Genomic DNA, 115,343 nt, shown 5'->3' on the forward strand with positions numbered 1-115,343 from the left:
CCAGCGCCCCACTCGCCACTTCATCCCGCGCCATGGATTCGGGGAAAATGCCGATCCCGCCCCCGGCCCTGGCAATGTCGATCATGATCCGGGCATTGTTGCAAAGATTGAGAAGGCTGTGCGCGATTTGCGACGCGGCAATCGCTTCCCTCATGCGCCCGTGAATGGGGGAATGGCTGGCCAGCGACCAAACCGGAATGAGGCGATCCGCCTTCCCCGCATGAAAGGCCGCCGCCACGTCGGGACTGGCGAGCCAGACCAAGCTGACCAGACCGATCGGACAGGACATCAGCGCCGGATGCGCGATAGGACCGGCGGCGAAGGCAATGTCGGTCCGTCCCGTGAGCAGTTGCTGAATGAGGTTCGCGGTCAGGTCGATCTCGATTTCCAGGCTGATGAGCGGCATCGTCTTCTTGAGGTCGGAAATAAAAGCGGGCAGGCATCCCGCTGCAATGATTTCACCCGTGCCGATGCGGATGACGCCGCTCGCCTCCTGAAAACCGCCGCAACGCATGAGAACTGTCTGAAGATCGCCCCAGAGCGGCCCACAATCGCGCACCAGTTGCCGTCCGGTGGGCGTAAGCGACATGTGACGCCCCTCGCGGCGGAACAGACGGGCGCCCAAATGGGCCTCCAACTCCCGTACGCGCGCCGAAATGGCTGGTTGTGTCGTGTTCAACCTGTCGGCGGCAGCGGCAAATGTACCGAGCCGGTCGATCCAGAGCAACGTTTCCAGATGATAGAGACCAATGCGATTGATAGCCATTGCTTATGTTTATATCAAAAAACAAATCATTGGAAATAATCAATCATGTCCCACATGCTTCTGCTGAAAGGAGAGGTCGTCGATGGCGAACAAGATTTATTCGGATGCTGCGAGCGCGTTGGAGGGTCTTCTCTTCGACGGGATGCAGTTGTGCGCGGGCGGTTTCGGGCTGTGCGGCATCCCTGAGCGGCTGATCGACGCGATCCGGGATTCGGGGGTCAGGGATCTGACCATCGCCTCCAACAATGCCGGGATTGACGGCGAAGGCTTGGGCAAGCTGCTGCGCACACGGCAGGTGAAGAAGATGATCTCCTCCTATGTCGGGGAGAATAAGGAGTTCGAGCGGCAATATCTGGCGGGCGAGCTGGAGGTGGAATTCTGTCCGCAGGGGACGCTGGCGGAGCGGTGCCGGGCGGGCGGCGCCGGGATTCCGGGCTTCTATACCAGGACGGGCGTCGGGACCGCCGTGGCCGAGGGTAAGGAGGTCAAGAGCTTCGACGGGCAGGATTATATATTGGAGCGCGGGATTTTCGCCGATGTGGCGATCATCAAGGGCTGGAAGGCCGATGAGAGCGGCAATCTGATTTTCCGCAAGACGGCGCGCAACTTCAACCAGCCCATGGCGACGGCGGCGAAGGTCTGCGTCGCGGAAGTCGAGCAAGTGGTGCCGACCGGCAGCCTCGATCCCGATGCCATCCACCTGCCCGGCATCTACGTCAAGCGCATGATCGTCGGCGCACCCTATGACAAGAAAATCGAATTCCGCACCGTTCGCCAGAGGGAGGCCGTATGATGACCCAGGAAATCAAGGGCTGGACCCGGGATGAGATGGCCGCACGCGCGGCGAAGGAATTGCAGGACGGTTTCTATGTGAACCTGGGCATCGGCATACCGACGCTGGTGGCCAATCATATTCCGGCAGGTGTGGAGGTGACGCTCCAGTCGGAGAATGGCATGCTGGGCATCGGCCCTTTCCCCTATGAGGGGGAGGAGGATGCCGACCTTATCAACGCGGGCAAGCAGACGATCAGCGAATTGCCGCAGTCGGTCTATTTCTCCAGTGCCGACAGCTTCGCGATGATCCGGGGCGGGCATATCGACCTGACCGTTCTGGGCGCGATGGAAGTATCGGAAAATGGCGACATCGCCAACTGGATGATCCCCGGCAAGATGATCAAGGGCATGGGCGGCGCGATGGACCTGGTCGCGGGCGTCAAGAAGATCATCGTCGTCATGGAACATACGTCCAAGGACGGCAGCCCCAAGTTCATCCCGGCCTGCACCCTGCCGCTGACCGGCAAGAATGTGGTCGACATGATCGTCACCGACCTTGCCGTCTTCCAGCGGCCCGACCATGACAGCCCGTTCAAGCTCATCGAACTCGCTCCGGGCGTGACGGCGGAGGAAGTCGCCGCTAAGACCAGTGCGCATTTTATCCCCTATTGACCTTGAGCAATGGAGAAGGGGGCGGGCGGGTTTACGGGCGTCAGCCCAACGGCCGTCCCCTTGCCGATTGATGGTCCTTTGGGACCTATCTGTTGAACATCGAACAGTGAGCGCTCATCGACCCGAGCAAGGCCATGGATCATCGCGTCTATTTGCCCAAGCCATAGCGTGTAGCAGGTTGAGCGCTGAACATTGATTGCAGTAGCGTTCCGCTGGCGCTGTCATAAGCTTCCAGGAGCGTCAGGTCCGCCAGGGACGGCGCGATCACCGGCTCGCCCTGGTCCAGACCCGACATGACGGCATCGACGCAATCTTCGGTCGTCATGACGATCGCGTCCGGGAGCGGCTCGAGTTCGGCTCCTCCGGCAACCTCCCATCCTTCGGAGACGACCGCCCCCGGGAGGACCAACCGCACACTCACGCCAGTCCCATCGACCTCGTTCTGAAGATATTTGGTGAGCAGAAAGACATAGGCCTTGGTAGACGCATAAACGGGAATGCCGATGCCCGGGAAAGGCGCGAAGCCAGCGCCCGAGCCGACATTGACGACCGTCCCCGCCCCGCGCTCCGTGAAACGCACGATCGCCGCTTTCGACAGGGTCGTCAGCGCGGTGATGTTGAGTGCGATCATGTTGGCGATCACCTCGTCGGGCGTCTGGGCCAGCGTCTTGATCGTCGAATAGCCGGCATTGTTCACCAGCATGGAGACGGAAGAATCGGACGAAATGCGGTCCGACACCGAGGCGACGCCGGCCGGCTCGGAAAGGTCGGCCACCAGCACATCGGCCCGAACGGAAAACCGGCTCTGCAAATCAGCCGCGATGCTACGAAGCCGGTCCTCTCGCCGCGCGACCAGCACCAGGTCATAGCCGCGCGCGGCAAGACGATCGGCGAACAGCTTGCCGATACCGGAAGAAGCCCCGGTCACGATTGCGGTACCAAGATTGCCAGACAATTTCATTTCCTTCGGCGCATAGAGGAATGTCGAATGGGCGTCCGCCCGGTTCTTTGGCGCCCCATTATGCATTCAAACGATCCGCGACCATGACGAAACCCGTCACCGGAAAGGTGACATTTACGTTCACCCTTCTGCGCTTTCCGAAAGCTTTGTCTTCACGGTCAACGGCACCCCTCCGCCCTGCGCAAGACAGGCCAAGCCCGGTCCGACTTGCACGAGATTACGATGGTCCGCCTGCACAAAACCGTCCTAGTCGCCATGGCCTAAACGGATCAACCTCAAGGTCCGCGCAGGGCAGCCCGCCCTTTTTCTACACATCGTACGGCTTTCAGGAGATCATGTGAGTTACATCGTCGATCGTCGCAACCTCGACTTTCTAATGTTCGATATGTTCGACGTGGAGCGCGTGCTTGCCGCCGGCCCGTTCGAAGGCCAGGATCGGGAGCTGATTTCGCAACTGCTCGACACCGCCCAGCGGATCGCCGAAGCCGAATATCTGCCGTCGGCGGCAACGCTCGATGCATCCCCGCCGACCTTCGTCAATGGCGAAGCCGTGATGCCCGACGATGTGGGTCGCGCGTTGCGCGCCTATATCGAGGCGGGGCTGTCGGCGCAGAGCTTTCCACCCGAAAATGGCGGGCTTGGCCTGTCGCACACTGTCAGCATGACGGCGAACGGCATGTTCATCGCGGCCAATGTCGCGATCGCCAACTATTTCCTGCTGACCGCCGCCGCCGCGCGCCTCCTGCTGGCATTCGGCACTGACGAGCAGAAAGCACGCTATGCGTCCCAGATGATAGCGGGACGCTGGATGGGGACGATGTGCCTGTCCGAACCGCAGGCCGGCTCCTCGCTTGCCGACATCACGACACGGGCCGAACCGGCGGCGGACGGCGCCTATCATCTGCGCGGCACCAAGATATGGATTTCCGGCGGCGGACACCGCATGAGCGAGAATATCGTCCATCTGGTTCTGGCGCGGCTTCCGGACGCGCCCGCCGGGGTCAAGGGCATATCGCTGTTCCTCGTTCCGCAAAAGCGGCTGGACGATATGGGCGCGCCGGGAGAAGACAATAATGTCCGGCTGATCGGCCTGGCGCACAAGATGGGGCAGCGCGGAACGACCAACTGCCAGCTCAATTTCGGCGAAGACGGCCCCTCGGTCGGCCATCTGATCGGCAAGCCCAACCAGGGCCTTCACGCCATGTTCCACATGATGAACGAGGCACGCATCGGCGTCGGCCATGTCGCGACCATGTCCGGCCTGATGGGCTATCTCTATTCGCGCGACTATGCGGTGGAACGTCTCCAGGGTCGCCGCATCGGCCAGAAGGACCCTGCGTCCCCACAGATACCGCTGATCGAGCATGTCGATGTCCGACGCATGTTGCTGGCGCAAAAGGCTGCCGTGGAGGGCGCGCTGGCGCTCTGCACCTTCTGCGCGCTGCTGGTGGATCAGCAGAAAGGAGCGGCGGACGAGGATCAGGCCGATCTTGCCCTCCTGATCGACGTGCTGACGCCGATCGTCAAATCCTGGCCGTCGGAACATTGCCTGGAAGCCAATAAATGGGCGATGCAAATATTGGGCGGCGCGGGCTATACCAGCGACCATCCGATAGAGCGTCTGTATCGCGACAACCGCCTCAACCATATTTATGAGGGCACCTTCGGCATCCAGGGCATCGACCTGCTGGGGCGGAAGGTCCGCATGGCGGACGGCAGGGGGCTGGACCTGCTGTTGGCGCGGATCAAGGCCACGATCGACGAGGCGGCCGGTATCCCCGCGCTCTCCGGCCACGCAGGCAAATTGGAGGAGGCGCTGGGCTGGGTGCGGGACGCGACCGCGGCGGCTGTGCGGGAATCCGATCCTGAACGCAGCCTCGCCAATGCCACGCTTTATCTGGATGCGACGGGAACCGTCGTCATCGCCTGGCTGTGGTTGTGGCAGGCGATGGTCGCGGCACGGGCGGAGGAAACCGCGATCGGCGCTGGACGGGCATTTTATCAGGCCAAGCACGCGACCTGCGACTATTTCTTCCGTTACATGTTGCCGCGCGCGCAGATCGACCTGCGCCTGGTCGAAATGCTCGACGACTCCTGCCTCGTGACGACGCCGGAGCAGATCAGGGCCGCCTAGGCAGGCGCGCGCGAAATAGAGAGAGGAGACTGGATTGATACAGCGGGACACGGATACGCCCGACCTCCTGTCGGCACTGGATGACGGCCTATTGACGCTGACGCTCAACCGGCCGGATGCACGCAACGCGATGAGCGACCCGATGCTCGAAGCGATGGAAAGGGAACTGGCCTTCGCCGAAGGTAGCAGCGAGGTCCGCTGCGTCGTCCTTCGCGGCAATGGGCATGCCTTCTGCGCCGGCGGCGATGTCAAGGCCATGGGCGACGGTCCGCCACCCCCGTCCGCGATGAACGATCGCATCGCCTATCAGCGGGCCATTCAACGCGCGACATCGGGTCGGCTGGTCGCGATGGCCAAGCCGACGCTGGCTGTCGTCAACGGCCCTGCGGCGGGTGCGGGCCTGGCGCTTGCCCTGGCCTGCGACCTCAGGATCATGGCACGCCCGGCCTTTCTGCTGACGGCCTTCGCCACGGTCGGCCTGTCAGGCGATTTTGGCGTCGGCTATCTCCTCACCCGCCTTGTCGGAGGCGCGCGCGCAAGAGAAATGATGTTCCTGCCCGATCGCATATCGAGCGACAGGGCGTTGGATATCGGGCTGACGAACTGGGTGTGCGAGGCAGAGCATCTGGACGCCCATGCCGAGCGCATAGCCCGGCGCCTGGCCGCCGGACCGCCCAAGGCACTTGGTTACATGAAAGACCATTTGAACAAAGCCCTATCAACCGATTTTGACACCTATATGGAGCATGAGGTGGCCTGCCATCTCGATTGTTCGAGAACCGCCGATCATCTGGAGGGCGTGATGGCCTTTGCCGAAAAACGCGCGCCCCTTTTCACCGGGCGTTAGGTTGGTCCCGCTACCCCGCGATCATCCCGGTCCGTTTCCCGATGTCATGCTGCCAAAGGGTATTCGGTCCCGCATCGTGCGCGGGGTCGGCGATCTCGACATGCATATTCTGGAAGCGGGTTTTGGCCGGGGGTGCCCCGCCATCCTTCTCCTCCATGGCTTTCCCGAACTTGCCTGGTGTTGGCGCCGGCTGATGCCGATATTGGCGTCCGCCGGCTATCATGTGATCGCGCCCGACCAGCGGGGCTATGGCCGCACGACACCGCAACCCGGCGATTATCTGACCGATCTGGAACCCTACGCGACAGGGAATTTGGCGAATGATGTCTTCAACCTGATCGAAGCCCTGGACCTTTCCTCCGTGGAAGCCATCGTCGGACATGATGCCGGCTCCATTGTCGCGGGCTTTTGCGCATTGGCACGGCCCGGACTGATGCGCCACCTGGTCCTCGCCGCCTCCCCTTTCGCGGGCGCGCCGCCCCAGGGCGCGCCGCTCGACGCGCCCTTCATCTTCCATCCGGTCCATGCCGAGCTTGCCCGGCTGAACACTCCGCGAAAACATTATCAGGCTTATTATGTGGGGCCATCCGCCAACGAAGACATGAGGCATTCTCCACAGGGGCTCCACTCGTTCCTGCGCGGTTATTTTTATCAGAAAAGCGCCGATTGGAACGGCAATGCCCCTCACCAACTGGCAGGATGGAGCGGTGCGGAACTGGCCAGGATGCCGCATTATTATTGCATGCCAGCGCGCCACGACATGGCCGAGGTCGCCGCCGCCGCAATGCCCGATGCGCGGGCGATTGCCGCCTGCGCGTGGCTAAGCGAGCACGACCTGTCGATCGCCGCGGCGGAATTCGCGCGCACGGGATTCCAGCCCGCGCTCAACTGGTATCGCAGTGCTCTTGTCGAGGGCATGACCGGGCGCGATCTGATACCGTTTCAAGGCCGCCGCCTCGACATCCCCGTCGCATTCGTCGCGGGCAGCGCCGATTGGGGACCCTATCAGGCACCGGGATTGCTGGAAACCATGCGGGACAGGCTCGCGACCAGACCCGTATCGCTTCATGTCATCGACGGAGCCGGTCATTGGGTCCATCAGGAGCAGCCCGAACGATTTGCCGACATTCTGTTCGCTACGCTGAACGCCCGGCTAGCCGGCAACCGCCTGTGCTGCAAATAGCGACCAGCGGGCTGCGATTGCTGGTCATTGTTCCAGCCCGTCATGATGGCATGATCGTCCCAGCAGTTCGAACCGATGAACGGCCGTCTCGGCAGGGATCGCGCTTTCCCGCGCCTCCTGCCGACGGGAATGTCCCGTGCGCGCGACCCCGCGAAGACGCTGAAAAAAAATGGAGAGGCACAGAATGGCGAAGCTGTTTCAAGACGTGCGGGTTGATCCACGAATAAAGGCGGTTTTCGGTGACTATGGCGAACCAGCCGGCCCCGACATGTCCAGCCGCGAGGAGCTGATCGAGTTCATGAACAGTCCGGAGGCACAAGAGGCCGTGGCCGCGGACGCCGCCTTCTTCGCGTCGGCCGTATCGGAAGAATGCGCCCCGTCGCAAGGCATCGTCTACGAAACCAGGGTCTTTACGTCCCAGCCCGACGGCAACCAGATCAAGATCCAATATATCCGTCCCGAAGGGGCCGGCATCCTGCCCTGCGTTTATTATATGCATGGCGGCGGAATGGCCTATCTGTCTGCCTTCGACCCCAATTATCGCGCCTGGGGCCGCATCATGGCGGCGCAGGGCGTGGCGGTGGCGATGGTCGATTTCCGCAATAGCCTGCTCCCCTCGTCGGCCCCCGAAATCGCCCCCTTCCCAGCCGGTCTGAACGATTGCGTCGCCGGACTGAAATGGGTCCATGCCCATGCGGAAGAACTCCAGATCGACCCGGACAAGATCATCGTCGCGGGCGAAAGCGGCGGCGGCAACCTGGCGCTCGCCACCGCGCTGAAGCTGAACCGGGATGGCGACATCGGGCTGATCAAGGGCGTTTATGCGCTTTGCCCGTTCATCGCCGGCCAGTGGCCGCATCCCGATCATCCGTCCTCGGCCGCCAACGAGGGCATTTTCATCAGCATCGGGAACAATCGCCTGACCCTCGCCTACGGCATCGAAGCCTTCGAGCGGCAGGACCCACTGGCCTGGCCGATCTTCGCGTCGGAGGCTGATCTCAAGGGCCTGCCGCAAACCGTCATCAGCGTGAACGAATGCGATCCGCTCCACGACGAGGGCGTCGCCTTTTACCGCAAATTGCTGGCGGCCGGGGTTCCCGCGCGGTGCCGCTCGCTGATCGGCACGGTCCATGCGGTCGAAATATTGCCCAGATGCGCGCCGGATGTCAGCGCCAACACCGCCAATGACATCGCCTATCTGGCGCGGACTGGAAAGTGATGATGGGCCGGCAATCCGCTGGCACCACCAGATCGCCCATGGATGAAATGACTAAAGGAGTTTGAAATGGCTGACGGTTCCTGGGCGCCTGTGCCTTCATTGAGGGCCAAGGTGAGCGAGGCGGAGTGGCAGATGCGGGTCGATCTTGCCGCGCTGTACCGGCTTGTGGCCCTGCATGGCTGGGATGATATGGTCTATACGCACATATCGGCGCGGCTACCGGGACCGGACCATCATTTTCTCATCAATCCCTATGGTCTGTTCTTCGAGGAGATGACCGCCTCTTCCCTCGTGAAGATCGACATGGACGGCAATATCGTTCAGGACACGCCCTACAAGGTCAATGCGGCCGGCTTCACCATCCACTCCGCCATTCATGGCGCGCGGGAAGACGTGAAATTCGTGATGCACCTGCACACCGACGCGGGCATTGCCGTGTCCGCCCAGAAGGACGGGTTGCTGCCCCTCAGCCAGACGGCCTTGGCGGTGATCCCGGAACTGTCCTACCATGACTATGAAGGCATCGCGCTCGACTGGGATGAACGCGAGCGTCTGGTGGCCGACCTGGGCGACAATTCGGCCATGATCCTGCGCAATCACGGGACGCTGGCGGTGGGGCTGGACGCTGGCGACGTCTGGCGGACCATGTTCATTCTGGAACGGGCCTGCAAGATACAGGTGCTGGCGCTTGCCGGGGGACGCGACGGAGCGCTGATCGCGCCCCAGACGGCCCAGGATACGGTGGCCCGGCAAATGGCCGCACGCGGCCCGCTTCGCCAGGAGGGTGGCCAGTCTGCCTATGACCTGATCTGGCCGGGTTGCCTGCGTCGGCTGGAGCGCCAGCTGCCAGGCTTTAACGCCTGAGCAAAACAATGCGGGACCAGTGAACGGAACCAAAATCTGGATTCCCGAACAGGATTGGGCGCGGAAATCCATTCGGCCGGTGGAAGCATGCTGTTCGACCGGCTCAACAGAAGAAAGTCCGATATGTCTGAGCCAATAGAGAGCGAACGCACCACGACCCATTTCACCCAGATGGCGGAGTCCACGCAGGAGGACTGGGCGGTGATCGATCGGCACTACAAGCCGTTTCACGCAGGATTATCCACCCGCATATTGACGCATCTCAAGCTGCTGGACGGCGATTTCGGGGGATATCCCGTGGACCGCCTGGAACATAGCGTCCAATGCGCGACGCGAGCGTTCCGGGCCGGAATGGACGAGGAATATGTCGTCTGCGCCCTGCTGCACGATATCGGTGACACGCTGGGGTCGGGCAATCATGCCGATCTCGCCGCCGCGATCCTGAAGCCCTATATATCGGAAAAGAACCACTGGATGGTTGAGAAGCACGCCATCTTCCAGGGCTATTATTTCTTTCATTTCATCGGGGAAGACCGTGACATGAGGGAAAAATATCGCGGACATCCGCATTTTCAATATACGGCGGACTTTTGCCATCTGTTCGATCAGTCCGCCTTCGATCCCCATTACGACACCATGCCGCTCGAAGCCTTCGAACCCATGGTGCATAGGCAGTTCGCGACCATGAGATATGCGTTCTACAAAAGCCCCGGCGCCGCCGCCGCTGAATGATGGATGGTGGTAGACGGACATGATCGAAACGCGTTGCATCCGCCTGAACGGCCTTGAATTCACGATCGACATCGCAGGGGAGGCCAACGAACCGACCGTCCTGCTGCTGCACGGGTTTCCCGAATCCCGCTATATGTGGCATCCCCAGATGGAGGCGCTTTCCGCCGCCGGCTTTCGCGTGATCGCGCCCGATCAGCGCGGCTACTCGACTGGCGCACGCCCCGAAGAGCAGGACTCCTATCGCGTGGAACTGATCGTCCAGGACGCGGTCGACCTGATGCGGGCGTTGGACGTTCCGAAATTCCACCTGGTCGGTCACGACTGGGGCGGACAGATCGCATGGCTGATCGCGGCCGGACACCCGGAGAAAATCCGCACGTTGAGCATCCTGTCGCGGCCGCACCCCGCCGCCTTCGCGCGGGCCATGGCGGAAGACCCGGAGCAGGCGGAGCGCTCCCGCCACCACCGCTCCTTCCGCGAGCCGGACGCCTATTCGACCATGCGCGTCGATGGCCTTCGCCCCCTGCGCGAAGCCCTGGAAACCCAGCATGTGCCGCCGGAGATCGCGGCCGTTCACATCGCCAAGCTGGCCGAACCGGGCGGCCTGGAAGGCGCGATGAACTGGTACAGGGCAAGCGGATTCACGGGGGCGGCGACCCGGCCCATAGACCTGTCGACCCTCTATGTCTGGGGCACAGAGGATTCGACGGTCGGCCGATATGCCGCGGAATTGACGTCGCGCTACGTCACGGGGCCATTTCGATTTGTCCCCGTCGAGGGTGCGGGGCATTTCATCGTCGACCAATGCCCCGACATGGTGTCAGACCTGCTCCTCGCCCATATCAGCGGGACTGATCGGCCGCTCGACGCAGGAAGGCGCGTGAGCGAGAACCTTGCTCCCTAGGGTGTGTGGGGATTCAGCCCATGGCGGGCTGAATCCCCACACACCCCTAGAGCGGCCGATCTGATTAAATCAGATCGGCCGCTCTATTTCTTTGTTTTGCCGCGATTTCTTAACCGTCTGATGATGCCATCTGACTGGAAATCGCTCTAGCTTTCGCACAGTCGACGTTGCAGCCGATACGCCGTCGGCGACATGCCGAGCCAGTCGAAACAGGCGCGCCACAAACTGCGCCGGTCCGAGAAACCGAGATCATAGGCGACGTCGTCCAGATTCGCATCGGTCGCGAGCAAGGTACAAAGTTTCCGCATCCGAACCTCGCGCGAGAGTTCACGAAAACTTGTGCCTTCCTGCGTGAGTCGACGTTGCAGGGTCGCCGCGCTCATACCAAGCTTATGGGCCGCCACACGTTGATGGGGTATCTCATCCCGCATCAGCACACGCAGTTCGTTGACCAGTGAACTCGACGCACCTGAATCCGTCGCGTGAGGCGGCTTTTCCGCCATTTCCATGAAAACGGACGATTCATGGAAGGAAAAACTCTTGTAGCGGCGCACCCCCAGCGGCAGATCGAGTATCTCTTTCGGATAGATCATGGAGACCCCGGTCCCCTGCCTCCAGCTGCTCGTCGCCAGGCCCGTCAGGAGCGATTCCTTGCGATCGCCCAACAGGCTCGACAATCTCATGCGCACAGGTTCAATCGCTCTGCCCGTTCCCCAGACCAATACACAGTGGAACACCAACGCGATCAGTTCGACGTAGATTTCGCCGCGTTCGGACAGTTCGTTCATCGCATAGGTGACGTGGACGCCATCGGTGCCGTGTCCGACCGAGACGGTCATTCCGGATGGAATCACCTGTACGAAATCACAGAAGCGCTTCAGCCCCTCATCCACCGAATCCATGTGATTCACCGCGGTGAAGATCATGGTCCAGCTGCCTTTGGGCAAGGGAAGCGGCGTGCACCCGTGACCTTCGTCATTATATTTGAAGATCCCGTCGACGCACAGATTCCAGAAGTCGACGCGGGAAATGCTTGCCGGCATCTTGCCCTTGGCATCGCATAATCCAGCGCCGAGCAGCAACGCATGCGCGCGTTCCCGTCCGAAAAACGTCTCGACATAATGGATCGAAAGCTGTTCCGCTCCGAAGCTTACTTCGTTACTCGTGAACAGCGCGGGACGATGACTGCGAAAATCACCGGCCCGCACCGCTGAGCCGAGCATCGCCGAATAGCTGCGTGCATTCTCTGCACCGCATGGGTTCGCTTTCATATCCAGCCTCCCTTCCGGCGATCCTCATATAACGAGACCGCCTCTTGCAATAATTAGTACTATAAGACAAAAATGGTGCCGGAGCAATGCCACTTCGGCCGTGTCAACAGAGGGAAGATCGAAACGTGCCCGCACTCCGCCGCCCTCCCCTGACCCAGAACTCGCTCACAGAAACACATAGACCGAAGAGAAAGCCTGCGCAGGCAAGGTCCGTCGACACACGCAAAAGGATCATCGAAGGTGCGATCCGCGTGCTGGCCGATCAAGGCATTGCGGGCATAACGCACCGTGCGATCGCCCGCGCCGCAGATGTCTCCCTCGCATCAACCACATATCATTTCACCGGCAAGTTCGACATCTTGGCCGCGGTGTCGCAGGCGATGCTCGACGAGGACAGGTTGCTGCTCCCACGGCCAGATCTGGTCAACCCGGAATGGCAATCGGAAGAATTCCATCCCCGATCCCAGGTTCTGCAATTCCTTCTCGAAGCTACCGGCGCATTGCGCGTGCGGTGCACATGCTGGACGGAGATCATGCTGGACGCCCCCCGCCATGCGGAATCGCTGGGTCTGGCGCATCGATGGTTTGCAGCGGCGGCGGAAATCTGGCGTGAATGGTCACTGACCGTGGGTGGCAGCGACGGCGCGCTGGCCGCTCGATCCTATGGCGATGTCACGGCCGGGCTGTTGCTTTTCGTGCTGGTGCTCCGCCCTTCGGAGGATGATCTTCGCGCAGTGTTCAACGCCGGCGAAGACCCCCTTGATCGTTGGCGACGGCATGAGGAAACACCGGCCGCCAAACCAGCCCGGCTGAGCGGCAAATCGGCGGTGACGCGTGAAGCCATTCTCGCTGCAACGATGGATGAACTGGTATCGAAGGGCCAGACGGCGATCGGCCTGAAGGCGATGGCCAGCAAGGCGGGCCTGTCGCCATCGGGCGCCTTTTACCACTTCCCGACGACCGCCAGCCTGATCGCGGCGGCACAGCACCGTTTGTTTGAAAATGCGAAGAACCGCTATCGTACCGTCGCCCCGCTGGATCGCGGGCACGAAAGCCTGGAAGAGCTGATCGACCGGACCACCGTCATCTTCTTCCGCGAGGCGACCGAATATGCGCGGGAAAGTCTGGCGATCTACCGGGTCTGGCTTGAGGCCAGTCGTCAGCCGTCGCTGCAATCCGCGATATGGAACGACATCGAGAATCAGCACAGTGCCTGGCGACGTCTTTTGACGCCGATCTCATCGTCGCTGCGGCCGATCGATCCACTACTGTCCCAGGCATTGTTCACCGGGAAGCTGATCCGGCTGGTCGCTACCGGCTCGCAAACAGAGGACCTGGCCAACGTGCGCCGCGAGTTCGCGCATGATCTGACATTGATCACGTCGGGCCGATTCTGGCTGTAAATTCAATCCGCACGCCATCTGGCGAGCGCTTACGATCCATGCCGAGCGACGGCACAACTTCCCTTGCGGCAAATTGCGACGTCGCTCGTGCGATCAACCATCATTCTCCCTCCGCCGGAAATCGATAGAACACGAATCAGCACAAAAAGATAAAAATCTTGGAGGGGTTAATATGTCGAAAGGTTCATACATCATTGTGCTGCTCTGTGGAGCAGCGGTTACGGAATCAGTCCATGCGCAAGCGCTTGACGCGCAGGCACAGGCTCAGGCTCAGAGCGCTCAATCGTCCGGCGCCGGGCAGCTAGGGGATATTGTGGTGACGGCATCTCGCCGAAGCGAGACGATCCTGAAAACGCCCATCGCGGTTTCGGCCTATTCGGGCGATCGCCTGCGGGCGGCCCAGACAGTGGCGCTCACCGATCTGGTTGGTCCCAATCCGAACCTTCAGATCGGCAATTCCTATAACTCGGCGAATGTCGCGATCCGCGGTATCGGCAACGGCTCGTCGATCAATGCGGGTTCGGACGCGGGCGTCTCCATCCAGGTGGACGGCGTCTACATGGCTCAGCCACTGCTGACATTGTCGACCTTCCTGGACGTCGCGCGCGTCGAGGTATTGCGCGGACCGCAAGGCACGCTGTTCGGCCGCAACGCGACCGGAGGCGCGATCAACATCATACCGAACGAGCCGACCAAGGATGTGCATTATGGCATCGACATCACAGCAGGCATAGACCCCGGCAGGATCAACAGCACGGGCTATATCAGCGGCCCGCTCGATGCATCGGGCACATGGACGGCCCGCCTCTCCGCGCAGCAGACCTACAATCGCGGCTACACCCGCAATCTGGCGACGCCACAAAACTACGCGCCGGGCTATTCGGACAATCTGGTCACGGCCAATCCTTCGAACCGGCTCGACGATGCCAACAACCAGTCCGTGCGCGGCCAGATCAAGTGGGAGCCTTCCGACAGTTTCAACGCCCGTCTGCTGGTCGAATATCAGCGCGACCATTCCGATGGCCCCGCCGTGTTCCTGGAAGGCACCCCCGATCCCGCCCAACCGCTCCCCGCGATCCTGGTCGGACAGCCCACCGGAAATGTCAGCAAGCGCGAAGTCTATAATAATGAGGGCCTCAGGCGGATCGAGGGCAAGAATGTGAACCTGACCCTGAACTGGGCGTTGGGCAGCGGCAATGTGAAGATGCTCGGTTCCTATGCAGATGCCGACATCCACAATATCCAGGACGGCGACGGCACCGGCGCGCTCCACACCTATTCCGACTTCAAGAACCGCACCCATCAATATTATGGCGAGTTGCTGTACACGTCCGAACCGGACAGGCCCTTCACCTATATTCTGGGCAGCAATTTCTTCCACGAAAAGCTCAAGCAGGACATCTCCGTTCCCATCAGCCTGCTGCCCATGCCAATGGATCTGGGCGCGAGGATCAACACCACCTCCTATGCCTTTTTCGGCCATGCCCAATATGCGTTCACGCCGGAGGCCAAGATCTTTGCCGGCCTACGCTACACGCACGACAAGAAGGTCGATCTGGACGACTACAACAATTATATCGGCATTCTGCCCAGGCAGAGCACGTCGTCTAGCGAAATCACCTATGAAGTGGGGACTTCCTATGCCTTCAGCCCAACGCTTGACGGTTATGTGAAATATGCGACCGGCTATAAGGGCGGCGGCTTCTCGGCCGGCGGTCTTGCTCCCGCGTTCAATCCGGAAAAGAACAGCAACCTCGAAGCCGGCCTGAAGGGCTTGTTCCTGAACCGGGCGCTGCAGGCCAACCTCGCCGCCTTCCACATGAAATACAAGGATCTGCAGGTCAACCAGATCAACGGCGCGTCGACGCAGGTCGTCAACGCCGCGAAGGCAACCATCTATGGCTTCGAGGTCGAAACCGTCATCCGGCCCATCGAAGCGCTGCGGTTCGAAGTGTCGGGCGCCTATCTGCACGCGACATTCGACCGCTTCCGGACGGGCGATCCCGCCCGGCCCGACCTGGGCACGATCGACCCGGACGGTACCCGCCGGTTCGACCTCGACGGCAACACTCTTCCGCAGGCGCCCAAGTTCAGCGTCAGCGCCGGCGGTTATTACGACGTACCGCTATCATCGGGCAAGATCACCCTGGGTGCCCGCTATGACTGGAAGTCGAAGCTGTATTTCAGCGAGTTCAACATCCCCGTATCCTCGCAGGCAGCGGCGGGCAAACTCAACCTGTCCCTGAACTATGAAAGCGCGGACCGCCGCGTGACCGCGAGCCTGTTCGCCAAGAACGTCACCAACAAGCAGGTGAGGTCCAACGTGATCGTCGTGTCTGCCCTGATCGGCTCGCTCGCGCTCAGCCAGTATCAGCCGCCCCGGCAGATCGGCGCGTCGTTCGGATACCACTTCTAGAAGAGAAATGACCCAGACCGATGTCGACCGACCATCAGAGGAACGGAGAATGATGCAATCCTGGCCGGTAATGTCACTCAAGGACGCAGAAGCACAACTCTGCGTTCCCGGCTCCCGCTTTGAAATCGGCACGGCGCTTATCAATGGTCGCGAACTGCGGACATGGGCGCGCCTGCCCGCCACCATTGCGGAACTGGCGAGGGAGGTGCAGGCCGAACATGGCGAGCGGGAATTCCTGGTCTTCAATGACGAGCGCATCACTTATGACGGCTGGTTCCGGGCAGTCGCCAAGCTGGCGGATCATCTGGTGCGGCAGGGCGTGCGGCAGGGCGATCGCGTCGCGCTTGCGATGCGGAACCTGCCCGAATGGCCGGTGGCATTGTTCGCGGCAGGCCTGTGTGGCGCGATCGTCGTCCCGCTCAATGCGTGGTGGACGGGTGACGAGCTTCGCTACGCGCTCGACCAGTCGGGTTCCACGCTGCTCCTCTGCGATGAGGAACGGCTGGAGCGCCTGACAGCAGGGGACCCGGCGTTCACCGATCGCATGAAGGTGATCGTTTCGCGCTCGTCCCGCCTGGACGTCGCATCGCTGGAAAGCGTCATAGGCTTGCCCGCCGGCTATGGCTCGTTGCCCGTTCGGCCGCTGCCCGCTGTGGCGATGGCGCCCGACGATCCGCTGACCATCTTCTACACCAGCGGCACGACTGGCCGGCCGAAGGGCGCGCTGGGCACTCATCGCAACATGCTTTCGGGCCTGCTTGCAGGCGATTTCATCGCCCAGCGCGGCGCCTTGCGCCGAGGCGAGCCGGCTCGCGAGCTTCCGCCATCGGTCACGCTGATGACCATTCCGCTGTTCCATGTCACCGGCTGCGCATCGCTGCTGATGTCCGCCCTGGCCTGCGGCGGCAAGATCGTGCTGATGCACAAATGGAATCCGGTGGAAGCCATGTCCCTCATCGAGCGGGAGCGCATCACATCGGCCGGCGGCGTTCCGACGATCGCCTGGCAGTTGATCGACAGCCCCGATCGAAGCCGATATGATCTGAGTTCGCTCGACTATGTTCCCTATGGCGGCGCACCCGCCGCCCCGGACCTGCCCGTTCTGATCCAGCGCGAACTGGCGGCCATACCTTATAATGGCTGGGGCATGACGGAAACGTCGGGCACGATCACCGGGCATAGCGCGGAAGACTATCTGAACCGGCCCGACAGTTGCGGACCGCCGCTGCCGGTGGACGAGCTGCGCGTCACGGATGAGGCGGGCCAGGACGTCCCGATCGGCGAGATCGGGGAACTGCGCGTGCGGGGACCGCAGATCGTCATGGGATATTGGCGGAACCCCGAAGCCACAGAGGCGACCTTCGGCGACGGCTGGCTGCATACGGGAGACCTCGCCCGGCTGGACGAGGAGGGATTTTGCACCATCGTCGGCCGCAGCAAGGATGTCATCATCCGAGGCGGCGAGAATATCTACGCCGTAGAGGTGGAAAACGCGCTGTTCAGCCACCCCGCCGTGACGGACGCGGCGGTCGTGGCGCTGCCCCATGACCGGCTGGGCGAGGAACCCGCCGCTATGGTCCAGATCGCGGACGGGCATACCCCCGCAGAGGAAGAGCTGAAACTGTGGCTGCGCCAGCGCCTGGCCGCGTTCAAGATTCCGATCGTCATCCGATTTCACGACGGACCGCTGCCACGAAACGCGAACGGCAAGGTCCTGAAGAACGAGGTCCGCCTGCTCTTGCTGGCCGAGACCCTGCAAGACTGAATCCGGACCATCACGCCAGAACACCAAGGGATATATAATGGATTTCTCACTCACCGCCCGGCAGTCGTCATTTCGCGATCGTGTCCGCGCCTTCATAGAGACCAATGTCAGGCCGCGCCTTGCCGACTATGCGGCCGAGGTGGCGACCGAGCCGAGATGGAAGGTCATCGAGGTCATCGAGGAACTCAAGCCGCTAGCCCGTCGAGCGGGCCTGTGGAACCTGTTCATGCCCCCCCACTCGGGTCAGGAGCATGTCGATAGCAGCTTCGTGTTCGAGGGCGAGCAACTGACCAATCTCGAATATGCCTTGTGCGCGGAAGAGATGGGGCGGGTCTTCTGGGGATCGGAGGTGTTCAACTGCTCGGCCCCCGATACCGGCAATATGGAGGTGCTCCATCGCTACGGCACGATCGACCAGAAGGAGCAATGGCTTCGCCCGCTCATGAATGGCGAGATCCGCTCCGCCTTCCTGATGACAGAGCCCGATGTCGCCAGTTCGGATGCCACCAACATCCAGACGTCGATCCGACGCGATGGCGACCATTATGTCATCAATGGCCGCAAATGGTGGTCGACCGGCACCGGCGATCCGCGCTGCAAGGTCGCGGTGGTCATGGGAAAGACCGATCCGAACGCGGAGCGCCATCGCCAGCAGAGCATGATCCTGGTGCCGATGGATGCGCCGGGCGTCCACATCAAGCGGATGCTGAACGTCTATGGCTATGACCATGCCCCGCATGGACATGGCGAAGTCGTGCTGGAGAATGTGCGGGTTCCCGCGGCCAACATGCTGCTGGGGGAAGGGCGCGGGTTCGAAATTGCCCAGGGGCGGCTGGGACCGGGCCGCATCCACCATTGCATGCGCACCATCGGCGTCGCGGAGAATGCGCTGGAAGCCATGACCCGGCGGCTGCTTTCCCGCCAGGCGTTCGGCAAGCCGATCGCCAGCCATTCGGTGTGGGAACAGCGGATCGCGCGCGCGCGCATCGACATCGAAATGACCCGGCTGCTCTGCCTGAAGGCGGCGGACATGATGGACCGCGCCGGCAACAAGAGCGCGCAGACCGAAATCGCGATGCTGAAGGTCCAGGCCCCCACCATCGCGTGCCAGATCCTCGACGACGCCATTCAGGCGCATGGCGGCGCGGGCGTGTGCGACGATTTCGACCTGGCCTTCGACTGGGCCAATACGCGGACGCTGCGTCTGGCCGACGGACCGGACGAGGTCCATGCGCGGGCGATCGCGCGAGCGGAGTTCGGGAAGTTCAGGGAGGTCAGGGCCGACGGCCCCACCAGCGGCACGATCGGGGTCTCCCGCTGATGATGTCCACGCGCACCCGTTTGCGTCGCAACGGCCGTTCGACATGAACGCGATATCGGAACCGGCGGCCGTCGGAACCGCCATCGACCTGGACAGGTTGGCGACGTGGATGGGCACGCATGTCGCTGGGTTCGCGGGGCCGATCACGCTCGACAAGTTTTCGGGTGGCCAGTCCAACCCCACCTTCGCGCTCGACACGGCGACGAAGCGCTACGTGCTTCGTCGCAAGCCCGCAGGCACCCTGCTCGCCTCCGCTCATGCCGTGGATCGCGAATATCGCCTGCTGAGCGCGCTGCATCCGGAGGGCTTTCCGGTGCCACGACCGATCGCGCTGTGCGAGGACGAAACGGTGATCGGATCGGCCTTCTACGTCATGGAGCGGGTCGATGGGCGGACGTTCTGGGATGGAAAGCTGCCCGATCATGAACCAACGGAGCGGCGCGAGATATATGAGCAGATGGTCGCAACTCTCGCGCGGCTCCATCGCTTCGATCCCGCTCAGGTGGGCTTGACCGATTATGGCCGACCCGGCAATTATTTCGGGCGGCAGGTGGCGCGCTGGAGCCGGCAATATCGCGCGGCGCAGACGGAGGACGTGCCGGAAGTCGAGAAGTTGATGGATTGGCTTTCGCGTACGGTGCCGGAGCAGTCGTCGGCGACGATCATTCATGGCGACTACAGGCTGGACAATCTCATTTTCGATCCGTCCGGGGGGAAGGTCGCTTCGGTCATCGATTGGGAACTGAGCACGATCGGCGATCCCCTCGCCGATTTCAGCTATTTCGCGGTCCACTGGATCATGCCCGCCGACGGTCTGGCGGCGCTGGGCGAGGTGGATCTGGCCCCGCTGGGCATCCCGTCGCTGGAGGACATCACCGACCTTTATTGCGCGTTGAGCGAGCGTCCGCGCGTCGCGAACCCGCACTGGTACTTCGCCTTCAACCTCTTCCGGATCGTCGGCATCGTCCAGGGCATCCGCAAGCGCATCATCGACGGAACCGCCTCCAGCCTGGAGGCGGAAAGATCGGCCGCAAAACTCGTACCGATGGCCCGCCTCGGCTGGGAACAGGCACGGATCGCGGGAGCACCCAACCTATGAACAGCCGGAGTCAATCATGAGCAAGCTTTTCGACCTCAGCGGCAAGGTCGCCATCGTGACCGGGTCATCGCGCGGCATCGGCCGCGCCATTGCGGAAGCGATCGCCGATGCGGGCGCGCGGGTCGTCATCTCCAGCCGCACGCAGGCGGCGTGCGACACGGTGGCGGACGGCATCAACGCCCGGCTGGGGGAGGATCGCGCCGTGTCGATCCCTGCCGACATCGCAGTGAAGGAGGATGTGCGCGCGCTTGTCGCGGAAACCGAAAAGCGCCTCGGCCCCGTCGATGTCCTTGTGTGCAATGCGGCGGTCAGTTCGCATTATGGCCCGACGCTGGAAATCCCGGACGAGGAATTCCACAAGATCATCAACAGCAACATCCTGTCGACCCATTGGCTCGTGCAGCAGGTCGCGCCCGGAATGATCGAACGCAAGGCAGGGTCGATCGTGGTCGTGGCGTCGCTCGGTGCCTATCTCGGCTCCGGCACGATCGGCACCTATCATCTGTCGAAGGCCGCCGACCTGCAACTGGTCCGCAACCTTGCCGTCGAACTGGGCCGGCACAGCATCAGGGTCAACGCCGTCTCACCCGGCATAACCAGGACGGATTTCGCCAAGCGGCTGTGGGAAGACCCCCATGGCGAGGAAATGCTGCTCAAGCGCACCCCTCTGAACCGCGTCGGCGAAGCCACCGACATGGCGGGCGCGGCCGTGTTCCTGGCAGCCGATGCCAGCGCCTTCATGACCGGCCAGTCGATGATCATCGACGGCGGCATGGCGATCGGCCCGGCACGAAGCTGACGCATCAGGACAAAGGCAGGAACAGGCAATGCGCAAGCTCTTCGATCTCAATGGCAAGGTCACCATCGTAACAGGCTCGTCGCGCGGGATCGGCCGCGCCATTGCGGAGGCGCTGGCGGACGCGGGCGCCCGCGTCGTCATCTCCAGCCGCAAGCAGGCGGCATGCGAGGAGGCAGCGGCCGCCATCAACGCGCGCTGCGGCGAAGCGCGCGCGCTGGCCGTCGAAGCCAATATCTCCAGCAAGGCGGCGTTGGAGGCGCTGGTCAAGACCACGGAAAACAGGCTCGGCCCGGTCGACATCCTGTTCTGCAACGCGGCGTCCAACCCCTATTATGGGCCGACGCTGGGCATCAGCGACGACCAGTTCCGCAAGATCCTGGAAAACAACATCATGTCCAACCACTGGCTGGTGCAACTGGTGGCGCCGGGGATGGTGGAGCGGCGGTCGGGCAGCATCGTGATCGTCTCTTCGATCGGCGCCTATATCGGATCGGACGTGATCGGCACCTACCATATGTCGAAGGCGGCGGACCTGCAGATGGTGCGCAACCTCGCGGTCGAATTCGGGCCGCACAGGGTCCGGGTCAACGCCATATCGCCGGGTGTGACGCGCACCGATTTCGCGCGGGCGCTGTGGGAGGATCCGGCGGCCGAGCAGGCCTTCAGCCGCCAGATCCCGCTGCGCCGCATCGGCGAGCCGGAAGAAATGGCGGGCGCAGCCCTGTTCCTGGCGTCGGACGCCTCCTCCTATGTGACCGGCCAGTCGATCATCGTCGATGGCGGCATGACGATCGGACCCGTCGCGTGACCCGCATGACTCGGGACGAAGACCTTATTGGAAAAGAGAGACCATGATCGAAACCCATCGCCACGGCCCGGTTCTGAGCATCCAGATCGCCAACCCACCCGTCAACGCGCTGTCGGAAGCGGTCCGGCGCGGAATCCATCAGGCGATAGAGGCGGCACAGAAGGACGATGGCGTGTCCGCCATCCTCATCCATGGCGGCGGACGCATGTTCTGCGCGGGGGCCGACATCACGGAATTTGGCAAACCCCTGGCGGAGCCGGGACTGTCCACCGTGATCGACGCGATCGAGGCCAGCGCCAAGCCGGTCGTCGCGGCGATTCACGGGTCGGCGCTGGGCGGCGGTCTGGAAGTCGCGCTGGGCGCCCATTATCGGATCGCCACCGCCAGCGCGAAGCTGGGTCTGCCGGAGGTGGCGCTGGGCCTGTTGCCCGGGGCCGGTGGCACGCAGCGTCTTCCCCGTCTGATCGGCGTTTCCGCCGCGCTGGACATGATCGTTTCCGGTACGCCCATTTCGGGCAGCAAGGCGCAGGAACTGGGCCTGATCGACCGGATCGTGGCGGAGGATGATCTTCTGGAAGAAGCCGTGGCCTTCGCCGCGACGCTGAAGGAACCGCGCACGACCGGCGAAAGGACGGTCGCATTCGAAGCCGACGAGTTCGATCGGTTCGTCGAACATAATGGCCGCAAGATCAACGGACTGGACGCCCCCCGCGCCTGTATCGAAGCCGTCAGGGCGGCAACGACGCTGCCGCTTGCCGCGGGTCAGGAAAGGGAACGCGCCCTGTTCCATGAGCTGATGGACGGCGCCCAGTCCCGCGCGCTGCGCCATGCCTTCTTCGCCGAACGCACCGCCGCCAAGATCGACGACCTGCCGAAGGATGTCGCCCTGCGCCCGGTCGGAAAGGTCGGGGTGATCGGCGCCGGCACGATGGGCGGCGGCATATCGATGAATTTCCTGTCCGCAGGCATCCCCGTTACCATCGTCGAGATGGCGCAAGAGGCGCTGGATCGCGGCACCGGTCTCATCCGGCAAAATTACGAGGCGACCGCTGCCAAGGGTCGGATGACGAACGCGCAGGTCGAGGCCGCCATGGCCCTGCTCACCCCTACGCTCGATTTCGATGCCCTCGCGGACTGCGATCTCGTCATTGAAGCCGTGTACGAGAATATGGACGTGAAAAAGGAAATATTCGCCCGGCTTGACGGAATTGCGAGGCCAGGTGCCATTCTCGCGTCGAACACCTCCTATCTCTCGATCGACGAGATCGCGCAAGCCACCACTCGCCCGCAGGACGTGCTGGGCCTGCATTTCTTCTCGCCGGCCAATATCATGAAGCTGGTCGAAGTGGTGCGCGGCGCGCAGACCGCGCCCGATGTGCTGGCCACCGGCATGTCCGTCGCGCGCAAGATCGGCAAGGTCCCCGTCGTCTCGGGTGTATGCTTCGGCTTCATCGGCAACCGGATACTCGACCCCCGCCTCGAAGGCGCGATGGACATGTTGCTGGAGGGGGCGACGCCCGAACAGATCGACCGCGTCTCGGTCGCGTTCGGGATGCCGATGGGCCCGTTGCAGATGATCGACCTCGCCGGCGTGGATATCGGCTGGCACCGCGACCCGACGCGTATCGAAAGCCTGCGCGATGCGCTGAACGCCGTTGGCCGCTGGGGCCAGAAGGCGGGCGGCGGCTTCTACGATTATGACGGGAAAAGGCGCCCGTCCCCCTCCCCTGCGGCGAATGCTATCATCGATGAGTATCGATCGAGGGCGGGCATCACCCCACGCGCCATATCCGACAAGGAAATCATGGTGCGCACGATGCATGTGATGGTGAATGAAGGCGCCAAGATCCTGAGCGAGGGCATCGCCCAGCGCGCGTCCGACATCGATATCGTCTGGATCTACGGCTATGGCTGGCCGCGCCATACGGGCGGGCCGATGTTCTGGGCGCAACAGACGGGGCTCAGCCATGTCGTGTCCGCGCTCGAACGCCACGCCGACCGGCTGGGCGATGACTTCTCCCTGTCCCCGAGATTGGTGGAGGCGGCACGCAATGGGCTGACGCTCGACGGGAAACAGGCCGGGTGAGCGAGACGCTGGCACGCTTGCAGGCCGAACTGGGCGTCACCCGCCATTCGGACTGGCTGACGGTCGATCAGGCTATGATAGATCGTTTCTCCGACGTAACGATGGATCGACAATATATCCATGTCGATCCCATCCGCGCGCGCGAAACCCGCTTCGGCGGCACGATAGCGCATGGTTTTCTGATTCTGTCCCTGCTGGCCCATCTGGAGCAGAAAATTGCCGAGGCGCGATGCCCCGATGTGCAGATGGGGGTGAATTACGGCTTCGACCGCATCCGGTTCGTTGCGCCGGTGCGGGCGGGAAGCCGCATACGCGCCGCCTCCACCCTTGCGAGCGTCAGGGAAAAGTCGCCGGGACAATTTGAACAGTCGCTGGATATCCGCGTCGAAGTGGAAGGCGAGGAAAAACCCGCCATCGTGGCGCGGTGGATCACCCAATATTTCATATGACCTGAAGGTCTGCCGAGGAGAATTATGATGCAAGACGCCGTTATCGTGTCGGCAGCACGCACGCCGATCGGGCGCGCCTATCGTGGGGCGTTCAACGCGACCCCCTCCCCCACGCTCGCCGCCCACGCGATCCGGGCCGCGGTGTCCCGCGCGGGCATTGATCCAGCGGAAGTCGACGACGTGCTGATGGGCGCTTCGATGCAGCAGGGATATCAGTCCACGATCGGGCGAACGGCGGCGATGCGGGCCGGTCTGCCCGTCAGCGTCGCGGGCATGTCGATCGACCGGCAATGCGCGTCCGGCCTGATGACGATCGCGACCGCCGCCAAGCAGATCATCGTCGACCGGATGAAGGTGGTCGTCGCGGGCGGGGTGGAATCCATCTCGCTGGTGCAGACGGAGGCGCTCCGGATCGACGAGGATCCCGAACTGGTGGCGATGGTGCCCGCCATGTTCATGCCGATGCTCCAGACCGCCGAAACCGTCGCGTCGCGCTACGGCATCGGCCGCGAGCGTCAGGATGCCTATGCCCTGCGTTCGCAGCAACGCACGGCTGCGGCCCAGAAGGAAGGCGCGTTCGACGAGGAGATCGTCCCGGTCGAAGCGACCATGACGGTCCGCGACAAGGCCACCGGCGAACAATCGTCGAAGCACGTCACGCTGACCCAGGACGAGGGTGCACGGCCCGAAACCACCGCCGAAGGTCTGGCCGCGCTCAGGACCGTGGTCGAAGGCGGCACGATCACGGCGGGCAATGCCAGCCAATTGTCCGACGGCGCGGCCGCCGTCGTGGTGATGGACGCCGGGCTCGCCGCCGAGCGTGGCCTGCGTCCGCTGGGCCGCTATCTGGGCATGGCGGTCGCCGGCACGGAGCCCGACGAGATGGGCATCGGTCCCGTGTTCGCGATACCGAAGCTTCTCCAGCGCTTCGGCCTGACCATGGACGATATCGGCCTGTGGGAATTGAACGAAGCCTTCGCGGTCCAGGTGCTATACTGCCAGGACAGGCTGGGCATTCCCGACGATCGCCTGAACGTGAATGGCGGTGCGATCTCCATCGGGCATCCCTATGGCATGTCGGGAACCCGGCTGGTGGCCCATGCCCTGATCGAGGGACGGCGGCGGGGGGTTCGCTATGTCGTCGTCACCATGTGCGTCGGCGGCGGCATGGGCGCGGCAGGGCTGTTCGAGATACTGTGATGAAGGCCCTGCTTTCCGTGGAGCCCGGTGGCCCCGAAACATTGAGGCTGTCGGAAGTCCCCATCCCTGATCCCGGTCCCGGCCAGTTGCGCGTGCGCGTGCTGGCATGTGGGATCAATTATCCCGACGTGCTGGTCATCCAGGACAAATATCAGTTCCAGCCGCCACGCCCCTTCGCGCCGGGCGTCGAGGTTTCGGGAACGGTGGATGCGGTCGGGGCTGGCGTGGAGGGATGGCGGCAAGGCGACAGCCTCATCGCCACCTTATCCCAATCCAGCGGGGGTCTTGCCGAATATGCGGTTTGCGATGCCAAGGACGCGTTCAGGATTCCCGAAGGACGGGATCCAGTAGAAGCCGCCGGGCTTCTGCTCACCTACGCCACCACCATACATGCCCTGGCGGATCGCGGCGACCTGAAAGAGGGCGAGACCTTGCTGGTCCTCGGAGCGGCCGGCGGCGTCGGCCTTGCGGCGATCGAAGTCGGGAAGGTCATGGGCGCTCGCGTCGTGGCCGCGGTATCCAGCGAGGAGAAAGCCAAGGTCGCCCTCGCCGCCGGAGCGGATGATGCCATGGTCTACGATCGGGCGCCGTTCGACAGGGATCAGGCGCGCGCGTTGGGACAGGCATTCAAGGATTTGGCGGGGCCGGAAGGCGCGCATGTCATTTATGATCCGGTCGGCGGCGATTATGCCGAACCGGCACTTCGCTGCGTCGCATGGGAAGGCCGCTATCTGGTCGTCGGCTTCCCCGCCGGCATCCCCAGAATTCCCCTAAATCTGCCGCTTCTCAAGTCCTGCGATATTCGCGGCATTTTCTGGGGAGGTTTCGCCCAGCGCGCGCCCGACCATAACCGGCGCAACGTCATGCGCTTGATCGACTGGTGGAGCGCCGGCCGGATCAGGCCAAGAGTGGATCGGGTCTTCCCCCTTGCCCGGGGAGGCGAGGCGATCGCCAGGCTGGCGAGCCGATCCGCTGTCGGAAAAGTCATCGTCGCGATGGACGCCTGATGCAGAAGATGTCCTGAGGCGAACCGTTGGAGAAGCCCTATAATGAGCAGTAAATTTCAGGCGTGGACGCTGATCGCGCGACCGGAAGGGTTGCCGACCCGCGATCTTTTCGAGCTACGCGACTTTGAGGACGCGCCGCTCGCCGATGGGGAAGTCAGGGTTCGCAACGATTGGCTCACGGTCGGCCCGGCCATGCGGGTGCGGATGTCCGCGCAAACGCGCGGATATCTTCCGCCTTATGCGTTGGGCGCCCCGATACCGGGATGGGCGGTGGGCGAAGTCATCGCTTCGCGCGCCCCCGACTTCAAGCCGGGGGACATGACCCTTCACCAATTCGGCATGCGCGACTTCGGGCAAGGACCTTCGGCCGCGTTCGAAAAGCTGCCTTCGATCGGTTCGCCCGAAGATTATCTGAACGCCATGGGATCGACGGGCTTCGTCGCCTATTTCGGGTTGCTGGAAATCTGCAAGGCGGAGCCGGGCGAAACCCTTTTCGTGTCCGGCGCGGCGGGTGCAGTCGGCAGCACGGCCGTGCAGATCGGCAAGGCCATCGGCCTGAAGGTCATCGCCTCCGCCGGCGGCAGCGACAAATGCGCGCTTCTCAGGAACATCGGGGCAGACGCCGTCATTGACTATAAATCACCCGGATCGCTGGACGAGAAGCTGACGGCGGCCGCGCCCCAGGGCATCGATGCCTATCTGGACAATGTCGGAGGCGATCATCTTGACGCTGCGCTTGCCAACGCAAACCCGCGAGCAAGGTTCGCGATCAGTGGCATGATCGGCAGCTATAACCAGGACCAGGTCGCCGAGACGATGCGCCACCTCAACCGGATCGTGACGCAACGGATCCGGATCGAAGGCTTTCTGCCCTATTCCGACCGCGCCGACCTTCTCGTCGCATTCCGCGAACGGATGGCGGCGTGGATCGCGAACGGGACGGTTCGCCCATGGCAGGAAGTCCGCACGGGCCTGGGAAGCGTACCGAACGCCATCCAGGATCTTTTCGCCGGAGGTTTCACCGGCAAACCCCTTATCCGCCTTCATGCCGACGTTGCGCCCCTGTGAAGGGGTTTCGTCGCCCCCATGCCGCCGCCGCAACCGGCGGGCATAGTCATTGCAAAGGATGATCCATGACAGCCTCCCGCATTTCCCTCTCCCCTCGCGTCGCTCTTGTCACGGGCGCGGGACAAGGGCTGGGGCGCGCCCACGCCCTCGCGTTGGCCCGGCACGGCGCCATTGTCGCGGTGAACGATCTGTCATGTGAGGATGCGCAAAGCGTTGCACAGGAGATTGTGGGATCGGGTGGACAGGCGATGGCGTGCCCTGCCAACGTCGCCGACCCGGACTCCGTGAACGCGATGATCGATAGCGTCATGACCCGCTATGGACGGATCGACATCCTCGTGAACAATGCGGGCATCCTGCGCGACCGGACCTTCGCGAAATCGACGATCGAAGATTTCCGCGCCGTGATCGACGTGAACCTTATGGGATCGGTCCACTGTACGCACGCCGTGTGGAACCTGATGCGGGAACGGCAATATGGCCGGATCGTCTTCACCACCTCTTCGTCAGGACTATACGGGAATTTCGGTCAGGCCAATTACAGCGCGGCCAAGATGGGGCTGGTCGGCCTGATGCAGACATTGGCGATCGAGGGAAAACGCCATGGCATTCATGTCAATTGCCTGGCCCCCAGCGCCGCGACGGGCATGACCAGCGGCCTTTACGACAGCGGCGACCTTGCTCGTCTCGGAAGCGGCATGGTGGCTCCCGCCGTGGTCGCGCTGTGCGCGCAAGAGGCGCCGACCCGCGCGATCATCCTTGCCGGTGCCGGCCGCTTTGCCCAGGCCCATGTCACCATGACCAGGGGCACCTATCTCAACGGCGAGCAGGATATCGCAGCCGCTGTCCTTTCGCATATGGACAGGATCGGCGACCGCGACGGCGATCATGTGCCCGCATCCGGGCCGGAGCAGCACCAGATGGAGGTCGCGGGGCTGAAACACTTCGCGAATGTCCCCCTCATCTGATGCTCTTGCAGCCTTCATCCTTTGACGTCGGACATAATATGGCATGACCCGATATGGCGAAGGGTTTCTGAAGCCCTACAAAGTGCTCGACCTGTGCGATCATCGCGGCCTGTTGGCCGGCCATATGTTCGCGCAGATGGGCGCGGACGTCGTGCAACTGGAACCTCAGGGCGGCAACCCCGCGCGTCGGCTTCCCCCCTTCGCAGATAGCTGGCCGTCCGGGGAGAATTCGCTATTCTGGGCGGCCTATGCTGCCGGCAAGCGATCGATCGTCGCAGATCCCGGTGCGGAGCCCGCACTGTGGGACCAGCTCCTGCAATCATGCGATATCCTGATCGAGTCCGCCACGCCGGCCGGAGGTCGCCCCTCCTGGCTCGATCCCCGCGCGCTGGCGGAGCGCTATCCGCGCCTCATCCATATCTCGATCACCCCGTTCGGACTGGAAGGACCAAAGCACGACTGGCCGGACAGCGACATCACCCTTTGGGCCGCGGGCGGTCCCATGTGGCTGACGCGCAGCCATGACGACCGGCCGCTTCGCATCAGCGTTCCGCAATCCTATCTGCACGCCGGGGCGACGGCCGTGGGCGCCGCCCTGATCGCGCTCGCCGACCGGGTCAGGAGCGGAATGGGCCAGCATGTCGATCTGGCCGTTGTGCAGACCCTTCCACAATGCACGCTCGGCGCGGTGCTGGCGGAGGGCGTGGGGCATGACGACTTCGTGCCGCGCCCAAGACCCGGCGGCGAACCCGTACTGGACCTTAGCGGCAGCGGATCGGTGACGCGAAAGTCCAAATGGCCGCTGTCCGACGGAATGGCCGAGTTGCACCTGGGCATCGGACCCGCCGCCGGCCCGGCATCCAACAAGCTGATGGCCTGGATGCGCGAGGAAGGCTGGTATCACCCGATCTACAGCAACTGGGACTGGAGCGGGCTGCACGAGCGGATCATCGGCGGGGAGATAGGCAGCGCGGACCTCGATTCCGTCCGCTGCTGGGTGCAGTCCTTTCTCGACACGCGGCGCAAGGATGAACTGGTGGAGGTCGCGATCCGCCGCGGCGTTCGCATCGCGCCGATCCTGACCATCGCTGATCTCATCGACAGCCCGCAATTCGCGGCGCGGGACTTCATGGAGACCATCGAGGGCCCCTGTGGCCCCTACAAGACGCCCGGAGCCTTTGCCCGTGGCTGCCCCGACGCTTTCGTCCCGCCTTCCCCGGCGCCCCGGCTGGGCGAGCACGACGCGGAAGTCCGCCGCCAATGGACGGGCCAAGTGGCGGCTCCCGCGCCGGTCCCCGATTTCGGCGAGGCTGGTGATGGGCCGCTGGCGGGGCTGAAAGTGCTGGATCTTGCCTGGGTCGTGGCGGGACCGCTGGTCGGCCGCACCCTGGCCGATTTCGGGGCGACCGTCGTCCGGGTCGAATCCTCGCGCCGGGTGGAAACCGCCCGTGTCATGGGACCGTTTCCGAACGGCGATCATGACGTGCAGCAATCCGGGCTGTTCGAAACCTGCAATGCGGGAAAACTGGGACTGTCGCTCGATCTCTCCAAGGCTGCGGCGCGCCAGGTCGTTCGCGACCTCGCACAATGGGCCGATGTCGTCGTCGAATCCTTCACCCCCGGCCAAATGGCCAAATGGAACCTGTCCTATGACCAGTTGCGTGACGTGAACCCCGCACTGGTCATGGTCAGCACGTCGCTTTCGGGACAGGATGGACCTCATGCGCATTATTCCGGCTATGGGAACCATGGCGCGGCGCTTTCCGGCTTCCAGCATATCGTCGGCGAACAGGGCGGCCCTCTGGTCGGCCCTTACGGCCCCTACACGGATTTCATCGCGCCGCGGTTCGGGCTGGCTGCCCTGCTGGCCGCCCTGGATCATCGGCGGTGCACCGGGAAGGGATGCCATCTCGACATATCGCAGATCGAGGCAGGCGTTCAGTTCCTGGCGCCACAGGTCGCAGCCCATTCGGTGACAGGCGCGGTGCAGGCGGCGATGGGCAACAGAGACGCCGCCATGGCGCCCCATGGCGTGTTCCGTGCGGCGGGCGACGATCAATGGATCGCCATCGCGGTGGAAAATGACGCGCAATGGCGGACATTCGCGGAGTTGATAGGCGGGGCGGCCCTCGCCGCCGACCACCGCTTCGCGACCGTGGAAGCGCGCCACGGCCATGTCGAGGCGCTTGAGCAGATCGTCGAGACGTGGACCAAGGACAAGAATGTCGAATGGCTGGAGGAGAGTTTGTGCCTGCGCGCCATCCCGGCCCATCGGGTCCAGTCCATCTATGGGCTCGGCGCCGACCCGCAAATGCGCGGTCGCGAGCATCTGATCCGCATCGACCACCCCCTCTCCGGGACGACCATGATAGAGGCGGCACCGTTCCGGATGTCGCGCACGCCTGCGCGATACGCGGTCTGTGCCCCACCCTATGGCCGCGACAACGACCATGTCCTCGCCGAAATACTTGGCTACGGGAAGGACAGGCTCGAAGCGTTGGCGGAAGCGGACGCGTTGATCTGATGGCCAGCCGAAGCACGACGCGCCAACGGCACGAGGAATCGTTGTGATCGAATTATATCATTGCGACGGCGCGCGATCGTTTCGCGCGCTCTGGATGCTGGAAGAGCTTCACCTCGAATACAGGCTGCACATGCTGCCCTTTCCACCCCGGTTCCGCGCGCGTGAATATCTTGAGATAAACCCGTTGGGCACCATCCCGTTCATGATCGTGGATGGGACGGGGATGAGCGAGTCCGCGGCGATCGTGCACTATCTGGCGGATACGAACCCGGAGGCAGGATTGTCCGTCGCTCCGGTCGATCCTGCCTATCCCGATTATCTGAACTTCCTCCACATGGGCGAAGCGACACTGACTTTCCCGCAGACGCTCTACCTGCGGTACACCGTGCTGGAACCGCAGCATCGCCGCAATCCACAGGTCGCGGGGGATTATCGACGCTGGTTCCTCAAACGGCTCGATGGCGCGATGCGCATGATGGCGGGACGAGACTATGCCTGCGGGGATCGCTTCAGCGCGGCGGACATATCGATGGGCTATGCCATCAAATTCGCACGCGCCCTTGGCCTGGGCGACGATCTGCCACCACCCGCCGTCGACTATTTCACACGGCTCGCGGCGCGCCCGGCCTATCGGCGGGCCCTCTCGATCGAGCAGGAGAACGCCGTGGAGTGACGGAAACCTCCACGCTCTCGCTGCGCACCAGGCGGCGCCTCACACATTCACCAAGCCGGGACATCACAATGCAGACGCGCATCACCCAATTATTCGGTATCCAATATCCCATCATGCAGGGCGGCATGCACTATGTGGGCAAGGCCGAACTGGCTTCGGCCGTGTCCGAGGCCGGCGGCATGGGCATACTCACCGCGCTGACGCAGCGGACGCCCGCCGATCTGGCGGCCGAGATCGATCGTTGCCGCGCCATGACCGACAAGCCCTTTGGCGTCAATCTGACATTCCTGCCGGTCGTGAACGCTCCCGACTATCCTGGCTATGTGCAGGTCATCCTGGACAAGGGCGTCCCGGTCGTGGAAACGGCCGGCAACAATCCCGTCGAATATCTGCCGATGCTGAAAGCGGCGGGGGTGAAGGTCATCCACAAATGCACCGCGATCCGACATGCGTTGAAGGCACAGGCCATCGGCTGCGACGCGGTGAGCGTCGATGGCTTTGAATGCGGCGGGCATCCGGGCGAGGATGACGTGCCGGGCCTGATCCTGCTGCCTCTCGCTGCGAAGGCATTGTCGATTCCGTTCATCGCGTCCGGCGGCATGGCGGATGGCCGGTCGCTCGTCGCCGCGCTCGCGCTGGGCGCCGACGGCATCAACATGGGCACCCGCTTCGTCGCGACGCGGGAAGCACCCGTGCATGATCGGGTCAAGCAGGCGATCGTGCAGGCAGGCGAACGCGACACCCGGCTTATCATGCGCGCCCTGCGCAATACGGAGCGGGTCTTGCGCAATCCTGCCGTCGACCGGATTGTCGACGTGGAGCTGGCCCTCGGCGACGATGTGCGGTTCGAGCATATCGCCGAGCATGTCGCCGGCGTCTATCACAGGGTAATGGTCGAAGGCGAGGTGGAGTCAGGAGCCTGGAGTTGCGGCATGGTGGCGGGGCTGATCGACGACGTGCCCACCGTCAGGGACCTGATCGACCGCATCGTCGACGAGGCGAGAGCCATTGCAACGGAGCGCCTGAAGGCCGTCTTCTGACGGCACCGCGAGCAACATCGTGCGGCCGCCGCCGCGCGATGCCGGCGAGGTCGCTCAATCCGTCGCCGGGATGATCGGCAGCAAAATGCGGGAAGGATGCGCATCGTCGTGGAGCACATGCTGATGCGCGACCTTGGCGTCGGCCAAGGTGCCGCCCCATTCATCCCAGATATTGAGGTTCCGCGCCCAGCGCGGGAAACAGCTGCTGGTGACGTCCAATCGCAATCGGTGCCCCGCCTTGAACAGGTTGCTCGTCGGCAGAAGTTCGATCCGCAGCAGATAAGGCCGGCCGGGTTCCAGGGGCGCTGCTGAAGCGAGACCCTCCGGATCGTCGCGATACCGGGCGCGAAGGATGCCATCGGTGATGAGGCGCGCGGTCCCGTCCGGATGAACGTCGATCAGCCGGGCCACGAAATCGGTGTCGACCACGTCCGTCATGATCCACAACTCTACCCAGGGCGTGCCGGTGACCTCGATATCCTCCAACAGGATATCGGACCTGTAGACCAATATGTCATCGCGCGTCCCGATCGCATTCTGGTCGCTGCCCCCCGGCACGCAGGTCACGCCAAACACGGCGCCGCCGCGCGTCGGCACGGGGTCGGCCGGATCGTAGATGAAACTGTCGGGTACTCCCCCTGCGCCCGGCCGGGGCGACAGGGTGCCGTCCCCTCCGCTGGAATTGGCGCGACCGCCGCTGGAAAGATACCAGGGCGACACCTGAGTCCGCGCGATCGGCCATTCATATTCGTCGCGCCACCTGTCCGCGCCCATCACCCAGATTTTGACGGGCGCGTCCGTGTCGGCACCCTCATCCAATGCCGTGAAATAACGGGCGGCCAGCCCCATATGACCAAAGGGGTTGAGCGCCTGGATCGCGGCCGAGCCGGGCGAAATCCGTTCGCCGGTCATCTTGCCCTGGGGATGATGCGCCCAGGGACCGACGATCAAGCGGCTTTTCGTCCGCGCCGCATCGCTACCCCCCCTGGCGCGCATCCCAACGAACTGATCGATCGAACCCCTGATGAATATGTCGTACCACCCAGCCACGACCAGCGCCGGAACGGTGATAGCCTCATAATCGTTCGCCCGCATCGTCGCGGCCATACATGGGGCATCGTTCCCGTCCGCCAATAGGTCGAAAAGCTGGCCGCCCAGCGCGCTGCTTGCCACCGGCTCGAAGCCGCTGAGCGGAAGATGGACGTAGCCATGGTCCCGCGCCAAGGCTTCGAGCGTGGCACTCGCCCGTGCTATCGCCTCGCTCCTGGCTTCCGCAGAGTCCCACTCGCGGCGCAGAATGGCTTCGAGCCCGATCATCGTCCACCAATAACCGTTCAGTTCAAGTTCGAGAACGCCGCCGCAATAGATGAAGGACCGCTTGAACGGCCCCACCGGGACGATCGGATTGATGGCATGGAGCGAAGGCGGGCGTTCGGCGGCCGCCGCCCATTGCACGAAGCCGAGATAGGAAGGCCCGCTCATATGGACCTTTCCATTGGAATAGGGCAGCGCAGCCGCCCATTCGATCGCTTCCGCGCCGTCCCTCCCCTCGTCGACCCAGGGACGGAAATCCGCTCCGCCGTCCGATGTCCCCCGCCCCCGCACATCCTGGATGATCGTCACATAACCATGCCGGGCGCCGTGCGTCAGGTCTGTCGTGAAGCCCGGCGCCACGGCTTTGCCGTAGGGCGTCCGCGCGAGGATGACAGGCCACTGCCCCTCACCTCCCGGCCGGGCGATATCCGCCCGAAGAACCGTTCCATCGCTGAGCCGGCACGGCACGTCATAGTGGATGATGACGTCCTGCGGCACGGCAGGCCGGTCGGCGGATGGCATATTCATGAAAAACCCCGGCAATGTTGCACCGTCATCATCCCGATCCAAGGACGTCTCGGCCTGTACTCGAAAGGTCGCGCTCCGCCGAACGCCGAAAATCCCGGCCGGCAAGGCATGGGCTCTTCATGCAGCTTAGCCGACCAGGATCTTCCGTCACACAAATCCGAAATGTTCACGCTCCACTAGAAATGATAGCCAAAGGACATGCCCAGTTGACGCCCCGGCTGATATTGGCCGAGCGCGAGGGAACCGATGATCGAAGACACGACGATGACGTTACCCTTCACCTGCTCGTTCGTTACATTCTTGGCGAAGAGGCTGCCCGTGAAGCGTCCGTCTTCACTCTCATAGTTCAGGAACAGGTTGAGCTTGCCCACCGCCTTCTGCGAGGAGATGGGGAGGTTGAACTCGGTGAAATATACGCGCGATTTCCAGTCGTAGCGGGCGCCCAGCGTGACCTTCCCCGACGCCAGCGGAACATCGTAATAACCGCCCAGGCTGCTGGTATATTTCGGCGACTGGGGCAGCGCGTTTCCGGACAGGTCCAGCGAACAGGGAACCGTACCGACTCCCGTCCCCGGATCGCAACTATTGGGCCGGGAAGAATCCGCCGTCCGGAACTCATCGAAGGTCGCATTCAGATAGGCGGCGGACCATTCGATCCGCAGCGCATCGTTCAGGCGAAGCGATGTTTCCAGCTCCGCGCCATAGACCGTCGCCTTGGCTGCGTTGGTGACGGAGGAGGAGACACCGACGATCTGGTTCACCTGCAAATCGTCATATTTCATGTAAAAGACCGCAAGGTTGGCCTGCAAGGCCCGATTGAAGAAGTTGCCCTTCAGCCCGGCTTCATAGTTTGCGTTCGTCTCGGGCCTGAACGAAGGTGCCAGCGTACCGGCGGAATATCCGCCGCCTTTGAACCCTGTCGAATATTTCAAATAGCCGTCGAGCGTTTGGCTGAACGCGTAGGACGTACCGATTTCATAGGTCAATCTGTTCCAGCTCGACGATGAAGACTGGAGCGTCCCTCCGTTGATAAAGTTGTTGTACTGCACGATCGATTTCTTGTCGTGCGTGTATCGCAAACCGGCGAACAGTTTGAAGTCCGGCGTGAACGCATATTGCGCGCGCCCGAAAGCAGCATAGGACGTCGTGATCAGCGGAACCGCGCCGCCGAACACCGTTATGTCGTTGAGGACGACGCCGCCACCCAACGGCGCCTCGGCAATGGGAACCTCGATCGCCTGCTCCAGACGTTCCCGAAAATAGTTCGCACCCAGCAGATAGGTGAACGGCTTGGAATTGTCCGAGGTGTAGATCAGTTCGTCATAGGTCTGCCGGGCCTTGTTGGTGAAGGAGGCATAAGTGTCCTCCGCGGCCGTGCCGTCGCCGTCCGACACATTGACGAGCTTTGAGTCGGCGTAGGACAGGAGCGCTTTCAGATTGCCGCCGCCAAGAGCCCAGTTGAGGGTGAGGTTGGTGTTGAAGGAATGCACCTTCCGATAATTGATGTTCGCGAACACTTCCCGCTTGCCGACATCGCCGCGCGACTGGCCGATGAGGATGGAGGGCAGCGGGATGGTCGGATCGGGTGTTCCCTCAAGGAAACTCGCCGGCCCGTTCGAATCGTCATTCGCATATTCCACCAGCAGGCGCGCATCGAACATGTCCGACGGCTTCCACTTGATCTGGCCGCGCACCGACTGGTTCTTGGCATCGTCCAGGCGGTTCGGCCCATTGGGAAGGAGGTTACGGGTATAGCCGCGATTATAGCTTTGCTGGGCCGCGACCCGACCGCTCAGAGTACCCGATTCATTGAGCGAACCGTTGATGAAGCCGGAAAGCTGGAACAGGGCGGGATCGACCCCCGCCGTCAGATCGACACCATAATGGGTTTCAGCCGTCGGCTCGTTCGGCACCACGTTGATCACGCCGCCCGTCGCATTGCGCCCGAACAGCGTGCCCTGCGGACCGCGCAATATCTCCACCCGCGCGAGATCGAGGAAGGTGGCGAGGGTCAAGGACGGCTGACCGATGTAGGCGCCGTCCGCGTGAATGGCCACGCCCGAATCCTGGCCTGCGTTGATCTGCTGATTGCCGATACCGCGGATCGTGATGTTCGAGGAATTATAGGAATTGCCGATCTGTATGTTCGGGCTTGGGCCGACAAGGTCGTTGAGGCTCTTCGTCTGCGCCGCTTCCAACTTCTGTCCCGCATAGGCAGACACGGCGATCGGCGTTTTCCGAACCGTATCGCTTCGGCGTGACGCGGTCACGATGATATCGCCCAAGCTTTGCCCGGATGCATCCCGCGCGTCTTGCGGCGCTTCGCCGTGCGGACGCGCTGGCGACATTGTGGTCTGTGCGATCGCCGCGTGCGACACGAATGCCCCGCAAATGGCGACAAAATAGGAACCTCTCATTTTCCCCTCCTTATCTTGTGCCCCTTTTTAGAAGCTTTCCATGTTCCCCCGGAATGATGGTTCCTCACAAAGGGCGGGTGTTATTTTCACGCAGCGTCGCGGTTTGCAGGATTGACAGCGGGAAGGCACGATTAAGCCGAAAATTTATCACATGATTTCAGTCCACCGCTCGGCGGTCACTTTGACGAACCGGATCGGCCCTAAAATCGCTTACCTCTTCTCGATCGCGGTGGGCCCAGGGCGTCACGCATGGCGATGCTGCTGTTGATACGGGTGACGCCGGGCATTCGGGACAATATCTCGCTGTGGATCGCCTCATAGGCGGTGACGCTTTCGGTCCGCACGCGCAGCCAGTAATCCACACCTCCCGTCATCAGGAAACATTCGCGGATTTCCGGACATTGCCGCACCGCATGTTCGAAACGGGCGAGATAATCTTCGGTCTGGCGGTCCAGCGTCACCTGCACCAGCACGTCGACGGCGCGGCCTTCCTGCTCGATGGGCGCGGTGACGATGGTGTAGCCGCGGATGACGCCGGCATCCTCCAGCAGGCGGATGCGGCGGTGGCAGGCCGAAGGCGACAGACCGACCTCCGCGGCGATCTCCGAATTGGGTCTGCGGGCGTTCAGGCGCAGCAGGCGGATGATCGAGCGATCCGTGGCGTCGAGCGATTCTGACATTTGTTCGATTTCCTGCGAATGATCATCCAATTATTTGCCATAAATAGATTATTCTTCGAATATATGGGAGCCCATTCGTATAGCGTCGCGATAGCTTTCCGGCGAGGGGAGGCATCATGCCGTCTATTGATACTGCGGGAGCCGTGCTGCGCATCGATCTGGAAGCGCTGGCCGAAAATTATCGGATCATCCAGCGCCAGGTCGCGCCCGCGACGGTCGCGGGGGTAGTCAAGGCCAATGGCTATGGTCTGGGCGCCGAGCATGTCGCGGCCACGCTGATGGATGCGGGATGCCGTCATTTCTTCGTCGCATTGCTGGGCGAAGCGGTAGCGCTGAAGCCGGCCTTGCGGGACGGCGTTTCGCTGTTCGTGCTCAACGGCCTGCAACCGGGGGCGGAAGGTGATTGCGCGGCAATCGACGCGATCCCCGTGCTGAACTCCCTCGATCAGATAGTGCGCTGGGCGCGGCAGGCACGGACGCTGGGGCGGCGCCTGCCTGCCGTGCTTCAGGTCGACAGCGGCATGTCGCGGCTGGGACTGTCACCGGAGGAAGTCGCAACCCTTGTTGCCGAGCCTGAGCGGCTGGACGGCATCGACCTGAAACTCATCATGAGCCATCTGGCCTGCGCCGACGATCCCGACGCGGCGTTCAACGACCAGCAGCGCGAGAATTTCGAGGCCCTGGCCCGGCATTTCCCCGATGTGCCACGCGCGCTGGACAATAGCGGAGGCGCTTTCCTGAAGCGCGGGCATTTCGACCTGGTGCGGGCAGGGATCGCACTCTACGGCGGGGCGCCGCAGGGCTCCCCCAATCCGATGCGCGCCGTGGTCGCGCTGGAGGCGCGGATCACCCAGTTACGCAATGTTCCCGCGGGTGCGGGCGTCGGTTATGGCCTGACCCATGGCTGCGACCGGCCCACGCAGATCGCGACCATTCCGGTGGGCTATGCCGACGGCTGGCCGCGTCATCTGAGCAATGTCGGCTCCGCCTTCATCAAGGGCATCAGAGCGCCGATCATCGGGCGGGTGTCGATGGACAGCATCACGCTGGACGTGACCGATGTGCCCGACATCTTGCTCTATCCCGGCGCGCCGGTGGAACTGTTGGGACCGCATCAGACGATCGACGCGGTCGCCGCCGATGCCGGGACCATTGCCTATGAAATCCTGACCCAATTGGGGCAGCGCTATTGCCGCGTGGTGGGCGCGGCGACTGTCCCCCATAAGCGGAGCATCACAGCATGAAGGTCGTTATTCTCGGCAGCGGCGTGATCGGCGTCACCTCCGCCTGGTATCTGACGCAAGCCGGGCATGAAGTGACGGTGATCGACCGGCAGGATGGCCCGGCGCTCGAGACCAGCTTCGCCAATGCGGGCGAGATTTCGCCCGGTTATGCCTCGCCCTGGGCGGCGCCGGGAATACCGATGAAGGCGCTGCGCTGGCTGTTCATGAAGCATGCGCCGCTGATCCTGCGGCCGCAGATCGACATGGCCATGCTGCGCTGGATGGCGGCGATGCTGGGCAATTGCAATGAGCGATCCTATGCGATCAACAAGAGCCGGATGGTGCGGCTGGCGGAATATAGCCGCGACCGGCTGATAGATTTGCGGCACGAGACGGGCATCGCCTATGATGAGCGGTCGCAGGGCACGTTGCAACTGTTCCGCGAGCAGAAGCAGTTGGACGGCATAGCCAAGGACATTGCCGTGCTGAAGGCCGATGGTGTGCCCTTCGAAGTGCTGGATGCGGCAGGCTGCATCGCGGTGGAGCCGGGGCTGGCGGGCAACGGTGTGCCGTTGGCCGGTGGGTTGCGACTGCCCAATGACGAAACCGGGGATTGTTTCAAATTCACCAATGCGCTGGCCGATATGGCGAAGGCGAAGGGCGTGACCTTCCTCAACGGGCGGACCGTCGGGCGGATCACGGTGAAGGACGGCCGGGTCAGTCATGTCGAAACCGACAAGGGTCATATCCATGCCGACGCTTTCCTGGTGGCGATGGGAAGCTATTCGCCCTTGATGCTGGCGCCGCTGGGGATCAGGCTGCCGGTTTATCCGGTGAAGGGCTATTCGATCACCGCGCCGATCGTGGAAGAAACGCGGGCGCCGGTGTCGACGCTGCTCGATGAAAGCTACAAGGTCGCGATCACGCGGCTGGGCGACCGGATCAGGGTCGGCGGGATGGCGGAGCTGTCGGGCTATTCCAAGGGCCTGCCCAAGGCGCGGCGGGATACGCTGGAATATTCTGTGGGATCGCTGTTCCCCGGCGCGGGCGATCTGTCGCGTGCCAGTTTCTGGTCCGGACTGCGGCCGATGACGCCGGACAGCACGCCGGTGATCGGGGCGACGAAAATCCCGAACCTGTTCCTCAATACGGGCCATGGCACATTGGGGTGGACCATGGCCTGCGGGTCGGGCCATGTGATCGCGGACATCATCGGCGGGCGGAAACCGGCCATCGAAACCGCCGACCTCGCCATCAGCCGCTATTCGGCATCGACCGTCTAGATTAGGGCGTGTGGCAGCGTCAGCCGATGAGGCGCGCTTCTCTTCTGGCTCCTCGCAGATGCAAGGAGCCAGAAGCGACTTCAAATTTCTGTATCTTGGCCAGTGTCAGGGCGTCCTCCCGGCAATCGCCATGAACTGCGCGATCTTGATCGACATGAGCGGGACGAAGCGGCGGTAACGATCCTATTCTTGCTCATCGACGACAGGTCGGGCCTGTGTCCGATAGGTCGCATCTTGCGCGATCCAGCCAGGGGTATCCAGCCGAATGGGCGTGGAACCCACAAGCCTGGCCAGAATTTCTTCGAGTTTCCGAAGGTCGGCGCTGCCGATCTCCTTTTCCCATTGGGCCCGCAATTCCTCGAAAATCGCCTCGCCCTGCTTCATCATGGCATGGCCGCGCGGGGTGACTTGCAGGCGCTTGCGCCGTGATACCCCGGCGGTTTCGAATGAGACATAGCCGCGCTGTTCCAGCATCGCGACCGTCTTGGCCGCCGCCTGTTTGGTCACCGCCAGCCGACGGCCAAGTTCAGACGCGTTGCCCGCGCCCCCCGCGATCGCCCGGAGTGCGAATTCATGGGCGGGCCGCACATCGTCGAACCCGCGCCGGGACAGTTCGGCGGTCGCGGCATCGGCCATCGAGCGAAAACCACCAAGGAGAAGCAATGCGAGGTCTGCGCCGGATCGAGCCATCGCCCCAAGCATAAGGTGGCAGCAGAAAAAGACAATATAGTTGTCGAAAAGCCATAGACAACGACAACATGGTTGTCTATTTAAAAGGACAACCATGTTGTCTAACGCGGAGACCCTCCATGCCTATCGAGCCCATCGGCAGAACGCTGCCCGGCGTCACCCATCACCGCATCGCCGTTAACGGAACCGAGCTTCACTATGTATCGGCGGGGAGCAGCGGATCACCCATTCTGCTGGTCCACGGATTTCCCGAAAGCTGGTGGGCGTTTCACAAACTTCTTCCCCTGCTGGTGGAAAAGCATCGCGTTTTCGCCGTCGACCTGCGAGGCTTCGGTGATTCCGATTGCGCGGAAGCCGGGCATGACAGCAGGGTTGCCGCGGAAGATCTTCATGCTCTGGTGCAGGCGCTGGCTGTTGGGCCTGTCCATCTGACCGCTCAGGATATTAGCGGTGGGGCCGCTTTCCGCTTTGCCGCCACCCATCCGGGCGATCTTCTCAGCTTCACGGCGATCGAAATGGGTCTGGCCGGGTTCGGGCTGGAAAATTTCGCCGATGTCGCCAAGGGCGGTGCATGGCATATCGGCGTCATGGCGGCTCCCGGCATTCCGGAAATGCTGCTTGCCGGGCGTGAAAAGGCGTTTCTTGGCGAGTTCATGTTTCCCGCAATGTGCGCCACGCCGGACGCGATCGGGGAGGAGGATATTGAGGAATTCGCCCGCGGCTATACGCGGCCGGATGGCTGGAGCGGCGCGGCAGGCCTTTATTCCTCCATGCTGAAAGAGGGCGGCGAGATGGTGGAAATCGCGCAATCTCGAACGCTGGCCGCACCTGTCCTTGCCGTCGGCGCGGGCGGCGGCGGGTTCACCGCGCACACCATGACGAACGCCGCGCCCGGGCAGCAAATCCGCTCCGTCTTGTTGGAGGGGGTTGGCCATTATGCGGCGATGGAGGCGCCTGAAAAGGTGGCGGATGCCCTCCTGGACTTCATAGAGGGCGTCGAAGCGGGGAAATTTTCCTGAATGCATCCTCGCGGACGCACCAGATGATACTCGGCAAAGATCGGATAGCCATTTTTGCTATCCTCCTAAGCCGCGTGTTCCATCGTAGAAACGCCGGTAGAAACAGGACAGGATTATTGCGGTGGAGAGTGGGGATATAAATCCGGCGGTCATCATTGTCGGCGCCGGTCCATCCGGGCTCTCGCTGGCGGTCGAGCTTGGAAGCCGCGGCGTCTCATGCCTCGTCGTCGAAAGGAACGATCGCACCGGCTATGCGCCCCGTGCCAAGAACTGCAATGTCCGCACCCGGGAGCATTTCCGTCGCTGGGGCATTGCCGAACGTCTGGCTGACGCCGCCCCCTTCGGCATCGATTACCCGGCCAATGTGCTGTTCGTCACGCGACTTGGCGGTCATCTGATCACCCGTTTCGAAGATGCGTTCGACGGCAATCGGAAGCGTGACCATCGCTATTCGGAACATGCGCAGTGGATCCCGCAATATAAGGTCGAAGCCGTGTTGCTGGAACATCTGCGTTCCCTGCCCTGCGTGACTGTCGAATTCGGGCAGGAACTGGTGAAGATCGCGCAGGACGGCTCAGGCGTTTCCGCACATGTCCTCAATCTGGAAACCGGCACCATGCGCGAGCTTTCGGCTCAATATCTGGTGGGAGCGGACGGCGGCCGCAGCACCGTGCGCGAGCAGGTCGGCATCAGGATGGTCGGGGATTACGGGCTTTCGCGAAACAACATGACCATCTTCCAGGCGCCGGGCCTGGCGGACGCGCAACCGCATGGCCCCGGCATCCAGATATGGCAGTGCAACGACGAAGCGCCCAGCTTCATCGGGCCGATGGACACCGACGATCGCTGGTTCTTCGCGCCGACCGGCATCGCGCCGGATGCGGTGTTTTCCGAGGAGGATGTGCTGGGCATGATCCGGCGGTCCACCGGGCTCGACCTGCCCTATAAAATCCTGAGCAACGAAATCTGGACGATCCACCGGCTGCTGGCCGAACGCTATTCCAGCGGCCGGGTGTTCCTGACCGGCGACGCCTGCCATCTCCATCCACCCTTCGGCGGCTTCGGGATGAACATGGGCATATGCGACTCCGTCGACCTGGGCTGGAAATTGGCCGCCACAGTGCAGGGCTGGGGCGATTCCGCCTTGCTCGACACCTATGAAATGGAGCGCAGGCCAATTCACCATTATGTGCTGGACGAGGCGGAAGCGAACCACAGCCTGGCGCCCAATCAACTGGCGCGTGAAGGGATCGAGGAGGATTCCCCACGCGGCGAGCAGGTGCGCCAGGAAGTGGCGGAACTTATCTGGGCGACCAAGCGACCCGAATTCTACAGCCTGGGCGTCGTGCTGGGCTATCGTTACATGGACTCACCCATCATCGTCGAAGAGACCAGCCCGAAACCCTGGAACAAGGCGATCGATTATACGCCGTCAGCCGCGCCGGGCAGCCTTGCCCCGCATCAATGGCTGGAAGACGGCAATTCGCTTTACGATCATTTCGGGCAGGGCTTCACCATGCTGGTACTCGCGCCCGAGGCGCGGGCCGAAGCCGGGAAAGCGAGAGAGCAGGCCGAGCGCCTCCATATACCCTTCGAGATGTTCGAGACGTCGGACAAGGTGGTGATCGACCTTTATCAACAGCCGCTCGCCCTCATACGCCCCGACCAGCATGTCGCCTGGCGCGGAACCACGGTTCCCGATACGCTGATGTCCACCGTCACCGGCCATATGTTCGGACGAAACCGCAAGGGTCGGGCGCAGTTCACCCAAGCCGCGTCATAAGGGTTGGCGGCGAGCGCGCAAATCCCCCCCTCGCCGGATGTCTCACCTGCCGTTCCGACGGCGACGAGACATTCGCGGGTCACTGCAAGGCCGACTCCATCGCTTTCTTCTCCGCTTCGACAAGACGGCGATAGATGCGGCGGGCGCGGGTCGAGGCATTGTCGATCGAAATCAGGGCCGGACCGCATTCGAGAAGATCGGCTTTGCCGATCCGCGCCTGCTGCGCCTCGATCATAGGCTTGTCCTCGCCCCCGAACGCCATCGCCAGCCCGGCGGCGATACCCTGGTTATATTCCGCATCGTCGGTGCGGTAATTGCGTGAATTACAATAGAAATAATGCGTCGTCGTGGCGGTTTCAGGCGTCATGACATGCGCGTTGCGCGTCACGATCTCCACACCGGCCATGCCATTGGCCGAGGTCAGAATGCCATCCAGCAGCATGACGCCCGAAGGATGCCAAAGAACCTCCGTCGTCATATCCACCATCATGTCGGGATCCGGCAGTTCCGGTTGCCAGATCGGTATGGCCTTCTCGTTCTTCGCCGACCAGCGGACGAAAACAGTGTCTCCCCGCTCTTCTACCTTCACGCCCGCGCGCGTGAAAGACCCGCCTCCCAGAGTTTCCGCATGCAGATAGTCGCCGTGGCTGAGGTCGAGAATATTGTCTTCCAGCAAGCGATGGTCCGCCGCCGTCGGCATATATCCCCCACTGAAAGCGTGCCGCGACGCGCTATCGGCAAAGGACAGGTCCGGAATGGCATCCTCATCCGCGCGATCCTGTTCCCCCATCCAGATCCAGAGCGCCTTGTGGCGCTCCGCCAGGGCATAGGCTCTTACCGCCAGCGCGGTCGTGATGGGGCCGTGGGGGTTATGGATGCACCGCCCCGTATTGCCGTCGAATGCCAGGCCATGATAGCCGCAACGCACGATATCCCGCTCGATCCGTCCCATGCTGAGCGGCGCGAGGCGGTGGGCACAGCGGTCGACGAGAGCCCGCGCTCTGCCTTCTCCATCGCGCCAGAGAAGGAGTGGCACATCTATGATCGTTCGGGTGAGGTTCGAACCGGGCGGAAGTTCATCCGCCCAGGCCGCCATATACCAGCAATTTCTCAGCCACTCGGCCATTCGCTCTTCTCCTGCTCATGCCGGTCCGGAAAAGGCCTAAGGATCAGTTCCGCGCTTCCTCGGCAGCGATCATCCTCGCCAGCACCTGACGAGCCCGCCCCCCACCGGCGTCGCCCGGCAGCAATATCGGCTGGAGCGACATGAAGTCGGCGTCGCCGATCATGGCCTGCTGCGCCTCTATCACCGGCAGATCCTCCTTGAGGAACGGGCTGCGGACAGCCTCCGTCTGCTCATCGGCGCGTCGCTGCGCGCCCTCCCCCATGCTTCTGGGACAGCACATCCCATAGAAATAATGCGTCGTCTTTTCGGTTTCCGGGGTGAAGAAATGGACGCTGGGTGCCTCATGCCCCTCCTCGCGCGGTCGGCCGGTCGGCGTCGCCCCACTATAGAGTTCGATCAGCGCCGGCGCCTGCCAGCGGCAGTCGAGCCAGCGGTCGGCCGGCGTCCCCGGCTTCAGAAAGAATATCTCCTCCAGAAAGGAAGGCAGGCTGTCGTTGCTGATGAACCGCTTCGACCAGACGACATCGCCTTCCTGAGACGAGGATGTCTTGCCCCGCCGGACCGCCTCGGTGGAAAAGAGCGGGTGCAGGAATTCGATATGGCTGAGGTCCATGATATTGTCGGACTCCAGCTCATAATGGGCGTTGACCTTGAGGTAGCCGTGGCCGACGGCATAATCGTCCGGCTCCAGGACCGGAAAATCGGGCACGGCGGCAGGGTCTGCCCTTTCCGGATCGCCCATCCAGATCCAGACGATGCCGTATTTCTCCGTGGTCGCAAAGGCGGGCACCCTCGCCGCCTTGGGGATCGCGCCGTTGCCCTGCGGGTTGAACATGCAAGCGCCATCCGCACCGAAGCGCAGGCCGTGATATTTGCACTCGACGGCATTGCCGACCTGCTGGCCGATGTGGAGCGGGGCGAAACGGTGCGGGCATCGATCGCCAATGGCATGGATCTGCCCATTCTCGTCGCGGAAGAAGAGTATATGCTCACCGATGATCTGGCGATGAAACAGCTTTCCCTGCTCGATCTCCTCCGGCCAGGCGGCCATGTACCAGATATTTCTCAACGCCCGCATTGCTATCTCCCTGCTGGCTCTGGCTCTAGCCGCCATGATCGAAACCAGTCCCGTCCAGCTTTTTCATAATGAAGAGGCGCCATCCAGCGCCTCTTCCCATTACACCGGTTCGCTTGAAAGCAGTTTTTGGATTCTGCTTTCTTCCAGATCGGGAAATCTCTTGGCCCTGCTCTCTATGACCTGGTTCTCGATCGCGCCGATATTCTCGATCTCGCACCGCACGACATCGCCCGGCTTGAGATGCATTTGGGGAATCATGGCGTGACCGACACCCTCGGGCGTTCCGGTCAGATAAAGGTCGCCAGGTTCAAGCTCGAACGCGGTCGAGAGATATTCGATCTGCTCCCAGATAGAGTAGATCATATCGCTCGTATTGCTTTTCTGGCGCAGTTCGCCGTTCACATAGCAACGCAACTCCAGCTTGTGCGGATCGCCGATTTCGTCAGGCGTCACGATCCAGGGACCGATCGGGCCGAATGTTTCGAAGGATTTGCCGATCGTCCAGGTATTGGCATGCAACTGCCAGTCGCGAGCGGATACGTCGTTCGCCACGAAATAACCGAATATGTGGCCCGGCGCCTCCTCCGGCGATACATAGCGGGCCGCCTTGCCGATCACGAAACCCAATTCCACCTCATAATCGAGCTGCTTGGTGACGCCGGGATCGATGTCGGCATGGGGCGGAGACACGCAATTGGTCGCCTTGTTGAACCAGACCTGAAAGCGGGGTGGCATCACGCCCAGGCGTACGCCCTCCTCGGCATGTTTCTTGTAGTTCATGCCGAGCGCCATGAAATGGCCGGGACGCTCGATCGGGGCAAGCAATTTCACGCCTTCCAGCGCAACCGTTGGCTGAGCGGTGGCCAGCTTGTCGGCAAGCCTGGCAAGCGCCTCCGGCCCAGCGGCTGCGAGCTGTCGCATCTCGACGAATTCGGGAAGGAGGTCGGCCATGCGAACGATCCCATCACCGGATACGACACCGATCACTGGCTGCCCGTCTGCCTCGAAGCGTAACAGTTTCATGCGTAAGCTCTCCTCGTTTATCTTACAGGGTTCGGATCGCTTGTAACGGATCCGCTCGATAACGAGGCGATCAGAAAGTGGGCGCGCTGATACCTGTACCGGTTCTGGTTTCCGGCACTCGCATCATGAACGGCAAGCTAAAGATCCTGCATCTGCATGTTCAACGTATAATTGTGCGCGGCCTTTCTGATGAGGTCGCTCAACCGCTCGGCAAGCGGCGTGAGGGGCAGGCCCAACCTGTATACGAGGCAAATCGGATCGGAGGATAGAGGCGGAATATTTTCCAACGGCGCGCAGAATTGGGCGATCGGCATCAACTGGAACATCTGATCGGGCAGGAAGGTCAGCAGATTCGTATTGGCGACCGTCAGCAAAATAGACAGCATCGAAGAGGATTCGACCGCCACCTTCGGCAGAGGCAATCCCCGCGCGGTGAAGATTTCCTCCAGATCGCTTTCGGCGCTTCGATCGTCGAGCGAAGGGCGCACCCAATTGGCGCCGACCAGATCGTCGAAGCTCTTCGCATCCAACAAGGGATGACCTCTGCGAGCCGCGATGCGGCGATCATGTTGCATGAGAAGCTCGACGGTAAATCGTTGGGAAATACTGTCCTTCTGTATCGAACCGATCCAGAAATCGAGCGTGCCCTCCAACAGTTTCTGCTCGACGGGCTTGAACAAAGTCACCTGCATCTTGGTGACCGCATCCGGATATTGGCGGTTGAACGTGGAAATGGCCGGCGGCCACAGCGTCATGCAGGTCAGGGGCGACAGGCCGATCGACACTTGACCGGTATAGTCGCCGGCCCATTGCGACACTTCTTCCTTGGCGCGCTGGATTTCGCTCTGGACGCTCTCGATCCGGCGCACGAACCTTTCGCCCACCGGCGTCAGCGTCGCGCCTTTGGAATGACGCTCCAGCAGAACCTGGCCCAGTTCATTTTCCAATTCCCTGATGCTTCGTGTTATGACGGGCTGCGCGATGTTGAGATGCCTGCTCGCCGCGCGGAGGCTGCCAGTCTGAACAACGGCAAGCAGATCCCGGAAATGGGTGAGTTTCATGTCTTCTCCCCTATGTCATTTTCGTCATTGATACTGATTCGCCGAACGCAATGCGAGTTTTAAGTTCCTCGTGCAGCGGTCGCAGGTATCGCGAAGCTTCTCTTGTCATCTGGTAGCGGCCCTTGGCGCCGACTAGCCACAATGCCGTCGGCTAAGGCCAATGCCACCGAACAGATGGGCGCAAAAACCTGGCTCCGCAACAGCAAGACCGGGATTGCAGTGGAGGGTGATCGTGGACAGCAAAGCGAGTGAATATCAGGTTATCGTCGCGGGCGCAGGACCCTGCGGCATGGCGGTGGCGATCGAGCTGGGGCTGCGCGGCATCCGCACGCTGATCTGCGAACCTCGCGCCTTCACCGACTATGGCATCGCCAAGGTGAACCTGGTGAATGGCCGCTCGATGGAGCATTTCCGTCGCTGGGGCATTGCCGATCGCCACCGCGCCAACGATCCGGTGCCTTCCGAAGTCGCCCGCGACCTTGTATTCTCCACCCGAGCCAACGGAAAGATCCTGTTCAAAGCCGAGGGCGCCTATGAATGGCGCGAACGCATGCCGATCGCTTCGGAAACCCCGGAATGGGCGCCGTTCGAGGCTATCGAGAAGACGCTTCGCGACAGGATCGGTGAACTCGACACGGTGACCTTCATCGAACATTCCAAAGTGATCGATTTCACGCAGAATGGCGATGGGGTCGAAGTCGTCTACGAAAAGGACGGAGAACGGATCACGGCGGGCGGCGACTATTTCATCATCGCCAACGGTCCCCATTCGCCGCAGCGCCGCAAGATCAACCTGCGGCTCGAAGGCGGCACGTTGTTCGACAATATTTCCTGGCGCTTCCATGCCCCGGAACTGAAGAGCCTGTTTAAGGACACGCATCTCTGTTCGATGACGTTTTTCCTGAACGAAGACGCCTATGGCGATATATTGGTGCCCTATGGCAACGATTATTGGGGATATTACGTCTCTCCCATGCCGGAGGACATCGACCCCATGGACTGGTCCAAGGTCCGCGAGATGATGTTCCGCTCGGTCGGCCAGCGCTTCGAGACGAGCGACGAGCGCGGCTGGGTCTGGGGCAGCCATGCGCGCATGACGCGATCCTTCCATTTCGGCCGCGCCTTCCTGATCGGGGACGCCGCGCATCTGACCCCGCCCTTCGGCGGCTTCGGCATGAACATGGGCGTGGGCGATGCCGCCGACCTGGGGTGGAAGTTGGCCGCGATGCTGGAAGGTTGGGGCGGACCGAACCTGATGGAGAGCTACACGCTGGAGCGCTATCCGGTGTGCAAGTTCATCATCGAAGGATCGGCCCATAACAATACGGTATGGGGCAAGGCGATCGTCCGCCCGCATATGGAAGAGGATAGCGAGCGCGGCGAACAGATACGCGAGGACATCCGCAAATTCATCGTCGAGGAAAAAACGCAGCAATTCCGCAGCCACGGCGCGCAGTTCGGCTATCGCTACGCCGGTTCGCCCATCGTCATGGGCGACGGCGCCGAACCGCCGCCGATGACCTATGGCGATTATGTGCCCTCGTCAGTGCCGGGCTGCCGCGCGCCGCATGTGTGGCTGGGGAAAGACGATTCCCTTTACGATCATTTCGGCTGGGGCTTTTGCCTGCTGAAGCTGGATGCGCGGGCCGACACCGCGCCGCTGGAAAGCGCCGCGGCCGCAGCCGGCCTGCCGCTCAAGATTCTCGACCTGTCCGACCGGCCGGACGTCGTCGAACAATATGATCGCAAGCTGACGCTCATCCGCCCCGATCAGCATGTCGCCTGGCGCGGGGACGAGGCACCCGACGATTGCGCCTATCTTGTCGACGTCGTGCGCGGCGCCGCGAGTTACGTGTGATGAAGGCGTATAAGCTCGACATCGGCGGTATCGACTATGCCTGCGTCGAGGCGGGGGAAGGACCGCTGCTGCTGCTCTGCCACGGCACGTTCGGGGGCAAGCGGCTCATGTTCCCTCAGCTCGAATATCTCAGCCGCCATTTCCGCTGCGTCGCGCTGGACTGGCGCGGGCATGGCGGATCGGGCCATACGCCCGGCGGCTGGACGGCCAACGATCTGGTGGAGGATGTCGCCGCGATCATCGGCGCCCTGGGCGAGAAGCGGGCGATGATCGCGGGCGTTTCCCAAGGCGGCGCTGTCGGCATGCGCGTTGCGCTGAAATATCCGGAGAAGGTGCGCGCGTTGGTGAATATGTGTGGGGGACCGGGAGGTCCTCCGCCAGCGGCGATCCGGCGTCTTTACGACCTTGCCGCGTTTTTCGCGGAGGAGCGGGACGAAGCCGTGCGCCGGGCAGCGGTGGTCGAATTCGCCGCCAGCTATTTCCACGCGCCCAGCTTCATCACACGAGAGCCGGAACGCTTTGCAGAGGAAGTCGACGCCATACTCTCCCACCCCCGCGAAAGCATCAGGCTGCTTCCTTGCGTACCGGAGAGCTATGTGGACATCACGCCCCGGCTGGGCGAAATCACCTGCCCCACCCTGATCATCTGGGCGGCGGAGGAAGCGCGAAAGACGATGGGCATCGAACTGGCCGCTGCCATCCCCGGCGCGGAACTGGTGACGATCCCGGATGCGGGCCATCATGTGAATGTGGACCAGCCCGAAGCGACGTCGGAAGCGATAGAGCGATTTCTGCTCCGCCACTGAACGAGCGGGGCGGGATGGTTCGACAGGAGAGCGGAATGGCCACAAGCAGTGATATTCTGGCAGGCAAGACCATTATCCTCACGGGCGGCGGAGGCGATATAGGAACGGCGACGGCACGGTTGCTGCTGTCGCGCGGCGCCAAGGTCGCGCTGTTCGACCGTTCGGCCGAAGCCCTGGAAAGGCTGCGCGCCGATGCGGGCGGTTCCGACAGGCTGCTTGTCGGATCGTGCGACGTCACCGATGAAGCAGACGTCCGATCCCGCTTTGCCGACGCGCACAGCCATTTCAGCGGCGTGCACGGCATCGTCAACGCGGCCGGCATCGAAGGGGCGCGCGGCCCGATCCACGAATGCGCGACCGAAATGTTCGAAACGGTGATGGCCGTGAACGTGAAGGGCGTTTTCCTGGGCATGAAGCATGGCATCCCGCTGCTCCAGCAAAGCGGCGGCGGAGCGATCGTCAACGCCTGTAGCACAGCCGGCATCAAGGGCGTCGAGGGCATGGCCCCCTATGTGGCGAGCAAACATGCGGTGCTGGGACTGACGCGGAGCGGCGCGCTGGAATGGGGGCGCTATGGCATCCGGGTCAATTGCGTGGCGCCCGGCCCGGTGCAGGGGCGAATGCTGGAAGCGATCTATGCCCGGCATGCCGCCGACCCCAATTGGCCGAGCCTGGAGAGCCGCAAGGCGCTGAACCCATCGGGGCGCTTCGCCCGACCGGAAGAGATCGGTGAAGTGATCGCGTTCCTGCTGTCCGATGCGTCCAGCTTCATCAACGGAGCCTGCTATTCCGTCGATGGCGGCGTGTCGGCGCTTTGATGTATCGTCCATGCGCCGGCCGTTGATCGATGGCGGGTCCGAAGAAGCAATCTACGCTGATCGCATCGCTCCGCTTCAGGTATCGCCAAGTGTTTATTGCTATCTGACACCGCCTCACTTCTGGCGATAACATCTTCCACAAGACCAGTCCCGGATCATCGACGGAGGGTGAATGGCAGGAGGCTGCTTTCCCGCATTTGCCGGTTCGCAAAGTTCATCGAAGCGCCTACCGCTTGGGTGACGCCTCAGACTGACCAAGCGACTTATGAAGTTGGCGACGCTGGGCGCCATCCCGATGATGCGCATGCGCAGATCATTGGTGAACCCCATCTTTTCAGATATTTATCACGACCAACAGAGACAATAAACCGGGAGGACCTGAATGAAACCAATATTTCTTACAACGGCATGCAGCGTCGCCTTGATGGTGCCGGCGGCTCAAGCGCAGGATCAGACGACCGCCACCGCGCAGGCGATGCAAGGTGCCGAAGGCAAAAGCTCCGATCTGGGTATCGCAGACATCGTGGTCACTGCGCAGCGCCGATCCGAGCGCTTGCAGGATGTTCCCGTCGCGGTCACCGCAGCCACAGGTGATCGGCTGGCCGCGGTCGGCATTCAATCCTCGCAGGATCTGAGCGTCATCACCCCAGGTCTCACCATTCCGCAAACGTCGGGCTATTCCCAGCCGCGTATCCGCGGCGTCGGCACTTCGTCAAATGGGCCGGGCATCGAAAATCCCGTCGCCACCTATATTGACGGGGTCTACATTGCCAGCGCGCCCAGTTCCCTGCTGACGCTCAACAACATCCAGCGGGTCGAAGTACTCAAGGGGCCTCAAGGCACCCTGTTCGGACGCAATGCGACCGGCGGCCTGATCCAGATCGTCACCAAGGACCCGACGCATGACGCTGGCGGGGCGGTCAACCTCTCCTATGGCAATTATCAAACGGTCATTGCGGACGCCTATGTCACCGGCGGGCTTTCCGACACCATCGCGGCCGACCTTGCGGTCCGCTACGAACATCAGGACAAGGGCTTCGGCACGAACCTGTTCAACGGCAAGGAGGTCGGCAAGCTGGACCATGATTTCGCCGGGCGGATGAAGCTGCTGATCGAACCGAGCGAGCGGACGCAAATCCGCCTCGCCCTCGATTATGAATCCCGCGACAGCGACCGCGACATCCAGCATCTGGACACGATCCAGCAGCCCTTCAGCCCCTTCTATCTCGGTTTCGGCCCCTTCCCGCTGGGCGGCACCTACGACGTCAACCAGAATTATGAATTCCGCAACAAGCTGGAAGCGGGCGGCGTCTCGCTTCAGGTCGACCACGATCTGGGCGGCGTCGCGCTGAAGAGCATCACCGCCTATCGGAAATCGAAGTTCCAGTTCAACCTGGACCTGGATCTGCTGCCGATCGATGGCTTCACCGCATTCAGCATCGCCAAGTTCAATCAGTTCAGCCAGGAATTGCAGCTTTCCTCCAATGACTCCAGTCCGCTGAAATGGGTCGCCGGCCTTTATTATTTCCATTCGAAGGATGGTTGGCAGCCGATCGACATCGGCATCGGGCCGCTAGTGAATGTTCAGGCGCCAGGCGTTCCGTTTCACGTCATCGACGAGAATTATCAGAAGACCGACGCCCTCGCGGCCTATGCGCAGGCAAGCTACGAGATATTGCCCCGTACGAACCTGACATTGGGCGGCAGGTACAATTATGAGCATAAGAGCGTCAGCGGAACGGAATCCTACACGGCGTTCGGCGCGCCCGCGGGAAGCGTGCCTTTCCCGGACACATCGCCTCCCGCTTCCGTGCCGACCAAGGCGACCTTCAAGCGCTTCAACTATCGCATCGCGCTCGATCATAAATTCGGCCCGGATATTCTTGGCTATATTTCCTATAATAGCGGGTTCAAGAGCGGCGGTTTCGTGCTTGCGAAGCGCGATGCCCAGCCGTTCAAGCCGGAGGACATCAAGGCGGCCGAAGTCGGCCTGAAGACCCAGTTCTTCGATCGCCGGGTGCGCCTCAACATCTCCGCCTTCCATTATGATTACAAGAATATCCAGGTGCAGCGGTTCGACGCCGGCAGCCAGTTGATCTATAACGGCGCCAGGGCCAGAATGTACGGCGTCGATCTGGATGGCGAGATCGTGCTGGCACATGGCCTGTCGCTGAACGGCGGCCTTTCCTACATCCATGACCGGTTCAAATCATTCCCCCTGGCGGATTCCAATGCGCCAAGGCCGGGCTGCCCCACCCCACCGCTGGGCGGCGTCGTGCAGTGCGAAGCGGCCGGCAACAAGCTGGCCCAGACGCCGACCCTGTCGTTCAATATCGGCGGCGATTATTCTATCGACACCAGCATCGGCACGTTCGCGCTGAATGCGACCTATTTCCGCCAGAGCAAGGTCTATGCGGCAGCGGATAACATCGCCTTTCAGAAAGCTTATGACCTGATCAATGCGTCGATCTCCTGGACCGACAAGAGCGATCATGTCACGGTCAAATTGTGGGGCAGGAATCTTGGCAAGACGGTCTACACGACGTCCCTGATCGAAGGCTTCACCGGGCTGGACGTCGCTTACGGCTATCCTCGCACCTATGGCGTGACCGCCGGTTTCAAATTCTAGGGCATCGCGCGCAAAAGCGAGAACCGGTTTTGCGTTTAGAGCGGATTCCGATCTGATTGAATCAGATCGGAATCCGCTCTAAGTCTTTTATTTACCGCGATTTCTTAACCGTCAGATGATGCCATCTGACTGGAAATCGCTCTAAAAGGATGCGATGAGAAAGAAGTAGAGAGCGCGACTTGCGTCCGATTTACGCAGCGCGCTCTCGGTCAGGAGGAACCGGACCCTTTCCCTCTCACCGCAAGCGCGGCGGGATGGATTTTCTTTGGCAAGATCGGCCACAAGAAAACGAACCGCCTACCGCAATTTGCCTCAGGCCGGATCGACGTTCAGGATAAGCCGGTCACGGCCACGGATCAGATTGTGCATGACCATCTCCTCCTCGACGAGATGGAAACGCTTCACGCGCCGGACCAGCACGTCGAGCATCGTCCGGATTTCCAGTTTGGCAAGATGCATGCCGGCACATAAATGCATGCCATAGCCGAAGGCGACATGATCCCGCGCATCGCGCGCGATGTCGAATTTTTCCGGATCCTCATACCGCCGCTCATCGCGGTTGCCGCTGGCATAGACCATCAGCGCCCAATCGCCCCTATGCATGTGGGCGCCGCCGTCCATATCATAATCCCGCGTCAGTCGGCGGCCAAATGCCCGCACGGGCGATTCCAGCCGCAAAGCCTCCTCGATCGCCCTGTTCTTCAATTCCGGATCACTGCGCAGCCGGTCCCATTGTTCCGGATGCCGGGCAAAAAGCGACAGGGCATTGCCAAGTCCGTTGATCGTCGTGTCGAGGGCTGGGCCCGTATAGTCCATCATCATCTTTCGGGCCTCGTCATGCGACAGGTCGCCCGCATCGGCGGCGCGGAACAGCCCCGCAGCCCATCCCTGCGGGTCGAGCGCCTCGCGCGGCAGGTTGTGCAGATAGGTGAAGGCCTCGATCGCTATCTCGATACCCGACAATGTTCGGGGATGTCCTTCGGGACCGAGCGCGTCGAAAAGCCCACCCGCCCAACGCAGCATGTTTGCCTTGCCCTCGTCCGTCAGGCCGACAAGGTCCGTGACGACCGTCAGCGGCAGGAACTGCGCAAGCTCGGGGATCGCATCGAACGCCCCCTTCGCGACGAGTTGGTCGACCCTCTGCTCGGCAAGCCCAGTCAATCGGTCCTTCAACGCGTTCAATGCGCCTGGCAGCAGCGGCCGGTTGAACACGCGACGCAGGCGGGCATGATCCGGATCGTCCGAAAAGATCATCACGCCTTCGCTGTTCTTGTTAGCCTCGGCGTTCATGCCGATCCCCGCCGTGGACGTGAAGGCTTCGGAAGCAAGGAGCGCCTCGCGCAATTCCTTGTGCCGGACGATCGCCCAGCATTCGTGGCGGGCGAGCCAGACCGCGGGGCCCAGATCGCGCAACTGATCATAATAGGGATAGGGGTTCGAAACGACCTCGTCCGACCAAAAGTCGATTTCGGAAACTGGAGTCCTGCTTTCGGTGGGTTGCGACACTTCCATGGCATCAATCTCCTGTTTACATGGCGATCAGGCGTGGAGTCCGTTGCGATCACATTGAATCGGAACAGGCCCCGTTATCCTTTTTTGCGCGATTTCCGAGCCGGGATATGTTCCATTTCATTCAAAATCACTCCAACAAACGACAATGTCGATCAGGACCCTTGATCCTGATCGACATAGGTTGAGAGCCCCGCTCGTCCCGCTCCATTTCAAGGAACACAGAGACCGGGAATATTATATTCAGAACGTCCTGGTCACGCTCAGGCCAAAGGTACGGGGCGCACCATAAGCAACCGTTCGAGAAAAGCCGAGCAGGCCCAAATTGGTGTTTGCCCCGGCGAAATAGGTGTCGTCGGTCACATTCTTGATGAAGGCGGTGGCCGACCATGCCGCGCCGGGTGAGGTCCAGCCGAGATAGAAATTCACCATGGTCCGGGACGGTTGGGACATTTCGACCGTGTTGAAGTGATTGAAATACACCCGGTCGAACCACGTCACATTGACACGCGGCGTGATGTCCCCGAAACCGGTCCCGATCCTGTATCCGACTTCGCCGCCCACCTGATATTTCGGTGCGTCAGGCAATTGGTTGCCCTTGAGGTTCTGCGAGCCCAGGTCGGCAAAGGCCGGATCGATGTCCCTGAATTCCTTGAACTTGCCATCGAGATAGGCCGCGTTGAGTTGCAGCGTCAGCGCGTCGGTGGGCTTCGCCGTAATTTCCGCCTCGATACCGCGAACACGCGCCTTCGTGGCATTTTTGGTGACGATATTGATCCCGTCGATGATGCTTTCCTGCAAATCCTTATAGTCATAGTTGAACGCCGACAGATTGATGCGGAGCCGACGGTCGAACAGGTCGGCCTTGATCCCCGCCTCGTAATTGGTCAACTTTTCCGGCCGGAATGCCGGTTGTATGCCACCGACATTATAACCGCCCGCCTTGAAGCCGCGCGAATAGGTGGCGTAGAGATAGATGCCGGAGCCCGCCTTGTAGCTGAGCGTGACCTTGGGATCGAACGAGTCCCAGCTTGCCGACTGCGAACCCGCGCCGTTTCCGAACAGGCCGTTGGCGGGGTCGAATCCCGGACGAAGGGCATTGTCGAGTATGAAGGGGCTGAGAACGTCCACCTGATGCTGCTCGAAAATCACCTTCTTCTCGTCGCTGTAGCGTGCGCCGACGTCCAGCTCGAGCTTTTGGGTCAGTCGGATATTGGCCTGCGCGAACACCGCCTTGGCATTGGTCTTCACCCGCCCGTAGGAACCGTAAAATTCGTAAAGCGCATCGGGATCGACCAGTCCGTCGACGTGGAATGCGGCGCCGAATACGCTGCCCTTGAACGGCACCTGGTTGGTGGCGCTGTTCCGTTCATGGAAATAATAGGCGCCGATGATGATGTCCGCGAAATCGCCAATCTTCTGGGCCAGACGAAGCTCGGTCGAGAAGACGTTCGATGCCTCGTCGATATACATTTGCGACAACTCGGCGGCGGACCCGTCGATATTGGTCCTCTGCGAAGCCGTGAAGTGACGATAGGCGGTCAGCAAGGTCATGGTCGTGCTGTCCGACAGGTCCAGGTCCGCCTGACCCGAAAAGCCATAGGTCTCGATCCGCCGGCGCGGGCCGAAACCGGCGGCATCCTGCGGATCGTCCGGAACCTCCGCGCCCAGCAGTTCGACCGATGTCGGAATGGCCGAATTGCCCCGCCCGGCATAGCGATAGCCGCCGTCATTCTCTCGCGAAATGCTGTAATCGCCGGTCAGCCTGACCGTGAGCGTGGAGCCGGGATCGAACTTCAGCCTTGCGCGGACGCTGCGGGAATTCTCGTCATTCACGTCCGCGCCGGTCGTAATGTTCCTGCCATAGCCGTTGCGGTCGACGGTCCGGAAGGAAATCCGCGCCTGGACCGTCGGGGACAGCGGGCCGCCCACCGCGCCTTCCGTGCCGATCAGGCCATAATTGCCGACGCTGCCGGTAAAATAGCCGTTCAGGCTGTCGCCCGGATCACGGCTGAGCACATTGATCGTTCCGGCGATCGCGTTGCGTCCATAAAGCGTTCCTTGCGGCCCGCGCAGCACCTCCACGCGATCTATGTCGTAGAAGCCGAGCAATGCCGCCTGGTTCCGCGCCAGATAGATGCCGTCCTGATAAAGTGCGACGCGCGGTTCGCCACCGGGGGAAATGGCATTATAGCCGATACCGCGAATGGAAATCTTCGCATCGCTGCTGACACGATTGAAATTCAGGTTCGGAATATTGGAACTGAGGCTTTCGATATTGGTGATGTTCTTCTCGCGCAGCGCTTCGCCGCCCACCGCCGAAATCGCGATAGGCGTGGTCTGCACCGAAGACAGGCGCCGCTCCGCCGTGACGATGATGTCGATAATTCCGCTTTGCGCGGGCCCGGTCTGCGCTCCGGCGGATTGGTCTTGCGCGATGGCCGCGCCGTGCATCGCCACCGATACGATCGCGACGGTCGAAAGCAAAATCCCTCTCATCATTTCCCTCTCCCCTGTTAGGGTCCGTTTTCATTATCGTTTGGTTATCGAGTTGGATCGGAACTAGTGCGCGCGAACCACCCGGTTCCTAAGAATACCGATCTTCTCGACCTCCAGTTCGACGGTATCGCCCGCGGACAAGGACCGCCCCAGCTCGAAACCGCAGCCGCCCAGCACTGTGCCGGAGCCAAGCACCTCGCCGGGCAAAATGGTCTTTTCACGGCTGAATTGCGCGATGGCGTCTTCGAACTTGTGATACATGGAACCGGTGTTGCCGCGGGTCCATTGCTCGCCATTGATCGTCGCGGTCATGACCAGATCATAGGGATCTTCCATCTCGTCCGGCGTGGCGATGCACGGCCCCAATCCCCAGCTCCCCGGAAAATCCTTGCCCTCGCCCGGCCCGTTCATGGTGTACATCAGCGGCATCTGCACATCGCGGGCCGACCAGTCATTGAGAATGGTATAGCCGAAGATATGCTCTCTCGCCCTCTCCCGCGAGACATCCCTGGCCGGTCGGCCGATGACGCAGGCCCATTCCAGTTCGAAGTCGATATAGTCCGAATAGCTTGGCCACAATATGTCCACGCCCGTCCCGCTCACCGACGTGTGGTCCGCGTTGTAATAGACGCACTGCTTCTTGAAAGTCGGGTTGAGATGATATTTGCCGGACGCGATCAACCGATCATAGGCCGCTTCGGGATCGCCCTCCTCGGCCGCCGCCCGTCGCGCCATCTGTTCCAGTACGATTTCCATATGCTCCAGCATGAGGCTGCAATCGCGCAGGCGGACGGGCTGTGGCAGCGGCGCCAGGATCGACACGTCCGCCAAGGCGCGCAGGGCGCTGGCATCCGCTTTGCCGATTGTGGCGCGCGCGGCGTCCCACGCCTGCGGACCTGCATCGATCAGGGCCTGCATCGACGCGAATGCCGGAACCGGGTTCGCCGCCGCCAGATCGAGCAGCTGGTCCTCCACCAGCGCGCCTAGCCGCTGTCCGTCCTGATTGGCAAAGGTAACCAGCTTCATGACAACTCCATGGAGTAGGGTTTTCGAACCCGCCCCCGGCAGGATCGAATGACATCTCGCCCGCGTCAGCGCCGATACGGCGCGCTGCGACTATTCGGGAAAGGGCGGCGGCATGACTTTCGCGATGTCGACGCGCCACTGCCGGATCGATTTGAAACCGGGACTGGAACGGCACATATCCTCGGTTTCCCGAATGATCTCTTCGTCGCTCTTGTTCAAATCGAGCGGGACGTAAAATGGCTGGTCGGCATACCAGTCGGTATCGACGAAGAATTCGATATAATTGCCCTCCGGATCATGCGCGTAGACGCTCCACGCATTGCCGTGCGTCGCGGCGGTGATCTCCGTCGCGCCGCTTGCTTCCAGCCGATTTTTCATGTCGCGCAAGTCGGCAAGGGACGGCATCTTGAAGGAGATCTGCTGGATGACCGGCCCGAATTTGGGATTGATCGTGTTCCTGGGCAAATGTACCGGGCGGCCGTTCGTCAACACGATCTGGTGATGGTCCTCCGGATCGCGCGACATGAAAACGACCTTGAGATCGCCGAAATCGCCCTGGTCGGTAATCGCAAAACCGAGCACATCGACATAGAAGCGCGCCATCATGTCCACGTCGGTCGCGACCAGGCCGATGTGCGAAAATTTCAGCATCGGCGGGGATTTTGCGGTAGCTCCGGCTTCTTGTGTCATAGCTCTCCTCCCGGCTGCTTGTCGCATGCCGCCTGTCCTCTCTTCTATGCAGACGGCGAAGAGCCGTCAGATGAGAAGTCCCCTACCCCGATACCCAGAATAGCGACCTCGCCCTGCCAATGCTCGATTTTCCGCGTGAAACAGCGGCGCGGCATCCGGCATCCGTCCGCGGCGGGATTGGCTTGCAGAACCTCGCACCCCTGATCCAGGTATCGGCCGTCCCATTTTCTGATCGCCTTCCGGCCGTCCGCCTATTTTAATGAATGACCAACGCAATCCTGCGGAGCGGAATGTTTGGGAAGAGGGCTATCGGAAAATGGTCATAGAAAATGCTGTCATCGCCGTCGCGCCCGACCACGCCCCCGCTTTCGAGCAGGCCGTTGGCGAATGCGTGGAGATTTTCCGCGCAGCCGATGGATGTCTTGGCATGGCGCTCGACCGCATTGTCGATCAGCCGGGCCGATACAGGCTGCTGATCAAATGGGAAAGCAAGGCCCACCATGCGCCCCAATTCTGGGAATCGCCCGGCTTCCGGCAATGGCGGACGCATGTGGCGCATTTCTTCCTCGAAACCCCGATGCTCGAATATAATGAGCCAGTCGAGAATTATTTCTGATGTCATCCCTCGCGCAGCGCGAAGGGTCCGGCGACGGCATGAAATCCGAAGGGATGGACAGGCCCGACGAACAGCCGCTCTTCCCGGACCTGCCCGTGATCGACAGCGCTCATCATCTGGTCGACCGGGTCAGCGACGCCATCGCGCCGGTTCTGGGGCTGCGACGTTTCCTTATCGACGATTATCTCGATTATCTGGGCAGCATCCATCATGTCATCGCGTCGATCGCAACCGAAGGCCTGTCCATGTATCGCGCGACCGGGCCGGCGGAACTGCGCTGCGTCGGAGAGACGGAATTTCTCAACGGGCAGGCCGCCATGGCGGCCAGCGGCCTTTACGGGCCCTGCCTGGTGGGGGCCGGCATCATTGCCGCCATCGATTGCCGAAGAGGCGACTGGGTGTCCCGCATATTGGAGCATCAGATCGCGGCGGCGCCGCAACGGCTGAAGGGCTTTCGCCAGTCCGCCCTGTGGGATGCTGACCCGTCGATCCTTGGCGGCATCTTCGATTGCGGGGAAAGCCTCTATCGTCAGGACGAATTTCTCCGCGGCTTTGCCCATATTGCGCGGTCGGGATATTGCTTCGACGCCTTCGTCCTCGCCCCCAAATTGTCCGATGTGCTTTTTCTCGCCTCGCGCTTTCCCGATGCGCCGATCGTCCTCAACCATGTCGGTCAGCCGATCGGCATAGGGGCGCATGGCGGGCGCCTTGCGGAAGAATTTCCGCAATGGCGGCGCGACATGGCCAAGATCGCGGCCTGCGAGAATGTTTCGGTCAAGCTGGGTGGGCTGGGGTCCTATCTGCTGGGATCGAGCCTGTTCAGGGCGCAGCCGCCCGCAAGCTCGGAGCAAATGGCCGCGCAATGGCGGCCCTATGTGGAAACCGCCATCGACCTGTTCGGGGCCAGCCGCTGCATGTTCGAAAGCAACCGCCCCACCGACGATGTCGGCGGGTTCGGTACGCTGTGCAACGCCTATAAGCGCATCACGGCAGGCTGCTCCGCAGACGAGCGGCGCCAGATTTTCGCCGGCACCGCGAACCGCATCTATAATCTTGAAATCGAGGAGCTTTCCCGGCCATGAAATATAAGCAGATGGGATCGACAGGCCTGTTCGTGTCCGAAATTTGCCTTGGCGCCATGACTTTTGGCGGCGATCCGGATGCGCAGGCCTTTCGCGGCATGGGCCATATGACCCAGGCGCAAGTCGACGCCGTGATCGGACGCGCGCTGGAAGCCGGGGTGAACTTCATCGACACGGCGGACACCTATTTCCATGGCCAGTCCGAACGCATGCTGGGCCAGGCGCTCAAGAATCTGGGCGTTGCGCGGAAGGATGTGGTCATCTCCACCAAGACGTCCGGGATCGTGGGGAGCGGCCCGAACGACCGGGGCGCATCGCGAGGGCACATTATGGATGCGGTCCGGTTCAGCCTGGAGCGGCTTCAGACCGACCATATCGATCTTTATCAGATTCACCAGACCGATACCGTCACCCCGCTGGACGAGACCCTGCGGGCGCTGGACGATCTGCGCAGCCAGGGGCTGATCCGTTATTTCGGGGCGTCGAACTGGCATGGCTGGCGGATCGCCCGGGCGATCGGCATCAGCGAAGCCAGAAATTACGGCCGGCTTGAAACGGTACAGGCCTATTATTCGATAGCCGGGCGCGACGTGGAAAGGGAAATCGTGCCGCTGATCGAGGCCGAGGGACTGGGCCTGATGGTCTGGTCGCCACTGGCCGGCGGGCTGCTGTCGGGCAAGTTCGGGCCGGGCGCCCCGGCGCCGGAAGATTCGCGGCGCGCCACGTTCGATTTCCCGCCGGTCGATACGGAGCGCGCATGGCCCATCGTCGCGGTCATGCGTGAGATTGGGGACGCGCATAGCGTATCGGTGGCGCGGGTGGCGCTGGCCTGGACGCTGGCGAAGCCGCATGTGATGTCGGTCATCATCGGCGCGAAGAATGGCGATCAGCTTGACGACAATCTCGCCGCGGTCGAGCTGGCCCTGTCGCCCGAGGAGATGAAACGGCTGGACGATGTCAGCGCCCTGAAACCGGAATATCCCGGCTGGATGCTGACCTTCCTGGGCGATAGCCGAATACCCAAGCCGTTCGAGCCAAAGCGGCAATGAGGGGAACGGTGCCTCTCTGAAGGCCGATTCCACCTATCCCATCCAGGTCGCGCACCATTTCCAGGTATCGCGAGACTGGAATCCTCATCTGACGAACCGGCGTTTGATGCCCTAGTCGCCAGGCATGGCGAACGCCGCCCCGCCAAGGCCCATCCACCTGCATGAAGGGTCATGGCCCCTATCCGACCGGGACGAGGAACGAAGAGGAAGAATGACGAACAAGGTCTACAGGGATTCAGCTTCGGCGCTGACCGGCCTGCTGCGGGACGGCATGACGATCATATCGGGCGGATTCGGCATATGCGGCATTCCGGACTCACTGCTCGCCGCCATCGAGGATTCCGGCGTCAGGGATTTGACGATCGTCACGAACAATCCGGGGCTGGACGGCATGGGCGTCGGCAGGCTGGTGAATTCCCGTCAGGTCAGGAAGCTCATTGCCTCCTATGCCGGGGAGAATGCGACCTTCGCGAAACAGTATCTCGCGGGGGAAGTCGAGCTGGAATATTGCCCGCAGGGTTCGCTGGTCGAACGCATCAGGGCGGGCGGTTCGGGCATTCCCGCCTTCTACACGCCGACCGGTGTCGGAACCCAGGTGGCCGAAGGCAAGGAAACGCGCCTCTTCGATGGGCGCGAATATCTGCTGGAGCGCGGGATATTCGGTGATCTGGCCGTGATCCACGCCTGGAAGGGCGATAGCGAGGGCAATCTGGTCTACCGGATGACCGCGCGCAACTTCAATCCGGTGATGGCAACAGCGGCGAAGGTGACGGTCGCGGAGGTCGAGCATCTGGTGGAGCCGGGGGAGATCGATCCCGATCACATCATCACCCCCGGAATCTTCGTCAAGCGCATGGTGCAAGTGCCCGATCCCTACAAGCACATCGAAAAGCGCACCGTCCGCCAACGCGCCTGAGAGGAAGAACATGCCCTGGAATCGCGAACAAATAGCAGCCCGAGCCGCCCAGGAACTGAAGGACGGATTTTACGTCAATCTGGGCATCGGCATTCCCACGCTGGTCGCCAACATGATCCCGGAAGGCGTGTCGATCCAGCTTCATTCGGAAAACGGCATGCTCGGCATGGGGCCGTTTCCCTATGCGGGCGAGGAGGATGCCGACCTTATCAATGCGGGCAAGGAGACGGTCACGAAGATTCCGACCACGTCCTTTTTCGACAGCGCGATGAGCTTTGGCATGATGCGCGGCGGCCATATCGACATCTCGATCCTGGGCGGCCTGCAAGTGTCGGAGAAGGGCGACCTCGCCAACTGGACGATCCCCGGCAAGATGGTGAAGGGCATGGGCGGCGCGATGGACCTGGTTGCCGGCGTGCCGCGCATCGTCGTCGTGATGGAGCATGAGGCGAAGGGCCAGTCCCGGATCGTCAACGAATGCACATTGCCGCTGACGGGCAGGCAGGTGGTGGACCTGATCATCACCGATCTCGCCGTGTTCGAGGTCGATCCCGCGCGGACGCCGTCGCTGAAGTTGATCGAACTGGCGCCCGGCGTTTCCGCCGGAGAGGTCAGGGAGAAGACGGACGCGGCTTATGTCGAGGCCCTGAACTGAACGGCACACCGGACCGGCGCCGATCCGCCAAGTCGCGGAACTGAAAAGACAAGGATGAGGAACGATGGAAGCTGTAATCGTTGGATGGGGACATTCGAAATTCGGCCGCTTTGACGCGCTCGGCCTGGAGGAGCTCATCCATTCGGTCGCAAAAGAGGCGATGGATTCAGCCGGAATTGAAGGCAAGCATGTCGACGCCATATGGCTGGGGCATTTCAACTCCGGCCTGGTGCCCGACACATTCTGCTCGTCCATGGTGCTGGGCGCGGACCCCGGCTTGCGGTTCAAGCCCGCCAATCGCTGCGAAAATGCCTGCGCGACGGGTTCGGCGGCGGTCTATGCCGCCATCGACGCGATCCGCAGCGGCCGCGTGCGGGTGGCGTTGGTCGTCGGCGCGGAGAAGATGACCCATCAGAGCACCGCCGGGGTCACGCGCGCGCTGGCCGGCGCCGGCTACCAGAAGGATGAGGCGCATGTCAGCTTTCCGGAAGTGTTCGCCCGCTATGCGCACGCCTATGCCCACCATCATGGCGATCCTGTCGAGGCGATGGCGCATATCGCGGTGAAGAACCACGAGAACGCGCTGCTCAACCCCCTCGCCCAGATGCACCGTCCGCTGGCGCTGGACTATTGCCTCGCCCCGTCGGAGAAGAATCCGATGATCGCGCCGCCGCTCAAGGTCACCGACTGTTCGTTGATCTCGGACGGCGCGGCAGCACTGGTCATCGTATCCGACGACATGCTGTCCGATTTTCCGAAGGCGGCCGGTTTCCGCGCCTGGCAACAGGTCAATGACTATCTGCCGATGGCGGCCAAGGACCCGATCGCCTTCGCCGGTCCCAGGCGGGCGATCGCTCAGGCCTTTCGGCAGGCGGGGGTCACGGTGGACGACATCAGCCTTGCGGAAGTGCATGACTGCTTCACCATTGCCGAGCTGATGATGGTCGAAGCGCTGGGCCTCACACAACCCGGCAAGGCACGCGAAGCCGTGATCGAGGGGCAGACGCGGCGGGGCGGAAAGCTGCCGGTCAATCTTTCCGGCGGCCTCAAGTCGAAGGGGCATCCCGTGGGCGCGACCGGCGTGTCGATGCTCGTCACGGCGGCCCGGCAGGTGCTGGGCGAAGCGGGCGACATGCAACTGCCCGGGGCGTCGCTGGCGCTGACCGCCAATATGGGGGGAGACGCGGTCGCCACTTATGTGTCAATCGTGGAAGCGGTCAAAAACTGACGCCGGATCGGCATGATGACGAAAATGATTACCTGCATCGAGGATTTGCGGCTGCTCGCAAAGAGGCGCGTGCCCCGCATGTTCTATGATTATGCCGATTCCGGTTCCTGGACCGAAAGCACCTACCGGGCGAACAGCCGCGACTTCGAAGCCATCAAGCTTCGGCAGCGCGTGGCGGTCGACATGACCGATCGCTCGCTTGCGACCACCCTTGTGGGGCATGACGCCACCATGCCGGTGGCGGTCGCGCCGGTGGGCATGCTGGGGATGCAGCATGCCGATGGCGAGATACTCGCGGCGAGGGCGGCGGCGAAGGCCGGCGTGCCCTTCACTCTCTCCACCATGAGCAACTGCTCGATAGAGGATGTCGCCCGGCATAGCGACCGGCCCTTCTGGTTCCAGATCTACGTCATGCGCGACCGGGACTTCAGCGACCGGCTGATCGACCGGGCCAAAGCGGCCGGCTGCTCCGCCCTCGTCCTGACCCTCGACCTGCAGATTTTGGGACAGCGCCACAAGGATATCCGCAACGGTCTCAGCACGCCGCCCAAGCCGACCCTGGCCAATCTGCTCAATCTTGCCAGCAAACCGCGCTGGTGCTGGAACATGGCGCGCACGCCGCGCCGCTCGTTCGGCAATATCGCAGGCCATGTCGAAGGCGTCGCGGATATGGGCTCCCTGTCGTCCTGGACCGCCTCCCAGTTCGATCCCTGCCTGAGTTGGGACGATGTGAAGCGGTTCCAGGACAGGTGGCAGGGCAAGCTGATCTTGAAGGGCATCCTCGACCCGGAAGATGCGGACAATGCCGCAAGGACCGGGGCGGAGGCGATCATCGTGTCCAACCATGGCGGCAGGCAACTGGATGGCGCGCCTTCGTCGATTTCCGCCCTGCCCGCTATCGTGGACGTCGTGGGGGACAGCATCGAGGTGCTGATGGACGGCGGCATCCGGTCCGGCCAAGACATCATCAAGGCCATTGCCCTTGGGGCCAAGGGCATCCTGCTAGGCCGCTCCATCACTTATGGGCTGGGCGCGATGGGCGAGGCCGGGGTCCTCGTCGCGCTCGACATTCTCCGCAAGGAGCTGGACACGACCATGGCGCTCTGCGGGCTGCGCGACATCAAGGATGTCGACGCGCGCATCCTTGCCTCTGCCCCGCTTCAACCCGAGTTTGCGAGGCGGTGATCCCAAGGAATTCGACCCAAGGTGCCGGACACCGGAGAGAAAATTCGTTGGAAACGGGCGCCGCCCTGTGCACAGGCACCATGAAGGAGAAAGCAGATGCCGATCCCTGGCGCAGCCTATAGCGAGCCCCCCCTTTCCCCGCATATTCCGCTTGTCGACACGCACCATCACTTCTGGGGGGAAGGCCATTTCGGCGCGGCCCGTTTCGGTTCGTTCCTTCCCGAGGATTTCATCGCCACGGTCGGCAGCAGCGGCCATAGGCTGGCCGCCACCGTCTATGTCGATTGCGGCTGGGCCTTCCGGGGCAGCGGGCCGGAGCATCTACGCTGCGTGGGCGAAACGGAATATGTAGAGACGGTCGCCGGGCAATTCGCTTCGACCGATAGCCCGGCCGGGCAATTATGCGCGGGCATCGTCGGCAGAGCCGACCTCATGCTGGGTGATGCCGTCGCGGACGTACTGGAAGCGCATCTGGAGGCGTCCCCGAGCCGGTTCCGCGGCATAAGAGAGTTGGTGGCCCATGATCCCGATGCCTATCAGGCACTCAAAATTCCGCCCGGGAAGCTCCTGAACGCCCGTTTTCGTGCGGGCTTCGGCCGGCTGGCTCCCCTGGGCCTGAGCTGCGACCTGTTATGCGCCCATGGCATGCTGGACGATGTCGTCGGCCTGGCCCGCGCCTTTCCGGACACATCGATCATCCTCGACCATCTCGCCGGGCCGGTCGGCATCGGCCGGTTCAGCGGCAAACGGCAGGAGGTGCTGGCGAACTGGCGGAACAGGATCGAAATCCTCGCCAGATTTCCCAACATCTCCATCAAGCTGAGCGGAGTGGGCGCGGATGTCATGGGCTTCGGATGGCACCATGGCGGCAGCGCCCCGGACAGCGCGACGGTCGCCGAAGCCATATCCCCCTATATCCATGCCGCGGTGGACGCATTTTCACCGTCGCGCTGCATGTTCGGCAGCAATTTCCCGGTCGACCGGCAATCCTTCAACTATGGAGTGATGTGGAACGCCTTCAAGCGCGCCGCCGCCCGCTACTCCAATGAAGAGCAGCGCCAACTCTTCTTCGGCACGGCGGCGCGCATCTATCGCCTGGTACTTTAGGAGTAAGGGGAGGGTCTGGAGCGTAAGCTCCAGACCCTCCCCTTGCCTACTTTCCCACAATCCCATGCGACGGGAAACCGCTCTAATAGCGCAGCTTCGTCTCGCTGTGCTGAAGCCGCGGCGGCTCGGCAAAATATTCGCCAACATTGCCGCGCCATGCTGCAAATGCGGGCGAATTTCGGAAAATTTCCATATGATGGGCCAGCGTCTCCCATTGTATCAACAGCACGAAGACCAGCGGGTCTTCGATCTGATGATGAAGCTCAAGTCCGATAAATCCCGGAGCATTCTTGAACAGCTCCTCCGACGCCTTGACCCCTTTCATGAAATCGTCGGCGGTTCCCGGTTTGACCTTGAATTCCACTATCTCGGTAATCATCCGTTCTCCTTTCATGACGACTAAGCCGCTTCCCTTCTTACCTCGGGGTGGAAGACGTCGGGTCTTCATTCCAACTCGAAATTCCGCCCGAAATCCTCCGGCGGTTCCCCGCCCCAAAGAGTGAATCTGTCGTCCCGGCCATAGTCCTTCGGCTGCCAGTCGCAATCCGCAGGAATATAGTCCATGTCGGCGGAATATTCGCTATGGCTGCCCCAAGGATCGGTGGCGTAGTAGAAATAATTCGATCCCACTACATGCCTGCCCAAACCCCAACCTTTGTGATATCCGCTTTCCTGCATCTGTTCCGCGCCAAGGCCGACGTCGTTGATCGATCCGACGTCCCAGCTACAATGGTGAAAACCGGGACCGCCCGATTTCACGAAGGCGAACATATGATGCTCGCTGCCATGTGGACCATGCAGAAAAGCGCAAAAATCGCCTGAGCGGTCGGAAAGCCGCATGCCGAGCACTTTGGTGTAGAAATCGATCTTTTCTCCGACATCTGTCGTGTAGATCGCGACATGACTAAGGCGTCGCGGCCTGACACACGCGACATCTTTGCGTGACGGACAGGCGGCCACGCCTGCCCGGCCCGACATATCCGCCATACCGAAAACCGCCTTTTCCGTGGGGGATGATCGGGGTCTGACAGCGACTTCCACCCTATTGCCGTCTTCATCATGAAACCAGACGCCATCGTTTTCGCTCCCGGACGGCGGTGCGATAAGCGGAATGTTCAGCTGTTTGAGCCGGTCCCGAAATCGGTCCAGATCATCCTCATATATTCCAAACGACAAATGATCAAATTTCTTCCGTTTGCCTTCGCGCAACACACCCCAGCGATGCAAGCTGTCAAAGGTGTAAAGGCCCATGGCATCACCTTCCGCGCGAACCTCCAGTCCAAAAGCCGAATAAAATGCCGCCGCCTCGGCAAGATCTGGCACCGTGAAGGCAAAATGGTCCATGGAATGGACGCCGAGATAGTTGAACCGCCGCGCTTCCATCTGGGTGGACGATTTCTCAGTCATGGACCTATCTTCACCTCTCATCTAGTATATCTATCCTTCAATCCCCACCCGTTCGTATTTTTTGATTGACGGGATCGATCGCATTTGACCCGATTTGCTGATCTTCAAAATGAATCTCGTCTCCATAAATCACGGAGCCATAAGGGTAAGATGACGATTTGCGATTGGCGATACCCGAAATTCATCCTTCCGGTTATCTATGAAATCTGGAATTGTTTCGGCCACCCGTCAGCGGGCGCCTGACACGTCGATGGGCGGGGAGAGTTTTATCACCATAAAGCCCACCACCGATCCCCAGTGGCCGACATGATCACCAGCCGGTGGACAAAATGATAAATGGCGTAAGCCCTGACCGCTAGATTGCCGCGGTCCCGGCTGACCATGATGATGCTCTGAATGATGAAGTGGACGGCCGCATCGAATCGCGAAATATCATTGGACCGCGAACAGATCTTTCGCAGCTTCTCTCAGATGGCTCTTCGAGAGCGATTTGGCAAGATCCGCGTCGCGGCCCATGATCGCTTGAACCACAGCATGATGGTCAGCATGGTATCGGTGCCGCTGAGCAATGGTTAACTTCCGGCGCTTCAATTCCTTCCACGCAGGTTCGATGCGCGCGTTATTGATCTCATGATAGATGTCCGCAAGCAGTCGATTTTTTGTGCTCAGCACGATCTGCATGTGGAGGAGCGCATCGATTTCTTCGAACGTTTCCAGTTCTTGCGCCAAATCCGCCTCGGCGAGATAGCGTTCCATGAGGTTGAGGTCTTCCCGCGTCGCCCGCACGGCGGCCATGGCGGCGGCAGTGGGCTCGATCATGGAACGCACCTCCATGATCTCTACCGGGCTGGCGCGGCGAATGAAGTCCGTCAGCAACGATCGGCGTTCCGGTCGCAGGGGGCCCTCGCCTTCCTCCATCGCGAGATCCGAAGAGACATAGGAGCCGCGCCCGACGTGGCGAGTGATCTTCCCTTCCAACTCCAATATCTTGAGGCCCCGTCGCAAGGTGTTGCGCGACGCCCCCAATGTCTCGGCCAGTTCGCGCTCCGTCGGCAGACGGTCGCCAGGCAACCAGACGCGATCCCGGATATTCCGCTCGATCAGATCGATGATCGCCTGATCCGCGCTGCTCTTGCGCGCCAGGTGTGTCGGTCGGTGCATGCCATATCTCCAGATCGGCCGCTTGACAGCAGGCCGATCCAGCCCTTACCAAATTGGATCAATAATGCAAGAATTGGATCTACATTGGATCAGGAAACCGTCTCGTGCTGAAGATGCCCGCACCCGATGCGCTGGTGCTCGGCCGCCGGGAGGAGATCGTCGCAGCCCTGCGCGCCATCGTGCCCGGCGAGGGCGTGATTGCCCAGGCCGCGGCACTACGTCCCTATGAGAGCGACGGCCTGACCGCTTATCGCCAGCCGCCGATGGTCGTCGTCCTGCCCGAAACGGTGGCGCAGGTTTCAGCCATCCTTAGCTGGTGCCATGCGCAGGGGGTGAAGGTGGTGCCCCGCGGCGCGGGCACATCGCTGTCCGGCGGCGCGCTGCCGCTGGCGGACGCGGTGCTGATGGGTATGGGCAAGTTCAACCGCGTGGTGGAGGTCGATTATAACAACCGCCTGGCCATCGTGCAGCCGGGCGTTACCAATCTCGCCATTACGCGCGCGGTCGAAGAGCGCGGCTTTTACTACGCGCCCGATCCGTCGAGCCAGATCGCCTGCACCATCGGCGGCAATGTCGCGGAGAATTCCGGCGGGGTCCATTGCTTGAAATACGGCCTGACCACCAACAACGTGCTGGGCATAGAGATGGTGACGATGGCGGGCGAAGTACTGCGCTTGGGCGGCCGGCATCTGGACCCCGCCGGGTTGGACCTGCTGGGCGTGATGGTCGGGTCCGAGGGACTGCTGGGCATCGTCACCGAAGTCACTGTCCGCATCCTGCCGCGCTCGGAGACGGCGCGCGCCATGCTGGTCGGCTTTCCCTCCGTCGAGAGCGCGGGCCAGTGCGTCGCCGACATCATCGCTGAAGGGATCATTCCCGCCGGCATGGAGATGATGGACCGCCCCGCCATCCATGCCGCCGAAGCCTTTGTGAAAGTCGGCTACCCGCTCGACGTGGAAGCGTTGCTGATCGTCGAGCTGGACGGTCCCGCCGCAGAATGCGACCATCTGATCGAGGAGATCGCACGGATTTCCGGCCTAAACGGCGCGATGACCTCCCGCATCTCCACCAGTGAGGAGGAACGCGCAGCCTTCTGGGCTGGGCGCAAGGCCGCCTTCCCCGCGGTGGGCCGCCTCTCGCCCGACTATTATTGCATGGACGGCACCATCCCCCGCCGCCGCCTGCCCGAAGTGCTGCGACGCATGGCGGAACTGTCGGAGCAGCATGGGCTGGGCGTCGCCAATGTCTTTCACGCGGGCGACGGCAATCTCCACCCGCTGATCCTCTATGACGCCAACAAACCGGGCGAACTGGAACGGGCGGAAGAGTTCGGCAACGACATCCTCCGCCTCTGCGTGGAGGTGGGGGGCGTGCTGACCGGCGAACATGGCGTGGGAGTCGAGAAGCGCGACCTGATGCCGGAGATGTTCAGCCAGACCGACCTCGACCATCAGCAGCGCATCAAATGCGCCTTCGACCCCGAACTGCTGCTCAATCCGGGCAAGGTGTTCCCGACCCTGCACCGCTGCGCGGAACTGGGCCGGATGCACGTCCACCGGGGCGAAGTCCCCTTCCCCGAACTGCCGCGGTTCTGACCATGCACCATCAACCCACGAGCGCGGACGACCTTGCCGCGATCATAACCGACGCCGCCGCGCGGGGCGCACGCTGCGAGATACGCGGCGGCGGCAGCAAGGCCGGCATGGGCGCGCCGCGCGATGCGGAGGTCATCGACATGCGCGGCTTTACCGGCGTGGTCGATTATGATCCGCCCGAACTGGTGTTGACTGTCCGTGCGGGCACGCCCCTCGCCGAGGTGCAGCGGCTGATCGCGGGAGAAGGGCAGATGCTGGCCTTCGAACCCTTTGACCATGGCCCGTTGCTGGGCGGGGAGCTGGGACAGGCGACGATCGGCGGCGTGGTGGCCGCCGGTGTCGCCGGGCCGCAACGCCTGACCATGGGCGGCGCGCGCGACCATCTTCTCGGCGTCACCGCCGTCTCTGGCCGGGGCGAGCGGTTCGTGGCGGGGGCAAAGGTGGTGAAGAACGTCACCGGATACGACCTGCCCAAACTGATGGCGAACAATTGGGGCCGTCTGGCGGCAATGACCGAACTGACGCTGAAAGTCCTTCCCCGCCCGCGCGCGACCAGTACCATGGTCCTGGAGGGCCTCGACCATATCGCCGCCGTCCGCGCCATGGCCTGCGCCATGGGCAGCCATGCGGAGATCGGCGCGGCGGCGCACCTTCCCGGCGCGGAGGGGCGGCGTGCGCTGACGCTGCTGAGGGTTCAGGGCTTCGCGCCTTCTGTCACCGCGCGCTGCGCGATCTTACCCGACCTGCTGCGCGATCATGGCGCGGCGCGGTTGCTGCCGGAGGAGAAGGCCGCAGCGTTGTGGGATGCCGTGCGCGATGTAACGCCGCTGGCCGACGCGCCGACATTGTGGCGGATCAGCTTGCCACCCTTCTCCACGCCCGCGCTGCTCGACCGTTTCGCGCTACTCGGCGCGCGCTGGCTGTTGGACTGGGCAGGCGGGCTGGTCTGGCTCGCCCATGACGGCGATGCGACCGAGATACGAAGCGCCGCCGCGATGGCGGGGGGCCACGCCATGCTCATCCGCGCACCGGAGCCGATCCGTGCCGCTATTCCCATGCAGCACCCCCGCCAGAGCGGCGTCGCCGCGCTGGAGGCGCGGGTGCGCCGCTCCTTCGATCCCGCCGGTGTCTTTGAGACCGGACGCTTTCTGGACATGCCCCATGCGGACTGACTTCTCGCTTGAGCAACTGGCCGACCCCGCCACCGCGACCGCAGAGGCCGTGATCCGCAAATGCGTCCATTGCGGCTTCTGCACCGCGACCTGCCCGACCTACGTGCTATTGGGCGACGAGTTGGATAGCCCTCGCGGCCGTATCTACCTGATGCAGAACATGCTGGAGCAGGAAGCGACGCCGACACCCGATGTCGTCAAGCATATCGACCGCTGCCTGTCCTGCCTGTCCTGCATGACGACCTGCCCGTCCGGCGTGAACTACATGCACCTCGTCGATCATGCCCGCGCTTATATTCAGGAGCGTTACCGGCGACCATTGCGGGAACGGCTGATGCGCGGCCTGCTTGCCGCCGTGCTGCCCAATCCCGGACGCTTCCGTTTCGCTCTCGCCCTCGCCCGGCTGGCGCGGCCCATGACGCCGCTACTGGACCGGATCGGGGCGCTGAAGCCGATGGCCGCCATGCTGGCGCTGGCCCCGCGCAGAACCGCCCCTGCCCCCTCCCGCACGCCCTCTGCACCACCGTCGCCAAGGGGCCGAGTCGCCCTGCTGCAAGGCTGCGCCGAGCCGATATTGAAACCCGAAATCCGCGCCGCCACCGTTCGCGTCCTCAACCGCGCAGGCTATGCCGTGACCTTCGTGGCCGGTGAGCAATGCTGCGGCGCGCTCGTCCACCATATGGGCCGGGAAGAGGCCGCGTTGGAGGCCGCCCGCAACAATGTCGACGCCTGGACGCGGGAAATGGAAGGCGACGGACTCGACGCGATCCTCATCACCGCCTCTGGCTGCGGCACGACGATCAAGGATTATGGCCACATGCTGCGCCTCGACCCCGCCTATGCGGAAAAGGCGGCGCGCATATCCGCCATCGCCAGCGACATCAGCGAGTTTCTCGACGCGGTCGACCTGCCCGTCGGCGACGGGCGGGGGCTGTCCGTCGCCTATCACGCCGCCTGTTCGCTTCAGCATGGTCAGAAAGTCACCCAAGCGCCCCAGCGGCTCCTCACGCGCGCGGGTTATGCGGTGCGCACGCCGCAAGAGGCGCATCTATGTTGCGGATCGGCAGGGACGTACAACATCCTCCAGCCCGTCATCGCCGGACAGCTAGGGGATCGCAAAGTCGCCAATCTCGCCCGCCTGAAGGCGGATGTGATCGCCACGGGCAATATCGGCTGCGCAATGCAGATCGGGGTGAGATCTTCCACGCCCGTCGTGCACAGCATCGAACTCATCGACTGGGCGACGGGAGGTCCAGCTCCCCGCGCCCTCGCTTCCCTCATTCCCCCAGCCGGAGGTCGACTCCATGGCGCGCCTCGCTGATGCGATCGGCAAGGCAGCAGGCGCGCTCGCCCCTTGACCTCTGGAGCCGCAAGATCGCCGACATGGCGGCGGAGCATCGAGCAACTGGAGATCGCTTTCGACGCATGGCATTAGGCGTGGGTCGCAGGGATCGGCCGACGGAGGCCTATCGCGTCAGCCCATGCGCATCGCGGACAGCCGCCACGGCGAGGTGGTAGAGCTGCTCGGAGTCCTCCGCGCTGCCGATCAGCTTGCGAAGCTCAAGGCTCACCACACCGTGCATCGCCGCCCACAGCAGATAGCTGATCCTGCTGGCTTCTCCGGCCCGGTCCGGGACAAGACAGAGCCTGACCGTGTCGCGCAGCGTGGCGAAACTGGTCCATGCCTGGCGCCGGCTTTCGATCGGCGCCTCCCAGGCCCGGCCGAGATCGCCGAACATGACATTGTAGAGCGCGGCTTCGCTCAGCGCGAAGGCGCGATAGGCGCTGATCAGCTTGTCCAGCCGAAGAAACGGATCCTGAACTTCCCCATGCGCCTGGAAAGCGCCAGTCAGGCCGGCGAAGCTGTGGAGATAAAGGGCGTTGAACAACCCGTCCTTGCCGCCGAAATGGGTGTAGATCATCTTCGTCGATGCGTTGACCGTTTCGGCTACGCGCCGAACGGTCAACGCCGATGGCCCCTCCTCGCTCAACACCACCGCGGCGGCGGCCAACAAGGAAGCGCGGGCGTCCGTCTCCATGGCCGCACGCGCGGCCCGGACATCACCCAGACGCCTGACTTCCGGAGCAGAGCTCATGCCAGGGCGGGTTCCATATCGGCCGCGCCTATCAACCCACCCAGGCGCTGCCGGATCAGCACTTCAGCATCCGCCATGATCCGGCCGATCAACTCCGCACAACTCGGAATATCGTGGATCAGACCGACAGCCATGCCGCAGCTCCAGGCACCAGCGTCCATATCACCATCGACCATCACCTTGGGATAGACGCCCGCGACGAGATCGTGAATGTCGTCGATCGTCAGGCTGTCGCCCTTCTCGCGCTCGATCTCGATAAGCTTGGCCACGTTCGAATTGTTCAACACCCGCTCGGTATTGCGCAAGGACCGCATGATCAGCCGCGTGTCGGTCTCGGTCGCTTCCAGCAGGGCTTTCTTGACATTTGCGTGGACCGGAGCCTCCTGCGTCGCCAGGAAACGGGTGCCCATGTTGATGCCGTCCGCGCCCAGCGCCAGCGCTGCGACCAGGCTGCGCGCGTCGGCCATGCCACCGGACGCCAGAAACGGAATGCTTAGCCGATCGGCCGCGCTGGGCAGCAGGATCATGTTCGGGATGTCATCCTCACCGGGATGGCCACCGCATTCGAAACCGTCGACGCTCACGGCGTCGCACCCGATCGATTCAGCCTTCAGCGCGTGCCGCACCGACGTACATTTGTGGATGACTGTTATACCTGCCGATTTAAGGGCGGGCATATAGGCTTCCGGGCTTCGGCCGGCCGTTTCTACGATCCGCACGCCGCCTTCCGCGATCGCCTGAATATATTCGGGGTAGGGCGGCTTGCTGAAGGTCGGCAGGAAGGTCAGGTTCACGCAGAACGGCTTGTCAGTCATATCGCGACAGCGCGCGATTTCACGGGCCAGCAACTCCGGCGTTCGTTGGGTGAGGCCGGTGATCGTGCCCAGGCCGCCCGCATTGGAGACGGCTGCGGCGAGTTCGGCCAATCCGACGAAATGCATGCCGCCCTGCATGATTGGCTGCTCGATACCGAAAAGCTTGGTTATTCGCGTCTGCACGATGCTCTCCCTGATGACTCGGAAACGTTGTTACCATCGAATACATTGTTTCTTATTCCATTGCAACCCGACCAAATGGCATCAAGGCGCTCGTTCATCGTTGGGCATGTGGCGATCAGGGTCAGGGTGGTTTTTTCGCGCTTTCCGGCAAGTTCAAGAGAACTGCGTCTCAAAAACTCGCGGTCAGATTGAACGAGGTGTACCGGGTCCAGCGATCGACGGGAGCATTGGGCGCATCGCGCAGGAAACGACCCTTGGCGAGCAACAGGCCGTCAAATTCGAAGCGAAGCCGGGCGGGCAGGATCCAGTAGCGAACACGCGCTTCAACCTGATGTCCGGCGAAACGTCCTGAACTTCCACTGGCATCACGGACCCCTGTGGACGAGAAGCTGTCCTCGCGGGCCGCCAGCCACATCGGGCGATAGACCGCGAACCAGTCGATCCGCTTGCCGGGCGTGGCTTCGATCCGAAGGCCGGGCGTCACGATGTTGGCACGGGCCAGCGCATTGTAGAGGCCAGCGGGCGCAAGGTCGGCGCGCCGCATGCCGAAAAGCGTATCGAAACGACCGTAGCGCCTGCCGGATCCGTCGCCGCTGGCATAGTCGAATTCCACCGACAACCGCGGCTTCCACGCTCCCGGAAAGCTGTAACCCACGTCGGCATGGACGAAACCGGCGGACACCGACTGGGTGGAGGCTGTCGCTGCGAGCGACGTGCTGCCCCTGCCTGTCTGGTAGAACGCCTCTACCTCAAAATCAAAGGCGCCGCTGCGTGGATCAGCTATCAGTCGGCCACCGAATATATCGAGTGAGCGGTCGCGCGTCGGCCGGTTCGGTCGATCGCGTTCGCCAAGATGAAAATAGCTCATTTCCGCCATGGCGGTCCCGATTGCCTTGGCCCTGCTGACCTGCCCACCCCAAAGCACGAGGTCGAAGCTCTCCCGATCAAGACGAACCCGTGCATCCCGCACGTCCGCAGGATCATCAGGCAGCCGGACTTGGGGGAGCATGTAGATGAATGTCGCCTTCCACCCCTTGCCGACAGCGGTATCGGCGCGAAGGCCGGTATAGCCGTTAGTGGTGTTGCGATAGTCATCCGCGGCGACCAGTCTGCGCGAGCCAAGGTTCAGCGTCATTCGTCCCGCGGTCAGCGTCAGCTTCGACCCAGAACCAAGCGCGTCGTCGAAATCGGCCGCCACATAGGCCTGCACCGGCTCCAGCGCATTCACCTCGTTTGTGGAGACGGGCGTGCCGGGGCGATCGCCCCATACCCGGCTGTCGAAAATCTCGACGCCGATGCGAAGATCCTGGCGCCGATATTCTGCAAGAATGTTGGTCCGCAGATCGACGAGGTCGTCGCTGCTGTTGAAACCCGCGCGGGCCTGGCCAGTGATCGCCTCATATCGCAGGCGGGTAGATCCATGAATTGCGAATGCCCCATCCTCTGCGTTCGCCGGGGACGGGAGGATGAATGCGATGAGGGAGACATTGACGAAACGAACAGGCATGCGGCGTCCTTCACAGAAATGGACGCGAATTTGGGCGTGAGGCCTGAAGGGGAATCGCGGTCCCCGGCCACCTTCAAAGCCAAAAACACTGGTCGGGGTCAAGGCAATATATCCTTGCCGGGTGGATATCCCGAAATATGTTGGTCTGACCGTAGCTGGCGCAAGATTGCCGCGCCCGCGTCCGTCATCGCGCAGAATTTCTCCTCCACAAGGTAAGGTTGCGTGTTGTTCGTTCATGAGGGCTGCGAATCCGGAACGATCGGGCAACTGCCCATGGGGTGTGCTGCGGCTTGAGGCAGCCGGCCTGACCGACCCGGCGCCTTCCTTGAGCGGGAAATCGTTCTTGTCCAATCCTGCCCTCCCCTGTCGCAGGAATGAAAGAAAAGGCTTCTAGTCGCATCGCCTCCCCGCAAAGCCCATGCGGATACGATCATACGGGAAATGCGGGTGATGCAGAAACTGGCAGAAGGCCGCATGATAGCCTATGCTTCGGGTAATTTCGGCAAGGCGCTGGTGTTCGGCGGCGCGGACATCACGATGCTCTTCCTGCTGACCGACGTGTTGGGCCTGGGCGGCACAATGGCGGGATGGCTGATGTTGGCGGCGCTGTGCGGCGACCTCGTCTTCGATCTCGTGGCGGCCCGGCTGGTTATCCGCCTGCGGCATGCGGGCAAGGGCTATCGCTGGATGGTAGCAATCGCGGCGACACCCTGCGCACTGGCCTTCGCCCTTCTCTATGCGATACCGGCGTTCGGCGCGCGGCAACTGTGGGTGCTGGCGGCCGCGCTGCTGGTGTTTCGCGGCGCCTATGCGGTCGTCGACGTGCCCCATAATGCGCTGATGGCGCAGGTCACCAGCGACAGCCGCGCGCGCGGCCGCGTGTCCGGTTATCGATTGTTCTTCAGCACGGCCAGCGCACTGGTCGTCGCGACCCTGTTGACGCCGCTGGTGCAGCGGGCCGGCAGCGATCAGGCATTCGACCGGTTGGCGCTGACCGGCGTGGCGGCGGGGGGCCTCTTTGCCGTGACCATGATCCTGTGCGCCTGGACCTCCGGCAGCGGCGCGTCCCGGCAAGCGCGGCAAACCGCAGGCCAGGATGGCATCCGTGTGCCCCTGCGCGATCCCATGGTGATCGGCATGGGCCTGCTCGCCTTGCTGACAGGCTTTGCGGCGCCCGCCTTCGGCCGAATGCTGCTCTATACGGGCCGCTATATCGTCGATCGTCCCGACCTCGTCCCGACATTGCTGATGGCGCTGACGGTCGGACAATTTACCGGCGTCATCCTGTGGACCGCATTGACCGGTCGGTTCAGCAAGAGCGTGCTGCTGGCCATGGGTCATGGCGTGAGCGCGAGCGGCCTCGCCGCCTTCCCCTTCTGTCTGCCCTGGCCCATTGCACTGATTGCCTGCGCAGCAATTATCGGCTTCGGTCTCGCCAGCGTCTTCATGCTGCCATGGGGGCTACTGGCCGATGCCGTCGACGTCGTGGAATGGCGGCATGGCCGGCGGTTTGAGACGGGGCTGTTCGCCTATTATCTTGCCATCGTAAAGGCGAGCGGAGCCGCTTCGACGAGCCTCATCGGCTGGACGCTGGGCTGGCTCGGCTATGTTCCCGGCCAGCCGCAGGCGATCCCGGTCCAGGCAGGCATGATCGGCCTGGGCATCGGCATTCCGCTGCTCGGTAGCCTGGTCGCGATACTGCTGATGCGGCGCTTCGACCTCGGCCACGCACGGCATGGCCGCCTGCTTGTCCTGCTGGATCGGCGCTGTCAGTCGGGCGCCGACCCGGTCTCAGGATTGAAGCGAGGATTGGTGAAATCGAGCGGTGCCGGCGTGACCTCTGCCGGCGGCTGGGCGCTCTCCGCCCAGGCGCGGCAGAGCATGTCGCGCAGCATGGACGCGCCGGCCGCCGTCCGCTCATAAACCATCGCGCGCACATCCTTGTCGGCGAAGTCGGCAAAGCCATTGCGCTTTTCCAGCATATAGAGCGCCGCAACCTTATCCCCTGCCTCGTCCAGATAGGCGAGGACAGCCTCGAACATATCCCCGCCGCGATGGCCGGGCGCGCCGATGCGCGGCGCGATGTCGCCTACGGTCAGCTTCATGCCGTCGACGAACCGGCTTTCGAACCGGCCATGCACGCTGCGGTCGGTGGTGAAGCCCTTGGGATTGTCGCCCCTCCAGCCGTCCGAATGGATCGAGTCATGCATGGGTTGCGCACCGTCGCCGATATAATGGCCGAGGCGAATGGTATCGAAGGCGCAATGCTGTTCGGGGATGGACGCATCCCCGCCCTCGGCCTGCGCCTTGCGGACATGGCGCATGCACACCACCAGCCGGTCGTAGGCTTCGATCGCGGCATAGGGCAGAGTGCCGGTCCAGCGGACATTGGTGCGCGCGGCGGTCGCGGGATCGCTCTCCCGGATCGCCTCATGGCGCTTGTAGAGCGCGATCACGAACTCATAGCGCGATCGCGGAATCGGTTTCAGGAAAGTGAACTGCTCGCGGAACCAGCCATGATTGGGGTCTTCCTCGATCTTCGAGAAATTCTCCGAATCCCCCCGCCAACTGTCGGGCAGGGAGGCGGATGCCGCGATATAATCGACATGCTTGCGCAGGAAAATCGGGCCATCGTCCGGTATGGCCTCGATCGCGGCGCGGTCGATCACGCCATGTGCGGTGCCGCCCCAGGCGTGCGCAACCGTGGGGGCCATGGCAAGAAGGGCGGCAAGGGCAAGGAAACGCATAAGGCAGCTCCGTATCAGGGGTCCAGCGGATCGCGCGGATCGATCCGTGCGGAGAGTCGGCTGGGGCGAAATGCCAGTTCCGTGGGCGAAAGGCGGCGGCCGATCCGGCCGGGCTGATAGCCCAGTTCATCGGCATTACGCTTGGTGAACTGCACGCTTTCGATCATCGCGCTCTGCTGCGGATTGCAGACGATCAGCGCGTCGTCGTCCAGCGGCGCGCCCATCGCCATCAGCAGCCGCGACGCGTTGCGCAGGTTCGTCGTGGTGTGCCGGGCATAGGGCTCGATCAGGATCGCATCGGGGGGCACGCCATAACGCTCGATCAGCGCCTTACGCATCTCCTCCGCCTCGGCAAAGCGAGTCGCGCGCGGATGGGCGCGGCCGCCGGTGACGATGATGAAGGGAATGTCACCCTGTGCGAAGCGATTGGCCGCCAGGCGCAGATGATATTTACCATAGGGGCTGAGCGGCATTCCGTCGATTTCCGGGCCGACGCCGGTCAGGATCATCGCGCTGAAGCGATAGCGGCGCCAGTCGAGCGTCTTCGCCCGCGCCATGGCGGACGCATTGGCGCCCCCCATCAGCGGCTCATAGCCGATCGCATCGGTACGGTCGCTGACATCCAGCAGCGCCAGCGCATAGTCGATGCTGGGGTCAAGCGTCTGGGCGGACAAGTCCCGCGACGTGCGCGACAGCCAGTCGGCGGCCTGAAGCCGCGCCTCCCGCTCCTGCGGGTCGATCATGCCCGCGCCGTCAATCCGCGGGTAGGCAGGGACTTGCCCCAGCCCATAGGTCCGCACGATGGCGTTGACGCCTTCGATTTCCCGTCGGATCTGTGCGGATGCGCCGTCATCGGCGGCCGAAAGGTCGGTCAGCGCCGCAACGGCCCGGCCCATCGTTGCGACCTCCGCCGCCGTCCAGATCATCGCCTGCGCTGCGCAGCCCAGATCGGGTTCGCAGGCGGCGCGCCGGTCCTGCCGGGCGCGGAGCAGGGTGGAAACGCCCGCCCCGCCCTTGAGCCGTTCCAGTGCCGCCGGGTCGTGCCCTACCGCGTCGAGGAGCGGGAAGAGGCGCTGCGATAGTGCCTCCGTCACCGTGTCGCGGGCTGCCCCGGCGCAAGCCGGGGCAGGAGCGAACGCAACCGCCGCCGCAGTCAGCAGGCTTGCCATGCTCCGCCGCATCACCAGCTCTTGCTGATGACGAAGCGGACGTTGCGACCGAAGATCGGGCGACCGTAAATCGCCTCCGAACTGCCCTGCCCGCTCAGCGAGTCCGTGCGGGTGTTGCCTTCGGTCAGGCCGTGGGCGTTGAACAGGTTGTCGCCCACGATCTGCATCTGCCAACTGCCCCGGCGCGCCGTGATGCCCGCGCCGACCGTACCATAGGCGGGCAGCGCGGTATTGTTGTAGAGGTCGACGAAGCGCTTCCCCATATAGGTGTAGCGGCCGTAGATGGAGATATCCGTGTCGTTCGTCCGGAAATCGAAGCTGGGACGGATATTGCCGTAGACCTTGGGCTGGCGCACGATCTGGTTACCCTCCGCCTTTTCCGGATCGGCGCCGGTGGAGCTCTGGAAATTCTTATATTTGGGATCGCTGATGGTCAGCGCGCCGTTCAGCGAGAACCAGTCGGTCAGCGCCAGCTTGCCGTCGAACTCCACGCCCTTGACCTGCGCTTCGCCGATGAAGGGCACGTTGACGTCGTTGCGGCCCGTGGTCGGATCATAGGCAAGGAAGCTGGCGTTCAGCGGATCGAAATTGGTGTAGAAACCGGTGACATAGAGGTAGGAGCGGCCGAAGGCGAGCTTGAGGCCTGCTTCGAACTGATCGGCCTTGGTCGTGATGATGGTCGGGTTGATGCTCATCACCGTCTGGACGTTGGGCGGCGTTTCCAGATGCGAGGCGCGGCCATAGACGCCGACATGGCTGGAAAAGTCGTAATTGGCGCCGACCGTCCAGTTGGTGACGTTGGGCTTCCGCTTCTGATTGATGATGACCCCGGTGAAGGCCCGGGTGCTGTCGTCTGCCAGCGTGCTGGTGTCGCCCAGATTGGCGGCCTCGGTCAGTGCCGCCCAACCCTTGTAGCTGTAGCGTTCGTGACGAATACCCGCGTCGATGCGCAGACCCGGCACGATTTCCCAGGTGTCGTTGGCATAAAGCGCGAACATCTTCGCATCGCTGTCGCCCTGGTTGAGCGTTGCGGCGTAGTTGAGCACGCCATTGTCGGTCACCCGGCCGATCTCCGTGCCCGCCGCATTATAGGCGACCAGATCGAGCGTGCGCGGCTTGCCGGCGACTTCGATCAGGTAATTCTGGTAGAGGGTGCGGCTGTCCTCGCCATAAAGGCTGGCATAGACGCCGAGCTTCAGGTCATGGCTGCCGATGCCGGTCTCGAACTTGCGGGCGACCGACAGGTTGGCTTGGCCCGAATAGAATTTGGAGTGGATGTCGCGATACTGGCCCTGCATGACCAGACCCGATGCCGCATAGGGATCATAGACGGTGTTGGTGCCGGCGAGCGTGTAACCGAAACGGCTCACGACGCCGAAGGCGGCGGTAGCGCGGGCGAGATAGCCAGCCGCGAAGCCGTTGCCGTCAGCGGGGTTGGTGGTCGAATAGAAGGCGGTGAAATCGAGCTTGCCCTGTGTGTAGCCAGCCTTGCCCGACACCAGCCAGCCGCCGAACTCGCCATCATATTGGACACCGAAATTGACCATCTGCATATGGCGGCCATCGGACAGGTCGCTGGTGCGACTCTGTATCCGGCCCGTGCCGTCGCGATACAGGAGGTTGACGTTGCGCAGCGCCGGCGAGTTCATCGTGCCGTCGAAATAGTCGATATATTGGTCCAGCGAGACGCTGGGATTGCGCGGATCGCTGGTGGGGATCGGCAGATAGAAGACGTTGTGGTCGTTCACATAGTTCAGGTTGAACTTGATCGATCCATTGTCGAAATCATGCTTGATGTTGGCACGGATCTGGCCACCCTTGTCATTGGGAAAGCCATTGTCGCGATAGCCGTCATGCTGGCGGATGAAGCCGCCGATCGCATAATAGGTGCCCTTGCCCAGCGGCCCGGCCTGATAGGCATCGAGGCGGTAGAGGCCGGTGTCGCCCAGCGTCAGTTGCGCCTTGCCGCGTGGCGTGTCGCTGCCGGTGACGGTAATGGCATTGATGATCGCGCCCGAATAGCTGGCATAGACCGGCGCCGGGCCGCCGCGCACGACCTCGACATGGTCGGTCATCAGATCCTGTTTCAGGATCGCGTCGCCGCGGAAGAAGACACCGTCATTCTCGTGGAACAGCGGCAGGCCGTCCTGCTGGAAGCTGACGAAGCCGCCATCATTGGGCAGGCCGCGGATACGGTAGATATTCTGCACCTCGCCGCCGGTGATTTCGGTCTGAAAACCGGGCAGCTGGCCGATCAGATCGGCGAAGTTCACCGGCGCGATCTTCTCCACATCCTCGGGCGAGATGGTGTTGATCGCATAGGAGACATCGAAACGGCGCTGGGCGCGGGTCGAGCCGGTGACGATGATATCGCTCGGCCCGCTGCCGGCGTCGGCCACTTTTTCGGCAGGCGCCATATCCTGCGCAAAGCCAGGCGAGAAGGAACAGAGCGCCGCAAGCGCGGTGCCGGTGGCAAGGACGGTCTTGAACATCGGGAGCCCCTTTTTGAGTGGTCGGGGGCTCCCATGACGTTGCCATATGACATTTTTAATTATTGTTGTGAAAATAAATAAAGCCGCATAACGGGTCGTCGATTTTCCTTCCGGGGCCGGTTCAGCCATGCAGTTTCCCAATTTGGACAAGGATCAGCGGCGCATTGTCCACCGGCTCCGCAAGTCCGGGCCCCTGTCACGGTCTGCGCTGGCCACCGAACTGGAAATCAGCGGCGCCGCGCTGACCCGCCTGTCGCGCGACCTGCTTGGCCTGGGCCTGATCGAGGAAGTGCCGGGGGCCGAAGCGCAGGGGCGCGGGCGGCCCGCCATTCCGCTGCGCCTGGCTGCGCATGGCGGCTATGCAGTGGGTGCGACGGCGCATAAGGGATTTCTAGAAATCTGCCTCGTCGACTTCACCGGCGCCACGATCGCAACCCACCATCAGGCGGTCGAGCCGATCGATCCCCACGCTTTCGCGCAGAAGGTGCGGCGCATCACCCATGAGCTGGTGGATCGGCACGGCCTGCTCGGTCGGCGGATGCTGGGCCTTGGCGTGGCCGTACCGGGCCCGTCGCTGTCGCCGGCGGGCGATCGGTGGAGCGTCGTCGATGTCCTGCCCAACTGGCGTGATGCGCCGCTCCGCGACATAATCTTCGCCGAAATGGGATGGCCGCTCTGGATCGAGAATGACGCCAACGCGGCCGCCATCGCGGAATATTATCTGGGCAATCTGCTCAAGGATTTCACCACCATCGTCGTGCTTCTGCTGGGCTTCGGCATCGGCTCGGGGGTCATTGTCGACGGCCGGCTGGTGCGCGGACAATATGGCGTCGCCGGGGAAATTGGCTGCCTGTTTCCAGGGCACCTCCCACGCCCCAGCCCGCTGGACCTGTTGTCGATGCTCCGCAGCGCCGGTTGCGAGCTCCGCTCGGTTGCCGACATCGACTTCGCCGCAGCAAATCAGGCGCCCACGATCGAAGCCTGGCTCGACCGCGCTGCCGTGCAATTGCAGACGATATGCAATACGGCTTTTGCCTGGCTCGATCCCGGCGCCATCGTGCTGGCTGGCACCTTGCCTCCGGCTATCCTCGAACGGCTCGCCGATCGCCTTCATCGCGCCGAGCTGGTGACAACGGTGCATGACCGCCGGCCGCCGGTACAGATTTCCCATCTCCATGGCTCGCCAATCACCCTGGGCGCGGCCCTTTTGCCCATTCACGCCTTGTCTGCGGATGTATGAACAATCTGCGCCTGATATGATCTACAATGGCCCCGGCCTTATAGACCGTCGAACAGGACAAGATATTTGTCGCCTGTCTTCTTCTGCATCAGGCCTTCCAGCACAACCGGGTCCAGCAGGTCGGTCAGGTGGATTTGCCGAGAGAAATGCGTGGCAAATGTGGAATCATATTCTCTCGAAATGCGTGACAGCAGGCGTGTCCTGACATCCTCGCCCGCGCGCTTCAGGAAATGGGTGATCAGAAATGAGCCAACCGACCAGGCATAGCCATAGTTGCGGTCAAGGCCGGTCTGGGTGAGGTCAAGCGAGCCGTATATGTAAACCTGCTTGGGCACATCACTGCCGTAAAGGCTGTAGGATGGACTGAAACGAAGTTCGGACGCTTCCATCGCCTGGAGGAGGATGTTCGTCATCCGTCCTCCCCCTATCGCATCGAAAGCGATGGTGGCTCTGGTCTTGGCGACCGCAGCGCGAAGTTGTGCGTTGAAATCCAGTGCGCTGCTGTCGATGACATAGCGGGCGCCAAGGGCGTTCAGCACGGCAACCTGTTGCTCTCCGCGCACGATATTCACAAGGTCGATGTCATCGGACTTGCAGATCTTGATCAGCATTTGCCCCAGACTTGAGGCCGCGGCGGTATGGACAAGCGCGCCATGGCCCTCCATCCGCATCGTCTCCACCATCGCCAGCGCCGTGAGCGGGTTGACAAACAGGGATGCCCTCATCGGCGCAGGCACGCCCGCTGGAACGATCAGGCATTCCTTGGCAGCGATGGTCCGGTAGCATGCAAACATTGCTCCGCCGAAAATGGCGACCTGGCGGCCCAGCATATGGGCGGCATCCGGTGCGGCCTCAACTACCGTACCCGTTCCTTCATTGCCGACGCGCAGCGGAAGGCCGATGCGGCCTTCGAAAGGGCGGGTCTTCCTGTTCAGCAATTCCGCTGACAGGCGCTTCTGCTTCCCGCCCCCCGTACTGCTTGCGGTGGCAAGATCCGCCGAAGCGAGCAGCAACCCCATGTCGGATGGATTGACCGGAGCGGCCTCCATGCGCACGCGCACCTCACCCGGCGCGAGGGCTGGCAGCGGCTCCTCTGCCAGCCGCAGTTCCAGTGTGCCGTCGGCGTTGATCGTCGAGCGCAGGGTCAGATTGGTGTTTTCGGGGCTCATGCTCCCTCCCTCCCATGATGTGCCAGGTGTCAGACGACCTCGAAAAGGCCTGCGGCTCCCATGCCGCCCCCCACGCACATGGTGATGACGACATAATGCGCGCCTCGGCGTTTCCCCTCGATCAGCGCGTGGCCAACCATGCGGGCGCCTGACATGCCGTAAGGATGACCGATCGAAATGGCGCCGCCGTTGACATTGAGACGTTCATCCGGAATGCCAAGCTGGTCGCGGCAGTAGAGAAGCTGGACTGCAAAGGCCTCATTGAGTTCCCACAGTCCGATATCCTCCATTTTCAGACCGAACCGATCCAGCAATTTGGGGACGGCGAAAACCGGCCCGATGCCCATCTCGTCGGGCTTCGTCCCCGCCACCGCCATGCCGACATAGCGCCCCAGCGGTTCGAGACCGCGCCGCTCCGCCAACGTCGCGTCCATGACAACGACCGCCGCCGCTCCATCCGAAAGCTGGCTGGCATTGCCTGCGGTGATGACGCCCCCGTCGACCACCGGCCGCAGGGAGGACAGCCCCTCTGCCGTCGTTTCGGGACGGTTTCCTTCATCTCGGTCGATTCGCACGATTCGGCACGAAGTTTGACCGCTCGCCTTGTCCAGCACCGTCATTTCGGTCTCGACCGCTATGATCTCACGATCGAACCGGCCCTCGCGCTGCGCTTGCGCTGTTCGTTGCTGAGATTGGAGCGCGTAGGCATCCTGCGCGTCACGGGAAATCTTGTACCGCCGCGCCACGGTCTCGGCGGTGTGGAGCATAGGCATGTACATATCCGGCACCATGGCTTCCAGCTCCGGGTCGGCCGTGATCCGCAAGGCGTCGGTCTGCACCAGCGAGATGGATTCGACGCCGCCCGCGACCACTATGTCCATGCGGTCGACGATGACCTGCTTGGCCGCCGTAGCGATGGCCATCAATCCGGACGCGCATTGCCGGTCGATCGACATGCCCGCAACGCTCGCCGGGAGCCCGGCGCGCAACGCGGCGGTCCTGCCGATCGTCGCCTGATGCCCTTGCTGAAGCGCGGCTCCCAGGACAAGGTCGTCGACCTCGGCCGGGTCGATCCCGGCCCGCGCCACGGCCCCGCGGATGGCGTGAGCGGCCAGGGTGGGGGCCGGCGTGGCGTTGAAGCTTCCTTTATAAGCCCGGCCAATGGGGGTCCGGGCCGCCGATACGATCACGGCGTCACGCATGATGCATTCCTTGTGAAGTTGGAAATTTCTGCTCGATGGAGGGGGCGTCAGCCTGCCGCGCTGGTCACGCCGCCGTCGACCACCAGGGTGGTCCCCACCAGATAGTCACCCGAGCGCGCCGCCAGATAGAGCGCCGCCGCCTGCATGTCCTCATCGCTGCCGATACGCCCCGCCGGGATCATGGGCAGGACCGAAGCCAGATCGTCCCGGGCGGCACGGTTCAATTCGGAAGCGAAGGCGCCGGGCGCGATCGCCGTCACGCAGATATTATCGGCGATCAGACTCGTCGCCATCTTGCGGGTCAGATGAATCAGCCCGGCCTTGCTGGCCTGATAGGAATAGGTTTCGTTGCTGCTGACCCGCAATCCGTCGACCGAAGCGATATTGATGACCTTGGCGGGCCGCACGGCCGCCGCCGCGCGCAGCGCCGGCAACAGGGCCTGGGTCAGGAAGAAGGGACTGCGCAGGTTGAGGTTCATCACCTTGTCCCAGCCATTTTCCGGGAAAATATCGATCGGCGCGCCCCAGGCCGCACCGGCATTGTTGACGAGGATATCGAGCTGCCCTTCCCGCGCCGAAAAGGCGTGAGCCAAGGCGCGCGCGCCCTCGACACTGGCGACGTCCTGCGGCAAGGCATGGCAGACACCTCCCTCGCTCATGATCTGCTCGGCCGCCTGGTGACAGGCGTCGGCCTTGCGCGAGGAGATGTAGACGCGGGCGCCATGACGAGCGAAGGCTCTGGCGATCATCAAGCCGATACCGCGCGATCCACCCGTGACCAGCGCGACCCGCCCCTCGAGGCCGAAAAGATCGGAAAGAGTCATGCGCGCTCAGCCCAGAACGGGGGCCGACATGGTCTCTTCGACCAGTCGGGCGGCCTTGTCATAAGGCGACCAGAAGAGGTCGACATTGACATCTCCCTTCTTCACCACGACGCCGCGCGGATTGGAAAACTCGCGGAACCCGTCCTCGCCATGATGGCGGCCCATGCCGCTGCTGCCGGTCCCGCCGAAACCCAGGGAGGGAAGGCCGCCCTGGATGGCACAAAGATTGACCGCCGCGCCGCCGGTCGTCGTTTCGTCCAGCACCTGTGCGATCTGATTCTCATTCTCGCTGAACACATAGACGGCAAGGGGCCGCTCACCCGCATTGATCCGGTCGATCACATCGGCCAGGCTGTCATAGGGGATGACCGGCATGATCGGGCCGAAAATCTCCTCCGTCATGACGGCGGTATCGGCCGGCGGATCGATCACCAGATGCATCGGCATCCGGCGGGTTTCGGGATCGGTCGCGGCGTTCTCTTCAAAAGTGACGACCGAGGCGAGGTTGGCGACCTCGTCCAGCATCCCGGACAAGCGGGCGAGATGACGGTCGGAAATGATGCCGGTGCATTCACTGGTTTTGGCATAATCCGGCACGACTTCGGCCATGAAGGCGCGCGCATGATCGGTGAAGGCCGCGACATCCTCCCGGGGCACATAGACATGGTCGACCGAGATGCACATCTGGCCGTTCTTGATGATCTTGGTGCCAATGACCGTGTCGACATTCTCCCGCGTGACTGATCCGCTGGTCATCACCGTCGGGCATTTTCCGCCCAGTTCCAGCGTCACCGGCGTCAGGTTGGACGCCGCGGCGGCCATGATCTCGCGGCCCACATTGGGACTGCCCGTATAGAGCAGATGATCGAGAGGAAGTTTCGAAAAGGCACGCGCGAGATCCAAACCGCCCACGGCGACATAGGCAAGGTCGGCAGGAAAATATTCGCCGATCATGATCTTGAGCAGTTCGGCGCAAGCCGGCGTGTAATCGGACGGCTTGATCATCACGCGGTTGCCCGCCGCGAACATGTCGACCATAGGCCCGAGCGCGATGTCGAAGGGGAAGTTCCATGGCACGATATTGCCGATCACGCCCTTTGGCTGGGGCTGGATATAGACTTCGGACCGGCCCATCAACGCCGGGTCGGCATGACGCGGTTGCGGACGCATCCATTCTTCCAGATGATCGAGCGCATATTGTGCGCGGCCCAATATGCCGAGCATTTCGATCAGATCCGACGCGCCCTTGGGGTGCGAGCCGAAATCCGCGGCGAGCGCGTCATGAATGGAATGGCGATAGGCGCGGACCATGTCCATCATGGTCTCTATACGGGCTTTCCGAGTGGCGGCGCTCGGAGCCCGATCAGCGGCAAACGCTGTCTTCTGCGAGGCAAACGCCGCGTTTAGTTCGACGATGGCCAGGTGGTCGGATATATCCGTGTTGTTCTCGATGATCGCCATGACAAGCCTTCCTCAATCCTGCCGCCCGCCGTGCGGGTCGGTATTCTTCGCCGTGACGCGGCTATCTGGTCCCCTTTTCCGGAACCGAGATCGCTATTTGGCTATCACGCCCCTGACGCCCTTCGCTACATAGTCCATTGTTCAGTAAATTTGCTTGCTAGATGGCACGAATAGCGGGACATATGAGGGATAAAGCCATTCGCGGTTGAGCATATCATGGAAAGTTGTACAATTTTCTCATGGCTGAGGCACGGACAGAGCGGCTCGATAAATCTAAGATGCGGCGTGAGGAGATACTCGCCGCTGCGACGCGACTCTTCAATCGCAGGAGCTTTGCCGGAGTGACGCTCGACGCGGTCGCGGCCGAAGTCGGCGTGACGAGCGGAGCACTTTACCATCACTTCGCCAACAAGGAGTTACTGGTATTCGAATGCCTTTCCCGAGGCATCACGCTATATCGCGAGGAACTTGCCCGCGCGATGGAGCAAGGGATAGACGGGTTGGAACTGGTCCGCCGCTTCGTCCGGGGCCGGCTGCGGCCCGGCGAACCGCGCATGATCGTCTTTTCCGACCTCAATGCGCTGCCGAAAATCCATCGCGATGCCGTTCATCGCGGCCGCATGGAGAATGTCGAGCGCCTTGCCCGGCTGATCGCGACCGGCATCGCCGACGGCACGATCGCGCCGCGCGACCCGCATATGTCGAGCCTTGCGGTCTTCGCGGTGCTGGACTGGATGCCGCACTGGTATTCGGAAAACAGCTATTATACGCGACAGGAGGCCGCCGACGCCATCGACGACCTGCTGACCCACGGCGTCCTTGCCCGACACATCCCGGAGCCGGAATGGCTATGCGAGCCCTGGGACGTTGAGCAGGCGATCGAAGAACTGACGCCGCGCGCGCGGCGTGCGCTTCGGCGCGAAAGGATTTTGCGCACCGCGTCGCAAAGCTTCAATCAATATGGCGTGGTCGGTTCCTCCATGGAAGCGATCGCCAATGACGCCGGGCTGACCCGTGGCGCGGTCTATCATCATGCGCCCGACAAGATGACGCTGCTGCGCCTGTGTCTGGAACGGGCCTATCGGCGCGAGGGCGAACTGCTGGACCTGGTCCTGCGCAAGGTCGAGGCGGAAGCCGATCCGGTGCGGCGGATCATCGCCGAGGAAGTCTATATCATGCGCGCCATGGTCGCCCTGCACGAGAGCAGGATAGGGCCAAAGATCAACTTCCAGAACGTCGCCTTCCTCAGCCCGGACCAGCGCCGCCAGATGTCCGGATTGCATGAGGAGGTGGTGGGCAAGAACCGTGGCCGTTATGCTCGCGGCATCGATTCCGGCTTATTCCGAAAACTGGACATGGCCTTCATGCAGGAAATCGGCGCTGGCCTGCGCAACAACTCTCCGACCTTCTTCACCATGTCCCAGGGGCAGCATGGGCTGGACATTGCAGACTTATGCGCACGCCTGTTTTTATTTGGACTGAAGCCCAGACTTATGCGCTGAAATGGGCTGTTCCGTCGGCCCATCGATGATGTGGACCGGCATCCGCCGCGCGGTTCGCTCCCCACATTGGACAAGCTCCATATCCTGATCTGATAACTGGACAACATACTATGTTTTATGCGCCGAGAGCCGATCCTATGATCTGCTCGACGGTCCGGCGCTTCGATCGAGGCAACGTGACCAGGCGCATAAGGGCACCAGCGGGGCTGGGCCGGTCGGAGGGGACAGATGCACTATTTTCGAACCATTTCGCTTTTCCTGGCGACATCCGCCAGTATCGTGTCGATGGCGTCGGCACAAACCGCCGCGCAAGCGGATAGGGCCACGGACAGCCTGCCGGGCGACATCGTCGTCACCGCCCAGAAGCGCGAGCAGAGCATGAACAGCGTGGGCCTGTCGCTTCAGGCGTTGAGTGGCGCGGACCTGCAGAAGCGCCGGATCGACAGCGCAGCCGATCTGGTGAAGGCGGTGCCCGGCTTCACCTTCACGCCGTCGCCCTATGCCACCCCCGTCTATACCTTGCGCGGCGTCGGCCTGTATGATTCCGGGCTCGCGGTGGCGCCGTCGGTCAGCGTCTATATGGACGAGGTTCCGCTCGCCTATCCGATCATGACGCTGGGCGGCACGCTCGATCTGGAACGGGTCGAGGTGCTGAAGGGACCGCAGGGCACATTGTTCGGCCAAAGCTCTACTGGTGGTGCGGTCAACTATATCGCGGCGAAGCCGACATCGACCTTCCGCTATGGCGCGAACGGATCGCTCAACCAGTTCGGGCAGGTCGATCTGGAAGGATTTGTCAGCGGGCCGATCTCGCCCACGCTGGGCGCGCGCCTGGCGGTGAAGACGCAGCAGGGGGGCGCGTGGCAGAAAAGCACGTCGCGCGACGACAAGCTCGGCGACGCGCGGTTCCTGACGGGGCGGTTGCTGCTGGACTGGGCGCCGAGCGACACGCTGAAATTCTCGTTCAACGCCAACGGTTTCATCGACAAGGGCGATCCCCTGGCGCCGTCGCTGATCAAGGTCGCGCCGACCAATCCGGCGTTGATCGCGCCGGGATTCGACCAATCGAAACCGGCGCGCAGGCCGCGCGACGCGGACTGGCCGGAGGGCTATCCCGATCGCGACAACAGTTTCTACCAGGTCGCGTTGCGGGGCGATCTGAACCTGAGCGACAGTGCCAAGCTGACGTCCATCACTTCCTATCAGAAGGCGAAGGCCGACGAGCAACTGCCCTTTTCGGGTACGCCTTTCCCCTATCAGAACATCCTGCATTTCGGGTTCGTCAAATCCTTCAACCAGGAACTGCGCCTGAGCGGGGACGCCGGCCCGCTGAACTGGATCGTCGGCGCCAGCTATGAGCATGTGAAGTCGGACGATCATATCCGGTATGACCAGCGGATCGTGTCCAATCGCGTGATCATCCCCGGCCTTCCCGCCTATCAGGACGCGCACGCATCCATCGCGCAGAAGAACGAGACCTATGCGTTTTTCGGCAATCTGGACTATCGGCTGACCGACCGCCTGTCGGCGCGGGCCGGTCTTCGCTACACGCACAACAAGACGACGGGCGTCGGATGCACGTTCGACGACCTGCCGTCGAACGAACTGGGCTTCCTGTTCGAGGCCATTCAGGCGAGCATCAAGGGGTCGGCGGTCCCGATCGGGCCGGGGGACTGCGTCACGCTGGATGACAATGTCAATCCGGGGCCGGTCCCGCTGCGCCTGTCGGAAGGCAATGTGTCCTGGCGGCTGGGCCTGGACTATAAGCTGGACAACGGCACGCTGGTCTATGCGACGGTCAGCCGGGGCTTCAAGCAGGGCATTTTGCCCAATGTCGCGGCGGTGCAGTCCGCCCAATATGATCCCGCCGTACGCGAGCGGCTGGACGCCTATGAGGTCGGGGTGAAGGCCCCGATCGCGGGCCGCGCGCTACAGGTCAATGCGTCCGCCTTCTACTATGACTATAAAGACAAGCAGATCCGTGGCACCGTGCTCAACGCCTTCGGTAAGCTGGAGCGGGAGATCAACGTGCCGAAATCACGCGTGTTCGGCCTGGAGGCGGAAGTGCAGATGCGTCCGATCCGGGGCTTGAACGCGTCAGTGGGCGCCACCTACCTGGACACGAAGATCACCAGCAGCATCTCCACCATTCCGGGCACGTCGGAAACCTATAATTCGGACGGCGTGCAGATCGACGCCAAGGGCGCACGCATACCCTTCGCACCCAAATATACGGTGGTCGGCGATGCCGAATATGATTGGGCCATCGGCGGCGACACGCAGGCGCTGGTCGGCGGCGGGCTGGTCTATCACAGCGCCGACAATGGCAGCCTGGCGACGAAGGCCGTGCCGGCTACGGAATTCCGCATCAAACCTTATACGGTGATCGATCTGCGCGCTGGCCTGCAGGCCGCCGACGGCCGCTGGCGGGGGACGGTGTGGGTTTCCAATGTGTTCAATGTGCTGCGGTGGAACACGGTGTTCCGTACTATCGACGACTATTTTCGCTATCAGGACAGGCCACGCACCGTGGGCGTCTCGATCAGCTATCGGCCCTGACATGACGGCGCGCGCATATTGGCAGGGTCCTTCTCAGGAAGCCATGACGGGGCAGCAGGCAGGTTCATGAGCAACGACGTGATTTTTCTATCCGAGCTGATCGCCGAGCACGCGCGTTCTGCCCCCGAGCGCCCGGCCATCCTCATTGACGATCGTCACATCGGTTATGGCGAGCTGGATGTCCTGGTTGACCGGGCAGCGGCCTCTCTGCGGCGGGATGGAGCGGGGCGGGGCGATCGCATGGCGATCTGCGCCGCCACCAGCGCCGAATATCTTATCGCCTTCCTCGGAGCGCTGCGAAACGGGATGGCAGCGGTGCCGCTTCCGGTCGCGGCCGCGGTGGGCCAGTTGGACAGGATGATCCGGGACAGCGGTCCGACCCATTTGCTTATCGGTGCGCCCTGTCCGGCCGAACTCATTGCAGGATTGAAGGACAGCGATATCCGCGTCATCACCTTGTCGCCCGATCTTCCCGGGGAAGCATGGGCGCACTGGATCGCAGCCGAGGGCGGGCAGGGTCAGCCCTTCCCCCGCCCGGACGCCGACACAGAATTCAATCTCATCTATTCCTCCGGCACGACCGGCGCGCCTAAGGGCATCGTGCATTCGCACCGCTTCCGCGCGGGCGTCTATTCGCAGGCGCAACTCCTCGGCTTTGACAGCGATGCCGTCATGCTGATCTCGACACCGCTGTATTCGAACACCACGTTGACGGCCGTTTTCCCGACGCTGGCGGCAGGAGGCACCTTGCTGTTGATGGAAAAGTTCGACGCAGAGCTTTTCCTGAAACTGTCGGAGCGGCACCGGGTCACGCACGCTATGCTCGTCCCGGTCCAGTTCAGGCGAATTCTGGCGAGACCGGACTTCGACAGCTTCGATCTTCGCGATTACCGGATGAAATATGTCACTTCCGCCTATCTCGCTGCGGAGGAGAAGCGCGCGATACTCGATCGATGGCCCGGTGGGCTGATCGAATTCTACGGCCTGACCGAAGGCGGTGGATCGACGCTCCTGTTCGCGCATGACCACCCCTCGAAACTGCACACGGTCGGTTACCCAGTGCCCGGTCATGATGTCCGGTTGATTGGGGAGGACGGAAAGGAGGTCGCAGCCGGAGAGGTGGGCGAGGTCGTGGGCCGTTCGGCATCCTCTATGACCCATTATCACGGTCGCCCGGACTTGACCGAGGCTGCCCGTTGGGTGGGACCGGACGGCGCGCCTTATTTCCGGACGGGGGATCTGGCGCGCTTCGATGCGGACGGCTTCCTTGTCATATGTGGTCGCAAGAAGGATATGATCATTTCCGGGGGGTTCAATATTTACCCCAGCGATCTGGAGACCGTGCTCCTGGGTCATGAGCAGGTCGCCGACGTCGCGGTCGTGGCCGTCCCGTCCACACGCTGGGGTGAGACGCCGGTCGCCTTTGTCATCGCGGTTTCGCCGGGCGTCGACGCCGATGCGATCCGAGACTGGGCAAATGACCGACTGGGCAGGATGCAGCGAATCCACGCCCTGGTGCTGACGGATGAGCTGCCGCGCAACGCATTGGGGAAGGTGCTCAAGGCGCAGTTGAGCGAGCATTTTGTCACCATGCATGGGACGGCGTGACGCGCGCGACATCGCGATGATTTTGAGGGGAATGGTGTGATGACAAATAGTTTTGCGGGTAGGCGGGCTCTGGTAACCGGAGCCGGCACAGGATTAGGGCGTGCCTATGCCATCGGCCTCGCGCGACTGGGCGCTCAGGTCGTCGTCAATGATGTCGACGAGCGCGCGGCGGGTAACGTGGCGAACGAGATCCTGACCACGCAGGGCACAGCGATGGCAATCGGCTGTTCGGTCAGCGATCCTGCCGGCGTGACGGACATGGCGGACCGCATTAACCGCGAATGGGGCGGCATCGACATCGTCATCAACAATGCTGGCATCCTGCGCGACCGTACTTTCTCCAAGATGACCATCGAGGATTGGACGGATGTGCTGACGATCCATCTGAACGGTGCCTTCCTCGTCACCAAGGCCTTTTGGGACGGAATGCGCGAGCGCAACTATGGCCGTATCCTCATGACCACTTCCTCAAGCGGTCTCTTCGGTAATTTTGGTCAATCCAATTATGCGGCCGCCAAGCTCGGGCTGGTAGGGCTGGCGAAAACGCTGTCCCTGGAGGGGGAGAGATACGGGATCATCTGCAATTGTATTGCGCCAATCGCCGCTACCGCCATGACCGAGTCCATCCTTACTGACGAGATGATACCGATATTCGAGCCCGAACTCGTGGTTCCGGCTGCGCTGCATCTCGTCAGCGATACCGCGCCTCGCAACGTGATTATCGGCGCCGGAGGCGGGTATATCTATGCCGCTAACGTCACAATGACCCAAGGCATGAAATATCAGAACCAGGTCATGGACATCGGCCAGATACGGGAAAATTGGGAGGGCATCACATCACGGATCGGGGATATCGTGCCGCAAAGCGGAAATGCCCAAGTCGATGCCGTCCTGTCCGGACACGGGCATGGTCTGGCCGAACCCCATTGAGCGCAATTTTCTTTGGCGCAACCCGCGTATGACGCTTAGAGCCGTTCAAGAGATGAACCCGTGACGGGCTTTCCGTCAATCATGGCGCCAACCGACTATTTTCCGCTTTCCGCAAGCTCGCTCAGATCTTTGCGAAACGCCCCCTCGCCCAGGCAAGATATTTCTCTTCCCCGCTTCCCGGCGGATCAAGGCGGTGTGCCTCGCCTGTTCGTCCATCAGATAGCGCAGTTGCGTTGTCGAATTTAATTCGACACTGATTCGACAAAAGGTCGTTACAGGACGGAGCAGAAATGGCTTAATCTTCCTGCATTGGCGAACGGAAGCTTCCGAGCAGAGAGATAAGAAGAGGCGTACGCAATTACGGGTATATAGCGGCCATGCATCTAGCAGTATCAGCATTTGGAATTGCCGACTAAACAGACGTCGCTCAAGCCCGGGAGGAGTCGAAGGCATCCGATCCGGTCAACAGCCGCACGTAAACCTGCTCCAGGCCAATCAGCGTACATTGGCCGCGGCGGCGAAACGAACTTCTGGCATCCGATAATTCATAACAAGGCGAGACCTGAGATGACAACTGACATTAGCCGTATGAACCCCCCGTCCCTGCCCGACGCGGGCGCAGTGGGCTATTCGCAGATTTCCATCGTGGAGCCGGGTAAGCTCGCCTTCATTTCCGGTCAGGTTGCATGGTCCGTCGATGGCCAGCCCATCCCTTCCACGCTGGGCGGACAGGCGGAGATCGTCGTACGGAACTGCCGCGCCGCGCTACAGGCGGTCGGCGCCACCGCCAAGGACATCGTGATCGCGCGGGTCTACATGACCGATCTGACGGACGAACGGCTGGGCGAACTGTGGCCGCACGTCCATGCCCTGTTCGACGGGAACCAGCCGAGCCTGACGGGCATCGGCGTCGCCGCACTGGCCGGGCCCGAACTGCAACTGGAAATCGAGATGACGGTACGCATACCCGGTTGAGGGGAGCAATAGCCACCGATTTCCGGTTCTTGACGATCCGGTTCATCATGTGCGACGGGCATATGCCTGTCGCACATATTTTTATATACCGGACCGGGTGGGCATCCGCGCCCCGCTTGATCGTCGAACGAGGCGCAAAATCCGATGTCGCGTAGCAAATTGAACGACATTCTCGTCTTCATGGCCATTGCCGATGCGGGAAGCTTCGTCAGCGGGGGACAGGCAATGGGACTGACCCGGTCGGCCGCCGGCAAGGCCATTGCCCGCCTGGAGGAACGACTGGGGGTCAGACTGCTGACCCGGACCACCCGGAAACTCAGCCTCACCGATGAGGGACGCGCCTTTTACGACCATGGCCTTCGGATATTGGCGGCCGTGGACGAGGCGGAATCCAGCGTTGCGGGCAACGCAGGCACACCGCGCGGTTTGCTGCGCATGACCATCCCGGACGCCTTCGGCCGCTTGGTCATCCTTCCACTGCTCAAGGATTATATGGAGGCCTGGCCCCATGTGCAGGTGGAGGTCTCCCTCACCGATCGGGTCGTGGACATCGTCGAGAAAGGGTTCGACCTTGCCATACGCATCGGCGTCACCCATTCCGACAGTCGCCTCATCTCCCGCGTCATCGCCTCGTACAAGGTTCTGATGTGCGCGTCGCCCGCTTATCTCGAACGGCGCGGCGAGCCGGTCACTGTCCAGGACCTTGCCCGGCACGAATGCCTGTTGTTCAGCAGCAAGACGCGGAAACAGGCCTGGCGCCTGCGGATCGAAGACGGAAGCCTCGTCAGGGCAGCCGGTCGCAGCCGCCTGAGACTGGACAGCGGCGAAGCTATCCGGGATGCCGCAGCGCAGGGACTGGGGATCGCCTTGCTGCCGGAATTTCTGGTGGAACGACATATCGCAACAGGTAGCCTGTGCCCGGTTCTTCCCGGCATCCATGACTCGGTCAATATCGTGCTGATATATCCGAGCAGGAAATTCATCGAACCGCGCGTCCGCACCTTCATGGACTGGATCATCCGGAACATGGCCGATCGCAACTGATCATCCGGCGCGGGGCTGGTCGCCGCTACGATCGCCACGAAGCCCGATGAGTTTTGAGCGAGCCGGCTGGCGGGCGGCCCTGATTTGACCGGCCGATGCCATTCCGCTGCCGACTCCGGACGGGCCGCAGCGGTCAGACGATATCGTGCCGGTTGAGGAACGAGCGGACAGCGGCATTGAATTCGACGGGATTCTCGATCATCGGATAATGGCCCGTACCATCCAGTATCGCGACTTCACTCCCGGCGATGCGGCCTGCGGTGGCATCGACCTGTTGCTGCGTGACGAGCCAGTCGTCCGAACCACGAATGAGGAGCGTGGGATCGATGATGTCGCCCATGGCTGTCCTTTTGTCGAACCCTGCATAGCCGCCGAGGTCGGCTCGCATGATGTCGGGCGTGGAGCGGCAGAGTTGCCATATCACTTCCCGCGCCCGGTCGGGTGAGGTGCGCTTGCCGGTCAGCGACTGGGAATAGCATTCCAGCAACTGGTGCCCGTTGACCATCAGCATATCGAGAACGAAATCGTCCAGGCCCGGCGTATGGTCCGCTCCCTCGCAGGAAATGACGGCAGCGTAGCGCCCCGGCCGCCGCGCCGCGAGTTCCAGTACCAGATTGCCGCCCATCGAACAGCCGATGATGACGGGACGATCCAGACTCAGCCGCTCGATAAAGCGTTCGTTGAATTCGGCATGAGCGGTCAAATCCGATAAAGGCCCCCGCTCCGGCATCATGCTCTTACCGTGCCCCGGCGCGTCGACGGCGATCACGCGATAGCGGTCCGACAGAGCGGCCAGCACGTGACGATACATCAGGCTGTCCTGACTTGCCGCATGGATGCACAGAATTGCAGGACCGCTGCCTGCCTCTTCATAATAGATGTCGGTCCCGTCCAGTTCGAGATAGCGCCCTGTCCTCGCGCACGGAGGGGACAGAGGCGCGGGGGAAAACTGCCGCGGCAGCCGCGTTCCACCGCTCCTGGCAATGGCATCGAAGAGAAGCCAGCAGATCTTGACGTTGCGCATGACGAACACGGGGTCGCCCTCGACGGTCATGGCGCCGTACCCGGGCGTCACCGCCTGAAACCAATCGAGTTCGCCTGCCGCCACCTGTTCCCAATCCCTCCGTGGACCGGACACGCTCATGGCCGTGTCCCTGTCACCCGTCCCCACTGTCGAAAGCGCGCCGTTCCGAATGTCCAAGATGATCGAAGAGATTCCATCGGATAGCCGGATCGCCATCGAAAAATATTTCGCTGTTGCACGCCACTCGCGCGAAGAGTCGAGCGCAGCACGCACCGCTGCCGCTCTGTCGAACGTCCAGAAACCGGTTTCCATATCGTCGCCTCAACCAGGAGAAAGGCGGGCCGACCGTAAGACCGACCCGCAGGTGAGATCAGAGCGGTTCCCGATCTGATTGAATGAGATCGGAAAACGCTCTATTTCTTTCTTTTACCGTGATTTCTTAACCGTCAGATAATCCCATCTGACTGGAAATCGCTCTATTGCGCGCTCCTATTCCGTCCGGACGTTACATGGAGTAACGCAGCGTCAGACCATATGTGCGCGGTTCGTTGTATACCGGGAAATAAAAGCCCAGACTCGACAGGTCGTTCATATCGGTGAGGTAACGCTTATTCCCGACATTGCGCACGAAGGCAGAGATGTCGAAACCCGAGCTGTGCCGTATTCCAGCGTTCAGGTTCACTTCCCCACGACCTTCGCTGACCATGGGTGAAACATTGTTCGGGCTGAAATAGACCTTCGACTGGTATGAGAAGTCCGCACCGATGCGGGCCGTCCAGTCCGCACTGAGTTCGGTGCTGTAGGTCGCACCGCCCGTCAACTGCCAGCGCGGAGCCTTGTCGAGGCTCTTGCCCTTGAGATCACCGCGGATGGCATCCATGAACTTCGCATATTCGGCATGCACATAGGCCGCACCGAAATTCAGGTCGAGGCCACGCACCGGTCGCGCGTGGATATCAACTTCAGCGCCGTAAATCTCGGCGTCCGCATTCTGCAGCCGCTGTAGCGGCACGCCGCCATTGGGATTTCCTTCAATGCCGAACACCTGCATGTTGCGGTAATCATAATAGAAGGCAGCCGCGTTGAAGCGTAGGCGGCGGTTCAGCAGATCGGTCTTCAGGCCGACTTCAAAGGCATCGATCGCCTCGGAATCGACCGCGTTGAATTCCAGATCGTTGAACAGGGCGCCTGTATTATAACCCCCCGCACGCACACCGCGCGAATAGCTGGCGTAGGTATTGACGGTCGGCGTCGCCTGGTAGGCCAGCGCGAGACGCCAGGTCGGCTTTCTGAGCGTCGTCACCCGTCGAGCCGGGCCATCCACCGCCAGACTTGCGGGGTCGGAATCGACGAAGCCGACGAGACGCTGTGTCAACCGCGCCTGCGAATTGCTGTCTGCGTTTACCGGACCGCCGTAGGTTTGGAACCGCAGCTTTTTCTTATCATCGGTGTAACGCAGACCGGCAGTCATGGTGAGCTTGTCGGAAAGCTGATAATCGAACTGCGCAAAGATGGCCTTGCTGGTCGTGCGTTGGGCGAAATCGCGCTCCAGATAGACAACCGGGATGCTGGGATCGAAATAGGGCTGTGTGGGGTCCGGATTGAACATGCGCAGCACGCTGAAGTCCGTCAAACTGTGCAGAGTTTCGCGCAGATAATAAAGGCCGGCAACCCACTTGAGCGGTCCGTCACCATTGGAAGCCAGACGCAGTTCCTGGCTGAACTGTTCGGATTTCTCGGTCCAGATCGGGCTGGAGGCGACGGCAAAGGGCGAGTAATCCTGGTCCTGATTAAGCTTGCGCTTGTTCCAGACGTAGCCAGTGACGGACGTCACGCTGATGCTGTCGCCCTTCCAGCTCATCTGCAAGCGATCGGCAAAGTTTACGAGAGATTCCGAATTGTTCAGGACATCGGTGTTGAACTCGTCGATATTCTCATTTGCCCGATAACCGCTGATCGGGTTGACGCAGATCGTGCGGGCAAGAATTTCTGGACCAGTGCACGGCCGATTTGCGGTGGGATTGAAGGTGCCGAGCGACTGGTGACCCAGCGCCGACGATTTGCTCCTGCCGCCCTCGATCTTGTTATGAATCTCGATCATGTCAGTCGGCGTAAACAGAAATTGCAGGCGTCCGGCATAGCTATTGATGCCGTTGATATCGCGGCCATCCTGAAGATTCACGGCCCAGCCGTCGCGCTTCTTGACGGTGACGGATACGCGCGCGGCAAGTTTATCGGGAATGATGGCGCCGCCGCCAGCGGCATCGAGGAAGATCTGGTCGAAACGTCCGCCGGTCACCGATGCAGAAAAATCCGGCTTAAAGGTCGGACGCTTGGTGGTATAGTTGATGACGCCGCCGGTCGTGTTGCGGCCATAAAGCGTGCCCTGCGGCCCTTTCAGCACTTCGACCCGATCAACGTCGAACACGGCGAAAAGCGCACCGACGCCCGAGTTGAGAAACACTTCGTCGACTGTAATGCCGATCGCACCGGACGATGCGGCGTTATAGTCATTGACGCCGACGCCGCGCAGGAAAATCGTCGGGTTCGACGCCTGGAAAAGCTGGTTGATCTGAAGACCCGGCACGGATTTGGTCAGGTCGAGACTGTTGCGGACGCCCTGTTGCGCCAGAATATCGCCGCTGAGCGCCGTAATGGCGATCGGAACCTTCTGAACATTTTCGCCGCGCTTCTGAGCCGTGACGATAATCTCGGCGATGCCGCCATCGTCGGTGGCGGCTTCCTCTTGCGCAAACGCCTGCCCGGCGGGGCTGAGCGCAAGCAGCGCCGCTATGCCGATGCGGCTGGCGACCGCCTTGATGTGATTACGCTGTTCCAACATATATCCTCCCATTCTGTTCATTGTGTCACTCCGCTCGCTTGTCTCTCGAGCGTGCAGCCGGGCTTTGGTTTCGACCGGAAACCGGGATGAAACCAAGGGTTCGCCAAGGCGCGCACCCTGACGTTGCGAAGCACCTCCGCTCGCTCCGAATCCGATTTCCTACCTGTCGAGATGACGGGTTTTCATTGTTCCGCCGACGGACTCCCAAGCCCCGCCACTTGGCGGGTATAGCACAAACTATCTTAAAATATCAAATATCAAATTTAATTCATATATTGAAATATCAAAATGCGTCAGACCTCCGTCAAAACAGGCGCTCGAGAAAGGCGCAGCCATTCTCGAGCGCCTGCCTTCCTTCGGGCACGATGCTGGAAAAGACCGGCCAGACGTGGAACATGCCTGGCCACACTTCCAGGCTGGTGCGCACGCCATTCTGGGCAAGGTGATTGGCGAGCTGGATACTGTCGTCCAGCATCACCTCACTTTCGCCAATCTGGATGAGTAGCGGCGGCAATCCGCGGACGTCGGCATAGACCGGCGAGGCGTCCGGATCGTTGGGCCGGATCGATCCAAGGGCGGCGCGGGCCATCAGCACCAGTATGTCCCGCGTGCAGAGCGGATCGATGCCGTCACGCGTCTGGTAAGACGGGTTATTCATTTCCAGATTGCACCAGGGCGAGATCGCAACGCCACCTGCCGGGAGGGGAATGCCAGCGCGGTTCGCGCGCACCATCAGGGATACGGTCATCGCGCCACCTGCGGAATCCCCGGATATGGCGATGTGGCACGCATCGCCCACCGTGTCGACCAGCCATTTGTAAGCGGTGATGCTATCATCCAGCGGCGCGGGAAAGCGGTGTTCGGGCGCTAGGCGGTAGTCCGGCATGTAGACGCGGGCCCCCAGCATTTTCGCATAATGGCCCGCTATACCATGATAGCCGTCCGGCCCGCCGCTGAAATACCCGCCGCCATGGAGATAGAGAAGCGTACGGCTGCCCTTCACTTCCTCGGGCGTCGCAAGAACCCCGCGCACTCCGCCCATATCCACTTCGGAAAAACGAACTCCCTCTGGCGCCGGATCGCGGGCCAGAAAATCATTGTAGCGCTTGCGCAGGTCGGCAACGACGGCCGGATCGACGGCTTCCCCCATCAGCAGGGGAGCGAATTCAAATGCAATCGCCTTCCAGTCCTCGATGCGTTGCAGCGTTGCTTCATTCAACGGCATATTCTTTTCCTCTCACCACAGGTCCGCGTTATCCTACCAAGCGCGGCCCGGCATTTCAGGCGACCTCCATTTGTCCAATTCCCGCATAATGGGTGGTCAAATATTCCTCGATTCCTTCGACTCCGCCCTCGCTTCCCAGACCGGAATGCTTGATGCCGCCAAACGGCGCGGCAGGATCGGAAATCAGGCCGGTATTGATGCCCAACATGCCTGCCTCGATCTGCTCCTGCAGGCGCAGAGCACGGCTCAGGTCGCGCGTATAGGCGTAGGATGCGAGCCCATATTCTGTCGCGTTCGCCTGTTCGATCGCTTCCTGCTCGCTCGCGAAGCGGCTGATGGCCGCGACCGGACCGAATATCTCTTCCGAAGCGATGCGGGAGGCCGGATCGATGTCGCACATGATCGTGGGCGGATAGAAATTGCCTGGCCCGCCGGGAACGAAGCCGCCGGTGATGAGCGTCGCCCCGTCTTCTATAGCCTCGGTGACCAGCCTGTGCACATCCTCGCGCGCCTTGCCGCTGATCATCGGGCCGACGACATCATCTCCACCGGCCCCGCGCCCCATGCGAAGCGAAGAGAATTTCGCGTGCAGGCGCCGCGTGAACTCGGCGGCCAGGGTCTCATGAACATAGAAGCGGTTTGCGGCGGTACAGGCCTGTCCGATATTCCTGAGCTTGGCCTGCATGGCGCCTTCCACCGCGGCGTCGAGATCGGCATCCTCGAAGACCAGGAACGGCGCGTTACCCCCCAACTCCATCGACGTGCGCAGGATGTTGGCGGACGCGGCCGCCAACAATATGCGCCCCACCCGTGTCGATCCGGTGAAGGAGATTTTCTTCAGCCGTTTATCCGCAAGCAAGGGCATCATCACGTCGTGCGACCGGGTCGTCGTGACGACATTGAGCACGCCGTCGGGCAGCCCGGCTTCCTGCATGAGCGACGCGAACAGCAGGGCGGTCAACGGCGTCAGTTCGGCCGGCTTCAGGACCATGGTACAACCCGCGGCGACGGCTGGTCCCACCTTTCGGGTGATCATGGCCAAGGGGAAATTCCATGGCGTGATGAGCAGGCATGGCCCAACCGGCCGTTTGCTGATCAGGTGGCGCAAACCGCCGTTCGGCGCCACCTGGTAGCGACCATGTACATGGGCTGCCTCTTCGGAAAACCAGCGCAGAAACTCCGCCGCATAGGCGACTTCGCCTCGCGCCTCCTTAAGCGACTTGCCCATTTCCAACGAAATCAACAGGGCAAAATCGTCCGCCCGCCCGATCAGAAGGTCAAAGGCGTGCCGCAAGATGTCGCTGCGCGCGCGGGTGCTTTGCCCTGCCCAGCCCTTCTGCGCCCGATCGGCGGCAGCAAGTGCGTCCATCGCGTCCAATGGCGATGCGTCAGCGGCCGACGCTAGCGGAGCGCCCGTGGCCGGGTCATGGACCGTGAACGAACGGCCCTCGACGGCCTTGATCCAGCGTCCGCCGATAAACAACCCGGATGGCAGGGACGCGAGCAGGCTCACCTCCCTTTCCGCCACAGCCGCTGGCTCATCATTGCTCATGCCTGACTCCTCACGCCCGCTCTAACGGGCGCGACGGGCGTGGCGCGGGCTCGATATCCATTTTTTCCTCTTGTCCATCAAAGATGCGCAGCGGCCCTATCGCCGTGGCACTGCTGATGACATCGAGCACAGTGACCTTCCCAGAATTCATGGCTTTTTCAAGCGCCGGGGCGAAATCGGCGGGCTCCTCGATCCTTACGCCTTCAGCGCCGACAGAGCGGGCGACCGCGGCATGATCGACCTCGGCAAACCCGATCCCGGTCGTCGTGCGACCAAAGCCTAGTGCTTCGCCATGCTTCTGCATCACGAGCTGGGAATTGTTGAGCACGATAAGCGTGAGCGGAATATCCTCACGAACGGCCATTTCCAGTTCCGCCCACACATGGGCAAAACCGCCATCACCGACAATGCCAACCACCCTCGCGTCCGGACGCGCCAATTTGGCGCCCATCGCATAGGGCAGGCCCCACCCGAGACCGGCCAGCCCGCGCGGCGTGAGTATGCGTTGCCCGGCGGCCTGCGCGGTCAGATAGGCCGTCACCCATACGGACGAATAGCTGGCATCGGCAACGACGATGTCGTTCGGCGTCAGCAGCGCATCGAGATCGCCCATCAGCCGCTGCGGCAGCAAAGGCTTTTCATCGGACTGGAGCTCCGGCGCGATCGCCTTGAGCCGCTCTTCCCGTGCCTGCACGATGGCGGCCTTGAGCGGGGCCGCCGCGCTCCGGCGCTTCGTCAAGTCCTGGGCCTTGAGCGCCTCGGTCAGATCGCCAATCGCCGAGCGCGCATCGCCCAGCAGTCGCACGGCCTCATAATTGCGGCTGATTTCCTGCGGATCGACATCGATATGGATGTAGGTCGCGTCGGGCGAGGTCAGCGACCAGGCATCCGTGCCGTTCTCATTCGTGCGCGTGCCGATGAACAGGACGACATCGGCATCCCGCATCAAACCACGATGCGCCGCCGCCGGACCATTTTTGCCGACGATATTGGCTGCTACGCCCATGGACAGCGGATGGGTTTCATCCACCGCGCCCTTGCCCATGAAGGTCGTCGCCACGGGGATTTCGACGACATCGATCAGCGCGGCCAGCTCTGCGGTCGCCTGCGCGCCGTGAACACCGCCCCCCACGATCGCGATCGGTGACCTGGCGATCGCCAGCAACGCAGCCGCCTGCTGAACGGCGGCACCCTCCGGTCGTGGCCTGTCCAGCGGGAAGCTGCCAAGATCCTGCTTGCGCGCCGCCGTCCTGGTATGGGACGGCTGCATCAGCATGTCCTTGGCCAGCAGCAGAACCACCGGTCCGGGGCGTCCGCTGTTGGCGGCAATCATCGCGAGATCGACATATTCCGCGGCGCGATCAGGATCGTCCAGCCTGCGGATCCACTTCGCGCACCCGGCGAACAAGGCAAAATGATCATATTCCTGAAAGGCGTTGCGATCGCGTTGCGATGCGGGAACCTCCTGCACCAGGACCAGCATGGGGATGGACGCCTTCAACGCCTCCGCCATCGGGGCGACCATCAGCGACGCCGCCGGACCGTTCTGCGCAGCAACCACACCAATGCGACCGGAAACGCGGGAATAGGCGTCGGACATGGCGCCCGCCGCATTCTCAGTCCGATACAGAAGCTGGCGAATGCCTGCCTTTTCCACCGCCAGCATCAGCGCCGTCGGGTTGCTTTGCGCAAAAACGCTTTTGACGCCGTGGCGCACCAGCGCGGCGGCTATCGCGTCTGCAACACTATCAGCCATGCAACATCCTTTATTTCATTATTTGATTTTATTGCATTATATGACAGGCAATGCAGGCTGTAAAGTGTCACATGGAAATAATGAATTATTTCATATAATGAAATACCTTTGCGGGATACACCGGGGATAGCGGCGGCGGCGCAGGCCTGCTGCTCAAAGGAATCGAGCTTGGCGGTCGCGATGACGACCGAAGCGCGGGGCACGGTTAACCGAGAAGCGATCGGCCCTTCATCGTGCCGCTGCGCAAGGCGGCTTCGGCGTCACATCCGGCGCCACCGACGCGTCACGCCACGGTCGGAAATACGACCGGGATCGGACAGACACGCGTCAGGAAGGCAAGAAAGCGGTCGAACCGCTAACCTGCGGGAATGTTTTTCAGCAGGGCATTGGCATCGGCTGCCGCATTTTGGATCGCGCTGAAGAATTTTTCGCGTGCGTTTTCGAGCCGGAAGGTCGGCGTCACGATACCGATGGCTCCGAAGATCGCACCGGATGAATCGAAGAGCGGCGCACAGATGGCGATGATTCCCTGCTCGGTCTGTTCGTCGGATGCCCAGCCGCGCTCCACGATCTGCGGAAATTCCTTTTCCAGCGCTTTTACGATGCCCTTCCTTTGCTTTTCCGGCAGTGCGGAAACACTGGCTTCCAACATCGCCGCGCGGGTTTTGGGATCGAGATGCGCCAACACGACCTTGCCGGACGCGCGTTGATGCTCGTTGCCTCGCAGACCGACGCTCAAGCCCGAAACGCGGAGCCGATGCGACCCTTCCACAAGCAGCTTGAGGACCACATTATTGTCCTCCCGGCGCGAGAACACCGCGCTTTCCATCGTCTCCGCCGCAAGGCGCTTGACGATTTCGGACAAGGACTTCTCGATATCCTGAAAACGCTGATAACCGCGGATCAGCACCTCGACACCGCCCCCCAATTCCAGCCCGCCATGCTCATTGCGCTCGATATACTGTTTGGCCGCGAGCGTTCGCAGCAGATGATAGCAGGTGGTGATGTTGAGGTTCAGGGCAGCCGAAACATCCTTGATATTCGGCGGCGTTGCTGCGTTCGCCACATATTCCAGGAAGGCGATCGCGCGTTCTACGGTTTGCAACGTGTAATTGTTGTCCATACCCCTGCTCTAGAACAAATGCCCTGTTCCGAGAACGCATTTTTTCAATTAATGAACTTTCGCCTGCGCTCACAGAATCCGCGCAATGTTGAGCCCACCCGCCGTCCAGATCGGCTGGCCGGTCATGTAGGGGAGCGCGCCCGCCGCCAGCGCCGCCACGGCCTTGCCCACATCCTCCGGTTGCCCCTGCCTGGGAAGAGGCACGACGCCGTCCGCGATCAGCCTGGCGATCGTATCGTTTCCGACTTTTGCAGTCATCGGCGTTTCCATCAAACCGGGCCGGATTTCGTGGACATGGATTCCGGCTGCGCCCAGCCGGGCCGCGAAGAGCCTGGTGACCATGGACAGGGCCGACTTGGTGACGCAATATTGCGAGCGGTCGGTGAAGGAAAGCTCGGCCGCTATGGACGTTATGATGATGATCGACTTGTAGCTTTCCGGCGCAGCCTTCCCCGCCGACAGCAGCGCCTTCGCGAAGGCCTGCGTCAGGAAAAAGGTGCCGCGAAGGTTGATGTCGACCGATTTGTCGAATGCATCCGGCTGCAATTCCAGCAGATCGGTCAGGGGGCGCGCCGCAATACCGGCATTGTTGACGAGGCAGTCCAACCTGCCGAAATCGGCATCGATCGCATCCAGCACGGGGCCGTGACGCGCCAGATCGCTGATGTCCATCTGATAATAGCGGCAGCGCCCCCCTGCCGCTTCAACCTGTGAAAGCTCGGCCGGCATGACGGGCGCATCGGGCAGGTCCACGATCGCCACATCGAACCCCGACTTGCCCAGTTCTAGAACGGCGCCCAGACCGAGGCCCTGCAAGCCCCCGGTGACGATCGCGACGGGGCGAGTTCCAGGACGATCATGTTCCATGTCCGACATAGCGGTTCTCCGGCTATCCGTCCGTCCGCGTCTTTCGCGCGAGCGGCGAACGGGTTCATTCAGCTTTCACTTGATGACGACGGGATTGACCGGTGCCCCGGTGCCGTTCACGACCTTGAGCGGCGCTGCGACATAGAGGAAATCCCACTGGCCGTCCTCGGCGCAATCCGCCGCCAGCTTGCCCAACCCCGCCAGTTCGGTAAACGTCACACCCAGATTGCGCATGAGCGCTCCATGGAGAATGAGCAACGCGCCGTTTACAGGGTCAACGGTTACCTCGTTGGCGATGGTATCCGTCACCAGATTGGGAATCTCCATCTTGTGGAACCAGTCGACCAACTCGGGGGAATAGGTAAGGCCCGGCTCGATGAAGTCCTTGTAGAATTCGTCGGCGCCCAGCCGGTAAAAGGATTCGAGGAAGCCGGTCCGGATGACGACGATATCGCGCTTGCATATTTCCGTGCCCTGCACCTCCGCGGCTTTCAGCAGATCTTCGTGCGTAAAGGTCTCGCCCTTGTCGAGACACTCCTTGCCGCGCAGCCGGGCAATGTCGAGCAGGACGCCCCGCCCGACAACGCCCTTTTCCCCGATCGGCTGCACACTGGCCCTGTCGAGCCCGCCGATGGTCGATCTGGCATCATATCCGTTGTAGAGCTGCCCGTCATACCAGACGTGACCCAGCGCGTCATATTGCGTGGAGCCCTGGAGATAGGCGGAAATCATATCGTCGGCATAATGCTGGCCGCCAGGAAACTGGGGAGCCTTGCCGCACAGCCAGTGCCCCTCGTCGATCACCTGGCTGCGTTCGGCGCCCCTGCGGCCCGGCCATACCGGATCGCCCTTGGGATCCGCCATCGGCAACTGCAAGGTGAACACCTTGCCGGATCGCACGGAGCCCAGGGCGGCGAGCGCCTGCTGCGGCCCCAGATAATTGAGCGCGCCGACTTCGTCGTCCGCCCCCCATTTCCCCCAGTTCTTCGGACAATCCTTCAACAATTCCGATACCGCGGGGGAAACCTCATGCGTCATGTCTCTATCTCACAGTCATTAGGGTAGCGGGCACTGGAGCAGCGGGCGATCATCCGGCGACGGGGGTCAATCTTCTGCTCGTGATGGTCTGCGTGTTGGTGAACTCCAGCAGGCCTTCCATCCCGTGCTCCACACCCACGCCGGATTGCTTGTGGCCGCCAAAGGGCGCGTTGGGAAGGAATGCGAACATCTCGTTGATCCAGACGGTGCCGGTCTGCAAACGCTGGCCGATCTCCCGCGCCTTGTCGACATCGTTGGACCAGACCGATCCACCCAGCCCGGACTCGCTGTCATTGGCGCGCGCGATCACATCGTCGAGATCATCATATTTCAGCAACGGCAGCACCGGACCAAAGGCCTCTTCCGTCACCACGCGCGACTTCTCCGGCGGATTGTCGACGATCGAGATCGGAATGAAATAGCCAGGGCTGTCGGACACTTCGCCGCCAAGCAGGAACTTCTGCCCATTGGCACGCGCGTCATCGAGCAGATCCTTGACCTTTTCGAACTGCATCCTGTTCTGGACCGGACCGAGATCGACGCCCTGCTGCGAACCATCGCCGACGGTCACGGTCCTGGCGAACTCGACCAGCTCGCGCGCGACCGCGTCATAGATGCTGGAGTGGATATAGAGGCGCTTGATCGCGACACATACCTGCGCGCTGTTGAAAAACGCGCCCCAGAACAAAGCCGGCGCAATCGCCTTGGGATCGACATCGGGCAACACGATCGCGGCATCGTTGCCGCCCAGTTCCAGCGTCACCCGTTTCAGCGTCTTGGCCGCGCTCTCCATCACGCGCTTGCCGGTGGCCGTGGACCCGGTGAAGGAGACCTTGCCGATATCCGGATGGTCCGTGATCCACTGTCCCAGCTCATTGCCGCCGGAAACGATGTTGAGCACACCGGGCGGCAGGATGTCGAGCAGCAGTTCACCGAGCTTCAGCGTGGTCAGCGGCGTGAAGGGCGAAGGCTTGAGCACCATGCAATTGCCCGCCAGCAGCGCCGGCGCCATCTTCCAGATCGCCATGAGCAAAGGCGCGTTCCACGGCGCGATCGCACCGACGACACCGATGGGCGTATGACGCACCTCGACCCGCCGCTCCTCACTGTCTTCGATCACCTCGACGGGCAGATCGAACTGGGCCACGCCATGGCACCATTGAGAGGCTACATCGACTTCCCATTCGGCCCCGCCATGGGGACGCTCCTGCTCGGCGGTGAAGATCCGGGCCAGCTCGGCCTTGTTTTCCTGCAATCGGCCGGCGATCGCGAGAATTTTCTTGCGCCGATCGTCCATGGAGAGCGCCGCCCATGCGGGAAAGGCCGCCTTGGCGGCGGCAACCGCCTCATCGAGCTGCGCCTTGCTGGCGTCCGGCACCCTGGCGATGACTTCCTCCGTCGCGGGGTTCAGCACATCGAGGCCAGCGCCGCCGGTGACTTTCCGGCCGTTGATGGTCATCACGAAATTGTCGAATCTCATCGGGCAGTTCCTCTCTGTGTTCCGGGGTCAGGCGCCAGCAGGAGCGGGCCGTATTTCGAGAGCGCGCTGAGCGCTGGCCATGAAATCAAGCGTTGATGGGATGACGACGTCCGGCACCTCTAGGATCGGGCTGTGTCCCACCCCTTCGAGCCTTGCGAGCTTGGCGCCGGGAATATTGTTCACAACTTCATGCGTCCATTCCTGCGGACGCGCGACATCCTCGTCGCTCAGATAGACAAGCGTCTGCGCCTTTACCTGGGGAAGCAGCGATACCGCGCTGGGCCGCTCCACCACGCCATGCATGGCGGCCCAGGTAGAGGGGGCAAGCCGTCCGATATGCAGGCGCCAGTGGTCAAGCATCGCCTGCTTTTCCGGATTCGACCGGGTTGTCGCGCCGAACATGATGGACATCATCATGTCCAGATCGCCACCGACAAAGCCGGTGGCATAGGTCCGGTCCAGCAGGTCCGTGAAATGGGCCTTCTGATCGTCCGGCTCACCGCGCACGGAGGACCCCATCATCACCATGGAGGCGCACAGATCCGGTCGGCGCGCCGCGATCCGAACCGCAACGTCCCCGCCCATCGACGCTGCTATCAGATGAACCGGCGGCAACCCCAGTGTCTCGATCAGGGCGATCATGTCATCCGCGCAGCAATCCATGGTCACCACGGCTTGGGTAGAGGGCGCGCTGCTGCCTTGCCCGCGGAAGTCCGGACGGATCACCCGGAATCGCCCCTTGGCCGCAGGGACGAGCGCGTCGAACATCCGCCCGTCCAGAAAGAGAGAGTGGAGACACAGGATCGGCGGCAGATCCGTTTCCCCCGTGTCATCGACCCAGAGGATCGTGTCGCGCACCGGAATGCCTGTGCCACCATCCATATCCGAACTCTCCTCTTTCCTGTCTTCCTGCCCATGCGCGCACAATGGCGCGATCACGCTCAGAATTTATAGCCCAACGTTACACCATATTCGGACGGACGGCCCGTGTAGCGGACGATAGTGTCGAACGCCCGCAGGCTGTTCGTCCAATAGTGCCTATTGGTGACGTTCCGACCCCAGACCGTCAGCTTCCAGCGCTCGTCGGCAGACTGCACGCCGGCCCGAAGGTCGAGCGTCGCATAGCCCTTGATCGTTGCGTCCTTCTTGTCCTGCCCGCCCAGTTGCGGAGAACCGTAGCTCTTCGTCTGCGCGCGCACGCCCCCGCCCAGGAACGCTTCGACCGTCCCGGTCAGGGGGAACAGATAGTCCAGGCTTGCCGACCCGGCCAGCTCCGGCGCGAACGGCAGACGAGCGCCCTTGAACGAACTGAAGACCGGGAACAGCAGCCCACCGACATTCTGCGCGCCGACAATGCCGCTGAACGTCTTGATCCTGGTGTTCAGATAGGTTCCCGCCAGCCGGACGGTCAGGCCCCGCGTCGGCACCAGCGTCATGTCCATTTCCGCGCCCCAGATACGGGACTTGGGGATGCTCACCAGCTTTTCGAGTGCGCCGAACAGCGGATCCACCGTCTTGCCGCGCGTCTGCTTGTTGGCATAGTCGTAGTAGAACGCCGCCCCATTCCACACGACGCGATTGCCCAGCAGGTTGGACTTGAAGCCGAGTTCATAGGCCGTCAGCTTCTCCTGCGGCACGGGATAGAATTGCTCCTGGCTGGCGGCGTTCACCAGTGGGAACGCCCCACCCTTGAAGCCCCGGGACATGTTGGCATAGATCAGCAAGTCGTCGTTGGGCTTGAAATCGATACCGACACTCCAGGGGACATTATCCTCCTTGAGCTTGGCTTTATACGTGCCCGATACACAGTTGTTGGGATCGACCGACACCGATTGCCCCGGAACTACGGGAGTATAGGTGACACCGGGACAGAATAGCGGCACATAGACCGCCGGCATGAGGACATTGAAAAAGTCCGTCAGGCCGAGCGCGCCGGGGATAGGTTCGACATAGCCCGGCGTGTCGTAAACCCGGCTGGCCGCCGTCCGGCTGGAATCGGTATAGCGGATGCCGGCCTTCAACTTCAGCCGCTCGCTGAGGTCATATTCCATGTTACCGAACACGGCCCACTGCTTGAAGACCTGGCGCGTATCGAGCGTGTTGGCGGTAAAGCCATCGCGAAAACCGGTCGATGCAAACGGATAGATCGCATCGATCCGTTCATAACTGGCCGTGCGCTGATAATTGCCGCCGACCATCCAGCGCAGCCCCGACCCGACATCGTTGCCGGCAAGCCGAAGCTCCTGACTGAAGTCATTGGCACGGGCGGGGTTTGCAGCCTGCTCGAAGGCCGGAAGGTCCGTACCCGAATAGGAGGACGCCTTGCGCTGACGCAGATTGCTGTAGGCGGTCAAGGACGTGAGGGTGATCGTGTCGGACAGGTCGATATTGGCCGTCAGCGCCGTCTGGTAGAAGCGGTCGTCGCGATAGGGCCGGTAATCGGGGTCCCAGTTCGCCGCACGGTTGTTGTCCGGCGCGCCCGGAATGAGAAGCAGCGCGAAATCGGGAGGAACCACCTGGCCGAAGGTGACGGACCCGACGGGGGCCTGAAGGTCCGCGGGCGTCGTTTGACGCGCGAGCTGCGGCGCCTGCGGATCGGACTTGTTCAGCCAGCCGTTGAGATTGAGGACGAAGCCCATCCCCTCGCGCGGTTGCCAGTCGAGCAGGATGCGGCCGGCAAGTTCATCGGTCTTGCCGAGCTTGTCCCTGCGGGTATAGCTATATTGCCATTCGTCGCCCTGGCTGACCTTGACCGCGATACGCCCTTTCAGCGTGTCCGACAGCGGCCCGCTGATGTGCGCTTCGCCACGGATCGTGTTGAAACTCCCGAAGCCAAGCTCGATACCGGCATCCAGATCGTTGGTGGGCTTGGCTGCGATGAGGTTGATCGCGCCGCCGGTCGCGTTGGTGCCGAAGAGCGTGCCCTGCGGGCCCTTGAGCACTTCGACGCGCTCCAGATCGAACGCCGTGAGCGCACCGAACGCCGGAACCGCAAGAGGCAACTGGTCGATATAAAGCGCAACGTCGGGCGCGGCACTCAGGGTGCTTTCGAAGAAGCCCACGCCGCGAAGCGTATAGACCGGCGTTCCGCTCGGGCTGGGGGTGATGTCCAGGCCCGGAACGACCTTGGCCAGATCCGTCACCGCGTTCACGCCCGCATTGTCGAGCGCGGCGCCATCAAAAGCCGAAACGCTCAGTCCGACGTCCTGTAGCTTCTGCTCGCGCTTTTGCGCCGTCACCACGATTTCCCCAAGCCCTCCATCTTCCTGGGGCACGGCGGGAGCTCCACCCTGAGCGAAAGCGACCGCGGGCATGACGAGGGAGAGTGCGCTGCACAGGCCGAGCCGCCGCAGGGGGCCGGTTTGAAAAGGGGTGCGCGAGCGTCGGTTAATCATATTCCCTCCTTCAGCGTGGCCGCTGCAAGCCATCTTCTTGAATGGGGCGTTCGTACCAACGCCCTCACGATAGGTCAATATATGAATTTGTGCATATATTGAAATAGACGGAAACGTGGATGAGCTCCCCATATCCCGTGCGGACCAGGCTGGCGATCCAATGGGGATTATTGCATTATATGAATATTTTTGTATATTTGATATATCAGCCGGCCAGTTGTTCGTGACAAAAGTGAGCCGGAGCGGAAAGATCTGACCGGAAAGGACGCCATCATGCCCTCTGCCGCCACGGCCCGAAAAACGCTGTCCTCGTCTTGCTATACGGCTGATCT

93 protein-coding genes and 1 pseudogene (2 of these 94 running past the window's edge) are annotated in these 115,343 nt (G+C 62.2%); 54 read left to right on the forward strand and 40 right to left on the reverse strand.

The window, feature by feature from the left end:
- A protein-coding gene (locus YP76_RS14175; protein WP_046764263.1) for a LysR family transcriptional regulator crosses the window boundary here: on the reverse strand, positions 1–766 show its 5' portion. The gene continues 122 nt to the left of window position 1, outside the view; 766 of the gene's 888 nt are visible here — the first part of the coding sequence; its start codon is at positions 764–766; its stop codon lies off the left edge, out of view.
- Between the two features lie 82 nt (positions 767–848).
- Here YP76_RS14175 and YP76_RS14180 point away from each other — a divergent pair, with 82 nt between their 5' ends.
- Together YP76_RS14180 and YP76_RS14185 are read left to right on the forward strand one after the other, a co-directional pair.
- On the forward strand, positions 849–1,559 hold the full coding sequence (locus YP76_RS14180) for a CoA transferase subunit A (protein WP_046764264.1): 711 nt from the start codon (positions 849–851) through the stop codon (positions 1,557–1,559).
- Positions 1,556–2,212, forward strand: coding sequence for a CoA transferase subunit B (locus tag YP76_RS14185; protein WP_046764265.1), 657 nt, complete (start codon positions 1,556–1,558; stop codon positions 2,210–2,212). The genes YP76_RS14180 and YP76_RS14185 overlap by 4 nt, the downstream gene beginning before the upstream one ends.
- A gap of 148 nt (positions 2,213–2,360) precedes the next feature.
- On the opposite strand, the gene YP76_RS14190 is transcribed toward YP76_RS14185, so the two are convergent.
- Positions 2,361–3,140 (reverse strand): SDR family NAD(P)-dependent oxidoreductase, encoded by a 780-nt coding sequence (locus YP76_RS14190; protein ID WP_232307557.1) that lies wholly within the window; start codon positions 3,138–3,140, stop codon positions 2,361–2,363.
- Between the two features lie 370 nt (positions 3,141–3,510).
- Here YP76_RS14190 and YP76_RS14195 point away from each other — a divergent pair, with 370 nt between their 5' ends.
- The 7 genes from YP76_RS14195 (at position 3,511) to YP76_RS14225 (ending at position 11,056) form a co-directional block, all read left to right on the forward strand.
- Complete coding sequence (locus tag YP76_RS14195) at positions 3,511–5,307, forward strand: acyl-CoA dehydrogenase (RefSeq protein WP_046764266.1); 1,797 nt, start codon at positions 3,511–3,513, stop codon at positions 5,305–5,307.
- Between the two features lie 34 nt (positions 5,308–5,341).
- On the forward strand, positions 5,342–6,154 hold the full coding sequence (locus YP76_RS14200) for an enoyl-CoA hydratase-related protein (protein ID WP_046764267.1): 813 nt from the start codon (positions 5,342–5,344) through the stop codon (positions 6,152–6,154).
- 46 nt (positions 6,155–6,200) lie between these two features.
- Positions 6,201–7,337, forward strand: a complete 1,137-nt coding sequence (locus tag YP76_RS14205) for an alpha/beta hydrolase (RefSeq protein WP_046764404.1) — start codon at positions 6,201–6,203, stop codon at positions 7,335–7,337.
- A gap of 184 nt (positions 7,338–7,521) precedes the next feature.
- Complete coding sequence (locus tag YP76_RS14210; RefSeq protein WP_046764268.1) at positions 7,522–8,556, forward strand: alpha/beta hydrolase; 1,035 nt, start codon at positions 7,522–7,524, stop codon at positions 8,554–8,556.
- A gap of 66 nt (positions 8,557–8,622) precedes the next feature.
- Positions 8,623–9,420, forward strand: coding sequence for a class II aldolase/adducin family protein (locus YP76_RS14215; protein WP_046764269.1), 798 nt, complete (start codon positions 8,623–8,625; stop codon positions 9,418–9,420).
- Between the two features lie 123 nt (positions 9,421–9,543).
- Positions 9,544–10,152, forward strand: coding sequence for an HD domain-containing protein (locus YP76_RS14220; protein ID WP_046764405.1), 609 nt, complete (start codon positions 9,544–9,546; stop codon positions 10,150–10,152).
- 19 nt (positions 10,153–10,171) lie between these two features.
- A complete protein-coding gene (locus tag YP76_RS14225) occupies positions 10,172–11,056 on the forward strand; it encodes an alpha/beta fold hydrolase (protein WP_046764270.1) in 885 nt (294 codons plus the stop codon).
- Positions 11,057–11,202: 146 nt separating this feature from the next.
- On the opposite strand, the gene YP76_RS14230 is transcribed toward YP76_RS14225, so the two are convergent.
- Entirely contained in the window at positions 11,203–12,327 is a 1,125-nt protein-coding gene (locus YP76_RS14230; protein ID WP_046764271.1) for a helix-turn-helix domain-containing protein, read from the reverse strand.
- An 86-nt stretch (positions 12,328–12,413) separates the two neighbouring features.
- Between YP76_RS14230 and YP76_RS26690 the strand changes: the two genes are divergently transcribed.
- The 16 genes from YP76_RS26690 (at position 12,414) to YP76_RS14310 (ending at position 32,953) form a co-directional block, all read left to right on the forward strand.
- Complete coding sequence (locus YP76_RS26690; protein ID WP_084733173.1) at positions 12,414–13,730, forward strand: TetR/AcrR family transcriptional regulator; 1,317 nt, start codon at positions 12,414–12,416, stop codon at positions 13,728–13,730.
- Positions 13,731–14,046: 316 nt separating this feature from the next.
- On the forward strand, positions 14,047–16,146 hold the full coding sequence (locus tag YP76_RS28270) for a TonB-dependent receptor (RefSeq protein WP_046764272.1): 2,100 nt from the start codon (positions 14,047–14,049) through the stop codon (positions 16,144–16,146).
- Between the two features lie 49 nt (positions 16,147–16,195).
- A complete protein-coding gene (locus tag YP76_RS14245; protein WP_232307558.1) occupies positions 16,196–17,911 on the forward strand; it encodes a class I adenylate-forming enzyme family protein in 1,716 nt (571 codons plus the stop codon).
- Between the two features lie 37 nt (positions 17,912–17,948).
- Positions 17,949–19,232 carry an acyl-CoA dehydrogenase family protein gene (locus tag YP76_RS14250; RefSeq protein WP_046764273.1) on the forward strand — a complete coding sequence of 428 codons (1,284 nt, stop codon included), beginning with the start codon at positions 17,949–17,951 and terminating at the stop codon, positions 19,230–19,232.
- Between the two features lie 43 nt (positions 19,233–19,275).
- The gene (locus YP76_RS14255) at positions 19,276–20,331 is read left to right on the forward strand and encodes a phosphotransferase family protein (protein WP_046764274.1); all 1,056 of its coding nucleotides are present in this window, start codon (positions 19,276–19,278) and stop codon (positions 20,329–20,331) included.
- Between the two features lie 16 nt (positions 20,332–20,347).
- A complete protein-coding gene (locus YP76_RS14260) occupies positions 20,348–21,130 on the forward strand; it encodes an SDR family NAD(P)-dependent oxidoreductase (RefSeq protein ID WP_046764275.1) in 783 nt (260 codons plus the stop codon).
- Between the two features lie 28 nt (positions 21,131–21,158).
- Positions 21,159–21,938, forward strand: coding sequence for an SDR family NAD(P)-dependent oxidoreductase (locus YP76_RS14265; RefSeq protein ID WP_046764276.1), 780 nt, complete (start codon positions 21,159–21,161; stop codon positions 21,936–21,938).
- Between the two features lie 43 nt (positions 21,939–21,981).
- Positions 21,982–24,024 (forward strand): 3-hydroxyacyl-CoA dehydrogenase NAD-binding domain-containing protein, encoded by a 2,043-nt coding sequence (locus YP76_RS14270; RefSeq protein WP_046764277.1) that lies wholly within the window; start codon positions 21,982–21,984, stop codon positions 24,022–24,024.
- On the forward strand, positions 24,021–24,473 hold the full coding sequence (locus YP76_RS14275; protein WP_046764278.1) for a MaoC family dehydratase: 453 nt from the start codon (positions 24,021–24,023) through the stop codon (positions 24,471–24,473). Before YP76_RS14270 ends, YP76_RS14275 begins: the two co-directional genes overlap by 4 nt.
- Positions 24,474–24,500: 27 nt before the next feature.
- On the forward strand, positions 24,501–25,673 hold the full coding sequence (locus YP76_RS14280; protein WP_046764279.1) for an acetyl-CoA C-acyltransferase: 1,173 nt from the start codon (positions 24,501–24,503) through the stop codon (positions 25,671–25,673).
- Positions 25,673–26,680, forward strand: a complete 1,008-nt coding sequence (locus YP76_RS14285) for an NADPH:quinone oxidoreductase family protein (protein ID WP_046764280.1) — start codon at positions 25,673–25,675, stop codon at positions 26,678–26,680. Before YP76_RS14280 ends, YP76_RS14285 begins: the two co-directional genes overlap by 1 nt.
- Positions 26,681–26,722: 42 nt before the next feature.
- Complete coding sequence (locus tag YP76_RS14290) at positions 26,723–27,748, forward strand: NADP-dependent oxidoreductase (protein WP_084733175.1); 1,026 nt, start codon at positions 26,723–26,725, stop codon at positions 27,746–27,748.
- 65 nt (positions 27,749–27,813) lie between these two features.
- The gene (locus YP76_RS14295) at positions 27,814–28,716 is read left to right on the forward strand and encodes an SDR family NAD(P)-dependent oxidoreductase (RefSeq protein ID WP_046764281.1); all 903 of its coding nucleotides are present in this window, start codon (positions 27,814–27,816) and stop codon (positions 28,714–28,716) included.
- Positions 28,717–28,759: 43 nt separating this feature from the next.
- A complete protein-coding gene (locus tag YP76_RS27025; protein ID WP_084733176.1) occupies positions 28,760–31,240 on the forward strand; it encodes a CaiB/BaiF CoA-transferase family protein in 2,481 nt (826 codons plus the stop codon).
- Between the two features lie 43 nt (positions 31,241–31,283).
- A complete protein-coding gene (locus YP76_RS14305) occupies positions 31,284–31,913 on the forward strand; it encodes a glutathione S-transferase family protein (protein ID WP_046764282.1) in 630 nt (209 codons plus the stop codon).
- A 68-nt stretch (positions 31,914–31,981) separates the two neighbouring features.
- On the forward strand, positions 31,982–32,953 hold the full coding sequence (locus YP76_RS14310; protein ID WP_046764283.1) for an NAD(P)H-dependent flavin oxidoreductase: 972 nt from the start codon (positions 31,982–31,984) through the stop codon (positions 32,951–32,953).
- Between the two features lie 54 nt (positions 32,954–33,007).
- On the opposite strand, the gene YP76_RS14315 is transcribed toward YP76_RS14310, so the two are convergent.
- The 3 genes from YP76_RS14315 to YP76_RS14325 form a co-directional block, all read right to left on the reverse strand.
- Positions 33,008–34,795 (reverse strand): CocE/NonD family hydrolase, encoded by a 1,788-nt coding sequence (locus YP76_RS14315; protein ID WP_052757441.1) that lies wholly within the window; start codon positions 34,793–34,795, stop codon positions 33,008–33,010.
- Between the two features lie 176 nt (positions 34,796–34,971).
- A complete protein-coding gene (locus YP76_RS14320) occupies positions 34,972–37,212 on the reverse strand; it encodes a TonB-dependent receptor (RefSeq protein ID WP_046764284.1) in 2,241 nt (746 codons plus the stop codon).
- A 200-nt stretch (positions 37,213–37,412) separates the two neighbouring features.
- Complete coding sequence (locus YP76_RS14325) at positions 37,413–37,892, reverse strand: Lrp/AsnC family transcriptional regulator (protein ID WP_046764411.1); 480 nt, start codon at positions 37,890–37,892, stop codon at positions 37,413–37,415.
- A gap of 116 nt (positions 37,893–38,008) precedes the next feature.
- Here YP76_RS14325 and alr point away from each other — a divergent pair, with 116 nt between their 5' ends.
- Both alr and YP76_RS14335 read left to right on the forward strand, forming a co-directional pair.
- Positions 38,009–39,136 carry an alanine racemase gene (gene alr / locus YP76_RS14330; RefSeq protein ID WP_046764285.1) on the forward strand — a complete coding sequence of 376 codons (1,128 nt, stop codon included), beginning with the start codon at positions 38,009–38,011 and terminating at the stop codon, positions 39,134–39,136.
- Positions 39,133–40,398 carry a D-amino acid dehydrogenase gene (locus YP76_RS14335; RefSeq protein WP_046764286.1) on the forward strand — a complete coding sequence of 422 codons (1,266 nt, stop codon included), beginning with the start codon at positions 39,133–39,135 and terminating at the stop codon, positions 40,396–40,398. Before alr ends, YP76_RS14335 begins: the two co-directional genes overlap by 4 nt.
- A 183-nt stretch (positions 40,399–40,581) precedes the next feature.
- Here the strand turns inward: YP76_RS14335 and YP76_RS14340 are convergent, their stop codons facing one another.
- Positions 40,582–41,100, reverse strand: coding sequence for a MarR family winged helix-turn-helix transcriptional regulator (locus YP76_RS14340; protein WP_232307559.1), 519 nt, complete (start codon positions 41,098–41,100; stop codon positions 40,582–40,584).
- A gap of 107 nt (positions 41,101–41,207) precedes the next feature.
- Between YP76_RS14340 and YP76_RS14345 the strand changes: the two genes are divergently transcribed.
- The gene (locus YP76_RS14345) at positions 41,208–42,107 is read left to right on the forward strand and encodes an alpha/beta fold hydrolase (protein WP_046764287.1); all 900 of its coding nucleotides are present in this window, start codon (positions 41,208–41,210) and stop codon (positions 42,105–42,107) included.
- Between the two features lie 121 nt (positions 42,108–42,228).
- Complete coding sequence (locus YP76_RS14350; RefSeq protein WP_046764288.1) at positions 42,229–43,890, forward strand: FAD-dependent monooxygenase; 1,662 nt, start codon at positions 42,229–42,231, stop codon at positions 43,888–43,890.
- Positions 43,891–43,969: 79 nt separating this feature from the next.
- Here the strand turns inward: YP76_RS14350 and YP76_RS14355 are convergent, their stop codons facing one another.
- From YP76_RS14355 to YP76_RS14370, 4 genes are all read right to left on the reverse strand, one after another.
- Complete coding sequence (locus tag YP76_RS14355; protein WP_046764289.1) at positions 43,970–45,016, reverse strand: aromatic ring-hydroxylating dioxygenase subunit alpha; 1,047 nt, start codon at positions 45,014–45,016, stop codon at positions 43,970–43,972.
- A 43-nt stretch (positions 45,017–45,059) separates the two neighbouring features.
- Positions 45,060–46,094 carry an aromatic ring-hydroxylating dioxygenase subunit alpha gene (locus tag YP76_RS14360; protein WP_046764290.1) on the reverse strand — a complete coding sequence of 345 codons (1,035 nt, stop codon included), beginning with the start codon at positions 46,092–46,094 and terminating at the stop codon, positions 45,060–45,062.
- A gap of 99 nt (positions 46,095–46,193) precedes the next feature.
- A complete protein-coding gene (locus tag YP76_RS14365) occupies positions 46,194–47,117 on the reverse strand; it encodes a fumarylacetoacetate hydrolase family protein (protein ID WP_046764291.1) in 924 nt (307 codons plus the stop codon).
- A gap of 137 nt (positions 47,118–47,254) precedes the next feature.
- Positions 47,255–48,178 carry a LysR substrate-binding domain-containing protein gene (locus YP76_RS14370; RefSeq protein ID WP_046764292.1) on the reverse strand — a complete coding sequence of 308 codons (924 nt, stop codon included), beginning with the start codon at positions 48,176–48,178 and terminating at the stop codon, positions 47,255–47,257.
- Positions 48,179–48,410: 232 nt separating this feature from the next.
- Here YP76_RS14370 and YP76_RS14375 point away from each other — a divergent pair, with 232 nt between their 5' ends.
- From YP76_RS14375 to YP76_RS14390, 4 genes are all read left to right on the forward strand, one after another.
- Complete coding sequence (locus tag YP76_RS14375) at positions 48,411–50,036, forward strand: FAD-dependent monooxygenase (protein WP_198147497.1); 1,626 nt, start codon at positions 48,411–48,413, stop codon at positions 50,034–50,036.
- Positions 50,036–50,842, forward strand: coding sequence for an alpha/beta fold hydrolase (locus YP76_RS14380; RefSeq protein ID WP_046764293.1), 807 nt, complete (start codon positions 50,036–50,038; stop codon positions 50,840–50,842). Before YP76_RS14375 ends, YP76_RS14380 begins: the two co-directional genes overlap by 1 nt.
- A 35-nt stretch (positions 50,843–50,877) precedes the next feature.
- The gene (locus YP76_RS14385; RefSeq protein ID WP_052757443.1) at positions 50,878–51,660 is read left to right on the forward strand and encodes an SDR family NAD(P)-dependent oxidoreductase; all 783 of its coding nucleotides are present in this window, start codon (positions 50,878–50,880) and stop codon (positions 51,658–51,660) included.
- Positions 51,661–52,042: 382 nt separating this feature from the next.
- Complete coding sequence (locus YP76_RS14390; RefSeq protein ID WP_084733179.1) at positions 52,043–54,289, forward strand: TonB-dependent receptor; 2,247 nt, start codon at positions 52,043–52,045, stop codon at positions 54,287–54,289.
- 312 nt (positions 54,290–54,601) lie between these two features.
- On the opposite strand, the gene YP76_RS14395 is transcribed toward YP76_RS14390, so the two are convergent.
- From YP76_RS14395 to YP76_RS14410, 4 genes are all read right to left on the reverse strand, one after another.
- The gene (locus tag YP76_RS14395) at positions 54,602–55,801 is read right to left on the reverse strand and encodes a cytochrome P450 (RefSeq protein WP_046764294.1); all 1,200 of its coding nucleotides are present in this window, start codon (positions 55,799–55,801) and stop codon (positions 54,602–54,604) included.
- A gap of 240 nt (positions 55,802–56,041) precedes the next feature.
- Entirely contained in the window at positions 56,042–58,300 is a 2,259-nt protein-coding gene (locus YP76_RS14400) for a TonB-dependent receptor (RefSeq protein ID WP_046764295.1), read from the reverse strand.
- Between the two features lie 60 nt (positions 58,301–58,360).
- The gene (locus YP76_RS14405) at positions 58,361–59,323 is read right to left on the reverse strand and encodes a fumarylacetoacetate hydrolase family protein (RefSeq protein WP_046764296.1); all 963 of its coding nucleotides are present in this window, start codon (positions 59,321–59,323) and stop codon (positions 58,361–58,363) included.
- A 90-nt stretch (positions 59,324–59,413) separates the two neighbouring features.
- On the reverse strand, positions 59,414–60,013 hold the full coding sequence (locus tag YP76_RS14410; RefSeq protein ID WP_046764297.1) for a VOC family protein: 600 nt from the start codon (positions 60,011–60,013) through the stop codon (positions 59,414–59,416).
- 259 nt (positions 60,014–60,272) lie between these two features.
- Here YP76_RS14410 and YP76_RS14415 point away from each other — a divergent pair, with 259 nt between their 5' ends.
- The 8 genes from YP76_RS14415 (at position 60,273) to YP76_RS14450 (ending at position 67,851) form a co-directional block, all read left to right on the forward strand.
- Positions 60,273–60,629: an antibiotic biosynthesis monooxygenase family protein gene (locus YP76_RS14415; protein ID WP_052757446.1), complete on the forward strand. Its 357-nt coding sequence runs from the start codon at positions 60,273–60,275 to the stop codon at positions 60,627–60,629.
- A complete protein-coding gene (locus YP76_RS14420) occupies positions 60,629–61,711 on the forward strand; it encodes an amidohydrolase family protein (RefSeq protein WP_198147498.1) in 1,083 nt (360 codons plus the stop codon). The genes YP76_RS14415 and YP76_RS14420 overlap by 1 nt, the downstream gene beginning before the upstream one ends.
- Positions 61,708–62,760 (forward strand): aldo/keto reductase, encoded by a 1,053-nt coding sequence (locus tag YP76_RS14425; RefSeq protein WP_046764298.1) that lies wholly within the window; start codon positions 61,708–61,710, stop codon positions 62,758–62,760. The genes YP76_RS14420 and YP76_RS14425 overlap by 4 nt, the downstream gene beginning before the upstream one ends.
- Positions 62,761–62,971: 211 nt before the next feature.
- The gene (locus tag YP76_RS14430; protein ID WP_046764299.1) at positions 62,972–63,676 is read left to right on the forward strand and encodes a CoA transferase subunit A; all 705 of its coding nucleotides are present in this window, start codon (positions 62,972–62,974) and stop codon (positions 63,674–63,676) included.
- Between the two features lie 10 nt (positions 63,677–63,686).
- A complete protein-coding gene (locus YP76_RS14435; protein WP_046764300.1) occupies positions 63,687–64,331 on the forward strand; it encodes a CoA transferase subunit B in 645 nt (214 codons plus the stop codon).
- 64 nt (positions 64,332–64,395) lie between these two features.
- Positions 64,396–65,559: a thiolase domain-containing protein gene (locus YP76_RS14440; RefSeq protein ID WP_046764301.1), complete on the forward strand. Its 1,164-nt coding sequence runs from the start codon at positions 64,396–64,398 to the stop codon at positions 65,557–65,559.
- A 15-nt stretch (positions 65,560–65,574) separates the two neighbouring features.
- Complete coding sequence (locus YP76_RS14445) at positions 65,575–66,744, forward strand: alpha-hydroxy acid oxidase (protein ID WP_046764418.1); 1,170 nt, start codon at positions 65,575–65,577, stop codon at positions 66,742–66,744.
- Between the two features lie 96 nt (positions 66,745–66,840).
- Complete coding sequence (locus tag YP76_RS14450; protein WP_046764302.1) at positions 66,841–67,851, forward strand: amidohydrolase family protein; 1,011 nt, start codon at positions 66,841–66,843, stop codon at positions 67,849–67,851.
- A gap of 82 nt (positions 67,852–67,933) precedes the next feature.
- Here YP76_RS14450 and YP76_RS14455 read toward each other — a convergent pair whose 3' ends face one another.
- The 3 genes from YP76_RS14455 to YP76_RS14465 all read right to left on the reverse strand — a co-directional run bounded on the left by YP76_RS14455 (position 67,934) and on the right by YP76_RS14465 (position 70,419).
- On the reverse strand, positions 67,934–68,299 hold the full coding sequence (locus YP76_RS14455; RefSeq protein ID WP_084733180.1) for an antibiotic biosynthesis monooxygenase family protein: 366 nt from the start codon (positions 68,297–68,299) through the stop codon (positions 67,934–67,936).
- On the reverse strand, positions 68,296–69,279 hold the full coding sequence (locus YP76_RS14460; RefSeq protein WP_232307560.1) for a VOC family protein: 984 nt from the start codon (positions 69,277–69,279) through the stop codon (positions 68,296–68,298). The genes YP76_RS14455 and YP76_RS14460 overlap by 4 nt, the downstream gene beginning before the upstream one ends.
- 411 nt (positions 69,280–69,690) lie before the next feature.
- On the reverse strand, positions 69,691–70,419 hold the full coding sequence (locus YP76_RS14465) for a FadR/GntR family transcriptional regulator (protein WP_046764305.1): 729 nt from the start codon (positions 70,417–70,419) through the stop codon (positions 69,691–69,693).
- A gap of 113 nt (positions 70,420–70,532) precedes the next feature.
- Between YP76_RS14465 and YP76_RS14470 the strand changes: the two genes are divergently transcribed.
- Genes YP76_RS14470 through glcF form a run of 3 tightly spaced genes read left to right on the forward strand, consistent with a single transcriptional unit; the run spans position 70,533 to position 74,507 of the window.
- Complete coding sequence (locus tag YP76_RS14470) at positions 70,533–72,014, forward strand: FAD-linked oxidase C-terminal domain-containing protein (RefSeq protein ID WP_046764419.1); 1,482 nt, start codon at positions 70,533–70,535, stop codon at positions 72,012–72,014.
- 2 nt (positions 72,015–72,016) lie between these two features.
- Positions 72,017–73,186: a glycolate oxidase subunit GlcE gene (glcE, locus tag YP76_RS14475; protein ID WP_046764306.1), complete on the forward strand. Its 1,170-nt coding sequence runs from the start codon at positions 72,017–72,019 to the stop codon at positions 73,184–73,186.
- Positions 73,176–74,507: a glycolate oxidase subunit GlcF gene (glcF, locus tag YP76_RS14480; protein WP_046764307.1), complete on the forward strand. Its 1,332-nt coding sequence runs from the start codon at positions 73,176–73,178 to the stop codon at positions 74,505–74,507. The genes glcE and glcF overlap by 11 nt, the downstream gene beginning before the upstream one ends.
- A 145-nt stretch (positions 74,508–74,652) precedes the next feature.
- Here the strand turns inward: glcF and YP76_RS14485 are convergent, their stop codons facing one another.
- The 3 genes from YP76_RS14485 to YP76_RS14495 form a co-directional block, all read right to left on the reverse strand.
- Complete coding sequence (locus tag YP76_RS14485) at positions 74,653–75,282, reverse strand: TetR/AcrR family transcriptional regulator (RefSeq protein WP_046764308.1); 630 nt, start codon at positions 75,280–75,282, stop codon at positions 74,653–74,655.
- Positions 75,279–76,280, reverse strand: coding sequence for an NAD(P)H-dependent flavin oxidoreductase (locus YP76_RS14490; protein ID WP_046764309.1), 1,002 nt, complete (start codon positions 76,278–76,280; stop codon positions 75,279–75,281). Before YP76_RS14490 ends, YP76_RS14485 begins: the two co-directional genes overlap by 4 nt.
- A 169-nt stretch (positions 76,281–76,449) precedes the next feature.
- Entirely contained in the window at positions 76,450–77,787 is a 1,338-nt protein-coding gene (locus YP76_RS14495; protein WP_198147500.1) for an alginate export family protein, read from the reverse strand.
- Between the two features lie 474 nt (positions 77,788–78,261).
- Here YP76_RS14495 and YP76_RS14500 point away from each other — a divergent pair.
- Positions 78,262–79,497, forward strand: a pseudogene (locus YP76_RS14500) (MFS transporter); the annotation flags it as partial.
- 59 nt (positions 79,498–79,556) lie between these two features.
- Here YP76_RS14500 and YP76_RS29265 read toward each other — a convergent pair.
- The 3 genes from YP76_RS29265 to YP76_RS14515 are packed head-to-tail and all read right to left on the reverse strand — an operon-like array spanning position 79,557 to position 84,195.
- Positions 79,557–80,534: a phospholipase C/P1 nuclease family protein gene (locus YP76_RS29265; protein WP_408640441.1), complete on the reverse strand. Its 978-nt coding sequence runs from the start codon at positions 80,532–80,534 to the stop codon at positions 79,557–79,559.
- A 14-nt stretch (positions 80,535–80,548) separates the two neighbouring features.
- The gene (locus YP76_RS14510; protein WP_046764422.1) at positions 80,549–81,703 is read right to left on the reverse strand and encodes a YdcF family protein; all 1,155 of its coding nucleotides are present in this window, start codon (positions 81,701–81,703) and stop codon (positions 80,549–80,551) included.
- 11 nt (positions 81,704–81,714) lie between these two features.
- Complete coding sequence (locus tag YP76_RS14515) at positions 81,715–84,195, reverse strand: TonB-dependent receptor (RefSeq protein WP_046764311.1); 2,481 nt, start codon at positions 84,193–84,195, stop codon at positions 81,715–81,717.
- A 127-nt stretch (positions 84,196–84,322) separates the two neighbouring features.
- Here YP76_RS14515 and YP76_RS14520 point away from each other — a divergent pair, with 127 nt between their 5' ends.
- On the forward strand, positions 84,323–85,435 hold the full coding sequence (locus tag YP76_RS14520) for an ROK family transcriptional regulator (RefSeq protein WP_046764312.1): 1,113 nt from the start codon (positions 84,323–84,325) through the stop codon (positions 85,433–85,435).
- Positions 85,436–85,473: 38 nt separating this feature from the next.
- Here YP76_RS14520 and YP76_RS14525 read toward each other — a convergent pair whose 3' ends face one another.
- The 4 genes from YP76_RS14525 to YP76_RS14540 are packed head-to-tail and all read right to left on the reverse strand — an operon-like array spanning position 85,474 to position 90,091.
- Positions 85,474–86,604: an MDR/zinc-dependent alcohol dehydrogenase-like family protein gene (locus tag YP76_RS14525; protein WP_046764313.1), complete on the reverse strand. Its 1,131-nt coding sequence runs from the start codon at positions 86,602–86,604 to the stop codon at positions 85,474–85,476.
- A 29-nt stretch (positions 86,605–86,633) separates the two neighbouring features.
- The gene (locus tag YP76_RS14530; RefSeq protein WP_046764314.1) at positions 86,634–87,806 is read right to left on the reverse strand and encodes an acetyl-CoA C-acyltransferase; all 1,173 of its coding nucleotides are present in this window, start codon (positions 87,804–87,806) and stop codon (positions 86,634–86,636) included.
- 47 nt (positions 87,807–87,853) lie between these two features.
- A complete protein-coding gene (locus YP76_RS14535; protein WP_046764315.1) occupies positions 87,854–88,630 on the reverse strand; it encodes an SDR family oxidoreductase in 777 nt (258 codons plus the stop codon).
- Between the two features lie 6 nt (positions 88,631–88,636).
- Entirely contained in the window at positions 88,637–90,091 is a 1,455-nt protein-coding gene (locus tag YP76_RS14540; protein ID WP_052757448.1) for an aldehyde dehydrogenase family protein, read from the reverse strand.
- Between the two features lie 239 nt (positions 90,092–90,330).
- Between YP76_RS14540 and YP76_RS14545 the strand changes: the two genes are divergently transcribed.
- The 6 genes from YP76_RS14545 to YP76_RS14570 all read left to right on the forward strand — a co-directional run bounded on the left by YP76_RS14545 (position 90,331) and on the right by YP76_RS14570 (position 98,709).
- Positions 90,331–91,593: a TetR/AcrR family transcriptional regulator gene (locus YP76_RS14545; RefSeq protein WP_084733182.1), complete on the forward strand. Its 1,263-nt coding sequence runs from the start codon at positions 90,331–90,333 to the stop codon at positions 91,591–91,593.
- Positions 91,594–91,821: 228 nt separating this feature from the next.
- Entirely contained in the window at positions 91,822–94,152 is a 2,331-nt protein-coding gene (locus tag YP76_RS14550) for a TonB-dependent receptor (RefSeq protein ID WP_046764316.1), read from the forward strand.
- Between the two features lie 66 nt (positions 94,153–94,218).
- Positions 94,219–95,760, forward strand: a complete 1,542-nt coding sequence (locus tag YP76_RS14555; RefSeq protein ID WP_046764317.1) for a class I adenylate-forming enzyme family protein — start codon at positions 94,219–94,221, stop codon at positions 95,758–95,760.
- Between the two features lie 39 nt (positions 95,761–95,799).
- Complete coding sequence (locus YP76_RS14560; protein ID WP_046764318.1) at positions 95,800–96,690, forward strand: SDR family NAD(P)-dependent oxidoreductase; 891 nt, start codon at positions 95,800–95,802, stop codon at positions 96,688–96,690.
- 567 nt (positions 96,691–97,257) lie between these two features.
- On the forward strand, positions 97,258–97,665 hold the full coding sequence (locus YP76_RS14565) for a RidA family protein (protein ID WP_046764319.1): 408 nt from the start codon (positions 97,258–97,260) through the stop codon (positions 97,663–97,665).
- 144 nt (positions 97,666–97,809) lie between these two features.
- On the forward strand, positions 97,810–98,709 hold the full coding sequence (locus tag YP76_RS14570; protein ID WP_046764320.1) for a LysR family transcriptional regulator: 900 nt from the start codon (positions 97,810–97,812) through the stop codon (positions 98,707–98,709).
- A gap of 133 nt (positions 98,710–98,842) precedes the next feature.
- Here the strand turns inward: YP76_RS14570 and YP76_RS14575 are convergent, their stop codons facing one another.
- Positions 98,843–99,853, reverse strand: coding sequence for an alpha/beta fold hydrolase (locus YP76_RS14575; protein WP_198147501.1), 1,011 nt, complete (start codon positions 99,851–99,853; stop codon positions 98,843–98,845).
- Positions 99,854–99,902: 49 nt separating this feature from the next.
- Here YP76_RS14575 and YP76_RS28275 point away from each other — a divergent pair, with 49 nt between their 5' ends.
- On the forward strand, positions 99,903–100,124 hold the full coding sequence (locus tag YP76_RS28275; protein WP_198147502.1) for a hypothetical protein: 222 nt from the start codon (positions 99,903–99,905) through the stop codon (positions 100,122–100,124).
- 114 nt (positions 100,125–100,238) lie between these two features.
- Here YP76_RS28275 and YP76_RS14580 read toward each other — a convergent pair whose 3' ends face one another.
- The 11 genes from YP76_RS14580 to YP76_RS14625 all read right to left on the reverse strand — a co-directional run bounded on the left by YP76_RS14580 (position 100,239) and on the right by YP76_RS14625 (position 115,011).
- Complete coding sequence (locus YP76_RS14580; RefSeq protein WP_046764322.1) at positions 100,239–102,575, reverse strand: TonB-dependent receptor; 2,337 nt, start codon at positions 102,573–102,575, stop codon at positions 100,239–100,241.
- Positions 102,576–102,879: 304 nt separating this feature from the next.
- The gene (locus YP76_RS14585) at positions 102,880–103,800 is read right to left on the reverse strand and encodes an alpha/beta hydrolase (RefSeq protein WP_046764323.1); all 921 of its coding nucleotides are present in this window, start codon (positions 103,798–103,800) and stop codon (positions 102,880–102,882) included.
- A gap of 55 nt (positions 103,801–103,855) precedes the next feature.
- Positions 103,856–105,352: an NAD-dependent succinate-semialdehyde dehydrogenase gene (locus tag YP76_RS14590; RefSeq protein ID WP_046764324.1), complete on the reverse strand. Its 1,497-nt coding sequence runs from the start codon at positions 105,350–105,352 to the stop codon at positions 103,856–103,858.
- Between the two features lie 10 nt (positions 105,353–105,362).
- On the reverse strand, positions 105,363–107,108 hold the full coding sequence (locus tag YP76_RS14595) for an acetolactate synthase catalytic subunit (protein WP_046764325.1): 1,746 nt from the start codon (positions 107,106–107,108) through the stop codon (positions 105,363–105,365).
- Positions 107,081–107,311: a hypothetical protein gene (locus tag YP76_RS27840; protein ID WP_157035793.1), complete on the reverse strand. Its 231-nt coding sequence runs from the start codon at positions 107,309–107,311 to the stop codon at positions 107,081–107,083. Before YP76_RS27840 ends, YP76_RS14595 begins: the two co-directional genes overlap by 28 nt.
- 152 nt (positions 107,312–107,463) lie before the next feature.
- Positions 107,464–108,231, reverse strand: a complete 768-nt coding sequence (locus tag YP76_RS14600; protein WP_046764326.1) for an IclR family transcriptional regulator — start codon at positions 108,229–108,231, stop codon at positions 107,464–107,466.
- A gap of 69 nt (positions 108,232–108,300) precedes the next feature.
- Positions 108,301–109,107: a 3-ketoacyl-ACP reductase gene (locus YP76_RS14605; protein WP_046764327.1), complete on the reverse strand. Its 807-nt coding sequence runs from the start codon at positions 109,105–109,107 to the stop codon at positions 108,301–108,303.
- Between the two features lie 66 nt (positions 109,108–109,173).
- Positions 109,174–110,136 carry a cyclase family protein gene (locus YP76_RS14610; protein ID WP_046764328.1) on the reverse strand — a complete coding sequence of 321 codons (963 nt, stop codon included), beginning with the start codon at positions 110,134–110,136 and terminating at the stop codon, positions 109,174–109,176.
- Between the two features lie 49 nt (positions 110,137–110,185).
- Positions 110,186–111,616 (reverse strand): aldehyde dehydrogenase family protein, encoded by a 1,431-nt coding sequence (locus YP76_RS14615; RefSeq protein ID WP_046764329.1) that lies wholly within the window; start codon positions 111,614–111,616, stop codon positions 110,186–110,188.
- Positions 111,617–111,643: 27 nt separating this feature from the next.
- On the reverse strand, positions 111,644–112,498 hold the full coding sequence (locus YP76_RS14620; RefSeq protein WP_046764330.1) for an alpha/beta fold hydrolase: 855 nt from the start codon (positions 112,496–112,498) through the stop codon (positions 111,644–111,646).
- Between the two features lie 59 nt (positions 112,499–112,557).
- Positions 112,558–115,011, reverse strand: coding sequence for a TonB-dependent receptor (locus YP76_RS14625; protein WP_198147503.1), 2,454 nt, complete (start codon positions 115,009–115,011; stop codon positions 112,558–112,560).
- 273 nt (positions 115,012–115,284) lie between these two features.
- Between YP76_RS14625 and YP76_RS14630 the strand changes: the two genes are divergently transcribed.
- Positions 115,285–115,343, forward strand: partial view of an AMP-binding protein gene (locus YP76_RS14630; RefSeq protein ID WP_046764332.1) — the start only. It continues 1,564 nt past the right edge of the window; 59 of the gene's 1,623 nt are visible here — the first part of the coding sequence; it begins with the start codon at positions 115,285–115,287; its stop codon lies beyond the right edge, outside the window.

Source organism: Sphingobium chungbukense, from assembly GCF_001005725.1.
Lineage (GTDB): Bacteria > Pseudomonadota > Alphaproteobacteria > Sphingomonadales > Sphingomonadaceae > Sphingobium > Sphingobium chungbukense.

Coding starts and splice junctions, on each gene's coding strand:
- YP76_RS14180 (WP_046764264.1), top strand. CDS start 849: ATGGCGAACAAGATTTATTCGGATGCTGCGAGCGCGTTGGAGGGTCTT.
- YP76_RS14185 (WP_046764265.1), top strand. CDS start 1,556: ATGATGACCCAGGAAATCAAGGGCTGGACCCGGGATGAGATGGCCGCA.
- YP76_RS14205 (WP_046764404.1), top strand. CDS start 6,201: ATGCTGCCAAAGGGTATTCGGTCCCGCATCGTGCGCGGGGTCGGCGAT.
- YP76_RS14210 (WP_046764268.1), top strand. CDS start 7,522: ATGGCGAAGCTGTTTCAAGACGTGCGGGTTGATCCACGAATAAAGGCG.
- YP76_RS14215 (WP_046764269.1), top strand. CDS start 8,623: ATGGCTGACGGTTCCTGGGCGCCTGTGCCTTCATTGAGGGCCAAGGTG.
- YP76_RS14220 (WP_046764405.1), top strand. CDS start 9,544: ATGTCTGAGCCAATAGAGAGCGAACGCACCACGACCCATTTCACCCAG.
- YP76_RS14225 (WP_046764270.1), top strand. CDS start 10,172: ATGATCGAAACGCGTTGCATCCGCCTGAACGGCCTTGAATTCACGATC.
- YP76_RS14230 (WP_046764271.1), bottom strand. CDS start 12,327: ATGAAAGCGAACCCATGCGGTGCAGAGAATGCACGCAGCTATTCGGCG.
- YP76_RS26690 (WP_084733173.1), top strand. CDS start 12,414: ATGCCACTTCGGCCGTGTCAACAGAGGGAAGATCGAAACGTGCCCGCA.
- YP76_RS14245 (WP_232307558.1), top strand. CDS start 16,196: ATGATGCAATCCTGGCCGGTAATGTCACTCAAGGACGCAGAAGCACAA.
- YP76_RS14250 (WP_046764273.1), top strand. CDS start 17,949: ATGGATTTCTCACTCACCGCCCGGCAGTCGTCATTTCGCGATCGTGTC.
- YP76_RS14255 (WP_046764274.1), top strand. CDS start 19,276: ATGAACGCGATATCGGAACCGGCGGCCGTCGGAACCGCCATCGACCTG.
- YP76_RS14260 (WP_046764275.1), top strand. CDS start 20,348: ATGAGCAAGCTTTTCGACCTCAGCGGCAAGGTCGCCATCGTGACCGGG.
- YP76_RS14265 (WP_046764276.1), top strand. CDS start 21,159: ATGCGCAAGCTCTTCGATCTCAATGGCAAGGTCACCATCGTAACAGGC.
- YP76_RS14270 (WP_046764277.1), top strand. CDS start 21,982: ATGATCGAAACCCATCGCCACGGCCCGGTTCTGAGCATCCAGATCGCC.
- YP76_RS14280 (WP_046764279.1), top strand. CDS start 24,501: ATGCAAGACGCCGTTATCGTGTCGGCAGCACGCACGCCGATCGGGCGC.
- YP76_RS14285 (WP_046764280.1), top strand. CDS start 25,673: ATGAAGGCCCTGCTTTCCGTGGAGCCCGGTGGCCCCGAAACATTGAGG.
- YP76_RS14290 (WP_084733175.1), top strand. CDS start 26,723: ATGAGCAGTAAATTTCAGGCGTGGACGCTGATCGCGCGACCGGAAGGG.
- YP76_RS14295 (WP_046764281.1), top strand. CDS start 27,814: ATGACAGCCTCCCGCATTTCCCTCTCCCCTCGCGTCGCTCTTGTCACG.
- YP76_RS27025 (WP_084733176.1), top strand. CDS start 28,760: ATGACCCGATATGGCGAAGGGTTTCTGAAGCCCTACAAAGTGCTCGAC.
- YP76_RS14310 (WP_046764283.1), top strand. CDS start 31,982: ATGCAGACGCGCATCACCCAATTATTCGGTATCCAATATCCCATCATG.
- YP76_RS14315 (WP_052757441.1), bottom strand. CDS start 34,795: ATGAATATGCCATCCGCCGACCGGCCTGCCGTGCCGCAGGACGTCATC.
- YP76_RS14320 (WP_046764284.1), bottom strand. CDS start 37,212: ATGAGAGGTTCCTATTTTGTCGCCATTTGCGGGGCATTCGTGTCGCAC.
- YP76_RS14325 (WP_046764411.1), bottom strand. CDS start 37,892: ATGTCAGAATCGCTCGACGCCACGGATCGCTCGATCATCCGCCTGCTG.
- alr (WP_046764285.1), top strand. CDS start 38,009: ATGCCGTCTATTGATACTGCGGGAGCCGTGCTGCGCATCGATCTGGAA.
- YP76_RS14335 (WP_046764286.1), top strand. CDS start 39,133: ATGAAGGTCGTTATTCTCGGCAGCGGCGTGATCGGCGTCACCTCCGCC.
- YP76_RS14340 (WP_232307559.1), bottom strand. CDS start 41,100: ATGCTTGGGGCGATGGCTCGATCCGGCGCAGACCTCGCATTGCTTCTC.
- YP76_RS14345 (WP_046764287.1), top strand. CDS start 41,208: ATGCCTATCGAGCCCATCGGCAGAACGCTGCCCGGCGTCACCCATCAC.
- YP76_RS14355 (WP_046764289.1), bottom strand. CDS start 45,016: ATGGCCGAGTGGCTGAGAAATTGCTGGTATATGGCGGCCTGGGCGGAT.
- YP76_RS14360 (WP_046764290.1), bottom strand. CDS start 46,094: ATGCGGGCGTTGAGAAATATCTGGTACATGGCCGCCTGGCCGGAGGAG.
- YP76_RS14365 (WP_046764291.1), bottom strand. CDS start 47,117: ATGAAACTGTTACGCTTCGAGGCAGACGGGCAGCCAGTGATCGGTGTC.
- YP76_RS14370 (WP_046764292.1), bottom strand. CDS start 48,178: ATGAAACTCACCCATTTCCGGGATCTGCTTGCCGTTGTTCAGACTGGC.
- YP76_RS14380 (WP_046764293.1), top strand. CDS start 50,036: ATGAAGGCGTATAAGCTCGACATCGGCGGTATCGACTATGCCTGCGTC.
- YP76_RS14385 (WP_052757443.1), top strand. CDS start 50,878: ATGGCCACAAGCAGTGATATTCTGGCAGGCAAGACCATTATCCTCACG.
- YP76_RS14390 (WP_084733179.1), top strand. CDS start 52,043: ATGAAACCAATATTTCTTACAACGGCATGCAGCGTCGCCTTGATGGTG.
- YP76_RS14395 (WP_046764294.1), bottom strand. CDS start 55,801: ATGGAAGTGTCGCAACCCACCGAAAGCAGGACTCCAGTTTCCGAAATC.
- YP76_RS14400 (WP_046764295.1), bottom strand. CDS start 58,300: ATGATGAGAGGGATTTTGCTTTCGACCGTCGCGATCGTATCGGTGGCG.
- YP76_RS14405 (WP_046764296.1), bottom strand. CDS start 59,323: ATGAAGCTGGTTACCTTTGCCAATCAGGACGGACAGCGGCTAGGCGCG.
- YP76_RS14410 (WP_046764297.1), bottom strand. CDS start 60,013: ATGACACAAGAAGCCGGAGCTACCGCAAAATCCCCGCCGATGCTGAAA.
- YP76_RS14415 (WP_052757446.1), top strand. CDS start 60,273: ATGAATGACCAACGCAATCCTGCGGAGCGGAATGTTTGGGAAGAGGGC.
- YP76_RS14420 (WP_198147498.1), top strand. CDS start 60,629: ATGTCATCCCTCGCGCAGCGCGAAGGGTCCGGCGACGGCATGAAATCC.
- YP76_RS14425 (WP_046764298.1), top strand. CDS start 61,708: ATGAAATATAAGCAGATGGGATCGACAGGCCTGTTCGTGTCCGAAATT.
- YP76_RS14430 (WP_046764299.1), top strand. CDS start 62,972: ATGACGAACAAGGTCTACAGGGATTCAGCTTCGGCGCTGACCGGCCTG.
- YP76_RS14435 (WP_046764300.1), top strand. CDS start 63,687: ATGCCCTGGAATCGCGAACAAATAGCAGCCCGAGCCGCCCAGGAACTG.
- YP76_RS14440 (WP_046764301.1), top strand. CDS start 64,396: ATGGAAGCTGTAATCGTTGGATGGGGACATTCGAAATTCGGCCGCTTT.
- YP76_RS14445 (WP_046764418.1), top strand. CDS start 65,575: ATGACGAAAATGATTACCTGCATCGAGGATTTGCGGCTGCTCGCAAAG.
- YP76_RS14450 (WP_046764302.1), top strand. CDS start 66,841: ATGCCGATCCCTGGCGCAGCCTATAGCGAGCCCCCCCTTTCCCCGCAT.
- YP76_RS14455 (WP_084733180.1), bottom strand. CDS start 68,299: ATGAAGACCCGACGTCTTCCACCCCGAGGTAAGAAGGGAAGCGGCTTA.
- YP76_RS14460 (WP_232307560.1), bottom strand. CDS start 69,279: ATGAGAGGTGAAGATAGGTCCATGACTGAGAAATCGTCCACCCAGATG.
- YP76_RS14465 (WP_046764305.1), bottom strand. CDS start 70,419: ATGCACCGACCGACACACCTGGCGCGCAAGAGCAGCGCGGATCAGGCG.
- YP76_RS14470 (WP_046764419.1), top strand. CDS start 70,533: ATGCCCGCACCCGATGCGCTGGTGCTCGGCCGCCGGGAGGAGATCGTC.
- glcE (WP_046764306.1), top strand. CDS start 72,017: ATGCACCATCAACCCACGAGCGCGGACGACCTTGCCGCGATCATAACC.
- glcF (WP_046764307.1), top strand. CDS start 73,176: ATGCGGACTGACTTCTCGCTTGAGCAACTGGCCGACCCCGCCACCGCG.
- YP76_RS14485 (WP_046764308.1), bottom strand. CDS start 75,282: ATGAGCTCTGCTCCGGAAGTCAGGCGTCTGGGTGATGTCCGGGCCGCG.
- YP76_RS14495 (WP_198147500.1), bottom strand. CDS start 77,787: ATGCCTGTTCGTTTCGTCAATGTCTCCCTCATCGCATTCATCCTCCCG.
- YP76_RS29265 (WP_408640441.1), bottom strand. CDS start 80,534: ATGCGTTTCCTTGCCCTTGCCGCCCTTCTTGCCATGGCCCCCACGGTT.
- YP76_RS14510 (WP_046764422.1), bottom strand. CDS start 81,703: ATGGCAAGCCTGCTGACTGCGGCGGCGGTTGCGTTCGCTCCTGCCCCG.
- YP76_RS14515 (WP_046764311.1), bottom strand. CDS start 84,195: ATGTTCAAGACCGTCCTTGCCACCGGCACCGCGCTTGCGGCGCTCTGT.
- YP76_RS14520 (WP_046764312.1), top strand. CDS start 84,323: ATGCAGTTTCCCAATTTGGACAAGGATCAGCGGCGCATTGTCCACCGG.
- YP76_RS14525 (WP_046764313.1), bottom strand. CDS start 86,604: ATGAGCCCCGAAAACACCAATCTGACCCTGCGCTCGACGATCAACGCC.
- YP76_RS14530 (WP_046764314.1), bottom strand. CDS start 87,806: ATGCGTGACGCCGTGATCGTATCGGCGGCCCGGACCCCCATTGGCCGG.
- YP76_RS14535 (WP_046764315.1), bottom strand. CDS start 88,630: ATGACTCTTTCCGATCTTTTCGGCCTCGAGGGGCGGGTCGCGCTGGTC.
- YP76_RS14540 (WP_052757448.1), bottom strand. CDS start 90,091: ATGGCGATCATCGAGAACAACACGGATATATCCGACCACCTGGCCATC.
- YP76_RS14545 (WP_084733182.1), top strand. CDS start 90,331: ATGGCTGAGGCACGGACAGAGCGGCTCGATAAATCTAAGATGCGGCGT.
- YP76_RS14550 (WP_046764316.1), top strand. CDS start 91,822: ATGCACTATTTTCGAACCATTTCGCTTTTCCTGGCGACATCCGCCAGT.
- YP76_RS14555 (WP_046764317.1), top strand. CDS start 94,219: ATGAGCAACGACGTGATTTTTCTATCCGAGCTGATCGCCGAGCACGCG.
- YP76_RS14560 (WP_046764318.1), top strand. CDS start 95,800: ATGACAAATAGTTTTGCGGGTAGGCGGGCTCTGGTAACCGGAGCCGGC.
- YP76_RS14565 (WP_046764319.1), top strand. CDS start 97,258: ATGACAACTGACATTAGCCGTATGAACCCCCCGTCCCTGCCCGACGCG.
- YP76_RS14570 (WP_046764320.1), top strand. CDS start 97,810: ATGTCGCGTAGCAAATTGAACGACATTCTCGTCTTCATGGCCATTGCC.
- YP76_RS14575 (WP_198147501.1), bottom strand. CDS start 99,853: ATGAGCGTGTCCGGTCCACGGAGGGATTGGGAACAGGTGGCGGCAGGC.
- YP76_RS28275 (WP_198147502.1), top strand. CDS start 99,903: ATGTCCAAGATGATCGAAGAGATTCCATCGGATAGCCGGATCGCCATC.
- YP76_RS14580 (WP_046764322.1), bottom strand. CDS start 102,575: ATGTTGGAACAGCGTAATCACATCAAGGCGGTCGCCAGCCGCATCGGC.
- YP76_RS14585 (WP_046764323.1), bottom strand. CDS start 103,800: ATGCCGTTGAATGAAGCAACGCTGCAACGCATCGAGGACTGGAAGGCG.
- YP76_RS14590 (WP_046764324.1), bottom strand. CDS start 105,352: ATGAGCAATGATGAGCCAGCGGCTGTGGCGGAAAGGGAGGTGAGCCTG.
- YP76_RS14595 (WP_046764325.1), bottom strand. CDS start 107,108: ATGGCTGATAGTGTTGCAGACGCGATAGCCGCCGCGCTGGTGCGCCAC.
- YP76_RS14600 (WP_046764326.1), bottom strand. CDS start 108,231: ATGGACAACAATTACACGTTGCAAACCGTAGAACGCGCGATCGCCTTC.
- YP76_RS14605 (WP_046764327.1), bottom strand. CDS start 109,107: ATGTCGGACATGGAACATGATCGTCCTGGAACTCGCCCCGTCGCGATC.
- YP76_RS14610 (WP_046764328.1), bottom strand. CDS start 110,136: ATGACGCATGAGGTTTCCCCCGCGGTATCGGAATTGTTGAAGGATTGT.
- YP76_RS14615 (WP_046764329.1), bottom strand. CDS start 111,616: ATGAGATTCGACAATTTCGTGATGACCATCAACGGCCGGAAAGTCACC.
- YP76_RS14620 (WP_046764330.1), bottom strand. CDS start 112,498: ATGGATGGTGGCACAGGCATTCCGGTGCGCGACACGATCCTCTGGGTC.
- YP76_RS14625 (WP_198147503.1), bottom strand. CDS start 115,011: ATGATTAACCGACGCTCGCGCACCCCTTTTCAAACCGGCCCCCTGCGG.